Origin of the sequence: Cytobacillus purgationiresistens, assembly GCF_030813235.1 — a bacterium.
Lineage (GTDB): Bacteria > Bacillota > Bacilli > Bacillales > Cytobacillaceae > Cytobacillus > Cytobacillus purgationiresistens.
Map to the genome: position 1 here is coordinate 1 of NZ_JAUSUB010000005.1, position 115,343 is coordinate 115,343.

Annotated in this window: 101 protein-coding genes, 7 pseudogenes and 3 other annotated features (1 of these 111 running past the window's edge); of the genes and pseudogenes, 21 read left to right on the top strand and 87 right to left on the bottom strand. The window is 38.2% G+C overall.

Annotation, left to right across the window (positions count from 1 at the left end):
• Positions 1-344: collagen-like domain-containing protein (locus J2S17_RS07015; protein WP_307473273.1), on the bottom strand; the 344-nt coding region annotated here is incomplete at its 3' end.
• A gap of 556 nt (positions 345-900) precedes the next feature.
• Between J2S17_RS07015 and J2S17_RS07020 the strand changes: the two are divergent.
• The 3 genes and pseudogenes from J2S17_RS07020 to J2S17_RS07030 form a co-directional block, all read left to right on the top strand.
• A pseudogene (locus J2S17_RS07020) lies at positions 901-1,107 on the top strand (IS3 family transposase); the annotation flags it as partial.
• Positions 1,090-2,313 (top strand): annotated as a pseudogene (locus J2S17_RS07025) (DDE-type integrase/transposase/recombinase). The pseudogenes J2S17_RS07020 and J2S17_RS07025, both read left to right, overlap by 18 nt.
• 476 nt (positions 2,314-2,789) lie before the next feature.
• Positions 2,790-3,188, top strand: a complete 399-nt coding sequence (locus tag J2S17_RS07030; RefSeq protein WP_307473275.1) for a RidA family protein — start codon at positions 2,790-2,792, stop codon at positions 3,186-3,188.
• A gap of 156 nt (positions 3,189-3,344) precedes the next feature.
• Here J2S17_RS07030 and J2S17_RS07035 read toward each other — a convergent pair whose 3' ends face one another.
• The 3 genes from J2S17_RS07035 to J2S17_RS07045 form a co-directional block, all read right to left on the bottom strand.
• Positions 3,345-3,488 (bottom strand): hypothetical protein, encoded by a 144-nt coding sequence (locus J2S17_RS07035; protein ID WP_307473276.1) that lies wholly within the window; start codon positions 3,486-3,488, stop codon positions 3,345-3,347.
• Positions 3,489-3,687: 199 nt separating this feature from the next.
• Positions 3,688-4,890: a M20 metallopeptidase family protein gene (locus tag J2S17_RS07040; protein ID WP_370874971.1), complete on the bottom strand. Its 1,203-nt coding sequence runs from the start codon at positions 4,888-4,890 to the stop codon at positions 3,688-3,690.
• Positions 4,891-5,180: 290 nt separating this feature from the next.
• Entirely contained in the window at positions 5,181-6,155 is a 975-nt protein-coding gene (locus J2S17_RS07045) for an aromatic ring-hydroxylating dioxygenase subunit alpha (RefSeq protein ID WP_307473278.1), read from the bottom strand.
• Positions 6,156-6,339: 184 nt separating this feature from the next.
• On the opposite strand from J2S17_RS07045, the gene J2S17_RS07050 reads away from it, so the two are divergent.
• Positions 6,340-7,644: a uracil-xanthine permease family protein gene (locus J2S17_RS07050; RefSeq protein ID WP_307473280.1), complete on the top strand. Its 1,305-nt coding sequence runs from the start codon at positions 6,340-6,342 to the stop codon at positions 7,642-7,644.
• 871 nt (positions 7,645-8,515) lie between these two features.
• On the opposite strand, the gene J2S17_RS28825 is transcribed toward J2S17_RS07050, so the two are convergent.
• Positions 8,516-8,995, bottom strand: coding sequence for an IS110 family transposase (locus J2S17_RS28825; protein WP_370874972.1), 480 nt, complete (start codon positions 8,993-8,995; stop codon positions 8,516-8,518).
• 435 nt (positions 8,996-9,430) lie between these two features.
• Between J2S17_RS28825 and J2S17_RS07060 the strand changes: the two genes are divergently transcribed.
• The gene (locus J2S17_RS07060; RefSeq protein ID WP_307473283.1) at positions 9,431-9,589 is read left to right on the top strand and encodes a hypothetical protein; all 159 of its coding nucleotides are present in this window, start codon (positions 9,431-9,433) and stop codon (positions 9,587-9,589) included.
• Positions 9,590-9,718: 129 nt separating this feature from the next.
• Here J2S17_RS07060 and J2S17_RS07065 read toward each other — a convergent pair.
• The 7 genes and pseudogenes from J2S17_RS07065 to J2S17_RS07095 all read right to left on the bottom strand — a co-directional run bounded on the left by J2S17_RS07065 (position 9,719) and on the right by J2S17_RS07095 (position 17,402).
• A pseudogene (locus J2S17_RS07065) lies at positions 9,719-11,149 on the bottom strand (IS4 family transposase).
• A gap of 128 nt (positions 11,150-11,277) precedes the next feature.
• A complete protein-coding gene (locus J2S17_RS07070) occupies positions 11,278-12,021 on the bottom strand; it encodes an SDR family NAD(P)-dependent oxidoreductase (RefSeq protein WP_307473285.1) in 744 nt (247 codons plus the stop codon).
• Complete coding sequence (locus tag J2S17_RS07075) at positions 12,018-12,776, bottom strand: SDR family NAD(P)-dependent oxidoreductase (protein WP_307473287.1); 759 nt, start codon at positions 12,774-12,776, stop codon at positions 12,018-12,020. The genes J2S17_RS07070 and J2S17_RS07075 overlap by 4 nt, the downstream gene beginning before the upstream one ends.
• A 26-nt stretch (positions 12,777-12,802) precedes the next feature.
• Positions 12,803-13,531 (bottom strand): acetoacetate decarboxylase family protein, encoded by a 729-nt coding sequence (locus tag J2S17_RS07080; protein WP_307473289.1) that lies wholly within the window; start codon positions 13,529-13,531, stop codon positions 12,803-12,805.
• A gap of 37 nt (positions 13,532-13,568) precedes the next feature.
• Positions 13,569-14,972 (bottom strand): sodium/proline symporter, encoded by a 1,404-nt coding sequence (locus J2S17_RS07085; RefSeq protein WP_307473292.1) that lies wholly within the window; start codon positions 14,970-14,972, stop codon positions 13,569-13,571.
• A gap of 125 nt (positions 14,973-15,097) precedes the next feature.
• Entirely contained in the window at positions 15,098-15,811 is a 714-nt protein-coding gene (locus J2S17_RS07090) for an acetoacetate decarboxylase family protein (protein WP_307473293.1), read from the bottom strand.
• 166 nt (positions 15,812-15,977) lie between these two features.
• Positions 15,978-17,402: a sigma-54 interaction domain-containing protein gene (locus J2S17_RS07095; protein ID WP_307473295.1), complete on the bottom strand. Its 1,425-nt coding sequence runs from the start codon at positions 17,400-17,402 to the stop codon at positions 15,978-15,980.
• A gap of 313 nt (positions 17,403-17,715) precedes the next feature.
• Between J2S17_RS07095 and J2S17_RS07100 the strand changes: the two genes are divergently transcribed.
• Complete coding sequence (locus J2S17_RS07100; protein WP_370874973.1) at positions 17,716-17,820, top strand: helix-turn-helix domain-containing protein; 105 nt, start codon at positions 17,716-17,718, stop codon at positions 17,818-17,820.
• Positions 17,821-17,890: 70 nt separating this feature from the next.
• On the opposite strand, the pseudogene J2S17_RS07105 reads toward J2S17_RS07100, so the two are convergent.
• Positions 17,891-18,327, bottom strand: a pseudogene (locus tag J2S17_RS07105) (leucine--tRNA ligase); the annotation flags it as partial.
• Between the two features lie 364 nt (positions 18,328-18,691).
• Positions 18,692-18,920 (top strand) — a binding site (T-box leader).
• Between the two features lie 346 nt (positions 18,921-19,266).
• Positions 19,267-19,494, top strand: a binding site (T-box leader).
• A 63-nt stretch (positions 19,495-19,557) separates the two neighbouring features.
• Between J2S17_RS07105 and J2S17_RS07110 the strand changes: the two are divergent.
• Positions 19,558-20,901 (top strand): amino acid permease, encoded by a 1,344-nt coding sequence (locus J2S17_RS07110; protein WP_307473297.1) that lies wholly within the window; start codon positions 19,558-19,560, stop codon positions 20,899-20,901.
• Between the two features lie 276 nt (positions 20,902-21,177).
• Positions 21,178-21,306 (top strand): hypothetical protein, encoded by a 129-nt coding sequence (locus J2S17_RS07115; RefSeq protein WP_307473298.1) that lies wholly within the window; start codon positions 21,178-21,180, stop codon positions 21,304-21,306.
• Positions 21,307-21,389: 83 nt separating this feature from the next.
• Here J2S17_RS07115 and J2S17_RS07120 read toward each other — a convergent pair whose 3' ends face one another.
• From J2S17_RS07120 to J2S17_RS07145, 6 genes and pseudogenes are all read right to left on the bottom strand, one after another.
• Positions 21,390-21,584, bottom strand: coding sequence for a hypothetical protein (locus J2S17_RS07120; protein WP_307473300.1), 195 nt, complete (start codon positions 21,582-21,584; stop codon positions 21,390-21,392).
• Complete coding sequence (locus J2S17_RS07125) at positions 21,581-21,844, bottom strand: SDR family NAD(P)-dependent oxidoreductase (RefSeq protein ID WP_307473302.1); 264 nt, start codon at positions 21,842-21,844, stop codon at positions 21,581-21,583. The genes J2S17_RS07120 and J2S17_RS07125 overlap by 4 nt, the downstream gene beginning before the upstream one ends.
• Before the next feature lie 201 nt (positions 21,845-22,045).
• Positions 22,046-23,140: an MBL fold metallo-hydrolase gene (locus tag J2S17_RS07130; RefSeq protein WP_307473304.1), complete on the bottom strand. Its 1,095-nt coding sequence runs from the start codon at positions 23,138-23,140 to the stop codon at positions 22,046-22,048.
• 22 nt (positions 23,141-23,162) lie between these two features.
• Positions 23,163-23,288: pseudogene (locus J2S17_RS07135) on the bottom strand (aldehyde dehydrogenase family protein); the annotation flags it as partial.
• Between the two features lie 105 nt (positions 23,289-23,393).
• The gene (locus J2S17_RS07140; protein WP_307473305.1) at positions 23,394-23,804 is read right to left on the bottom strand and encodes a RibD family protein; all 411 of its coding nucleotides are present in this window, start codon (positions 23,802-23,804) and stop codon (positions 23,394-23,396) included.
• Positions 23,805-23,927: 123 nt separating this feature from the next.
• Positions 23,928-24,116 carry a hypothetical protein gene (locus J2S17_RS07145; protein ID WP_307473308.1) on the bottom strand — a complete coding sequence of 63 codons (189 nt, stop codon included), beginning with the start codon at positions 24,114-24,116 and terminating at the stop codon, positions 23,928-23,930.
• Positions 24,117-25,559: 1,443 nt separating this feature from the next.
• Between J2S17_RS07145 and J2S17_RS07150 the strand changes: the two genes are divergently transcribed.
• On the top strand, positions 25,560-26,072 hold the full coding sequence (locus J2S17_RS07150) for a DUF3231 family protein (protein WP_370874980.1): 513 nt from the start codon (positions 25,560-25,562) through the stop codon (positions 26,070-26,072).
• A 298-nt stretch (positions 26,073-26,370) separates the two neighbouring features.
• Here J2S17_RS07150 and J2S17_RS07155 read toward each other — a convergent pair whose 3' ends face one another.
• The 6 genes from J2S17_RS07155 to acnA all read right to left on the bottom strand — a co-directional run bounded on the left by J2S17_RS07155 (position 26,371) and on the right by acnA (position 30,975).
• Positions 26,371-26,493, bottom strand: a complete 123-nt coding sequence (locus J2S17_RS07155) for a hypothetical protein (protein ID WP_307473312.1) — start codon at positions 26,491-26,493, stop codon at positions 26,371-26,373.
• Between the two features lie 198 nt (positions 26,494-26,691).
• A complete protein-coding gene (locus J2S17_RS07160) occupies positions 26,692-26,835 on the bottom strand; it encodes an acid-soluble spore protein N (RefSeq protein WP_307473314.1) in 144 nt (47 codons plus the stop codon).
• Positions 26,836-26,909: 74 nt separating this feature from the next.
• Positions 26,910-27,047 carry an FbpB family small basic protein gene (locus tag J2S17_RS07165; protein ID WP_307473316.1) on the bottom strand — a complete coding sequence of 46 codons (138 nt, stop codon included), beginning with the start codon at positions 27,045-27,047 and terminating at the stop codon, positions 26,910-26,912.
• Positions 27,048-27,175: 128 nt separating this feature from the next.
• Positions 27,176-27,646: a peroxiredoxin family protein gene (locus J2S17_RS07170; RefSeq protein WP_307473318.1), complete on the bottom strand. Its 471-nt coding sequence runs from the start codon at positions 27,644-27,646 to the stop codon at positions 27,176-27,178.
• A gap of 83 nt (positions 27,647-27,729) precedes the next feature.
• Positions 27,730-28,146: a hypothetical protein gene (locus tag J2S17_RS07175; protein WP_307473320.1), complete on the bottom strand. Its 417-nt coding sequence runs from the start codon at positions 28,144-28,146 to the stop codon at positions 27,730-27,732.
• 120 nt (positions 28,147-28,266) lie between these two features.
• Positions 28,267-30,975 carry an aconitate hydratase AcnA gene (gene acnA / locus J2S17_RS07180; RefSeq protein WP_307473322.1) on the bottom strand — a complete coding sequence of 903 codons (2,709 nt, stop codon included), beginning with the start codon at positions 30,973-30,975 and terminating at the stop codon, positions 28,267-28,269.
• Positions 30,976-31,342: 367 nt separating this feature from the next.
• On the opposite strand from acnA, the gene J2S17_RS28835 reads away from it, so the two are divergent.
• Entirely contained in the window at positions 31,343-31,438 is a 96-nt protein-coding gene (locus tag J2S17_RS28835) for a hypothetical protein (RefSeq protein WP_370874974.1), read from the top strand.
• 30 nt (positions 31,439-31,468) lie between these two features.
• Here the strand turns inward: J2S17_RS28835 and J2S17_RS07185 are convergent, their stop codons facing one another.
• Complete coding sequence (locus J2S17_RS07185) at positions 31,469-31,723, bottom strand: hypothetical protein (protein ID WP_307473325.1); 255 nt, start codon at positions 31,721-31,723, stop codon at positions 31,469-31,471.
• Between the two features lie 116 nt (positions 31,724-31,839).
• Between J2S17_RS07185 and J2S17_RS07190 the strand changes: the two genes are divergently transcribed.
• The gene (locus J2S17_RS07190; RefSeq protein WP_307473326.1) at positions 31,840-31,983 is read left to right on the top strand and encodes a small acid-soluble spore protein P; all 144 of its coding nucleotides are present in this window, start codon (positions 31,840-31,842) and stop codon (positions 31,981-31,983) included.
• A gap of 109 nt (positions 31,984-32,092) precedes the next feature.
• Here J2S17_RS07190 and selA read toward each other — a convergent pair whose 3' ends face one another.
• Positions 32,093-33,505 carry an L-seryl-tRNA(Sec) selenium transferase gene (gene selA, locus J2S17_RS07195; RefSeq protein ID WP_307473752.1) on the bottom strand — a complete coding sequence of 471 codons (1,413 nt, stop codon included), beginning with the start codon at positions 33,503-33,505 and terminating at the stop codon, positions 32,093-32,095.
• A 92-nt stretch (positions 33,506-33,597) separates the two neighbouring features.
• On the opposite strand from selA, the gene J2S17_RS07200 reads away from it, so the two are divergent.
• Together J2S17_RS07200 and selD are read left to right on the top strand one after the other, a co-directional pair.
• Positions 33,598-33,984: an Hsp20/alpha crystallin family protein gene (locus tag J2S17_RS07200; RefSeq protein ID WP_307473328.1), complete on the top strand. Its 387-nt coding sequence runs from the start codon at positions 33,598-33,600 to the stop codon at positions 33,982-33,984.
• A gap of 131 nt (positions 33,985-34,115) precedes the next feature.
• Positions 34,116-35,161, top strand: a pseudogene (gene selD / locus J2S17_RS07205) (selenide, water dikinase SelD).
• 236 nt (positions 35,162-35,397) lie between these two features.
• Here the strand turns inward: selD and J2S17_RS07210 are convergent.
• A complete protein-coding gene (locus J2S17_RS07210) occupies positions 35,398-36,339 on the bottom strand; it encodes an L-threonine 3-dehydrogenase (protein ID WP_307473330.1) in 942 nt (313 codons plus the stop codon).
• A gap of 59 nt (positions 36,340-36,398) precedes the next feature.
• Positions 36,399-37,589, bottom strand: a complete 1,191-nt coding sequence (locus tag J2S17_RS07215; RefSeq protein WP_307473332.1) for a glycine C-acetyltransferase — start codon at positions 37,587-37,589, stop codon at positions 36,399-36,401.
• 317 nt (positions 37,590-37,906) lie between these two features.
• Between J2S17_RS07215 and J2S17_RS07220 the strand changes: the two genes are divergently transcribed.
• From J2S17_RS07220 to J2S17_RS07230, 3 genes are all read left to right on the top strand, one after another.
• Positions 37,907-38,449, top strand: coding sequence for an NADPH-dependent FMN reductase (locus J2S17_RS07220; protein WP_307473333.1), 543 nt, complete (start codon positions 37,907-37,909; stop codon positions 38,447-38,449).
• An 830-nt stretch (positions 38,450-39,279) separates the two neighbouring features.
• The gene (gene katA / locus J2S17_RS07225; protein ID WP_307473335.1) at positions 39,280-40,737 is read left to right on the top strand and encodes a catalase KatA; all 1,458 of its coding nucleotides are present in this window, start codon (positions 39,280-39,282) and stop codon (positions 40,735-40,737) included.
• Positions 40,738-41,050: 313 nt separating this feature from the next.
• Entirely contained in the window at positions 41,051-41,470 is a 420-nt protein-coding gene (locus tag J2S17_RS07230) for a Fur family transcriptional regulator (RefSeq protein WP_307473338.1), read from the top strand.
• A 447-nt stretch (positions 41,471-41,917) separates the two neighbouring features.
• Here J2S17_RS07230 and J2S17_RS07235 read toward each other — a convergent pair whose 3' ends face one another.
• The 3 genes from J2S17_RS07235 to J2S17_RS07245 all read right to left on the bottom strand — a co-directional run bounded on the left by J2S17_RS07235 (position 41,918) and on the right by J2S17_RS07245 (position 46,290).
• Complete coding sequence (locus J2S17_RS07235; protein WP_307473340.1) at positions 41,918-42,274, bottom strand: ABC transporter substrate-binding protein; 357 nt, start codon at positions 42,272-42,274, stop codon at positions 41,918-41,920.
• A gap of 90 nt (positions 42,275-42,364) precedes the next feature.
• Positions 42,365-44,962, bottom strand: a complete 2,598-nt coding sequence (locus J2S17_RS07240) for a polynucleotide kinase-phosphatase (protein WP_307473341.1) — start codon at positions 44,960-44,962, stop codon at positions 42,365-42,367.
• 2 nt (positions 44,963-44,964) lie between these two features.
• On the bottom strand, positions 44,965-46,290 hold the full coding sequence (locus tag J2S17_RS07245; RefSeq protein WP_307473343.1) for a methyltransferase domain-containing protein: 1,326 nt from the start codon (positions 46,288-46,290) through the stop codon (positions 44,965-44,967).
• A 168-nt stretch (positions 46,291-46,458) separates the two neighbouring features.
• On the opposite strand from J2S17_RS07245, the gene J2S17_RS07250 reads away from it, so the two are divergent.
• Positions 46,459-48,018 carry an ABC-F family ATP-binding cassette domain-containing protein gene (locus J2S17_RS07250; RefSeq protein ID WP_307473345.1) on the top strand — a complete coding sequence of 520 codons (1,560 nt, stop codon included), beginning with the start codon at positions 46,459-46,461 and terminating at the stop codon, positions 48,016-48,018.
• Positions 48,019-48,121: 103 nt separating this feature from the next.
• On the opposite strand, the gene J2S17_RS07255 is transcribed toward J2S17_RS07250, so the two are convergent.
• The 27 genes from J2S17_RS07255 to J2S17_RS07385 all read right to left on the bottom strand — a co-directional run bounded on the left by J2S17_RS07255 (position 48,122) and on the right by J2S17_RS07385 (position 80,164).
• On the bottom strand, positions 48,122-49,273 hold the full coding sequence (locus tag J2S17_RS07255; protein WP_307473347.1) for a homogentisate 1,2-dioxygenase: 1,152 nt from the start codon (positions 49,271-49,273) through the stop codon (positions 48,122-48,124).
• A 10-nt stretch (positions 49,274-49,283) separates the two neighbouring features.
• On the bottom strand, positions 49,284-50,198 hold the full coding sequence (locus tag J2S17_RS07260; RefSeq protein WP_307473349.1) for a fumarylacetoacetate hydrolase family protein: 915 nt from the start codon (positions 50,196-50,198) through the stop codon (positions 49,284-49,286).
• Positions 50,199-50,341: 143 nt separating this feature from the next.
• Complete coding sequence (locus tag J2S17_RS07265; protein WP_307473351.1) at positions 50,342-50,986, bottom strand: flavin reductase family protein; 645 nt, start codon at positions 50,984-50,986, stop codon at positions 50,342-50,344.
• 22 nt (positions 50,987-51,008) lie between these two features.
• A complete protein-coding gene (gene hisC, locus J2S17_RS07270; RefSeq protein WP_307473353.1) occupies positions 51,009-52,088 on the bottom strand; it encodes a histidinol-phosphate transaminase in 1,080 nt (359 codons plus the stop codon).
• Positions 52,089-52,156: 68 nt separating this feature from the next.
• Positions 52,157-53,272, bottom strand: a complete 1,116-nt coding sequence (hppD, locus tag J2S17_RS07275) for a 4-hydroxyphenylpyruvate dioxygenase (RefSeq protein WP_307473354.1) — start codon at positions 53,270-53,272, stop codon at positions 52,157-52,159.
• 120 nt (positions 53,273-53,392) lie between these two features.
• Positions 53,393-54,826 (bottom strand): dihydrolipoyl dehydrogenase family protein, encoded by a 1,434-nt coding sequence (locus J2S17_RS07280; protein ID WP_307473356.1) that lies wholly within the window; start codon positions 54,824-54,826, stop codon positions 53,393-53,395.
• Positions 54,826-56,031, bottom strand: coding sequence for a dihydrolipoamide acetyltransferase family protein (locus J2S17_RS07285; RefSeq protein ID WP_307473358.1), 1,206 nt, complete (start codon positions 56,029-56,031; stop codon positions 54,826-54,828). Before J2S17_RS07285 ends, J2S17_RS07280 begins: the two co-directional genes overlap by 1 nt.
• Positions 56,032-56,041: 10 nt before the next feature.
• Complete coding sequence (locus J2S17_RS07290) at positions 56,042-57,037, bottom strand: alpha-ketoacid dehydrogenase subunit beta (protein ID WP_307473360.1); 996 nt, start codon at positions 57,035-57,037, stop codon at positions 56,042-56,044.
• Positions 57,037-58,104, bottom strand: coding sequence for a pyruvate dehydrogenase (acetyl-transferring) E1 component subunit alpha (gene pdhA / locus J2S17_RS07295; protein WP_307473361.1), 1,068 nt, complete (start codon positions 58,102-58,104; stop codon positions 57,037-57,039). The genes J2S17_RS07290 and pdhA overlap by 1 nt, the downstream gene beginning before the upstream one ends.
• Positions 58,105-58,157: 53 nt before the next feature.
• On the bottom strand, positions 58,158-59,267 hold the full coding sequence (locus J2S17_RS07300; RefSeq protein ID WP_307473363.1) for a Leu/Phe/Val dehydrogenase: 1,110 nt from the start codon (positions 59,265-59,267) through the stop codon (positions 58,158-58,160).
• An 89-nt stretch (positions 59,268-59,356) separates the two neighbouring features.
• Entirely contained in the window at positions 59,357-59,746 is a 390-nt protein-coding gene (locus tag J2S17_RS07305; RefSeq protein ID WP_307473365.1) for a thioesterase family protein, read from the bottom strand.
• Positions 59,747-59,915: 169 nt separating this feature from the next.
• Complete coding sequence (locus J2S17_RS07310; RefSeq protein WP_307473367.1) at positions 59,916-60,710, bottom strand: ABC transporter ATP-binding protein; 795 nt, start codon at positions 60,708-60,710, stop codon at positions 59,916-59,918.
• Positions 60,685-61,707 carry an ABC transporter permease gene (locus J2S17_RS07315; RefSeq protein ID WP_307473754.1) on the bottom strand — a complete coding sequence of 341 codons (1,023 nt, stop codon included), beginning with the start codon at positions 61,705-61,707 and terminating at the stop codon, positions 60,685-60,687. Before J2S17_RS07315 ends, J2S17_RS07310 begins: the two co-directional genes overlap by 26 nt.
• Positions 61,708-61,731: 24 nt before the next feature.
• On the bottom strand, positions 61,732-62,739 hold the full coding sequence (locus J2S17_RS07320; RefSeq protein WP_307473369.1) for an ABC transporter substrate-binding protein: 1,008 nt from the start codon (positions 62,737-62,739) through the stop codon (positions 61,732-61,734).
• Positions 62,740-63,349: 610 nt separating this feature from the next.
• Positions 63,350-64,225, bottom strand: coding sequence for a phenylacetic acid degradation operon negative regulatory protein PaaX (paaX, locus tag J2S17_RS07325; RefSeq protein WP_307473371.1), 876 nt, complete (start codon positions 64,223-64,225; stop codon positions 63,350-63,352).
• Between the two features lie 191 nt (positions 64,226-64,416).
• Complete coding sequence (locus J2S17_RS07330) at positions 64,417-65,190, bottom strand: enoyl-CoA hydratase-related protein (RefSeq protein WP_307473372.1); 774 nt, start codon at positions 65,188-65,190, stop codon at positions 64,417-64,419.
• Between the two features lie 13 nt (positions 65,191-65,203).
• Complete coding sequence (locus J2S17_RS07335; RefSeq protein ID WP_307473374.1) at positions 65,204-65,983, bottom strand: enoyl-CoA hydratase-related protein; 780 nt, start codon at positions 65,981-65,983, stop codon at positions 65,204-65,206.
• A complete protein-coding gene (locus J2S17_RS07340; protein ID WP_307473376.1) occupies positions 65,976-66,284 on the bottom strand; it encodes an EthD family reductase in 309 nt (102 codons plus the stop codon). Before J2S17_RS07340 ends, J2S17_RS07335 begins: the two co-directional genes overlap by 8 nt.
• 48 nt (positions 66,285-66,332) lie before the next feature.
• On the bottom strand, positions 66,333-66,815 hold the full coding sequence (gene paaD, locus J2S17_RS07345) for a 1,2-phenylacetyl-CoA epoxidase subunit PaaD (RefSeq protein WP_370874976.1): 483 nt from the start codon (positions 66,813-66,815) through the stop codon (positions 66,333-66,335).
• Positions 66,816-66,833: 18 nt separating this feature from the next.
• A complete protein-coding gene (gene paaC / locus J2S17_RS07350; RefSeq protein ID WP_307473756.1) occupies positions 66,834-67,625 on the bottom strand; it encodes a 1,2-phenylacetyl-CoA epoxidase subunit PaaC in 792 nt (263 codons plus the stop codon).
• Positions 67,626-67,635: 10 nt separating this feature from the next.
• Positions 67,636-67,992 (bottom strand): 1,2-phenylacetyl-CoA epoxidase subunit PaaB, encoded by a 357-nt coding sequence (gene paaB / locus J2S17_RS07355; protein ID WP_307473381.1) that lies wholly within the window; start codon positions 67,990-67,992, stop codon positions 67,636-67,638.
• A 194-nt stretch (positions 67,993-68,186) separates the two neighbouring features.
• On the bottom strand, positions 68,187-69,083 hold the full coding sequence (gene paaA, locus J2S17_RS07360; protein WP_307473758.1) for a 1,2-phenylacetyl-CoA epoxidase subunit PaaA: 897 nt from the start codon (positions 69,081-69,083) through the stop codon (positions 68,187-68,189).
• Between the two features lie 339 nt (positions 69,084-69,422).
• Complete coding sequence (locus J2S17_RS07365) at positions 69,423-70,166, bottom strand: glucose 1-dehydrogenase (RefSeq protein ID WP_307473384.1); 744 nt, start codon at positions 70,164-70,166, stop codon at positions 69,423-69,425.
• A gap of 66 nt (positions 70,167-70,232) precedes the next feature.
• The gene (locus J2S17_RS07370) at positions 70,233-73,646 is read right to left on the bottom strand and encodes an SCO7613 C-terminal domain-containing membrane protein (protein ID WP_307473386.1); all 3,414 of its coding nucleotides are present in this window, start codon (positions 73,644-73,646) and stop codon (positions 70,233-70,235) included.
• Positions 73,647-73,935: 289 nt separating this feature from the next.
• Positions 73,936-75,471 (bottom strand): esterase/lipase family protein, encoded by a 1,536-nt coding sequence (locus J2S17_RS07375; RefSeq protein ID WP_370874981.1) that lies wholly within the window; start codon positions 75,469-75,471, stop codon positions 73,936-73,938.
• 255 nt (positions 75,472-75,726) lie between these two features.
• Entirely contained in the window at positions 75,727-78,015 is a 2,289-nt protein-coding gene (gene helD, locus J2S17_RS07380) for an RNA polymerase recycling motor HelD (RefSeq protein ID WP_307473389.1), read from the bottom strand.
• 796 nt (positions 78,016-78,811) lie between these two features.
• Positions 78,812-80,164, bottom strand: coding sequence for a CoA-disulfide reductase (locus J2S17_RS07385; protein WP_307473391.1), 1,353 nt, complete (start codon positions 80,162-80,164; stop codon positions 78,812-78,814).
• A gap of 845 nt (positions 80,165-81,009) precedes the next feature.
• Between J2S17_RS07385 and J2S17_RS28840 the strand changes: the two are divergent.
• A pseudogene (locus tag J2S17_RS28840) lies at positions 81,010-81,119 on the top strand (IS1595 family transposase); the annotation flags it as partial.
• Positions 81,120-81,279: 160 nt separating this feature from the next.
• Entirely contained in the window at positions 81,280-81,834 is a 555-nt protein-coding gene (locus tag J2S17_RS07390) for a GNAT family N-acetyltransferase (protein ID WP_307473760.1), read from the top strand.
• Between the two features lie 768 nt (positions 81,835-82,602).
• Here J2S17_RS07390 and J2S17_RS07395 read toward each other — a convergent pair.
• Together J2S17_RS07395 and J2S17_RS07400 are read right to left on the bottom strand one after the other, a co-directional pair.
• Positions 82,603-82,881: an AAA family ATPase gene (locus J2S17_RS07395; protein ID WP_307473393.1), complete on the bottom strand. Its 279-nt coding sequence runs from the start codon at positions 82,879-82,881 to the stop codon at positions 82,603-82,605.
• 110 nt (positions 82,882-82,991) lie between these two features.
• A complete protein-coding gene (locus J2S17_RS07400; RefSeq protein WP_307473395.1) occupies positions 82,992-83,930 on the bottom strand; it encodes a Gfo/Idh/MocA family protein in 939 nt (312 codons plus the stop codon).
• A gap of 166 nt (positions 83,931-84,096) precedes the next feature.
• Between J2S17_RS07400 and J2S17_RS07405 the strand changes: the two genes are divergently transcribed.
• Complete coding sequence (locus tag J2S17_RS07405) at positions 84,097-84,927, top strand: MBL fold metallo-hydrolase (RefSeq protein ID WP_307473397.1); 831 nt, start codon at positions 84,097-84,099, stop codon at positions 84,925-84,927.
• Here J2S17_RS07405 and J2S17_RS07410 read toward each other — a convergent pair.
• From J2S17_RS07410 to J2S17_RS07515, 22 genes are all read right to left on the bottom strand, one after another.
• The gene (locus tag J2S17_RS07410) at positions 84,924-85,559 is read right to left on the bottom strand and encodes an NUDIX hydrolase (protein ID WP_307473399.1); all 636 of its coding nucleotides are present in this window, start codon (positions 85,557-85,559) and stop codon (positions 84,924-84,926) included. The two genes, J2S17_RS07405 and J2S17_RS07410, sit on opposite strands and share 4 nt — an antisense overlap.
• Before the next feature lie 116 nt (positions 85,560-85,675).
• Positions 85,676-86,923 carry a glutamate-5-semialdehyde dehydrogenase gene (locus tag J2S17_RS07415; protein WP_307473401.1) on the bottom strand — a complete coding sequence of 416 codons (1,248 nt, stop codon included), beginning with the start codon at positions 86,921-86,923 and terminating at the stop codon, positions 85,676-85,678.
• 19 nt (positions 86,924-86,942) lie between these two features.
• Complete coding sequence (gene proB / locus J2S17_RS07420) at positions 86,943-88,031, bottom strand: glutamate 5-kinase (protein WP_307473403.1); 1,089 nt, start codon at positions 88,029-88,031, stop codon at positions 86,943-86,945.
• A gap of 164 nt (positions 88,032-88,195) precedes the next feature.
• Positions 88,196-88,407 (bottom strand) — a binding site (T-box leader).
• A 51-nt stretch (positions 88,408-88,458) separates the two neighbouring features.
• Positions 88,459-89,673, bottom strand: coding sequence for a CaiB/BaiF CoA transferase family protein (locus J2S17_RS07425; RefSeq protein ID WP_307473407.1), 1,215 nt, complete (start codon positions 89,671-89,673; stop codon positions 88,459-88,461).
• 180 nt (positions 89,674-89,853) lie between these two features.
• Positions 89,854-91,017 (bottom strand): acyl-CoA dehydrogenase family protein, encoded by a 1,164-nt coding sequence (locus J2S17_RS07430; protein ID WP_307473409.1) that lies wholly within the window; start codon positions 91,015-91,017, stop codon positions 89,854-89,856.
• A 26-nt stretch (positions 91,018-91,043) separates the two neighbouring features.
• On the bottom strand, positions 91,044-91,844 hold the full coding sequence (locus J2S17_RS07435; protein WP_307473411.1) for an enoyl-CoA hydratase/isomerase family protein: 801 nt from the start codon (positions 91,842-91,844) through the stop codon (positions 91,044-91,046).
• Positions 91,845-91,868: 24 nt separating this feature from the next.
• Positions 91,869-92,789: a hydroxymethylglutaryl-CoA lyase gene (locus J2S17_RS07440; protein ID WP_307473413.1), complete on the bottom strand. Its 921-nt coding sequence runs from the start codon at positions 92,787-92,789 to the stop codon at positions 91,869-91,871.
• 95 nt (positions 92,790-92,884) lie between these two features.
• Positions 92,885-94,675 (bottom strand): acyl-CoA dehydrogenase family protein, encoded by a 1,791-nt coding sequence (locus J2S17_RS07445; RefSeq protein WP_307473415.1) that lies wholly within the window; start codon positions 94,673-94,675, stop codon positions 92,885-92,887.
• A 24-nt stretch (positions 94,676-94,699) separates the two neighbouring features.
• A complete protein-coding gene (locus J2S17_RS07450) occupies positions 94,700-95,479 on the bottom strand; it encodes an enoyl-CoA hydratase/isomerase family protein (RefSeq protein WP_307473417.1) in 780 nt (259 codons plus the stop codon).
• 45 nt (positions 95,480-95,524) lie between these two features.
• Positions 95,525-96,307, bottom strand: coding sequence for a citryl-CoA lyase (locus J2S17_RS07455; protein WP_307473419.1), 783 nt, complete (start codon positions 96,305-96,307; stop codon positions 95,525-95,527).
• Positions 96,308-96,325: 18 nt separating this feature from the next.
• Positions 96,326-96,736 carry a PaaI family thioesterase gene (locus tag J2S17_RS07460; protein ID WP_307473421.1) on the bottom strand — a complete coding sequence of 137 codons (411 nt, stop codon included), beginning with the start codon at positions 96,734-96,736 and terminating at the stop codon, positions 96,326-96,328.
• Positions 96,737-96,753: 17 nt separating this feature from the next.
• Positions 96,754-98,901, bottom strand: a complete 2,148-nt coding sequence (locus J2S17_RS07465; protein WP_307473423.1) for an acetate--CoA ligase family protein — start codon at positions 98,899-98,901, stop codon at positions 96,754-96,756.
• A gap of 2 nt (positions 98,902-98,903) precedes the next feature.
• Complete coding sequence (locus J2S17_RS07470; RefSeq protein WP_307473425.1) at positions 98,904-100,814, bottom strand: TRAP transporter permease; 1,911 nt, start codon at positions 100,812-100,814, stop codon at positions 98,904-98,906.
• A gap of 78 nt (positions 100,815-100,892) precedes the next feature.
• Complete coding sequence (locus J2S17_RS07475) at positions 100,893-102,032, bottom strand: TAXI family TRAP transporter solute-binding subunit (protein WP_307473426.1); 1,140 nt, start codon at positions 102,030-102,032, stop codon at positions 100,893-100,895.
• A gap of 123 nt (positions 102,033-102,155) precedes the next feature.
• The gene (locus J2S17_RS07480; RefSeq protein WP_307473428.1) at positions 102,156-102,563 is read right to left on the bottom strand and encodes a Zn-ribbon domain-containing OB-fold protein; all 408 of its coding nucleotides are present in this window, start codon (positions 102,561-102,563) and stop codon (positions 102,156-102,158) included.
• Positions 102,564-102,565: 2 nt separating this feature from the next.
• Complete coding sequence (locus tag J2S17_RS07485; RefSeq protein ID WP_307473431.1) at positions 102,566-103,735, bottom strand: acetyl-CoA acetyltransferase; 1,170 nt, start codon at positions 103,733-103,735, stop codon at positions 102,566-102,568.
• A gap of 23 nt (positions 103,736-103,758) precedes the next feature.
• On the bottom strand, positions 103,759-104,925 hold the full coding sequence (locus J2S17_RS07490; protein WP_307473433.1) for an acyl-CoA dehydrogenase family protein: 1,167 nt from the start codon (positions 104,923-104,925) through the stop codon (positions 103,759-103,761).
• A 1-nt stretch (position 104,926) separates the two neighbouring features.
• Positions 104,927-106,090, bottom strand: coding sequence for an acyl-CoA dehydrogenase family protein (locus J2S17_RS07495; RefSeq protein ID WP_307473435.1), 1,164 nt, complete (start codon positions 106,088-106,090; stop codon positions 104,927-104,929).
• Between the two features lie 2 nt (positions 106,091-106,092).
• Positions 106,093-106,515: a MaoC/PaaZ C-terminal domain-containing protein gene (locus tag J2S17_RS07500; protein ID WP_307473438.1), complete on the bottom strand. Its 423-nt coding sequence runs from the start codon at positions 106,513-106,515 to the stop codon at positions 106,093-106,095.
• Positions 106,516-106,537: 22 nt separating this feature from the next.
• The gene (locus tag J2S17_RS07505; protein WP_307473440.1) at positions 106,538-106,990 is read right to left on the bottom strand and encodes a MaoC family dehydratase N-terminal domain-containing protein; all 453 of its coding nucleotides are present in this window, start codon (positions 106,988-106,990) and stop codon (positions 106,538-106,540) included.
• A gap of 44 nt (positions 106,991-107,034) precedes the next feature.
• The gene (gene fabG / locus J2S17_RS07510; protein ID WP_307473443.1) at positions 107,035-107,775 is read right to left on the bottom strand and encodes a 3-oxoacyl-ACP reductase FabG; all 741 of its coding nucleotides are present in this window, start codon (positions 107,773-107,775) and stop codon (positions 107,035-107,037) included.
• A 353-nt stretch (positions 107,776-108,128) separates the two neighbouring features.
• Positions 108,129-108,929 carry an IclR family transcriptional regulator gene (locus J2S17_RS07515; protein WP_307473445.1) on the bottom strand — a complete coding sequence of 267 codons (801 nt, stop codon included), beginning with the start codon at positions 108,927-108,929 and terminating at the stop codon, positions 108,129-108,131.
• 249 nt (positions 108,930-109,178) lie between these two features.
• Here J2S17_RS07515 and J2S17_RS07520 point away from each other — a divergent pair, with 249 nt between their 5' ends.
• Positions 109,179-110,087, top strand: a complete 909-nt coding sequence (locus J2S17_RS07520; RefSeq protein WP_307473447.1) for a LysR family transcriptional regulator — start codon at positions 109,179-109,181, stop codon at positions 110,085-110,087.
• 62 nt (positions 110,088-110,149) lie between these two features.
• On the opposite strand, the gene J2S17_RS07525 is transcribed toward J2S17_RS07520, so the two are convergent.
• The 4 genes from J2S17_RS07525 to J2S17_RS07540 all read right to left on the bottom strand — a co-directional run.
• The gene (locus J2S17_RS07525; protein ID WP_307473449.1) at positions 110,150-112,240 is read right to left on the bottom strand and encodes an acetate--CoA ligase family protein; all 2,091 of its coding nucleotides are present in this window, start codon (positions 112,238-112,240) and stop codon (positions 110,150-110,152) included.
• Between the two features lie 58 nt (positions 112,241-112,298).
• Positions 112,299-113,603, bottom strand: a complete 1,305-nt coding sequence (locus J2S17_RS07530; protein ID WP_307473451.1) for a TRAP transporter large permease — start codon at positions 113,601-113,603, stop codon at positions 112,299-112,301.
• Between the two features lie 17 nt (positions 113,604-113,620).
• Positions 113,621-114,124, bottom strand: a complete 504-nt coding sequence (locus J2S17_RS07535; protein WP_307473453.1) for a TRAP transporter small permease — start codon at positions 114,122-114,124, stop codon at positions 113,621-113,623.
• 297 nt (positions 114,125-114,421) lie between these two features.
• Positions 114,422-115,343, bottom strand: the 3' portion of a protein-coding gene (locus J2S17_RS07540; protein ID WP_307473455.1) for a TRAP transporter substrate-binding protein. The gene runs 143 nt beyond the window's last position; 922 of the gene's 1,065 nt are visible here — the last part of the coding sequence; its start codon lies beyond the right edge, outside the window; the stop codon is at positions 114,422-114,424.

The window sequence follows — 115,343 nt, forward strand, 5'->3', positions numbered from 1 at the left end:
CCGGTTGCTCCGGTTGCACCAGCGGGTCCTGCTACACCGGTTGCTCCGGTTGCACCGGCAGGTCCTGCTACACCGGTTGCTCCGGTTGCACCGGCGGGTCCTGCTACACCGGTTGCTCCGGTTGCACCGGCAGGTCCTGCTACACCGGTTGCTCCGGTTGCACCAGCGGGTCCTGCTACACCGGTTGCTCCGGTTGCACCGGCAGGTCCTGCTACACCGGTTGCTCCGGTTGCACCGGCAGGTCCTGCTACACCGGTTGCTCCAGTACAACAATTGCATCGATGTTTTTTGTTGCATTTTTTTCGTCGATTACTCTTAATACATTTTTTATCATGATATAACATAAATAAATCCACCCCCTTCCCACTATAAATTTACATATTCTAACTTATTGTATTCAGTTGTTACATCTGTGCCTGATTAATTAGTCTAATTCATTTCAACAAACATTTCTTATCCTCCAATTTTCAAATAATGGTATAGTTTCATGGATACCATTTAGTTAACTCTTAACTCTCTATTATAAAAATAAGAGAGGAAGTGTCCGACATGGAATCAAAAAACAATCGTAAATATAACGATGATTTTTAAAAAATGGTTGTTGAACTTTATCACACTGGTAGCTCGGTGAGTACATAAAGTAGTTAATATGGTGTATCTGAAGTCACAATATATAAATGGATTAAAGCCCTGACCCCCTGTGAATGGCGAGGAAAATAGTTTCACACCACAGGACATAGCTAATAGCCAAAAAGAGAACCTTCGAATGAAACAGGAAATTGAAATCTTAAAAAAGGCTATGGCCATATTCGCCAGAAAGTAACTGACACCGAGCTAACAAACTTGATTTATAATCAAAAAGAAGGGTTTCCCATTCAGGTCATGTGCGACGTAATGGACATGCCAAGAAGTACTTATTATCAGTCACTGAATAAAAAGGAATCGGCACGTGACTTGGAAAACCAGCTCCTTCTTGAACAGGTTAAATTGATTCATCAAGAGAGTAAAAGGCGATATAGAGCCCCTAAGATTCACTTTCTTCTATTAAAAGCAGGGTTTTCAATTAGTCTTAAACGAGTTCAACGGATTATGAGAAAGGCGGAAATTTATTCAATTACGATCAAAACATTCTGTCCACAATCAAACAAGAAACCGATTGAAGGTAGTGAGAGCATTCTACAACAGGATTTTTCTACATCTAAATTGAATGAAAAATGGGTGGCCGACATCACCTATATCCACTCTTTGCAAGATGGTTGGTGTTATTTAGCTTCGGTTTTAGACCTGCATTCTAAAAAAAGCATCGGATATTCTTTCTCTCGATCCATGACGACTGATCTTGTTTTACATGCTTTAAACAATGCCATTTCTGTCCAACAGCCAAAGCCTGTCTTATTTTGCATTAATCCATTGATTTCTTATAAGGCTAAAAGTTCAAGTCTGGCGGAAAGTAAAGAAAGTTGCGGTCGATGCTTACCATCTCCGCGAGCTGTTTAATAATGAGGATTTAGAACCGTATAAAAAGAGAGGAGTTCAACTTTTAAACCTTCGAAATCTTACAAGACAGCACAAGAATATAACGGGGGCATGGATTCAAACAAAACCTCAATTTCAAGCCATTCTAGACTAGGTCTTCCCCGAATAGAGAGGGGTTTTTGGTGACTTATATTCAGTATATCACTCTTAACTCTGTCAGAATTTCCCTCATCTGAAGATATATTAAAGGCAAAGTGTAGAAACTGTAACGATAAAATCGCTGAATTAACAAGTCGTTCATATAGATGGGCTAATGAAAAAGCTAATCAGCTCAAGGACGCAACAACCGAAACCCGTTTGAAAAGACGGTTTATCAGCGTCATATTTTAATTCTTGGTATGTATATAAAACATTCTTCAATACAAAGAGCACCTATCCAAGTTAGAGTCTGAGATAGATGCCCTCGCTAAAGAAGTTGAAGAATATAATATTATCAAATCTATTCCTTGTATCGGAGAAAAGATCGCTGGAACGATCATTTCAGAGATTGGAGAGATAGATCGATTTACTAATCCTATAAAGCTAGTAGCTTTCGCTGGGGTTGATCCAAGTAAATCTGATAAGTTTACAGCCACCACACTAAAAGAGGGGCAAGTAGGCTTCGTCAAAAAACAAGCGATGAAACCATTCCTCATAATAAGAAATTACGAGAGTTCTGATAAAAAACGTGATAAAGGGAAGCCTTTTAAAGTAGCTGTAATCGCTTGTGTGAATAAGCTCTTACATTGGATTGTTGCACTATTAAAAAGCAAAACACCCTTCCAAGATATAGCATAGAAACAATATCTAGCTATATAACGAAAAGCCTTCCAATTAGATGACGGAAGGTTATTTCGTAAGCCCTTTTTCAGTATATCATCAAAAAATTCTAGATTTTAATGAAAAATATTGACAAACTATTAGCTGATTTAGTCGAATAAAAAAGGCTGCTGGCTGCAACCCTTTATTTAACGTCCCTATAGTACAATATGCAAAATTCACGCCTAGCCTAATATAAGCAAATATATCGATTAAACTAAGGGATCAGATTGTTGAGTACAACAGTTGATTATGTTATGATAATAATAATCTTACATTTGTCATTTTTAAGGAAAGGAGTGTCCAAATCATGAAGAAAAAAATACTTAACTTTTTGTCATTAGGATATGGGTACTCAACTGCTGTTTTTTTCTAGAAGTCATTAAATTGGTGAAGTTTGTCCAAATGATGTTCTATTTGAAATGCAGAATAAATTAAAATGGCGAGGTAATAAAATGACGAACGGAAAAATTACAAGGTCAAACCCACTAGATATGCCAGCACCGGTTGGGAACTATACACATATTACAAAGATTCCCAAAGGATCAGATTTGTTTGTAACATCAGGTCAAATTGGCTTAGATTTAAACGGACATATTCCCTCAAACTTTAATGAGCAAGTGAGCAATACATTTACGAATATAAAACGAGTATTGGGATCTGAACAACTAAAGAGTGAAAACATAATAAAGGTAAATGTTTGGTCAACAGAAAAAATAGATTGGAACTTCTTCTATTCAGAGTGGGATAAATTGTTCGACACTGATTATCCGGCAATGACAATTGGATATATTGTCGAATTAGGCTTACCTGAAATAAAAATTGAAATTGAAATTTGGGCTGCAAAAATGTAAGTTTTTCAACCACACTTCATCGAAACCGTGAACGAATTAGTTCATGGTTTTTTATTTCAACAATCGGGTGCCTCTCTTGAACAAGGAGAGTGCTCTTTTTGAAGATTTTTCACCACGACAACCTAACAGTTATAATTGTGCTAACCTGCCCCGTTTTTACAATAAGCCCTTCTGAATGAAAATGGCCCCGGTTACGATAAATATAATTTTTCTACTATCTTTAGCCATCTCTTCTATTGCAAATGGAATTCGAGGACTTTCATCTTCATATATGGCGTACACCTCTCCTTTGTTTTCCATTAGGCATAAGCGGATCCAACTAATATTTGGAAAAGAAAACGGACTAAAAATTAGAAGTAAATTTGGATGGGGGACTGTTATAACGATTAGAATTCCAAAGTAAACTATAAAAATAAAGCAAAAAGTGTCTCTTCGCTATTTTTAATCCTGTTAGAACTAAAAATAGCGAGGATACTAAACGATAAAGTAAGAATTATTACTATTGATTAACTTTTTCGTAGTCGTTAAGATAGTTTAATGCAGTTTTGACGTAATATATAACACCTAATTCCAACGCTTCCTCTTTAATCATAAATTTGGGGTGGTGATGTGGATAATTTTCTTCGTTGTCTTCACTTCCAGCACCTAGGAACACAAAACATCCAGGGACTTCATTAGAAAAAGCTGAAAAATCCTCACTTCCCATTACTGGCTCTGCACTGTTGCATTGTTCTTTTCCGAACTCTTCAACGAGTGTTTGTTCTACCAGTGAAGTAATATATTTTTCATTTACAACCGAACTATAACCAGATTCATATTTCATTTGGTAGGAGCAATCATTAGCCTCGGTCGACCCTTTCACATATTTTTCAATCCATATTGGAATTTGCTTTCGTATTTCAGGATCAAATGTACGTATGGAGCCTCCAAAGGTAACGGAATCTGGAATGATATTATGTGCGTCACTGCCTTGAATTTTTGTCACCGATAAGACAACACGCTGAGAAGAATCTACTTTTCTAGAGATGAATTGATTGATTCCATTTATAAGCTGCACGGCTATTGCAACTGGATCAATGGTATCATGTGGTCTAGAAGCATGTCCTCCCTTCCCTTGAATTAAAACATCAAATGTATCAGCAGCAGCCATCGCAGGACCGTATATAATGCCAAAATGTCCTAATGGCTCTTGGGAAGCAAGATGAAGACCAATGACGCCATCTACTCCCTCTGTGACACCGGCTTTTACCATTTCCTGTGCACCCCCAGGGATCAATTCCTCAGCATGTTGAAAGAAAAAACGAATTTCCCCACTTATATGTTCTTTTAATGTTGACAACACTTTGGCAGCTCCTAGCAGCATAGCCGTATGACCATCATGTCCACAAGCATGCATGACACCACTATTTCTTGAAGAGAACGGCAAACCTGTTTCTTCTTGAATTGGCAGAGCATCCATATCCGCTCTTAAGGCTAGGACCTTGCCGGGGTTAGTACCAATTAATCGAGCCATGACACTTGTTTTTGTAGGTCGTGATAATTCGAAATTTCCAAAAGATTCAAGTGTTTCATAGACAAACTTAGAAGTTTTTATCTCTTGAAACGATAGTTCTGGATTTTCATGAAGATGCCGACGCCAATTTACAACTTGAGAATTCATACTCTTGACCAAACTTTCCAAATTAACTACATTTTCAACCACAAATAATCCCCCTAATGATGAAATATTAGTTATTTCTTAATTACAAGTCTATTTGGAAAAGATTTTATAATCAATATAAATTTTATAATATTCAAAATACAACAACCATTGAGTGATTTCACAAAAAATGAGACTTTTATAACCGTGGGGAACTGACTAACACCAACTTCTCAAAAAAAAGGTGCTTATTTTAGAAAATGCCTTTTCTAAAACAAGCTCCTTTCTTAAGCTTATTATTTTGTTTTACGTAGGCTGGATGAAATGCATCGAGGACGGAGTTAAGTACTCTCCTACGATGTTCCTAAAACAACACCCAGTTCTTTCAAATATTGCCGATACGCAATACTCATCCGATCGCATACGAGCGAAAGCTCTACTTGTAAGTCCAACGGGAGCTCCTCTGGCTTTTGGTTTTCGACAACAGGCTTATCTTGCGCGAAAATATGGTCTTGGAACTTTACAATTTCTTCATCGGTAAGTCCGGTATCATAATCAAAAGATAAAATTCCGTATGCGATAGATTTATCTTCATCTACAGGACGGACGGTTAAAAGAATCGTCATCATTGTATTATTTTCACGATCTCTTTTTGTGAATTTAACTATTAAAGGACGAATGATCTCGTACGTATAATAAACATATTTCGGTTTTCCTGAACCATCAGGATCCGGTTGATAAATGGCAATTTCGTCTGAGAAAATTCGGTTGTCCACTTTATTTACCCGGTAATCTAGAATTTCTTGATGTGTCTCAGACCCCAGGAATCCTTCATGGACGACTGCTAAATGACCGACATCAAGAAAATTTTCAATGATACGAGGCGGTTTCGCTTGCACTTCTTGCGGACCCCATATGACGTTGCGGTATTGAGCATTTTCCATTTCTTCATAGTTAAAAATCTCCGGGTGATTATTACTTAAATTAACCCAGATAAAGCCGTATTTTTCAATACAGGAATAGGAAACAGCCTTTGCTTTTTTAGGAATCGCTCTTCCTTCAGGCAGTTGGGGAATGTGTACACAATTTCCGTTATCATCGTATTTCCATGCATGATAAGGACAAACAAGGCAATCATTCTTCACTTCACCAAGTGATAGAGCCGCACCCCTATGAATGCATAAATCCTTGAAAGCATGAACGCCTTTACTATTTCTAAAGAGAGCCAAACGTTCCCCCATCAGAACAATTTGAATAGGCTTCTCTTTCACATCTTGAGAACGACAGGCAACTATCCATTCTTCTTGTAGCACTTTATCTTGAATCATTTAATCTCCTCCAGCTTAATTATCCACCTTCATTCTAATCGCGTGACAGCAATCGGTCAACAAAAAAACGAATAATAAATATAACCACGTTTATATTGTTCGTTTTATATGTACAAAAATGATTTTATTTAATATAATCTACTTAATTACGAATAAAATACGAACATCAAGGAGGAAAATCAAATTGGAGCAGAAAGAAAAAAACGGTATTATCATTGGGGTCGATGATAAAATCAGTTATAGCAAAGCCTTTATACTTGGATTACAACATGTGCTAGCAATGGATTTATATATTGCACCTATTATTATTGCTGGACTTCTTGCATTAAGTACAGAAAATACTGCTTTCTTTATCCAAATGTGTTTTCTTGCTACAGGAATTGCTACTTTAATACAGACAGGCTTTGGGATTAAACTTCCTGTTGTACAAGGTCCCTCCTATGTTCCTATCGGGGCTATTGCAGCTATTGGAGGGAAACTGGGACTTGGGGCGATTGCAGGTAGCTTAATTCCAGGGGCTATTATTGTTGCTCTTCTAGGTTATCCGCTAAAATGGTTTGCAAAAACGGTCAGAAAAATCATTCCTCCTCTCGTCGGTGGTACAGTCATTATTATTGTGGGAATTGCTTTAATGCCTATAGGGTTAAATAATATTTTTCATGCTGAGGGAAATATAACTGATAATATATTTGTGGCAGCTGTAACTGCTAGTGTTTTAATTATTTGTATGCTGCTTGGACGAAGGATGCATGGAATTGGTACCTTCTTTCGTTTAATTTCAGTTATCATTGCGATTGTCGCCGGAACTATTACAGCTAGCTTTTTGGGGACTGTTGATTTTTCGCCTGTTAAAGATGCAGCTTGGTTTTCTATGCCAACGCTTTTCCCATTTGGCCCACCAGTATTTGATATCGGTGCAATTATTACGATTGTTTTTGTCTATCTTATTATATTAATTGAAACGACTGGAACGTGGTTTGTTGTCTCAACTGTCACAGGTAAAGAACTGGATGACAAACGCTTAAATCGAGCATCCGTTGGAGAGGGCCTTGGTTGTCTTACCGGGGCTCTTTTAGGAAGTACACCAATGACTGGCTACTCATCCAATGCAGGATTACTTGCCATCACTGGTGTAGCAAGCAGATTAGCCATCATGGCTTCGGGGGTTATTCTTATTGGACTTGGGCTCATTCCAAAGCTCTCGACTTTGATTACCTGTATCCCTGAACCTGTTATTAATGGGATTTTCGGAATCGTGTGTGTGGCAATTGTGACAAATGGAATGAAGGTAATTCAGCCAATTATGATTGATGATCGCAATATGATGGTTATTGGGGTTCCAATTTTATTAACCATTGGTACGACACTCTTGCCGAAAGAAGTTTTATATAGCGCACCAGATTGGGTGAATTACTTATTATCATCAGGTATTACAGTCGGTGCCTTAGCAACAGTCATCTTAAATCTAATCATTCCTAAAGGGAAATAAAATGGCATTCAAATAGGAGCTGACTTTGGTTTAACAAACGGCAATGTTCTAAAAGGTTAAAAGAAGAGGACCCAAAAGGTCCTCTTTTGAGTTATATTTTACCACTAAACCAGCTAATAGGTTGTCAATATATTATTCATTTTTCTATAATATACTGTTTTTATCCATACCAAATAAGCCTTCCATAATTGCTGGAAGGTTTTTCATCTTATGGATAATAGAAACTTCCTAGACTATATCAAGAAAGCTTTTTTAATAAAGCATATATCCAATGAAGATGTTTATTTACACAAGCAACCATCACAACTTTTGAAGGCTTGCCTTCTAATCTTTTCTTGTCGTAAAATCCTTTGAGGTTCTTATTTCTAAAGCTCCTTATTCAGCATAACACCGCCAGATATATACTATGTCTTAGCTAGCCTACTGGAACCACGTTTCGTTATACGATATGTGGTTGCTGTGAACATGCACTCGGATCAACCAGCGTAGGCTACCAACTTTTAGGGTGATGAAACCGTTCAATTTCCCCTATTTCTGAAAAGATCGTTGCAGTGATCTTTTCTCAAATTCAAGGGATTTTATTGGATTATCTTATATTCAACTCTTTCATTTGCAAGGGTATGATATGTCTCTCTAAATCCGAAAGATATCCTTGGTAATGAAATAGAATATCTATATACATATTAAGGTTCATCAAATGACTTTGAACAGAATGGTTTGAAAAGGGTTCTGAGACGCCGAATCAGCCTTTTAGCTCGTTTCGTCGCCCATTCAAGAGAACGCCTCGAACAATGTTTTTTTATAAAAATGGCTAATTCCAGCTCACCTTTACATAGGATCTTCTCTGATGTCTGGAAATCCTTTAATACAGTTAATGATACTTATGAAAATAAAACCCCAAATCCCCCCGATATTCTGGAAATACTTGACCCAGAATCGTATGAAAGTTTAATTTGGCTTCCACATGCATATTCGTTATAATTTCTTGCTGGCGAGCTAAGTTTCGTAGATTTAAAAGCTGTAATTCTCTCGTGTTATGAGGTTCAAATTCTTCTTTATAGTAGAGGATTCCTAATTGATATGCATCGAATGCATCTGTCTTTACCTTTCTTAACTCGATTGCTTTGTCTGATAAGAAATAATGGGATATTAATAAAACATAAGGTATTTGATTCTCTACTAACCATTGTATGATTGGCGTATGATAATGACTTGTTGACTCTAAAATAATGACTGGTAATTCCCCAGTAAGTGATTGAATCTCCTTAATAAAAATAAGGAACTGCTCTAATTCTCCCCGAGTTTCATTAACGCGCAAACCAGCATAGGTAAATAAATAGATAATGTACAATTCTCAGATGTACCTTGGCCCCCGCATTGCGTTATATTTTTAAGGGATACAAGCTAAGGTCCCTGCCAACAAAACGTATTTCTTCGTTTTGTTGGTAGGGACCCTTGGTGATACCCCTATTTAGTCCAGATTCATGGGCTTTAGCCCCTTCAAAGACAATAGAAAAAGCCGTCTGTTGCTAGACGGCTTTTTCGCTGCTATGAGAAGTTGCATTATAACAAAAATACATCTTATTGATGCAAAAAATAATCAAACACTAAGTTCAATTAAAAATTGCTTACCGTACAAAATTTCCGAAATATTGGCGAGAACCTAACTGGAAAAATTAGTTTGAAATCCCTATAGGATATTATGGTAACATTAAATTTGAAAGTAAAAAAATAAAAAAATACACATCAACCTTAATAAAAGACGAACTAAGGAGGGTTTAATAATTTGAGGTGGTTTTTTGCTATTCTATTAATTTTGTTTGGAGCTTTCTTATTAGCTTTAAACATTGATCAGATCGGTAATATTGGCAATGTAATTCTGAAAATTATTGGAATTGGAATTATTTTTGTTGCGGGCTTATTTGTTAGAACCAAGAAAGATTAATAGGGTCCTACCACATGCCCATCAAGCTAAAGACGTAATTGACTAGATACGAAATAATTCTTGTTTCAAAACGAGCGAGTGATGGAAAAGCAGGCATGTCAAAGAAGCCTATTAAAATACGATTTTTCACTAGGCAGCTTGTCTATGGTTTACTGTCGTTTCGTTCACAATCCCTAGAATATCAAAGACGGTCTTTTTCTTATACCGATGACATTTACGACCGTTCTTTTTGAGTAGCTGATAAAGACGATGCAGAACTTCCAAAAGTTCTTCTGTGCCAACTGCTATTGCTTGAAACAATAACGGAAAGTAATCTTTAATCCTATAAATCGCTTTGTATTCACGCAACTCCTGCTTTTTCCTTTCAAGCAGAAGCTGTCGCATTTGAAACATTGTAGAAGAACAGAGGAGAATGCCAATGAGTTGTCCATATTAATGGCACTCTAGGCGTTCTTTTTTTATATTTTTACATTCATCAATTTCAAAGAATGACTCCACGTTTTGAACAAAATTTCAATCTGCCAACGAAGTGAATACAATGAATGCACGTAGTTCATCGGTATTTCTTCTAGCGACGTGTTCGTGATATATACATTCATGCCCATTAAACGTTTGCTTTTATCTTTCATGATAACGCCTTTCTTCTTTTCACGTATCGCTTGGTTTTTCAGGCGTGTTTGCGTTTGATCGTCGGTTAAACGATGGATAATGACAAGTGCTGAAAGCTTCTGATTTTTGCCAATGTATGCCTCGGGTATTTCCATCGTGTCACCAGGGGTTAGACCAGACATCATTTGTGTCATAACAAGCTGGATGTATTCTGTTTGCTTTTTTAACGTGCCATTTTTGAAGTATTCTGGCTCAGGTTTTTTAATATAAATGCGTGTATTCAGCTTCAACCGCGAGATATAGTAAGCCTCTTTATCATGAATGGCTTGTAATTCTCCTAAATCGAAGTAACCAAGATCACGCTAACATAAAACGCCCGCCTCTACGGTTTCAAGCCAGATGGTACCGTATGTTTTATCATTGTTCTTTCCTGGCCCTAGCTGCACGTTTAAAAATTGACCACTCAGTAAATCGTATTCTAATTGGATCTTTACACCTGCTGTATTGACTACTACCACCTGAACCTTGATAATCTCTTGCGAAGGCATCTGGCAGCTGAAACACTGTCGCATCCAAAATCCGAATACGTTTAAAAGCAGAATTCATGTGTGAAGATAGCGATTGTGTCGCACAAAGTTTCTGTGTTAGGAGCGAAGTAAAGACTTTTCGGAGGAAGTCGACAGCTGCTGAATTAAAGCGTTGATTGAGTCCCTCTTGACTCATGAGTACACCCGTTGAAGCCTCTAACCGACTACATAGTTGCGTAAGGGATATACTGGCGACTTCTTGGCTGAGCCAAACGCAAAGGGCGATAAGTTCATCTGCTTTGTACTTACTAGATCGCTGTACAAAACCAACCTGTTTAGCGATTTTTTGAAGGACGATTGGAGATAGATAGCGTTGTAATTCTTGTGAGAATAGATGTAATTCTTCAGAAAGCGAGAGGTCCATGAAAAAACGTCATCCTTTTCAAGTATTTTACTGAAAGAATAACGTTTTTTTCATTTTGGGGGAAGCTTGTTTGGTTAGCTTGATGAGCATGTGGTAGGGACCCCTATAGTAAGGAATCGAATAAAGACTTACTGAGCAGTATAGCCTCCGTCTACCATTAGATTAGTACCTGTAATGAAAGATGCTTTTTTACTAGCCAAAAAAAGACACGCTTCAGCTACTTCAATTGCCGTCCCCATACGCTGCATAGGGTGTCTCTGGATTCTTTCTTTTCGCATATCATCATTTAAATCTTTTAATAAATTCGTTTCAATATATCCAGGGCAAACTGCATTCACACGAATCCCCTTATCTGCATACGTGACGGCAATACTTCTTGTCAGGTTTGTAACCCCACCTTTAGATGCTGCGTAAGACGTAATATCTTTTTGACCTACATGACCTAAAATTGATGAAATATTGACGATACTGCCTTGTCCATTCGTGAGCATGCATTTTACGGCAAATTTATTCGTCAAATAAACACCCGTAAGATTTACATCAAGGACACTTTTCCATTGGTACAGTGTAGTATCATGAAGCGGACTTATTTGATCAATTCCCGCACTGGCAATGACGATATCCACTTTTCCAAATTGTTTCATGACTGTTTCAAAGCTTTCTTCCACTTCATTTTCTTTCGTTACATCGCATAGGATAGACATCGCCACTTTTCCATCTGCTATTAGCTCCTTAGTGATTTTTTCCACAATTGAAGTTCTATCCACTAATACTACAGAGGCTCCTTCCTGTGCAAATAGTTTAGCCACTTGCTTCCCAATTCCAGAACCTGCACCTGTAATAACAGCAACCTCATTTTGAAGAATACTCATATACTTAACCTTCCTCCATCAATTCGATAAGAACTGCCAGTGACAAATGAGGCCCGATCAGATGCTAAGAACAAGACGACTTGTGCAATTTCCTCTACCTCCCCAAATCGTCCTAGAGGTATTTTTTTTAAGAAAAATCCATCTTCCTTGCTTTCGATATTCGACATAATTGTATTCATCATACTTCCATTTGTTGAAGTAGGACTTATTGCATTTACACGTAATCCAAAAGGGGCGCCCTCTATTGCAGCTGCTTTTGTTAATCCATTAACCGCATGTTTGGAAGCGATATAGTCGCTTAATGAACCCGTTCCTCTTTCACCAGCATCCGATGAAGTATTAATAATAGATCCGTATTTCTGTTTTTTCATAATTGGAAATGCGTATTTTATGCCGAGAAATACGCCAGATACATTGATCTTCAATGTTTTTTCAAATTCCGCTAAGGATATCTTTTCAAATGGCTGCATTTTTCCAGATATTCCTGCATTATTGAACAATACATCAACTCTTCCGAACTTTTCTAATACTGCTTGAAAAGCATTACTTACTTCACATTCTGAAGTAATATCTACTTTCATCATTAAGGTGTCTTCTTTGGTTAATTTTAGTTGGTTAGCTACTTCTAATAATGCTTCATAATTTTGATCTAGCATAACAAGGTTGGCACCTTCTGCGGAAAAGGCTTTAGCTGTTGCTCGTCCAATGTCTCCTGCAGCACCTGTTATTATTACAACTTTTTCGGTAAAATCCACTGACATCTCCTCTACCATCTTTTTCTTTATGATTTAGATATAATCTTACCCCATCCATTTTCTTCAGTAGCATAAAAGTCTCCTTTCACAACGCCTCCACCAAGTATTTTCAACGGTTTTAACAATTCAAGTGGCTCAAATTTTGTAGATTGAATATCAAGTTGAACATCAAAATGAAGCTTGTCTTTTAGCTTGAAATCAGGTGAAGTATCTCTCTCGATAATTTGTCTAACCGATGGTCCTCCACCTGGATTCGGAATCATCCGAATATTCAGATGAGGTGTTATTTTCGGTTCTTCAACTTTTACTGCCTCTTCTGAAGATATTGATGTTAGTTCTAAAAATACCTTTTCATCTTTTTTTACTTTTCCGGAGTAGACTCCATTCTCTTCCGTCAGAGTAATATCTGCATATTTTTTGGGATATCCCCAAAGCTCTCTTCCTGCTGATATTGCAGCATCATTGTTTTCGTATTCATAAATGTAATATCCGCCATATTTATCTCCATATTTTATAGGGACGACTATTGCACAATCCATATAAGATAACTTATCACAATTGCTGAAATCTGTTACAGAAATCACTGCTTGATTGCTTACGTATTCAAATTCTGTAAAAGAAAGAATGCGTCTCAATTCTTCCTCGTTTACTTCAACTACTGCATATAGTGAGACATAATCAGGACTTTCGTAAGGAACGAATGGATCTGGAAACGACGGTGCATGCACTGGCATACTCGTAGATTTTTTTATCATAATGAAAACCCTCATTTCATGATTACTGAACTGAATTTTATTCTTTTGTAAATTTACTCACAACGATAACAACAATAGTCGATAATATTGCCGCTGGTATAAGTTCATACATATAAGGCTGCCAAGGAGTATTAATCCATATTATCGTAACAACCGTTCCAGTAATTATTCCCGAAATTGCTCCTATTATTGTCACAATGTTTGTGTAGAGCAAAAGCAATACTACCGGACCGAAGCTAGCCGCTAATCCTGCCCAAGCGTATAAAACGAGTTGGAATACAGATTCGATGTTCATGAGGGCAATAAGGGTAGCAATTGTTCCTAACCCAACCATCGTAAATCTGCTGATTATAATCATTTGTTTGTTGGAATATGTTCTTTTTGTCACTGATTTCAGAATATCACTTGCTAAAGATTGCGTAGCTACCATCAGCTGTGAAGAAAATGTCGATTGAATTGCAGCAAAGATAGCACCTATAATAATCCCAGAAATGATTGGGTGCATCGTATCTCCAACAAGGGTAGGGAATACATACTCAGGATCAGCCAAACCAGGTAGTGAAATTCTTCCGATTAAACCAAGTAGATTAGAACCCATCATGACAATGATGACCCAAAACATTGCGATTAAAGAGGCTTGTCTAATCGTTTGATCATTTTTTGCCGATAAAAATCGCTGTACAATATGCGGCTGCCCTGGCTCACCTATACCGAACCCTACTAAACCTATGATGATCCCAATTGCCGCGGCCCCTGTTGCACCACCTGCTGAAGAAAGTAAAATAGGATCAATCGATTGTAATGTTGTAAAAAAATTCACAACACCGCCAAACTCAAAAAATATCATATAGATTGGAAATAATATTAATACTGCTAGCATGAGGAGTCCTTGGAAAAGGTCCGTCCATACAGCAGAAGTGTATCCTCCTAAGACAGAATAGCCCATTACAAATACAGCAGATAAAACTAGTCCTAAGCTATAGTCAAAATCAACTATCGAATTAAGCGCTTTCCCTGCTGCCGTTAATTGTGAAGCCATATAAGCCACAAAAAATATGACAATTATGAGACTGGAAATCACTCTTAGGACATTCTTACGATCTTTCAGCTTTATGCTAATGTAGTCAATCATACTTAATGCACCGAGCGCCTCACCTTCTTTACGAAGTCGAGGAGCCACAGCGAACCAGTTTATTAAATAGCCTACTATAAAGCCTGGTAGCATCCACATAGTTGAAATACCTGCTACATATGCGTATCCAGCAGCTCCAATAAATATCCATCCACTTGTATCCGTAGCACCTGCACTTATAGCTGTCGCCCATGGACCAAAATTTCGGTCCCCAAGGAAATATCCTTCCTCACTTTTAGACATAAATCTTTCAGAGGCAACCCCTATAATGAAAACGATAGCCAAATAAATCACAAATACCGTTATCATTATTCCACCTTCTTCTTCTCTGCTCTATTTGAAAGATAGATCGTTGCAATAAACCCTAATACTGGAACGATGACATACAAAAACCAAAGTAGCCCGACATTTTCCATTCCCTTCACTCCGATTCTTTATTTTTGTAAATCTTCTACGATTTCCCCGTAAGAAAGCGTGAATGATCCAACTACATAAACTGAACCTACAACTTCTACAGGTCCTAAAGAGGATAAAGGATCATCAAGGGAATTCTCCCATTTAAGCGTTGCTTTCCCAGTTACCTTGGACTTGATAACACTATCATAAAAGCCATTTTTAATAATGGTGTTTAAGTCCGTTCCATCTTTTTCTGGATGTGGCATTCTTTTCACCTGAAGTCGTGGGAATAAATTTGGTTGCGTAAAATCTGTTTCTGCCTCTTCAAAATGAATATTAATAATTTCTTTCCCTTTTCTACTTACCGTTCCTGTAATAGACTTTTCTTCTTCTATAAACTGAATATCCCCAAGTTTTTTCGGGTATCCCCAAATTTCTCTTCCTGCACATAAAGCGTCATCTGAATCAACGTACTCAAAGGACATACAAGCACCTGTAATATCCTTATACGAGCAAGGAATGATAAGGCCGCCTTCACTGTAATTGTCTAGGCCTTCAATCTCATTGTTTCGCAAAACAAATACTTCCAAAACATCTCCAGCTACTTTAAATTCCTTTGGCAAAAGCTTTTGCATTTTTTCCCTGTCAGCTTTACAGTACACACTAATCTTTTGATAATCATGATAGCGGTAAGGTAATTTAGGATATAATGGTGCATACTCTGGTAAAATTGAATATTCGAATTTTGTCATTTTATTTCTCTCCCCAAATGTTATTCTTGTATATCCTTCTGTTTTTCTCCTTTCTTGTTTAAGAGGAATTAATGCAAGAATTATGCCAATAGAAAAAGTACTGAAAACACTATATTTTCAGTACTTTTTTTATTCATTACCCATTTTTCTATATATTTTAAAGTAATTACTCATATTTGAGTAGTTTAATTCGAATTATTTCCGGTTCCAAATTATATTTTTTGATTTTATTACTCAGTGATTGTTGGGGTAAATCTAAATTTCTTGCAGCTTGAGAGATATTTCCCTTCGTTTCATACAGCGAATCCATTATCATCTTTCTTTCTATCCGCTGTATTTCTTCTTTGAAATTGACTTTTGTATTTTTTTTTCGAAAAAAATCCCCTTGAGCATAATTTGGAGAAATGACGTGTAGGTAATCAGAAAATTCTATATCACTCTTTCCGATGTAGTCTGACTGAACAAGATTCATTAATCGTTCAATCATATTTTTTAATTCTCTTATATTCCCCGGCCAAGAATGATCCATTAAATAGGCTAGTGCTTCCTCCGTTATCCCTTTGATACTTTTCTTCAGCTTCACATTATATTCGGATATAAAATGTTCGATAAGTAAAGGAATATCTTCCTTCCTACTTCTTAATGGGGGAAGCTCGAGATACAATACATTTAGCCGATAAAATAAATCTTCCCGCATTTCTTTATTTTCTAACAGTTCTATTGGGTGAATATTCGTTGCAGAGATTATCTTCACGCTCACAGGTATTTCTTTTGTCCCTCCCACTCTCCTTACTTTTTGATCTTGTAAGACACGAAGTAATTTTGCTTGTAGATTCATAGAAAGAGAATTTATTTCATCTAAAAATAAAATTCCTCCATTCGCAAATTCAAATAGCCCTTCCTTGTCAACGGCTCCTGTAAACCCACCTTTTACTGTACCAAAAAGGAAAGATTCCAATAGGTTATCAGGAATCGCTGCACAATTTTGCGTAATTAAAGGCCCTTGAGTTCTAGATGCACGATGAATATTTTGGACAATCACTTCTTTTCCTGTTCCTGTTTCTCCATATATAAATAGAGGTGATGGGGTTTTTGCAAATAACTTAATGTTATTTTTAATATTTTGGATCGATTCATCTTCTCCAATGAAGTCTCGAAATTCTTCCTGACTTTTAGATACATCATTTTTCATTTTTGGTGGATGTTCTGTATTCTGTAATTGCAAATCGATTAATTGATCTTTTATTTTCTGCAAAGCAGAAACATCCTGAAAAATTTCGAATGCCCCAACAACAATCCCATCATCGATTATTGGAAATGTTGAGGTTAACGTCGTTGTCCTTTCTCCTCTATATGTCACGAATGTTTGCTGCTGATTGATAATTTCTTTTTTTGTTTTCAAAGCATGTATGAAGGTACTATTGTTTTTCGCTAAATTCGGAAATATATCAAAAACATTCTCCCCAATAATTTTCTTATTTGATAATCCAATAGAGTCGACTGCCTTATTTGCAAAAATAATTGTAAGATTTGTATCAACGACCATAATACCGTCATTTATTGAATTGATTACTTTATTTTCCCAATTCATGTTCTTATGTGTCTCCTTTAGCTTAAAGATAAGAGAAAATCTAGAATGCTAGAAAATATAAATATAATAATCCAAACTCAACTAATGCCTTTTTAGTTGACTAATAAGGAGTATCGTACTCCTTTTATGTTTATAAAAGTAATTATATTTGATTTTAGATTGGATTGCTCACTTTCGGAATAGGCTCCCCAAAAAAATAGTAAAAAAGACGACCCTACACTAAAAAAATGAATTTGGTCTTCTTTTCTTTGTATAGGGCGAAAAGGGGGGCGACCAAAAGTAAGAGGGAAAAATATCTCCAAAAGCGATATATTTGTATCATACGGGTGAGTATAGAATGAAAGAAATCGTAGACATGACGGAAGTTAGCCGAACAACGTTGTATAGATATTTAAGAAGCCCAATAAGTCAAAAGTAAAGAGGAGTGGCTATGCATGAAAAATAAACTTCCGCCTCCTCTCACTTCTTTGTCAGAAGAAAAGAGGTTAATTTGCAAATGGTGATTCTCCTGTACCAGACTCAGTAGTTTTAGGTAAAATTAATGGAAGCTGATCCTCTCGAACTGCTGACATTGTGCCATCTTCCCAATGAATAATTGGAATCGGCTCTCCCCAATAACACCGACGGCTATATAGCCAACCACGAAGACGACATGCCACTTTCTTCGTTCCAATTTCTTTTTCCTCTAACCAGGAAATCATTTTGGCAATAGCATCTTCTTTGCCCATACCATTTAAGAAGGTCAGAGTTGATATGCTCGTCATCGCCTACATAGGTATCTTTCTCGATATCACCACCAGCAACGACCTCTTTAATTGGCAATTTACATTCCTTTGGCAAATTCGCAGTCTCGTTCATCATGCGCGGGAACCGCCATAATTGCTCCTGTACCTTAGCTTACTAATACATAGTCTGCAATCCAGAAGACAGGCGTACCATTCATTACTATTCCTCTTCATTGCAGATTCATTTTTATTATCAAATTTAAACAATTTCATCAGGAAATGCAAGTAGGCTTTAAACATTATTATCACCCCTTCTATTAATGAATTAGCGAAGATTCCTATGATTACTTCAAAAGCTCATTAATACCCGAGCATCTTCCTTCTTACTAAAAACAAACCTTCCTTTTCCAATAAAAAAGACTGCTGTAGCAACCCATTATTTAATTCTATCCACCTGGAGTATCTATCGGAACATTAAAAAAATTATTTTAAAATATTAAAAAGTGTTGACAAGTAAACTTCTCCGTGTCAATATATTATTTATTATTTAAGATAGAATGATTGCTAAACACAAAGATTAGAAGTAGTAAAAGATCATTATTTGGCCTAGAGAGCTGCGGGGTGGTGCAACGCAGTCCAATAATGCTTTGAACTCGTCTAGGAGTGGTAAGAAGGAGGAAAATTTAACTGCCTCTTTTCTTAACGTTTCACCTACGTTACAGGGATTTTAAGGGGGTTCGGTAAGAACCAATAAGAGTGGTACCGCGGTTGCTTAAGGCATGTCGTCTCTTCTTTCATTTAAATATGGAAGTGGAGTTGATATGTCTTTTTTAGTTATAGGAAGGATTGATTAGGATGAAAATAAAAGCGGATGACAATATTGATAACACACAATTATATTTTATTAAGGACTGATATTATGGATTATAAGAATTCTCTTAATTTTTTGCTATATATTAGAAAATTCGTTCTCTATAAGAGGCTAGTAGAACGCTATAGTTCTTAATATGAATGTATAATATTATTTCTTCATATTGCAGCCTGTCTTCTAGCTATTATTTATAATAAATTATTTTAATAAAATAAGAAGGTTTGACAAGAAATTCAGTGTCAATTTATTATTTCAGATAGAATTATTGCTAAACACAAGGATTAGAAGTAGTAAAAGATCATTATTCGGCTTAGAGAGCTGCGGGTTGGTGCAACGCAGTCCAATAATACTTTGAACTTGTCTAGGAGTGGTAAGAAGGAGAAAATTCAACTGCCTCTTTTCTTAACGTTTCACCTACGTTACAGGGATTTCAAGGGGGTTCAGTTAGAACCAATAAGAGTGGTACCGCGGTTGCTTAAGGCATGTCGTCTCTTCTTTCATTTAATTATGGAAATGGAGTTGATATGTCTTTTTTTAATTATAGGAAGGATTGATTAGGATGAAAACAAAACAAAAATTGCAGAGGACAATGACCTCAAGACACATTACGATGATGGCGTTAGGCGGTGCAATTGGTGCAGGGCTTTTTAAGGGAAGCAGCGCAGCGATAGATATGGCAGGACCTGCTGTTATTATTGCATACTTAATTGGTGGAATGATTCTATTAATTATAATGCAGGGACTTGCGGAAATGGCGGTACGTAATCGTGATGCAAGAACATTTAGAGATTTAGTACAATCGGTACTAGGGATATATCCTGCATATTTTTTAGATTGGATTTACTGGAAAATGTGGGTATTAAACATAACTGCTGAATCTGTTGTCGCAGCGATATTTTTACAATACTGGCTACCAAACTATCCAATTTGGGTACTTGCTTTATTCGTTTCGGTGCTTGTTACCATAATCAATTTGCTATCAGTTAGAGTTTTTGCTGAAACGGAATACTGGCTAGCCCTAATTAAAATAACCGTTATTATTGTGTTTATAATTGCTGGATTATCGTTGATATTTTTAACATTTGGTAATCATACAGCTGTAGGCTTTTCTAACTTAAATGATCACAATGGTTTCTTCCCTAATGGCACAACAGGATTAATTATGGCGATGCTTGTGGTAATTTATTCATATGGAGGCACAGAGATTATTGGAATTACCCTAGCTGAAACGAAAAATCCTGAACAAGCGGTACCAAAAGCTGTCCGCGGAACTTTAATTCGTATAATATCCTTCTATATTTTACCATTTTTTATTATAGTAACCTTAATCCCATGGTATGAAGTAAACGGTGTTCCGGAAAGTCCATTTGTAATGGTATTTAAAATGATTGGTGTACCAGGTGCAGATCATGTAATGAATGGAGTTGTTATATTAGCTATAATTTCATCTATGAACTCTGGATTATACGGCTCATCACGCATCATTTATACACAGGCAATAGACGGACGTATTCCTCCTTTCTTTTCACATTTATCGAAAAGGAAGGTACCCATTTACGCAATATTACTATGCACTTCTGCTTTATACATCGGTGTTCTTATTTCATTATTCGCAGGAAGCAAAACTTTTGAGTTTCTTATGGGTTCCCTAGGATACACCGTATTAGTTATCTGGTTAATCATTGGAATTGCCCATCTTAAGTCACGTAAAAAATTGCAGGATCAAAATAGTAGTTATTCAGTCAAGTTATTCCCCTATACTACATGGGCAGCCATAATCACATTATGTGCTATTCTAATAGGAATTATTTTGACAACTTCATTAATCGTAACCGGTGTAACACTGGCCATCTATATCTTTATAACTGTCACCTATTTTTATAAGAAATCCAAACTAGAATGAAGAACAATACTAAAAACGATGGGACAGTCCTATCGTTTTTGTATGCTTACTTGCATAAATTCAATGTTGCCTTAAAAAGGAGATTAAAGGTCCTGAACATGCAGCAAATGAAGGAACTAAATTTGCCGTACATTTCATTTGGGAAAATGCACGTGAGGATGTCTCAAAACACAAATTCAGTGTCAGTGGTTCCATTTTACACCCATCGATTATTTCAAACAAAGTGAAGAATCTGGGGCTATGTCCCGAAAGGGGAAATGTTAGGACAATCCGCAGATGGAAAGTTTCTTTGGGCACTTTAAGGATTGGGCAGAATATAGAACAAGTAATAATTTTACGGATGTGAAGGAAGAAATTTTGGGGTTAAAGAGGAATATAATCATCGTCGTTATCGATTGGCGTTAAAGAAAATGGCCCCGGTACAATACTGGGACCACTTATTAACTTCTTAAGCACTTTTTTATACTGTCCGTGAGAAAGGGCACAGTTCAATAAAGGAGAGCCTTTTCTTTCATAGTTAGAGACATTGCTTTTTCTACATCGCCGTAAAGCTCGGTTTTGGCAAGCTCATTGTACCAATCATAAGCTGCTTTATAATCAGGTATATCGCTTTTAACTTCTTGCGTATTACATTGAAAGTCCGCGGGCTCAACAAGCGTGACGTTGATCCCGAACTCTTTCACTTCGGCGACCAGCCCTTCGCTAAGATTTTCGTGAGCCGCTTTTGAACTGCAATAGATGGGCAAGGTCGGCAGCTCTGTACACCGCCCATGGACGATATATTGATAATATGTCCGGAATGATTTTTCCTCATTTGAGGAAGAACGGCTTGAATCGTACCCATGACGCCAAATGCAATGGGTTCATATTGCATACGAGCCTGATCAACCGTTTCTTCTTCAAAAACGCCCGCATGAGCGTATCCCCCATGGTAGCTATACATTCCAATGACGCTTGGCGAAGCGAATTGCATATTCCTTGCCGAAGCCTGTTGACGTGCCTGTAATTAAAATCGTTTTACTCATCTGTATACTCTCCTGATAGCGGACAGAGCATCGCTCATGAATGATCTTAAACCTTAAAGTCATCTTTAAGTCAAGTATTAGTTTGTAGAAAAATCATTCTATTACGATACGTTTGAAAGTTATTTCCACCAGTTTGCTGAAGGATATTTCGTTGCTCCTATTGTTACGGTTTCACCTATTCTAGGTGTCGCCAAAGCTACATTCAGCTGCTCAGCCGCTGATTTTGCCCGTTCAATAGGATCTGTCCAAGTGTGCAATGCTAACGTAAAAGCTCCCCAGTGTATAGGGATCATCAATCCACCTCCTACATCCAGGTTAGCTTGCAATGACTCTTCAGGAGTCATATGAATATTCGCCCACTTTTCATCATATTGACCCGTTTCGATTAGCGTGATGTCAAACGGTCCGTATTGATCGCCAATCTCCTTGAAATGTGGTCCGTATCCGCTGTCACCGCTATAGTATACTCTCGTTTGATCACTAACAATGACCCAGGAGCTCCATAAGGTAGACCCGCCGCTGCTAATTCCGCCCCGGCCAGAGAAATGTCTTGCCGGCGTGCTGATTAACGTCAGTCCCTCAACGGCCTCCTCATCCCACCAATCCAGCTCTTTAATGCGTTCAGGTTCGACTCCCCACTTCGTCAAATGCCCGGCAACCCCTAAGGGAACTATGAATTGCTTCACATTTCCTTTCAGCTTTCGAATCGATCCATAGTCCAGATGGTCGTAATGATCATGAGATATAATAACAGCGTCTATTTCAGGCAAATCCTCTATTTCTGCCGGCAGCTTATCGCTGTATCGTTTGGGACCGAAGAAAGGAACGGGAGAAGCATAATCACTGAATACGGGGTCTATTAACAGCTTCACCCCATTTACTTTCAGCAATAGTGTGGAATGACCAAACCAGATCACTTGATCTTCCTTATTTTCCTTGAAAGCGTTCGAATCAAAAGAATCGATCGGAAAATTCTCCCTCGGTCTGCTGTTCGGAGTCCCTTTTATCGTTTTAATCAACGCATCCGCGGTATCTTTTATACTGTAATCCATCGGCGTTGGAATTTGATTGTGGAACTTTCCGTTGATAAACTGTGGAGAAGCTTGAATTCTACTCTGACTTTCCGCCGAGCTTTTGCCGCCAAGCGGAGGGTGATATTTAAGTATTAAAAAAATAACTATAGCGGATATAACGACTAGAATTAATAATTTCATCATATTGATCCCAACTTTCTCTTCATTGCATAACGGAACTGTGACCCAGAATCGCCTTAGGCTCCAAATACTCTTCGATTCCATTGGTGCCGCGATTCCTGCCTATGCCGGAGTTTTTAAACCCTCCGAACGGTTCTTTCGGTTCGTTTGTCATGTAAGCTGTTGACCGAAATCCGTCCGGCCACCTGTTCGGCGGCCTGGTTACCCCGGATTGCAACCTTTTTCTAAGCCTGCTCTAAAATCTCGGGCATTTTCACGGCTTCAATCGGTAACGTAACCATAATATGTTATTTTCAAGAGGTTCTACTTTTTGTAAAGTAAACTCGACGCCAGGCCGAAAAGGATTGTCGCCATATTCAAATAGTGAAATTGAATTGTTAGTCCCTTCTACCATCGGAACTAGTATTAAACTTAATTCATCCACTAACCCAGCACTTAAGAACGAGCCATTGATATATCCACCGCCTTCGAGCATAAATTCGGTTATGTTATAGTATCGACTGATTTTATCAAGTGCTAATTTTAAGTCTAATCTATTGCTTTTTCCAGCAAAGATGTAGGAAACACCGATTGCACGAAGGTGTGCTAAGTACTGATTGCTTACATTTTCGCTTAACACTGTGATGATATGTTGTCCACGGCGCCCTTCATACTCTTCACCCATCGTCCCTTGTTCCCATCCTAGTTTACCTGATGGATCAATGGCAATAGCGTATGCAACAGCGTTTGTATCCGCAATAAAGTCTTCACGAGAAACTTTGGTATTCGGATACTTAGATAAATCTACCTAATTTCCATATGTCACGTTTTCTTCAAATGATACTCGTCCACAAATCCATGCATTAGAATTATATTTATGATGAATGTTTTCCCACTCTTGTCCAAAATAACTAGCACTTGGAGTTTCTAAGTAGTTCCCATCGATTTTTCCATCTAATGATGTTACCATATGACAAATCACTTTGTATTGTCTCATTAATAATCTCCTTTTTTTCTTGAAAAATGGGCTTATCCTTGATTTCATCTTAATCAACAAAGCTTATTTGGCATACTTTGCTAAGTTTCATAGATCTTCAGCTTTTGATTTGCAATTTTTATAACTTCTTCAAGATGTTTCTTTTCCATATTTTTCTTGTGATCTTTAATAATTGCTTTTCACTCTTCAATGGTAGAATCACCCTCTAAACCCAAATCTATAATTAAGCATTACAAGCACCATTCCTGTTTTTAGAAAGGATCCTACGGCTACTCCGTGCTACCAATTATCGATCGTTGGTTTATTTTAGTTCTGTGTGGAAAGAGAAAAGTGGTTTGAAATTACTGCTTCTTTATTTTTGTCATAAGTATTATATAATGTGGATATAACTAAGACAAGACATGATGCACTAACATCCTGCCTACTAACTTATCGCCCAAGCGAGAGGTTACTTATCTAAGATTTTTTTCTCTTAGAGAACCACCCCGACTGGCGAGTCTTACGGGTGGTTTTCTTTTTGGATTTTTTACGTTGTATCTTGCTGAAAAGAAGAGCCAAGATTTGTGTTATCACCACCTTAGCAAGAGTTGTAGTCAATCCAATAGTACGTCCATTGCGGTCACCTCCCTCCGTCTCCAACATGGAGAATAAAGGGAAGTAACCTCCCACCTGAACATTTAGTTACTTATAAAATTAATGAATTGATTCAATGCATGTCGATTCTTCTGAAATAAAGCATTTTATTAATACAAATCATTAGAGACATAATAACCACCTTCTATAAATTGATAGGAGGTTATTAAAGTTATTAAATAAAATTGATTTATAATCTATTTTAAGGTATTTGACAAACACTAAAGATGTTTGGTCTTATTCTTTTACTAATGCCCTGATAAGAATTAAACAACTTTATTATTGATCTTTAAGTACAAACACCATTAAAGGATAGAAATTCAAACAACTTTAAAGGATAGAAATTCAAACAACTTTAAAGAGCCTTACTACAATAAAATGTAGGAATGCTCTTATATTTTCATATTAAAATTAAATAACTTTATTATCACTTTACAGTTGATCCTCAATGTTGTGGAAAGTCATGCTATTGTAATGAATTAGGTTAAAGTTATTAAGAATAAGGCGAGGATACTTTTTTATCATTTCCATCAGTGCCTTATTCAAATTCGTATCAATCTTCTCCCTTAATTGTAGGATTAGCGCCCAGCGCCACTCTCCTCCGAACCGTACGTACACCTCTCAATGTATACTGCTCTCCACTTGCCTATATTTGTTTAACACATGGGCGCACAACACTTCCTACCTTTTGTTTCTATTTTTTTTAGATCCATGAATACTTTTCATACTGCAAACACAAACTATCTATCGTGGCCAATTTCCTTACATAAGGAGAAAATCATGAAACTTAATAAGATAGGGAGTGCAATAATGGGCATTTTAAGTGGTAACCCAAAAGATGAACCTTTACATTATGGTGAAGTATATGGTTTATTTACAAATCTTTCTACAAACAACGGAACAATTTCTAGTTATCAAACATTGATTAATCACGCAGGCGATGAAGACCTAAAAAAGCTAATTGAAGAAGCTATCAAAGGTCTACAAGCTGAAAACCAACAATTAGAAGAACTATTAAAAAGTAACGGGATTGGACTTCCTCCAGCACCACCTGCACGTCCTAACGCAAACTTAGAAGACATCCCAGTTGGAGCAAGATCTACAGATCCAGAAATTAGTGCAGCAATCTCGATTGGCACTGCTGCAGCCCTGGTTGCATGTAGTCAAGCTATAGGACAATCCATTAGAGAAGATGTAGCAATGATGTATGGTCAGTTCCATATGAATAAAGCTCAGTTTGGTGCAAAAATGTTAAAACTTAATAAGGAAAAGGGATGGTTAATTCCCCCTCCACTGCACATTAGCAAAGGAACAGAATCATAATCATTAGGCGCCTCGTTTGAGGTGCTTTTTTAATTTACACCCCTATCATTAGGTTCACTAAATCACTTCAAAAACACTAAACATCCGATAATTTTTCTTCAAGTAACTCAAAAGATTTGTAATACTTTCCTGGCTCTTCACCTCCTGCATGAGCACTAGCTCCGCTTGCAGTATTTCAGCTTCTGTTGCGCGAATACTACCTTCGACATGGGTAGCATTACATGTTGCCTCGTACTATTACCTTCGCCATGTGCAGACTGACCAGTTGCTATTACACCAAAACCATCTGCATGGGAAGCTACACTATCGCTTGTGTAGGAGAGCCTTCTGCATGTGAGGCACCGCGAGTTTCACTATTATATTCTTCCGCTTGAGCTACGTTTCCGATCACAATCGTATTAATACCTTCTGCTCCGAGCAAGTCTCTAAAGGATTTTGATTACTGCCATTCGCCGCCTTTATCCTTCCTTTCAAATCAATCATCTATTATCGCTTAATCATACCTTCTTCACTAAACTATATAGAAAGAATATGAGCGTTTGGACAAATAACCTATTTTTTGAAAATCAACTCCCAAATATAATAAAAACCGATCCCAAAAAGATCGGTTTAATCAAATTTATTCACCTTTAGTTTGAATAACTTGAGGCTGTTGGCCTGATTTATCTTGCATTTGCTTTCCTTTATTACCACCAAATCCTCTGGATTGCGTGCCAAGATGGTTGGGAGCAAAATCTTTGCTGTTTTTCTTCGGATTACCCATAGAAACTCATCCCTCCTCAATTATAGTATGTACCAAGTTTGAGACCTGAGTATGGTAAATACTTTCATTGAGGGCTATTCTGCTTTATTTAGACGTAAGCGTTTTTCTTCTAAACGCAATTCGATTTTATCAATTTCCACTTGATCCTTAAGTAGCTGACGTTTGTTTTCTGAAACTAATTCTGCGAAGGAACGTTTTCTTGGCTTTCTCATGGTTTTCACCTTCCTTTAATATCATTCTACCCATCAATATTCCCAATAACCATTTAAATTATTACAACTTTTCGAAAATTAAATTGATAATTAAAAAAAAACAAAAGCATTAGCCTGAGCTAATGCTTCTATTCCATACCTGCAACTTTTTCACGAAGCAGTTCAAGTGGTATTGCACTGAAGTATTTATCCTTTATGATGCCATTTTTATCTATAAAGTAAGTAGTGGGTATAGTGATCACCTTGTATTGTTCATTCACTTGATCTTTTTCATCTAACAAAACGGGAAATTCAATCCCCATTTTATCAATATAACCACTTACATTACTTTTTGGATCGATGTTTATTGCTAACAATGCTACATCTTCATCTTTTCCACTAAAATAGGTTTGAAAATCCTTCATTTCCATTTTACAAGGAGGGCACCAGGTTGCCCAAAAATTCAATATCACTTTCTTACCCTTAAAGTCGGAAAGGCTGACAGCTTTGCCATTCATATCTTTTAAGGTAAACTCTGGCGCTTGACTATTTATTTTCAACCCGGGTAGGCGATCAACTTTTCCAAGTGCATCATTATTCGGGGTATGCAAAAAAGTCACTAAGGTGAATATAAAGAGGGTCAAAAGGCATTTTTTAAACAAAGATATTCATCCTTTCGCTACATTTTTATTCTTTAGTGTGCCTAAAACACAAGAAAATATAGCGTTCGAATAAACCAGTAGCCAATGAGAAATGATACACTGCCATAAATAAAAATGTATGCCCAGCTCCTATAGGGCCATTTGCTTCTCAGCATCTTCCAAGTAAAATAAAGAAAGGCGATTGCTGCTCCTAATAATACTCCTTTCAATCCGCCAGTTAAAAACAATAAAGCCTTTGGATTATCAAATATCAGGTTGGAATAGAAGAGTACTGCACTTAATTTATAAGTTCCGAAGAAAATTAGCACCATATTGGTTATTGTATTAAATGCTTCAGCTCGGAATGATTGATCATCCTTTGTATGGAGCAGTAAAATAAAAACCGCAATCACTGCAGCAAAGATAATTAATATCCACTCTGTTTTAATTAGAAAAGGACCAAGTAAAAACACATCCATTTGCTTTCCTCCATTTAAAATCTTTTCTGTATCATACCATTGTAGATTGGTCTAACTTAAAATAAAGAACAAAAAAGGCATTGTGTGAGTAAATCACACAATGCCTTTTACGATTGACAATTAGTTAACTAATTTATCACGAAGCACCATTGGCAGAATACCGCCATGACGATAGTAATCAATTTCAACTTCAGAGTCAAAACGAACAAGCGCTTCAAAAGTAGTCACTTTACCTTTTTCATCTGTTGCTGTAACCGTTACAAAATCGCGTGGTCTTACACTTTCATCCACTTGTACATCGATTGTTTCTTTTCCAGTAAGGCCAAGTACTTCTGCGCCTTCTCCATCCTTGAATTGCAATGGAAGAACACCCATTAATACTAGGTTAGAACGGTGAATACGCTCATAACTTTCAGCGATAACCGTTTTAATGCCTAGAAGGTTTGTACCTTTGGCAGCCCAGTCACGTGAAGACCCCATACCGTAGTCTTTACCAGCTAATACTACTAGGCCTGTGCCATCTTCTTTATACTGCATGCAAGCATCATAGATAGAAGTGACTTCGCCTGTTGGCCAGTAAGTTGTGTATCCGCCTTCTGTACCTGGAGCAACCTGGTTGCGGATACGGATGTTTGCAAATGTACCGCGCATCATCACTTCATGGTTTCCACGACGAGAACCATAAGAGTTGAAATCACGAATCTCTACCCCATTTTCACGAAGATATTTACCAGCTGGTGTATCTTTTCCGATTGCACCTGCAGGAGAAATGTGGTCTGTTGTAACAGAGTCACCGAACTTACCAACCACTCTTAACCCTGCTAAAGGCTTCACTTTATCCGCATTTGGTGTTAACCCTTCAAAGAATGGCGGGTTTTGAATGTAAGTTGAAGTTTCATCGAAAGAATATAAAGGCTCATTGCTTGTTTGGATTTCATTCCAGCGCGCATTATCATCAAACACATGCTTATATTCTTTGTTGAACAATTCAGGTGTAACTGTTTGTTTTACGACTTTATTTATTTCTTCAGTTGTTGGCCAGATGTCTTTGAAGAATACATCATTGCCATCTTTGTCTTTACCTAATGATTCTTTTTGAAGATCGATATCAACCGTTCCAGCAAGAGCATAAGCAACAACCAATGGCGGTGAAGCCAAGTAGTTTGCTTTCACAAGTGGATGGATGCGTCCTTCAAAGTTACGGTTACCAGATAATACAGATGTTATAAGAAGATCACTGTCAGCAACTGCTTCTTCGATTTCTTCCTTTAACGGACCTGAGTTACCGATACAAGTTGTACAGCCATAACCTACTAGGTTAAATCCAAGCTGCTCAAGGTATGGAAGCAATCCTGAGTCATTTAAATAACCAGTTACTACTTTTGATCCTGGAGCCAATGAAGTTTTAACGAATTTCGGAACCTCCAAGCCTAGTTCTACCGCTCTCTTCGCTACTAACCCAGCTCCTACAAGTACATAAGGGTTGGAAGTGTTCGTACAGCTTGTGATTGCAGCAATTGCAACAGCACCAGTTTTCATCGTTGTTGAATCACCATTTTTAAAGTTAACAGTGACCTCTTTATTGATTTCCTTCTCATCAAAACCAAATCCTTGGTTTCCTTGAGGAGCAGTAATTGCTTTGTTAAATTCTTCTTTCATTGCAGAAAGAGGAATCAAATCTTGTGGACGTTTTGGACCTGAAAGGTTGGCTTCAATTCCAGTTAAGCTAATCTCAACAACATTAGTGTATACAGGCTCTAACGCTGGATCAAAGAATAATCCGTTAGCTTTAGAATATTCTTCAACTACTTTGATTTGCTCTTCAGAACGACCAGTTAAACGCATATAGTCAAGTGATTCCACATCAACTGGGAAGAATCCACAAGTTGCGCCATATTCTGGAGCCATGTTTGCGATTGTTGCACGATCTGCAAGTGGAAGCGCTGTTACACCTGGGCCGAAGAATTCAACGAATTTCCCTACCACTCCGTGAGAACGAAGCACTTGAGTCACTTTTAGCGCAAGGTCAGTAGCAGTTGCTCCATCAGGAAGCTCACCTGTTAATTTAACTCCAATCACTTCTGGCACTGGGAAATATGAAGGCTGTCCAAGCATACCTGCTTCTGCTTCAATACCACCAACACCCCAACCAAGAACACCGATACCATTAATCATAGTAGTATGAGAATCTGTACCTACTAAAGTATCTGGGAATGCTTCGAAATCACCTTCAGTTGTTTCAATTGCATGAACAACATTTGCCAAGAACTCAAGGTTTACTTGGTGAACGATACCAGTTGCTGGTGGAACAGCACGATAGTTATCAAATGCTTTTTGAGCCCAGCTAAGGAATTGGTAGCGCTCAGCATTACGTTCAAATTCAAGTACCATATTAGCTTCTAATGAATCCGGCGTACCGTATTTATCAACTTGTACTGAGTGGTCAATAACAAGATCAACCGGTTTTTCCGGATTGATTTTATCAGGATCTCCGCCCATATCAGCCATCGCTTTTCTTAATGAAGCTAAATCTACAACTGCTGGTACACCTGTAAAGTCTTGCAGGATAACGCGGGAAGGTTTAAATGGAACATCCACTTCTCTTACATCCGCTGTTCCCCATTTTGCTAAGTTTTCAACATGCTCTTTAGTAATTACTCGACCGTCATATTGACGTAATACCGATTCTAATAGAACCTTAATTGAATAAGGTAATTTAGATACCTGTCCTATTCCAGCCTCTTCAAGTACTGCTAAGTCATAATAATGGTAGCGTTTCCCGTCTACATCGAACGACTTACGGGCATTAAAAACATCATTCTTTGCCATATAATATTACCCCCTAATTCGAACTACACATTTCATAATAAAACATTTAATAGGAAAAAGTCGAAAAGTTTGAATTTTTACCCATCCTCACTTTTCTCACAATTCCTATAATAATACAACCTTCTACATAAGTAAATAACAAGAAAGTTATTGTTTTCGATAAGTTTTTCTTATGATAAATAACGTTTTTTGATTTTTAAGCTTAAAAAGCATCTAAATGATAGTGATTTTCAATTAGACACATAAATGATTCTTATACTAATACTATTTCAGTAAAACTTTTTGCGTTGTGGTTAAAAAGTTATTTCTCCATATTTCAACATAATTCTAACTGATTTCTGCAATGCTAATAGCGGAGGTGACATCCATGTCTAAAAAACATATCAGTAAAACCCAGAATGTAAATGAGCCTTTGGCTGAAGCACAAAAACAAAATAATAAAAAGAAGAAAAAGAATCAATGAGAAAAGGAAGCGATAAGACGCTTCCTTTTCTCATTGATCCAATTTGCTGATGATGGTATTGAGATCAGCCTGAAATTGTTCAAGCTGAGCACGTTCATGTTCTGATGCTACCGCTAATGCGTTTTCGATTTGTTGTGACGCTTCATTTATTTCTTGTTGCAAATGCTTCAACTGATGTCCGTAATCTGCCGAATCTTGATTCATTTCACTATATATCTCCTCAGCATCCTCCATTCCCTGCTGAGCAGCTTGAAAGGCTTGCTGTTTATTTTTATGGTAAGGCATAGATTTACCTCCTTATTTATTAATTTATTAATCCTTATTAAATTGTACATTTCCCATTAAAATATACTGCATAAAAACCCTAAGCTATTCCATCCTAAAAAAGAGGAGGGATGACCATGAATAAGAACGATGGAAAAGATATGAGAAAAAATGCACCAAAGGGTGATAATCCGGGGCAGCCTGCACCTTTAAGCGGTTCTAAAAAAGTAAAGAATCGCAATCATTCCAGACAAAAGAACCATTCTCATCATGATATGTAAATGAATTTAGCTGCCCTTAATGATTAAGGGCAGCCGTATAATTTATTATTCATTGATTCTCAAATTTCTTAGTCACTTCAAACTTTATTTTAATCACTAAAGAAGCGTATTATTTTTTTGACAAAGTCGTTAACGCCAGTAATATTACTTCCTCTTCTTCCTCGCTAACCGTTCTTAAATCAATTAATATCTCTGCTTTTTGGATTCTGACAATAATAGAGGGTGCGGTATCTACTCGTAAAAAGTTAGCCATTTCCTCAACGGAAAATCGCTGATGTTTAATTGCAGCCGCGATTGATGGCAGTTCAACCTCAGGCATGGCACCGCCTCCTACCTTTCCAGTTGTTTCAACAATGGAAGTAATAAAACCTGATGTTAAGGCATGCAACTTACGAATAAACCTTTCCGACCGCAGCTGAAGCTCTTTCCTGGAAACGCGGATATCTCGAATAACGGGAATATTGTTTATCGCTTGATTGCCTTTTACATAGTCTATCAGCGTCCCTTCAAGTGCAGCTAACGTCATTTTATCAACACGCAGAACACGTGCAAGCTGATGTTTTTTTAATACGTCGATAAACTTCTTCTTGCCGGCAATGATCCCTGCTTGAGGTCCTCCTAGCAACTTATCACCACTAAAGGAAACAATATCCGCGCCCATCCCTATGACCTCTTTGACAACTGGTTCTTGACCCGTGCCATTCTCACTAAGGTCGGAGAGTACTCCGCTTCCTAAATCCTCATAAAATAAAATATTGTTTTCACTTGCCAATTGGGCGAGTTTATTTGCTTCTACTGTTTGGGTAAATCCAATCACCTTAAAATTGCTTGTATGTACTTTCATAATCATGGCTGTTTCTTCATTTATTACTTTCTGATAATCCTCGATATGCGTTTTATTAGTCGTCCCGACCTCAACAAGATTTGCTCCGCTTTCTTCCATTATCGAAGAAACCCTAAAGGAACCGCCAATTTCAACAAGCTGTCCTCTAGAAACAATGACTTCCCGCTCTGATGCTAACGCCTTCAAAATAAGATAAACGGCAGCGGCATTATTATTAACTACCATAGCTGATTCTGCATCAGTTACTTGCTTAATCATGCCTTCTATATGATCATGTCTAGAACCTCTTCGTCCTTCAGCGATATTATATTCAAGGTTTGAATAGCTCCCAGCGATTTCTAACATATGTGCAATCGCTCTTTTACTTAACCTTGATCTGCCCAGGTTGGTATGCAGGATAGTTCCTGTGCCATTAATGACTTTTCTTAGCGTATATTGAACCATCCTATTAATAGAAGAATCCAGTTCATTGAAAATATGATTTTTAAAAGCTGCACTATCTGGTTCTGGTCCTTCCCAGCCATTATCTAATATTGACTGTCTCACCAGTTGAATAGCGCTTTTTAATTTGCTGGTTAACCCTTGTTCATTTATTTCGTGTTGTATCAATAATTGACTAAACCTTTCATCCTTTTGAAATTCATGGATAGGTGGAATATGTCTCATCTTATTCTTCACAATCAATCCTCCAGTCAATGCATCGTTATTATACCATCTATCACCCATTTTTCATTGTTGAATAACATATAGTGTAAAAGGGGGGTTTTATTATGAACAAGGAAGATGACAAAGAATCATTTAATTTAACTGATGTTGAAAAATGGATGGAAAACTTTTTTCTTGATCCACTTACCTCATATATAGATCAAGTTACTTTCCGGATTGATTTATTTGAAACAGATAATGACATCATCATTGAAGCACTCTTAACAGACTTCGATCCCTCTACTATAAAGGTTCATATTGAAAATGAGAACGTTATCATCAATGCAAACAAACAGTCAACTGATGATCCCCCAATCAAAAGAAGTATTGAACTCCCATTCAAAGTGGCTGATAAAGCTGCATATGCAAAGCTTAACAACAACATTCTTGAGATTTATATTTCCAAACAACTAACAGGATCAGGCAAGTGCAGACAATTACCAATACAATAATAGAAAGCATTTGCTTTCTGCTTTTAACATTTTTAGTTTACATAATAATATTATATTATTGCATCTAAGTTTTCCTCTTCCTCCTTTTCTATGATATGATTTTCATCGATACATATTGGAGGTGAGCGATTATGAGTGATGAGAACATCCGTTTGACTTCATTATCTACTAAAGCCGGTTGAGGCTGCAAGATTGGTCCTGAGGACTTAGCGCAAGTTTTGCGCTTATTACCAAAACAAGAACCTGTGCCTGAATTGCTAGTTGGCCATGAGACTTCAGATGATGCAGGTGTCTATCAATTAACTGATTCGATTGCCTTAATACAAACCATTGATTACTTTACCCCGATCGTAGATGATCCGTATATGTTCGGACAAATCGCTGCAGCAAACGCCCTAAGTGACGTGTATGCAATGGGCGGACAGCCAAAAACAGTATTAAATATTGTCGGTTTCCCTGTGAAGAAATTAGGAGCGGACATGCTTTCAGAAATACTTCGCGGTGCTGGTGATAAGGTGAAGGAAGCTGGTGCACTCACAGTAGGTGGTCACTCTGTAGATGATCAAGAGCCTAAATTCGGACTCTCTGTCACAGGAATTGTGCACCCGAAAAAAGTGTGGAAAAATGTTGGTGCCTTGCCAGGTGATGTACTTGTGTTAACAAAGCCTATAGGCGTAGGTATCATTACAACTGGCATCAAACGAAACCAAGTGACTGAAAAACAAGAACAGCAAGTTACGCAAATAATGGCTTCCTTGAATAAAGTAGCTGCAGAAGTGCTGACTTCCTACCTCATGCAGTTACAGATGTAACTGGCTTTGGCTTACTTGGTCACGGAAGTGAAATGGCAAAAGGAAGCAATGTGAGTATCCATATTGATTATGCTTCCATACCTATGATCGAAGGGACTTTCGAATTGGCGAAAGAAGGTGTAATCCCTGGAGGTACAAAATCCAATCATAAATGGTTGCAAAATGATGTTGAATATCAACAAATTTCACTAGAAGAACAATTAATCCTTTGTGATGCAATCACTTCAGGAGGTCTTCTAGTCGCATTGTCGGAAACAGAAGCGAATGAATATTTAAATGCATTAAAAGAGTCAGGCAATGCCGACGCTGCTATCATTGGCAGAGTATCCGTAAAACAGGACAAGCTGATTTATATTGAACTATAAATGGCAAGAATAAGCCGGCTATTATAAGCCGGCTTATTCAGTTTCATAAAGAGTCCCCTGATAGATTGCACTAGAATCATGTCCTTATATGAAATTCACCTTGGTATTTACCCTAGTTCCTTCATGCTTATTATTTGTGGTAAGGTCCGTGTTTAGAAAATAATCATTGCAGGCTTTGTTACACTCACCCTCATTCAATAAATAAAGTCGACTGTAAACAGCCGACTTTACCCAAATTATTTGTTCTTAATTTTTTCTAACATATCAGTAGTCATTTTCCCTAAATCATAATCCGCTTTAAATCCCCATTCCTCCATCGCAGCCGTCGCATCAATTGAATTAGGCCAGCTGTCAGCAATACCTTGGCGAATTGGATCAACATTATATTGCAGTTCAAAAGCAGGAATATGCGTGCGAATTTCTGCAGCAATCTCTTCCGGCTCAAAGCTCATAGCAGTTACATTAAATGAATTGCGATGAAGAAGTTTCCTAGGATCAGCCTCCATCAATTGAACAATTGCATTCAATGCATCAGGCATATACATCATATCCAGATAAGTGCCTTTATCGATATATGACGTATAATTCCCATTCTTAATAGCTTCATAATAAATCTCTACCGCATAATCAGTAGTTCCACCACCTGGAGGAGTCGCATAAGAAATTAATCCTGGAAAGCGCAATCCTCTTGTATCAACACCAAATTTATGATGATAGTAATCAGATAATAATTCGCCGGCAACCTTATTTACACCATACATTGTAGTCGGGCGATGTATCGTATCTTGCGGTGTAAGATCCTTTGGTGTAGACGGACCAAATGCACCGATAGAACTTGGTGTAAAGAATTTTGCATCCATTTCTCTAGCGGTTTCCAATGCATTCATTAATCCACCCATATTGAGATTCCATGCAAACACTGGATTTGCCTCTGCAGTAGCAGATAATAGTGCCGCCATATGGATAATTGTGTCTGCGTTATGTTTTTTTGCGACCTCAAGCATTGTCTTGCCATCCGTTACATCGACCATTTCAAATGGACCTGATATGGCTGCCTCTGAATCATTTTTGCGAATATCCGTAGCAATCACTTCATCAGTACCGTATATCTCTCTAAGCTTTAAGGTCAACTCCGAACCAATTTGACCGAGTGCTCCTGTAATCATAATTCTTTTCATTGCTTTCCCCTGCCTTTTCCCCTACCTTAAAAAGGTTATCTGTTTTATCCTGCTGATATTTAAATAATCTTTAGTTCTTTTCCAACTTTCCCATAAATCTCAATTGCTCTATCTAACATTTCTTTTGTATGAGCAGCAGAAGGCATATTTCTAACCCGGCCTGTTCCCCTTTGAACGGTTGGGAATACGATAGATTTAGCATAAACGCCTTCCTCGTATAGCTTCCTGCTGAATTCTTGTGTTTTAACTTCGTCACCAATGATACAAGGAGTAATTGGTGTTTCACTAGCTCCGATATCAAAACCAAGCTTTTTCAATCCGTCCTTAAGATAATCTGCATTTTCCCAAAGCTTTTGGTTGAGTTCAGTGCTCTCCATCAACATTTCAATCGCTCTTGTGCTCGCTACCACGTCAGCAGGTGTTAATGATGTAGAAAATAAAAATGGTCTGCTGCGTACTTTTAACCAGTCAATTAATTCTTGTTTACCAGCAACATATCCGCCTACTACACCAATTGCTTTTGAGAGAGTACCAATTTGAAAATCAATTTTATCAGATAGGCCAAAATGTTTAACTGTTCCAGCTCCATCACCTAATACTCCTGAGCCATGTGCATCATCTACATAAGTGATCAGATCAAATTCCTCAGCTATTTCCACAATTTCAGGTAATTTCGCAATATCTCCGTCCATTGAAAAAACGCCATCTGTAATCACCATTACTTTATTATATATTCCTGATTCTGTAGCATCTTTTGCTTTCGCTCTTAAATCTTCCATATCAGAGTGATTGACACGAATGATCTTTGCTTTTGATAAACGGCATCCATCGATGATTGAGGCATGATTTAATTCATCAGAAAGGATGGCATCATTTTTATCCATCACAGCAGATATTGCAGCCATATTACAATTGAATCCCGATTGATAAGCAATCGCTGCTTCAGTATGTTTGAACTTGGCAAGGGTTTCTTCAAGCTTAATATGAATATCTAATGTTCCGTTGATTGTTCGCACAGCCCCTGCACCCACACCATATTTATCAATCGCTGTTTTTGCAGCCTGTTTTAAGGTCTCATCAGTTGCTAAGCCTAGATAATTATTTGAAGACAGGTTAATTAATTCTTTTCCATTTATTTTAATCATCGGCCCATTTGGACTTTCCAATGGATCAATTTCATTGTATAAACCCTTCCCTTTTAAATCCTCCAGGTTTTCATTTAAGAATAAGTCTAATGTTTTACTTGACATATAAATTACCTCCCATATTGATTTACATTTCTCAGTTTCTGATTAAAGTACAATTGTCCTTTTCAGAAGCACACTAATTTTCAATATTTAATAAGCTATGTAAGGTTTTACAGATACTACTTTAACACATTTCCAGAGAATGTACATATATAGCGGACATGAAAATGAAGTTAAATTCTTCATATTTTACCCAATTAACTCTCTTTATGTTCATTTAAAATCAGAAAAATGGATTACTTTAAGCATTAAAATGATTAATTTTTCTTTGTTGTGCTAAAATTTACAAGTTATCAATTACATATTTGGAGGGACAAAAGATGAAAATTGCAGCATTCGTTGGCAGTAATCGTAAAGATTCACTGAACAAAAAACTCACACTTTTTATGCAGGAAAGATATCAAGAGAAAGTAGAAATCGACATTCTTCCACTTGAGAAACTTCCTATGTATAACCAGGATAATGAATTAGATCCGCCAGAAATCGTGAAGGAAATCAGAACAAAAATTCTAGAGAGTGACGGCCTTCTCTTTGCTACACCAGAATATAACCATTCGATACCAGCCTTCTTAAAAAACGCGCTCGACTGGTTCTCAAGAATTGAAAAAGTGATGTTGAATAAACCTGCGATGATTGTTGGCGTATCAGCAGGTGTACTAGGAACTGCCAAAGCTCAAATGCACCTTAGACAAATATTAAATTCAGGCGGTATCGGAGCAGTCACACTGCCAGGAAATGAAGTGTTTATCGGATCAGCACTTGATAAATTTAATGAATCTGGCACCTTTACACACGAGCAAACAATCGATTTTCTCGATCAAGTTGTGGAAAATTATATCGGTTGGGTAAATAAAGTGAAATAACATTAAGCAGAGAGCGTACGGATATGGTCGCTCTCTTTTTTTAAGCTTATTCTTCTCTTTTGCTTTGACTGAGCTTGGACTCTAGGCTTTTCTCATCTTATCCCTCTCTTTTGCTACGACTGAGCTTGGGATCCAGGTTTTTCTCCTCTTATGACTCTATTTTGCTATGACTCAGCTTGGAATCCAGGCTTTTCTCATCTTATCCCTCTCTTTTTCCATGACTCAGCATAGAATCCAGGCTTTTCTCATCTTATCCCTCACCTTTGCTACGACTGAGCTTAGAATCCAGGCTTTTCTCATCTTATCCCTCTCTTTTGCTACGATTCAGCTTGGAATCCAGGCTTTTCTCCTCTTATGACTCTCCTTTGCTACGACTCAGCTCTGAATCCAGGCTTTTCTCCTCTTATGACTCTCCTTTGCTACGACTCAGCTCTGAATCCAGGCTTTTCTCCTCTTATGACTCTCCTTTGCTACGATTGAGCTTAGAATCCAGGCTTTTCTCATCTTATCCCTCTCCTTTGCTACGACTCAGCTCAGAATCTAGGCTTTTCTCCTCTTATCCCTCTCTTTTGCAATAAAATAGCTTAGAATACGGTTTTTCTCTCACATCAAAAAGTATGTCACCTCAGCTTTCAGCCTCATATTTTGATAGGCACTATCACACAAGTAGAGGTATGTCTCTTTTTTATCAAAAAGAGATAATTAAAATGATACCTTCTTTAAAATTCTTTTTTATTTATAATTATTATAAAAAAGTATTGATTTTCGGTTGAGAAATGTTATCATTACATTGTGAGCAATCTATTATTTTAGATGAGGTGATTAGTTTAATGAGTGAAAACAAATTAACAACTAGCTGGGGAGCTCCAGTAGGAGACAATCAAAACTCTATTACTGCTGGAGATCGCGGTCCTACTTTAATTCAAGACGTATACCTATTAGAAAAACTTGCACATTTTAATCGCGAACGTATTCCTGAGCGCGTGGTTCATGCTAAAGGAGCAGGTGCACACGGTGTATTTGAAGTTACGAATGATATGTCTAAATATACAAAAGCAAAATTATTTAATGAAGTCGGGAAACGCACTGACATGTTTATCCGCTTCTCAACTGTTGCTGGGGAGCTTGGTTCATCTGATACCGTTCGTGACCCTCGCGGATTTGCCGTTAAATTCTACTCAGAAGATGGCAACTATGATATCGTCGGGAACAATACTCCGGTATTCTTCATTCGCGATGCAATCAAATTCCCTGATTTCATTCATACTCAAAAAAGAGATCCGAAAACTCATTTAAAAAACCCGACAGCTGTATGGGATTTCTGGTCACTTTCACCTGAATCATTGCATCAAGTAACTATTCTTATGTCTGATCGCGGCATACCTGCAACTCTTCGACATACACATGGATTTGGTTCACATACATTCAAATGGATAAATGAAGAAGGTCAAGCTGTTTGGGTTAAGTATCATTTTAAAACAGACCAAGGCATTAAAAACCTTGATGTAAAGCTTGCTGAAGAGCTTGCGGGATCAAACCCAGATTATCATACTGAAGATTTATTCAATGCAATTGAAGAAGGCGACTTCCCTTCTTGGACACTATATGTTCAAATCATGAAAGAAGAAGATGCTAATACTTATCGTTTCGATCCATTCGATGTGACAAAAGTTTGGTCACAAAAGGATTACCCTTTAATCGAAGTTGGTAAAATGACATTGAATCGCAATCCGGAAAACTATTTTGCAGAAGTGGAGCAAGCAACATTCTCTCCTGGAACACTGGTGCCTGGTGTTGAGCCATCACCTGATAAAATGCTTCAAGGCCGTTTATTTGCATATGCGGATGCCCATCGTTATCGCGTAGGTGCAAACCATAACGCACTTCCTATTAACCGCCCAAAAACCGAAGCAAAGAACTATTTCCGCGATGGAGCAATGCGCTTTGATAATAACGGTGGCGGTTCAGTATATTACGAGCCTAATAGCTTTAGCGGCCCTACCGAAACACCTGAAGTGAAGACGACTCCATTTGCTGTTTCTGGTGCTGCAGCTCAAACACCGTATGATCACAATGATCATTACACTCAAGCTGGCGACTTATACCGCTTATTATCTGAAGAAGAACGTGCACGTCTTGTTGCTAACGTAGTTGGAGCAATGAAGCCAGTTGAGAAAGAAGACATTAAGCTTCGTCAAATTCAACATTTCTACAAGGCTGATCCAGAATATGGAACTCGCGTAGCAGAAGGTCTAGGTTTATCTGTACCACAAGAATTAGTTAAATAATATTAAAATTTTTATCTCACTTTATTCTGATGCCTTTAAGTACTCTAACTTAAAGGCATCCATTCTCATTATTATCAATTAGGTTCATTCGAAAGCATGATTACAGAAGTAACACAGTTCCCATTCTCAATTAAAGTACCTTATTCTTAATTGGAAAATAATTATTTTAATATACAGATTATTTTATACAATTATTTTTTTTAATAAAGTCACTTTCTGAGCTTTTACAAAAAGTTATCTGTTAATCAATGAGGTTATTAATACGGTTAGAACGATTTAGTACATCGTTCTATCTTAAAATGAGGTTGGAATTATGGAAGAAGAGCAAATAAAAAATCTCATTCTCTTCTTAAAAGGAAAGGGATTGAGAATCACACCGCAAAGAATGCAAATACTAACAGCTGTGTTTTTATTTGAAGGCCACCCTACTGTAGAGGATATCCAAAAAGAAATTCCTATTATTAGCTTGGCTACAATTTATAATAATCTAAAGCTGTTTGTTGAGCTTGGTATCATTGATGAGCTCCCTTATGGTAATGGAATTAGTCGTTATGAGTTTTATAAAACGAACCATTATCATGTGATTTGTGAATCCTGTGGAAAAATTGCCGATCTAAATTTCCCTGCCTTGACTGAAGTAGAAGAAATTGCTTCAAACATAACTGGGTACAAAATTCAAAAGCATCATATGGAAGTTTACGGTTTATGTCCAAAATGTCACGAAAAAAGCTGAATTAGGAAGGTGATAGGTCAATGGAGCAAGAAGGAAATAAATGCCCAATCTGCCACTCAAAAATTAAAAAGTTAAAACATAGCACAATATGTGCATGTGGAATTAAAATAAAAAAGGTTAAGGCTTTTTCATAATAATTTGCCCGGGGGAAGGTTCACAAACAACTCCTCATATCATTACACCTTCTCTCTATTCTTTTTAAATAAAAGAGAAAAAATGTTCCATGTTCATTTTACGCGATAAGTTATATTTACCTCCATCACCCCCTATCCATTAATTTGATGAATACTTCAAAATGAATTTTATAACTTTTTCATTCCAATAAAAGACGGATGACTTAACACTTAGCCTAAAAAAGAGAACGGCATCTATGGGATACAGCCCTCACGAACAATTGTTATAGAAGCATTGCCTTAGGTCCATTGCGTTCATAAAGACCATTTATCATTATTTATTTGCGTCTTCGATTGGCGAGGTGTAATTTATTTCAATCACAGCATTGCCATCCTTCTCTACCACTGTTCCCATATAATTAGGATGATGAAGCTGATGGTCTTTTTCGTTAACTACAACCTCCCCTAAAATAGAATCAAACGTTAAACCTTCTAAGGCTTTAATAATCGCTTTTGTTTCAGTTGTATCTCCTTTTTCGATTGCTTGAAAAAGCATTTTTGCTGCAATATAAGCTTCTCCATGATAGTTTGTCGGTTTCTTCTTTTTTCGCTTTTCAAAATTTGCTACAAATTCATTATTTGTTGGATTATCAATTGAATAATGGTAGTTGACATTTCCTGTTACCCCCACAGAATCGTTCCTTGTTGTATTAACAACAACATCTCAAAAAAGCCATCCAATATTTCTATTAGATGACTTTTCAACTGAATTTAATCTTTTTTATAATCTGGGATCTATTCGATCAGATTCCATTGCAAGTACACCTAAGACACATTCGTGCACTCTTTCAATTGATTCACCAGCTATGAATCGATTCAATCCTTCTATCCCTAATGAGAATTCGTTCAAGGCAAGCTTTTGTTTCTTCCCAGTATTTCTTTCTTTTAACCTTTGCAGATTTTCTGGCAGCAAGTAATCCATTCCATAAATAATATGCAAATACTTTCGCCCTCTTACTTTTATTGCAGGCTGTATGAGCTTGTTTTTATTTTTTGCAATATAATCACTTGGCTTAATGACAATTCCCTCGTGGCCGTCTCTTGTCATTTCTTCCCACCATCTAATGACTTCTTCCTCAGTGCTCTCATTATCTATCAGTTTATATTCTGTCTTAACAAACAAATCTGACAAGCTTGCCAATTGTTGATTCATTTCCATATGCCATTGATGAGACTTGTGAAATAATGTTTCATGGCTATGAGCCAGAATATGAAATGGAGCGATTTGGATAGAATTTGTATCTTTTACTTCCCAGCAATACTTCTGGAAAACTTGCTCAAAGGTTCGAGCGTTACTTAATTTGATTTCATTCTCTTTAGACCAAAGCTGAAGCTCGCTATTATATTCTAGAGCCGATGAAAGCTTTTTCTGAAGCATTTCTCTATCTAAAAGTGCATGATGCGCAACATACTCATATTGATTTTTAATTAAATCTTTCGCTTTTAGGTTCCATGGCATAATCTCGGCATCGAGCAGCACGAAGTCAGTACCATATTGATTAAAATAATTTGAAGCATGTAAATCATGATTTAGCTGTTTTACAATGTTTTCTTCAGTTCCTTTGTCAAAAAACCTTCGCCCTGTCCTGGTGTAAATCGTCCCTAAAGATTCTATTCCGGTATATTTACGTCCTTCTTCTTTATTCCTAAAAAGAAAGATAACCGCCCTGCTGCCCATATGCTTCTTCTCTGCAATTAATGAAGGTATTCCATTCGCACGATAATAATCAATCGCTTCCTTCGGGTGCTCCAAATAGTCTTCCAGTTTAGAAGCAATCGGCACCGGACTCATCGTTGGAGGAAGGTAAACGAGCTGTTCTATTGGAATCGTTGAGGTTGATATTAAGTCGATAGCCGGTTTTACATAATCAGCATGGATTCTTACTTCTCCATGGTTTTCTGTTAAAACTTTAAAACCATCTATGAAATTCCCTATATTGGGAGGATCAAGTCTCTTTGCCTTCCACTCTATAAGGGGATTTTGATCCTCTCCTGCATAATCTTCCAACGCATGAATTGAAGTAAAAGTTTTCTCAGGAAAACGATAGGCAGTAAGCTTCCCTCCAAAAACGACTCCTTGATCAATATTAATTGTGTTGTTCACAAGCAGTGGCTGAGGTTTAGGATCATGGCCCCAAACAATCAGTTGTCCATTTCGATGGTGAGTAAACCAATCTTTTCTGATAGGCTGATTGTTCTCATCAAAACCATCTGTATCACCAAACCTGCAAAAATCACTTATAACTTTAGATTGTTTGCCAATAAATTCATCTTTTATTCCAGCATGGGTGCAAACTAAAACAGGAATCCCATTTTTGATTACGATATAATGAGAAGGCACATTTAACAAAAACTCGCGCATTTTTGTTTTTTCAGATTCCCGGTGAATTTCATCTAATTCAGCCAACCATCTGTTTATCTCTTCAGCAGTTTTCTCATCCCCATGCTTTAATGACACGTCGCGTCCGTCAAGCCAACGTGCTATTTTCCACCCATGATTACTATCAATCATATAAGCAAAACCATTCTGCACATGCTTGATAAAAAATTGAATCGTTTTTAATGAGCTTGGTCCCCGACTCATAATATCTCCAAGTGATAAGAACTTTCGCCCAAAAGGATGTACATAGAATCCTTCGTCATTTTTTTCATATCCAAGTTTTTCAAGCAGCAGCATAAGTTCAGCAAAACATCCATGCACATCACCTATTATATCGATGCCAGGTCCGGTTTCAATTAGAAGTGGGTGATTATTTCTGCTCATTTGCAGATTTTCAGCTTCTTGTTCATTGATAAAATAAACTCTTGAAAATCCTTCTTTTTTTAATGATTTTCTCTCTTTTTTAAACGTTTGAAATTGCTGTTTAATCCTTCTTTTTCCTCTCGGTTGCTTACGGAGTAAATCTCTTTGCAGCACCGTTTCTTCCTTTGCATCCATTACAATGGCAGTTACCGGGAGATGGTACTTGTGCCCGAGGTTAATATATTTATTCCTCTCTTCTCCCTGTAGATGTGTCGCATCGACAAAGGTTGTTTTGTTTAATCTACATCTTGCTTCAATATTCGCATCCATCATCCTAAACGCTTCTTCCGCAAGGTTTTTATACTGATGAAAGAGAACATCTGCTTCATCAGGAGGATGCTGGTTCCAACTAATAAAATCTGTATCTCCAACTGCTAATCGATAGGCGTCGGAGCTTGTAATTTCCGTAGATTCTATGATTCCTTCTTCTACTAGTTTAGTAAGTAAAGTAGTTTTTCCGCTTCCAGAAGGTCCGATAACAAGAACGATACCTGTATACGGCAATGTGATATTCATTGTCATAGCTCCTCCCTTTCAAACACGCATATTTGAGTTGGTGATCCAAACTTTTCGTCTTCATCCCCAATTCCGGATATAGAACAAAGATAGGGATATCCATGTGAACGCTCATGACACCATGAGGTGAATTCTGTTCGTGTCAATTCAAAACGATGATCTTCATGCCGGTAATGCTGACCAAGATCATACCGTTCATTATACTCACTGTTTGGCGTAGTAATAATCAACAGCTTGGGCTGATACTGCCCAAGTATTGTATCCATTACTTTTTTCAATCGGTCAATATCAATATGTTCAATAACCTCGCAAAGAATCATGACATCTTTATGTTTTAATCTTTCATCATAATAAAACAGGGAGCCCCATATCGTTTGCGGCATATTAAACTGATTGTGTGATGCCGCTTCATTAAATCTCTTTGACGCTTTCAATGTTTCTCGTTCAGACGGCTCTACCGCAAGAATCTCCTTCACGCCATTAACAAATCCCAACTTTGTCGAAAGCTTCCCTTCACCGCTGCCAAAATCAACAATGCTTTCTTTGTCCTCCGCAGCATTTATGATTTGGATTATTCTTTCATATCTCTGAACATTTAAGCTCACTTTATCCTTTGATGGCACTGGCTTAGGGTTAATATTTGATTCTTCCATTTTGGCAAATAACTCTTTAAACCGCAAAGCCTTTTGAATAATGAATGATTTCTGCGGATGTGTGGAAAGCCACCCTTCACCATACCTTTCCAACTTTTCTCTTTCCTTTTCATCTATATAATAATGCTTATAGTTATCAATGACTGGAATGAGGACATATAGCTGACGAAGCCCCCTTTGTAAAGTTGTCTTTCCTTTTAAAACTAGATAGTGTGGAGATCCTTTGCCATAAGGATACATGAATGACAATTCAAATCCCAGTGGTCCAAATAAACCTTCTAGTTCTTTCTCTTTCAAGCTTGTAGAAACGGGTCCAAATGAAAAGGTATAGTCAAACTCATGGTCGACCCATTCACGATATTCATCTTTTGGCAAACCATTCAGTCCCGTTGACAGCGCGGAGCGGATAAAAGACAAGAAAATGCTGCTGACAGCAAATTCTCTATCATTTATATAATGCGTAATATCGTATGTATTTGCGCGGTCACGAGTCAACACAATCGGGTCAGGAACTGCATAGATAGTTGCTTCCACTTCATTATCAGTAAAACGGTCATAAAAAAGACGAATAATATGACCTTTATGATTACGCTCGTATAAATTTTCAGGGTTTTTCGCTAATAAATGCGATAAAACGTTTACCTTATCCCCTTTGGCATGAATCGTTAATTGCATTTCCTCACCTATTTTCAAAATTTAACATTATCATATCATTTTTTCTAAATATACTCACGATGAATTTTTATGGAAAACACACCATTTTTCTGGCTTTGGTCTAGTTAAATGCTAGAAAATCTAGTATCATAATATAATGATTATTTTTTGAAATGAGGAACGCTAACAATGAGTTTATTAACTGTAGATAAATTAAGTCATACATTTGGAGATCGCACATTATTCAAAGATGTTTCTTTTCGTCTTTTGGCTGAGGATCATGTGGGATTGGTCGGTGCAAACGGTGTTGGGAAATCAACATTAATGAATATTATTACTAGCCAGTTGATTCACGATTCCGGACGGGTTGAATGGACACCTAGTGTTCATTACGGATACTTGGATCAGCATACAGCGCTAACCCCTGGAAGAACGATGCGAGATGTATTGAGAGATGCCTTTCTTCCCTTATTTGAAAAAGAGAAGGAACTAAACGAAGTAACTGCAAAAATGGGAGATGCCACTCCTGAGGAGCTAGAGGAACTGTTAGATCAAATGGGTACGATCCAGGATGCCCTTGATGCAGGCGGGTTTTATTCAGTCGACTTAAAAATAGAAGATGCTGCAAGAGGCCTTGGTTTAGACGCTATCGGACTCGATCGTGATGTTGCTGCTTTGAGCGGTGGACAGCGGACTAAAGTTCTGCTTGCCAAGCTTCTGCTTGAACAGCCACAAGTACTGTTACTTGATGAACCAACAAACTATTTAGACGTTGAACATATCGGTTGGCTTTCCAATTATTTGAAAGAATATCCATATGCGTTTTTGCTAATCTCACATGATACAGAATTCATGAATGGTGTTTCTAATACAATTTTCCACTTGGAATTTTCGAAGTTATCACGTTATACAGCGAGCTATGATAAGTTTTTGGAGCTGGCTGAGATTAATAAGAATCAGCACATCAATGCGTATGAGAAACAAAAAGATTTTATTAAAAAGCAAGAGGACTTTATTGCGAAGAATAAGGCCCGTTACTCTACAACCGGCCGTGCAAAGAGCAGGCAAAAGCAGCTTGACCGCATGGAAAGAATTGATCGCCCGGAAACAGCTATGAAGCCAACCTTTGACTTTAAAGAATCCCGTTCAAGCAGCCGTTATGTTTTTGAAGGTGAAAACTTTGAAATCGGCTATACACACGCGCTGTTGCCGAAAATGTCTATCACCATTGAAAAAGGTGAAAAAATTGCGATTGTTGGCTGTAACGGAGTCGGAAAATCGACCTTATTGAAAACAATGCTTGGGAAAATTAACCCGATAAGCGGAAAAGTGGAGCGAGGAGACTTCCTCTTCCCGTCTTACTTTGAACAGGAAGTTAAAGCGGGAGACATCACCCCAATAGATGATGTTTGGAATGAATTCCCATCATTAGACCAGCATCAAGTACGTGCAGCACTGGCAAGATGCGGTCTGAAAAATGAACATATTTCCCGCCCACTAAGCCAGTTAAGCGGTGGAGAACAAGCTAAGGTTCGCTTAAGCAAGTTAATGATGAATGAAAGCAACTGGCTGCTTTTTGATGAGCCAACCAACCATCTTGATATCACAGCTAAAGAAGAATTAAAACGCGCACTGAAAACGTATAAAGGCACGATTGTTCTCGTATGCCATGAACCAGACTTTTATGAAGATTGGGTAACGAAGGTATGGAATGTGGAAGAATGGTCTGAACAACTAAATAAATCTTGATAAACCTTTACCAGCTTGAATACTGATTTAAGGCACTTCTGTAAAATGAAGTGCCTTATTTTATTTTCCACGTACAATCGCTAACTTCCCTAGTAATGCAGCTTCACTTTACCCAAGAATACATATATTGACCATCTTCAATGGCAGAAGCATTTTTCACAACTTTTAATGGCTTGAAGGTATCAATCATAACTGCAAGCTCTAATGTTTCTTTCTTGCCGATACTTCCTTCCGTCTTTCCTGGATGAGGTCCATGGGGAATACCACTAGGATGAAGTGTGATTGATCTTTCCTTTACGCCTTTCCGGCTCATAAAGTTGCCTTCAACGTAATAAAGAAGTTCATCACTATTCACATTGCTATGGTAATAGGGTGCTGGAATGGATTCTGGATGATAGTCAAATAATCTTGGAACGAAAGAGCATATCACAAACTGATTTCCTTCAAATGTTTGATGAACGGGTGGCGGCTGATGAACTCTGCCAGTAATCGGTTCGAAATCCTCAATATTGAAGATCCAAGGATATAAATAGCCGTCCCATCCTTCCACATCTAAAGGATGATGATTCAATACATGCGAGTGGAGGAATCCTCGGGTCTTAGTGATCACCTCATATTCTCCTAAATCATCGTACGTTTGCAGAGTTTCAGGCCCTCGGATATCCCGTTCGCAAAACGGGCTATGCTCTAATAATTGTCCATATTCATTCCGGTATCTGCTAGGAGTAGTGATTTGGCTAAACGATTCAACGAATAATACTTTCGTCGTATCATCATCTGGTATCAGTCTATAGATTGTTCCTATTGGGATGATTACATAATCTCCAGGTTTGTATAAAAGCGTGCCAAACATCGTTTCTACTTTTCCTGATCCGTAATGAATATAGAACAATTCATCACCATCGCCATTGCGATAGAAGCTATCCATCGATTGTGTTATGTTAGCTGTCCCTATGAGCAAATCATCATTTCCAAGCAAATATTCTCTTGCATCAAGCGCATTGCCTTTTCTCTCAATTTGGTCCGTATGTAAAAGGCGATGGCGTAGAGATCCCTGCTCCTCATATTCCGGAAGATAACTGCCAATCAACTCTGTTTTCACTACTTCTGTCGGCATGTAATGATGATATAAAATCGATTGAGTCCCAGAAAATCCTTTTGTTCCCATCACTTGCTCCCTAAATAAAGTGCCATCTTCCTTTTTAAACATGGTATGTCTTTTATGCGGGATTTTTCCCATTTGCCGATAATACATTTCATCCACCTCACTCATCTGAAATCTTGTTTGTTAGTTTGCCTAAACCCGTGATTTCAAGTTCGACTTCATCCCCATGCTTCAGCCACGGATGAACATCAGTACCCAGTTCAAGGATACAACCGGTTCCTACAGTACCAGAACCAATGATTTCACCTGGATATAAAGTAACTCCCTCTGATGCTCTTGCAATCATTTCACCAAAAGTATAATAAATATCGTTAAAATTCCCTTCAGATAACAGCGTGCCGTTTACTTTAGCTGTCATCATTAAATCATAACCATTTCCAACTTTATGTTCCTGAAGTTCATCTTTCGTAACAATATATGGACCTGCCGATGTAGCAAAATCTTTCCCTTTTGCTGGGCCTAGCCCTACTTTCATTTCTTTTCTTTGAACATCCCTTGCACTCCAATCATTCAAAATGCAATAGCCAAAAATATAATCCTCTGCGTCCACTGCCTTAATATCTCTGCCTTCCTTACCGATTATCACAGCAATTTCTAACTCATAGTCCATCCACTCGCAATTTTTCGGTCTTGAAATAAAATCGTTAGGAGCCTTTATATTAAGGTGATTAGAATAATAAAATGCTGGAAGCTCATACCACTCAGGGATCATATCAAGCCCTCTTTTTTCTCTAGCTGTCTTTACATGCTCTTCAAATGCATAAAAATCTCGAAAACTCTTTGGATTCGGCAGTGGCGCTGTTAATTTCACACTCGATAACGGATAAATCCCTTTTTTCGGATTATTCAACTTATTTATTTCAGACATATATAAATTGTGATTTTCAATGAAATCAAGCATAGTTTGAGGCAGTTTTCCTCCGGATGCTTCAAACATATCTACTACAAAATGCTCATCCTTCATCCAGCCTGCTCTTAATGAACTATCTTTTTGTTGAAAGGTTATGAATTTCATACGATCACCTCGCCTCCATTTTTCAATCTAGCTTCATGGTCTAGCTTCATTGCCTAAGAGCTCGAGGTCTTAAGTCAATCGATTAAACCTTTCTGCCGTCTTGCCTTAAGCTTGACGCCCCCTGAGCAAGGTGATTCAGTTTTTTATGTCCCGTTTTCCCTTTTAGGTGCAGGCGGTTCGTTTTTTCTTATTAGTTCAAATATATCTGTCATTGGTTTTGTATAAATATGGCCTGCCATTCTCCCAATTGGATTGAGTCCTGCAGAATTAATTCTGCCGCCTTCATAGAGATCTTCAGCGATGTGGACATGCACAACCTTACCAATGACCAGACTGCCTGCTCCAGCCTTATCGCCAAAATGAAGCACTTCCTGAAGTAGGCATTCAAAATGAACCTTAGATTCTTTCACTCTAGGAGGATTTACAATGCTGCTTTCTGCTTTTGTAAGCCCTGCTGCTTCAAGTTCATCCATATTGGACGGATAATCGGCTGCACATATATTCATCTGGTCAACAAAATCCTCGCTCACAATATTGATGACAAATTCCTTTGTTGTTTCAATATTTGCAAGTGTGTCCTTTTTAGAACCATCTGTTCCCTTTCTCATTGGTGAAAAGCAAATAAGCATTGGATCTGCACTTATCGCTGTGAAAAAACTAAAGGGTGCAGCGTTAACAATTCCATTTCTATCAACAGTAGTGACAAATGCGATTGGACGTGGCAGAATTGACCCCACCAGCAGCTTATAGGTTTCTTTCCAATTTAGATTCACAGGTGTAATTTCCAATTATAGAAAACCTCCTCTTTGGCTATATCATCTCTTTGACTACAGCCAAAAACGCTTCATTATCTTCTCTTTTTCCGAGGGTTATCCTGAGGGCATCATTAAAACCGTTATACTTCATTTGTCGGACGACCAATCCATTTTCAATTAACTTTGCGGATAAAGGAAGCTGACTGTATATATAAAGAAAGTTCGTTTCGGATGGAAAAAAGCTGATATCCCATTCTGTTAATTTTTCACTGACATACTCGATTTCTGCCTTATTTTTTCTTGCGCATTGCTGAACGAAACTCTGATCATTCAATGCAGCCAATGCCGCAGACTGGGCCAAGTGGTTGACATTGAAAACATCTTTAACTTTATTGATCTCCTTTATGATCTCTTCGTTCATCAGCCCATAGCCAATCCTAAGTCCAGCAATTCCGTAAATTTTAGAGAATGTCCTTAAAATGATTAAATTAGGATAATGTTTAAGCAAAGGAACAGATTGCAAATAGTTATCTGATGCAACATACTCATAATAGGCTTCATCAAGTACGATTAAGGTTTGTTTTGGTATTTCGTCTATGAAAGAAAGCAGCTGTTGTTTGCCAGTAATCGTTCCAGTAGGATTGTTAGGGTTGCATATAAATACCATTTTAGTATGTTTATTAATTTTGGCATGCATCGTTTCTAAGTCATGCTTCCCATTGGAAAGAGGAACTTTGATACATGTTCCACCCTCTATCCTGACATTTGTATCATAGCGGGGAAAAGTAATATCAGCCATTATCGCTTCATCATTCTGATTTATATAAGCTCTCGTGAGAAGACGTATGATTTCTTCGGAGCCATTGCCTATTAGAATATGATTTTTATCAATCTTGTAATGCTCTGCTAATTTATTTTTGAGCATCGCAGTCGTCCCGTCCGGATATAGATACAAGGAATGGGAATTGTTAATGATTGCTTCTTTAACTTGCTCTGAACAGCCATAAACATTTTCATTATCAGACATCTTCCGAACGGCTTGAAGATGATATTTTTGTTTTATTTCTTCAAGAGATTCTCCCAGCGGATAAGAAACAATCTCACTTAGACTCGTTTTTGTCCGAATATCTAACATCCAGCACCTCGCAGCCTGCTTAATATTTTGAAAAGAGGGAGTTCTATATCCCTCTTTTCAGTAAATGCTTATAAATTTCCACGTCTTTCTTGTTCACGTTCTATTGATTCAAATAATGCCTTGAAATTACCTTCACCAAACCCTCTTGCTCCTTTGCGCTGAATGATTTCAAGGAACAGCGTCGGCCTGTCTACCACTGGCTTTGTGAAGATTTGCAAAAGGTAGCCCTCATCATCACGATCAACTAAAATATTTAATTCTTTTAGCTTTTCAATATCTTCATCTATTTTGCCGATTCGCTCTGCAAGCATGTCATAATAACTGGAAGGTGTACTTAAAAACTCTACTCCATTTTTTTTGAGTGCGGCGACAGTGCTAACGATATCTTCAGTTAAAATAGCTAAATGCTGTACACCTGGACCATTGTAAAACTCCAGATATTCTTCGATTTGCGACTTTCTTTTTCCTTCAGCAGGTTCATTAATAGGAAACTTTATTCTGCCGCCATTATGCATCACTTTAGACATTAAAGCAGAGTATTCAGTTGTAATATCTTTATCTGTAAAATGCTTCATTTCCTTAAAGCCCATTACCTTAGCATAATAGTTGACCCATTCCTCCATTCTTTCTACATTTCCAACGACATGATCGATTCCGACAAATCCTGCCTCCTCATATGAAGCCTCGCTATCGTATGGTTGGAAGCCGGGCATAAAAGCACCGGTATACTGATTTCGCTCGACAAGTGTATGGATTGTATCACCATATGTACCGATTACTGCTTTTTTAACTGAACCATGCTCATCTTTTATTTCAAAAGGAGGCTGAATGGCGATTGCTCCTCTTTCAACGGCCGCATTGTAAGCACTTTCAACATTGTCCACTGTTAAAGCTATATCTTTTACACCATCACCATGCTTTTTAACAAAGTCACTTATCCTTGTTGTGTCATTTAATGAGCCTGTGATTACTAAACGGATTTTTTGCTGCTGCAGTACGTAGGAAACTGTTTCTCTATTGCCTGTTTCTAAACCAGAATACGCAACTGGTTTAAAACCAAAGGCAGTGCAGAAAAAGTAGCTTGATTGTTTTGCATTACCTGTAAAAATTTCTAAATAATCAACTTCTTTAACCGGAAAAAAATCCTCGGTTTTCGATTCCCTTGGCAACATTTTTTCTTTCATTCTATTCCCTCCATTTTTTAAAAATATTTAATATTTTGAATACATAATATACGAAAGCAGCCGGCAATCTCAAGAGTTTAAGTTAAAGCTATAATGCACTTATGCGGTAAAGGAAATCTATTAAGCTTTTTGTTTTTTCTCCTTTGGTTTGGAAAAAATATGAATGGCCTGATTTCTAAGAGCTTCTGCGGCTTCCATCATCCCTTCATTTATACTCGGATGCGGGTATAGGGGAGCGATTAAATCCTCATCTCTAGCTGCCATCTCAAGCGTGGTGATTCCATTTGAAATCAGTTCTATCACACCCTCACCCATCATATGAATACCCAATAAAACATGATTTTCTTTATCCATTATAATTTTTACAAATCCTTGCTTTTTCCCTATAACACTTGCATAACCATTTCCTGATAATGGATAATGACCAATCTCTACTTGGTATCCCTCTTGAATAGCTTGTTGTTCTGTTAACCCAGCACTTGCAATAGGAGGCCTTGTATGGGCGACAGTCGGTATGAAGCGGAGATCTGCATCTGCACAAATGCCTGTAAGTGCTTCTGCTGCAACTTTTCCTTGTTTAATCGCCTTAACCGCTAGTGCAGGGCCTTGAGTCACATCACCAATCGCATAAATATGAGACAACGAAGTCCGACATTGCTCCGTGACGTGGATAAAGCCTAAACCATCAGTTGAAATGCCAATGCGGTCCAATCCCATTTCCTTCGTATTTGGCTGTATCATAGAAGCAATAAAAAGATGACTAGCTACTATTTCCTGTACAATTCCATTCAAATGAAAGCTGGCTGTAATCGATTCTAGGCATTGACTTACAGCAAATTTTTTGGCATTCTTAATCACTTTAATTTGATTTCTTTTTAAGTTCCTGATTAACTCACGGTTAATCGATAAGTCAAATGAAAAGTCATCTTCTGCTATTACAATCGTTACTTTAGAACCTAATGCCTGAAATGCCATAGCTATTTCGATAGATAAATAGTCACTTCCATAAATAAGCAGTGTTTCTGGCAAGACTTCCAGGCTTGTGATCGAAAAGGAATCATGTATCCTAAGATAATCCGGTGTGATTCCATCATGCTGTAATGGAGAACTGCCAGTAGCAATGACTGCATGCGCAAAGCGATAAACATCGTACTGCTCACCATTTTCTACACCAATCTTGTTTTCTGTTAGAAAAAAAGCGGACCCTTTAATCATCTCGATTTGATTAGACTCACATAATGCGGAGATCCCTTTCTTTAATTGATCAATTGTTTTCATCTTATAAGCATGAAGCTTATCAAAATGAAATAAAAGTTGATTATATTCGATCCCAAACGCTATGTTTTCCTTTGATGTCATATAGCTGTCAGCGGCTCTTGTCAGGATCTTTGATGGAATACAGCCTTGATTTAGACACACGCCACCAAGCTCTGATCTTTCGATAAGCGTCACTTTTTTGCCTAACTGTGATGCGCGGATCGCTGCCTGATACCCACCTGCTCCCCCACCGATAATGACGAGATCTCTTTCATGTGCTAATTCCCCTACAACCATTAAACCATCTCCAAAATGAGCATTTTCGGATCTTTTATTAACTGTGCAAAGCGGTTTGTAAAACGGACAGCATTTCCCCCGTCAGCGACCCGATGATCAAATGACATAGACAGGTTCATCATTGATCTGATAATAATCTGATCATCATCAGTAACAACCGGCATTTTCTTCGTTTTATGAAAGGATACCAACGCTACCTGTGGCTGTTGAATAATCGGCGTAGCTCCTATACTTCCACCAAGAGGACCTACATTACTAATAGTAAATGTCCCGCCAGTGATATCTTTCACATTCAATCGATTAGCAATCGCTTTCTTTGTCAATTCTTTCATTTCCAAATGAATTGTACGAATTGATTTGCGTTCAGTATTGCGAATAACAGGCACAATCAGCCCATCTTCTGTATCAACGGCAACACCCATATGATGTTCTTTACTGAGAATAATGATTTCTTTGTCCTCATCAAGTTTAGCGTTGAAAATAGGAAACTCCTTTAGGCAAATCGAAAGCGCTTTAAGGAAAAAGGCTGTAGCAGAAATGTCTCTATCTAGCTCCTTTAATTCTTTTCTAAAGAGTATGAGATCAGTCACATCGATTTCTTCAAAATGCGTGCAATGGGGAATGGTATTGATTGATTGAGCCATTTTTGCCGCAATTTGCTTCCTTCTTCCCCGAAACGGTATCGATACAAGAAGCTGAGGTCCAGATTGTTCAGAAGATTCCTGTTTGACTGATTTTATCGGTTCTTTGACTGCTTCATCATTTGATTCTTCAATAAAGCGATAAACATCTTCATCGATTATCCGTCCTGATACTCCTGATCCTATAACTTTTTCAATTTCAATTCCATTTTCCCTAGCTATTTTTCTAGTATAAGGCGAAGCTAGAATTCTCTGTTTTTGACTATGAAAGTTAACATCTTGGTAGTGGGGAGCTGGTGCTAAAGTTGACTGAATCGGTTTCTCGGCATGGTGGTCATTCTTTATAATTAATAAAGTTGTGCCAACAGGAACTGTTTGCCCCTGTTTAACTTTATATTCCCCAACAATGCCAGCTATGGGTGAAGGAATTTCTGCGGTCATTTTATCTGTTTGCACTTCCACAACCGGCGTATCTGCTTGAACAACATCTCCGGGTTTAACTAAAAAGCTGACAATGTCTGCTTCTGTCATACCCTCTCCAATATCGTGAAGTTTTACTTCCATGGCTTCCCTCCTAGAATTTAATCACTTTTTCGATCGCATGTTTGATTCTTTCTGGCGTTGGCAAATAATGATCTTCAAATCCGAAATACGGCACTGGCGCATCAAACCCTGTTACTCTCTCAACAGGCGCTTTTTGATATAAAAAAGATGTATCGTTAATGATTGCTAATATATCATTGCCTAATCCTCCAGTGGCATGGGCCTCGTGAACGACAACTGTTCGCCCTGTTTTTTGCACTGATTCTGCAATCATATCTTTATCTATGGGAAAAAGGGTTAGCAAATCAATCACTTCACAATTGATTCCTTTCTCTTTTACAGCCTTAGCTGCTTCCATCACTTCCGGAATCATTGCCCCCCAGGCGATTAGCGTAACATGCTCACCTTCCATTCTTTTTTTTGCTTTCCCAATTTCCACGGTATATTTCCCATCAGGGACTTCATCCCTAACTGATCGATACAGTCTCATTGGTTCTAAAAAAAGAACGGGATCAGGATCCTCAATGGCTGCTATCAACAGCCCTTTAGCATCATACGGGTTGGATGGGCACACGACTTTTATGCCCGGCATATGCGTGAAGATAGCTTCTGTACTATCGCAGTGGATTTCAGGTGCTCTCACACCTGCTCCGTACGGGGCGCGAATCACCATTGGCACGGTGAAATGCCCCATCGTTCTCATTCGCAGCCGGCTGGCATGAGTTACGATTTGTTCGTATGCAGGATAAATAAAGCCGAGGAATTGGATTTCAATGATTGGTAAAAATCCATTCACTGCCATACCAATACCTGCACCGACGAAACCCGCCTCACTTAATGGGGTATCTATCACACGGTCTTCTCCATATTTGTCTTGCAGCTTGTCAGTCGCTCTAAATACCCCACCATTTTTACCAATATCTTCACCTAAAAGAATCACTTCTTCTTTTTCTTGCAGCATCGTGTCCAACCCATCAGTTATTGCTTGAACGAGTGTCAAAGTTTTAACCTTCACAGCTGTTTGCACTAAATTTCACCCCCAATTAGATCAAAATATTCCTTTTTCTGCTTCGCAATTTGCCAAGTAGGTTCAGCAAACACATGATCAAATATATCGGCAGGATCAGCTTTAGGGAAAGCTTCCATTTCTTTTACTGCTTCCTCTACTTCTGTTATTGCTTCTTCTTTCACCGTTGTTGCCCAGCTTTCGTCATACAAGCCTTCGTTCTTTAGCCACCTCTCTACTCTTATGATTGGATCATCCTCTTCCCGTCGTTTCACATTCTCGACTTGGTCTCGATATTTAGCTGGGTCATCTGAGGTGGTGTGGGCGCCATATCGCCATGTTACGGCTTCAATCAAAGTTGGTCCCCCTCCATTACGTGCACGTTCGAGTGCCTGCAGCGTTTCAAAATATGCAGTGAAAACATCATTTCCATCAATACGGATCCCTGGAATATCATAAGCTAATGCCTTTTGAGCAATGGTTTTAGAATTCATCTGCTTACTGATTGGCACAGAAATCGCAAATTGATTATTTTGATTAAAGAAGACGACAGGTGCACGCATAACGCTTGCGAAATTTACTCCCTCATGAAAGTCACCTTCAGATGTCGCTCCATCGCCAAAATAAGCAATTGCTGCTGATGTACTTCCTCTTTTTCTTTCTGCATAGGCTGCTCCCGCTGCATGAGGTATTTGTGTTGCAATAGGAATGCCTGGAGGAAAGATATTTTTCCCTTTCGGAGGAATGCACCCTTCATTCCTGCCATTCCAGAATAAAAGTACTTTGCTTAGTGAATGACCAAATACGATGGCCGCTCCATGATCTCGATAAGTCGGAAACATCCAGTCACCTTCAGCTAGCGCCATCGCACTTCCTACTTGTGCAGCTTCCTGGCCTTCGAACGGGGCATATGTCCCGATCCTGCCTTGTCTTTGCAAACTAATGGCTTTCCTGTCAAACGTCCGAATTCTAATCATCTGTTTGTAAAATTTCTTTGCTAATTCTGCTGTCATCTTTTCTTTATATTCAGGTAATGCTATTTTTCCGTTAACATCAATGATTTGCCGAATCGGAAACTGATTCTCCATCATCTCACCCTTCACCATTTAATAGAATTGTGATTATTCTCACCTGCGAATATTCAACCCCTGATATCCCATTTTGGCCGCTTCATATGAGAGAAAAAGCTATTGCGGCGTGTCCGTGCATCAATCCGGTTTTCGCAAAACTGATTAGCTGCTTCCACTGTAGTAATTCCATGATATTGAGAATATTCATACACATTCAGCAAAGAAGTGTAAATTGCTTTTGTCTTTTGCAGCACTCTTTCTTTGTTTGGCGTATATAATTCATCTGCCACCTGGATTAAGCCGCCTGAATTAACAATATAGTCTGGTGCATATAGGATGCCTCTGTCCTTGAGTGTTTGGCCATGGCGATTTTCTAACAGCTGATTATTAGCTGATCCTGCAACTCCCTGAACTTTTAACAGGCTGATTGTTTCATCATTTAGAATGCCTCCCATAGCACATGGCACAAAAATATCTGCGGGTGCAGAATATATTTCTTGGCTGTCTAATACTTTTACTGCTGATCCATGGGATTTTGCCTTTAAGAGGAGCTGACCAAGAGCATGGTCATTAATATCAGTGACATATAAATCCGCTCCCTCATCCATCAAACGTTCAGCGACTTTCATCCCGACCTTCCCAAGCCCTTGAATGGCATAGCTTCTCCCTGCCAAATCGTCGGAACCAGTCAGCGCCTTATTTGTAGCTTGCAGTCCATAGATCACTCCCTGCGCCGTTGGTACAGAAGAGTCACCGCTACCCCCGTAAACCTCATCTACCCCAACGATGCAATTCGTCTCTTTTAAAGCATGAATAAAATCCTCTGGACTTGTGCCCATGTCCGTCCCTGTATAGAATCTTCCATGTAAAGATTCAACATATTGCCCGAAAGCACGAAATAACTCTGGGGATTTATCACTGTTAGGATCTCCGATAATGACCGCCTTTCCGCCGCCGAAATCCACATCAGCAGCTGCACACTTATAGGTCATTCCTTTTGAAAGGCGCAAGCAATCCTCGAGTGCCTCCGCTTCACTTTTATAAGGAAACATTCTGCAGCCGCCGAGAGCAGGACCGAGCCTTGTGCTATGAATGGCAATAATCGCTCTTAATCCAGTTCCTTCATCATTGCAGAAAATCACTTGTTCATGCTCTTTTATTTTTTGAAAAACATCCTCCATGAAACTTCCCCCTTATCTATTGTTAGCGCTTTCATATTTTTTTTAGCTGATTAACCTTTTTCAATTTATAAATGTTTAACTCTGAAAAACTAGTTTTGATGAAGCAGCTTAAAAATTTTACTCCTTGGGAGAACTACTTGTGTGACCGTCCCTTCTCCTATTAGTCTATGCTTTTCATAAACTGTCACATTCGTATGTACCACATCATTTTTAACTTTTGCTACCCTCGCTGTAATCGTCAATTCTGATTCATTTACTGCAGGAGCGATATGTCTGGCAGAGACATCAACGCCCATCCCTTCTTCATGACTCTCAAGATAGGGCAGAATGATTTTCCTTGACACCCATTCCATATGATAAATCATTGAAACAGTTGAATATGCTTGATGAACAGTATGCCCTTCAAATTGGGCAAACATCTCTGGAGTGACCACAACATGAATAACAGCCTGATGACCTTCCTCCAGACCATGTTTCATATCATCCCTCCTATCTTTTTAAATGATAATTCGCATGACGTTTATTTAACGATATGATACCATTACGTTTAATGAATAGTCAATTAATTACAAAATTTTGTGAATACTATTTATTTTTCAAAAATAAGAGGATTAACTAGGAATCCTAATTAATCCTTTCAACATCAAATTATGTGAGAAGAGCGCGATCACTTGCCAATTTCGTACCTCTAATTCGCTGAAACTCATTAAGCAGCTGCTCAATCGTCAGTTTTTTCTTCTGTGACTCGTCCACTACTAAAATGATTTGACCTTTATCCATCATAATCAGTTTATTGCCAAGATCTAATGCCTGCTGCATATTATGTGTAACCATTAAGGTCGTAAGATGATACTTTTTCACAATTTCCTTCGTAAGATTTGTAATCAGCTCTGCTCTTGCAGGGTCTAAAGCCGCTGTGTGTTCATCTAACAATAAAATCGAAGGTTCTGTAAAGGTTGCCATCAATAATGACAATGCCTGTCTTTCCCCCCCAGAAAGAAGTCCCACTTTAGCTGTTAATCTGTCTTCTAGGCCCAAATGCAGGGATTCAAGCACTTCTCGGAATAGATCTTTACGCTGTTTTGTTACGCCTTTCCGCAGCGTTCTGTTCTTATTTCTTGAATAAGCCATAGCTAAATTCTCTTCTATTGTCATCGATGGGGCGGTCCCTGCCATTGGGTCCTGGAAAACACGACCGATCATTTTTGCCCTTTTAAATTCAGATATTGTGCTGACATCTTGTTTATCAATCGTGATTGTTCCCATATCAGGAAGCATTACACCTGATATGATATTCATCAAGGTTGATTTGCCAGCCCCATTACTGCCAATTACAGTAACAAAATCACCTTCATTCATAGTATGGTTGATGCTGTCTAGCGCAATTTTTTCATCAGGAGTCCCTTCATTGAACACTTTATGAATGTGATTTAAATGAAGCATCAGCCTCCCCCTTTCCATCAGGGTTCATTGCGATTCTTTCTGATTGCCGCTTCGCTTTTCTCTTCTTCTCTTTAGTCTTATCAATCAATTTCGGCATGATCAGTGCAAGAATAACAATCGTAGCAGTAATGAGTTTCATATCACCAGGCTCAAGAAATTCAACCCTTAATGCTAAAGTAACAACAATGCGATAAATAATGGCTCCGCCAATAACAGCCAGCGTTGTCCTGGCAATCGTTTTCGTTCCAAATAAAGCCTCACCGATAATCACTGATGCAAGACCGATGATAATCATCCCGATGCCCATTCCGACATCAGCAAACCCACCTTGCTGGGCAATGAGCGCTCCTGAAAATGCAACCATCGCATTTGATAAACCTAAACCGAGAATAACCAATAAATTTGTATTGCCCGAAAGGCTTCGAATCATTCTTTTATTATCGCCAGTAGCACGCAAAGCTAAGCCGATCTCCGTTTGCAGAAATCTATCAGTTAACAGCTTAATGGCAAACGTCACTATAATCATGAATATTAGGATTCCCCATGTTCTTGGTACGCTATCTCCTAATCCGACAGCAGTAAAAATACTGTTGAATATACTATCTAATCCTGTTTTATCCCATGCATCTCTTACGTGAGTTATTGCGGTGTCTGTATTCAGCAAGGGGACATTTGATTTACCCATAATTCGCAAGTTTATAGAATACAACGCAATCATCATTAAGATACCTGAGAGAAGTGCGTTGATTTTGCCAAAAGTATGGAGGATGCCTGTTAGACATCCTGCAATAAATCCAGCTGCAAGTGCAACTAGAGTTGCAATAAACGGGTTTATTCCGCTTACGATCATCGTCGCGGCAACAGCTGCCCCAGTTACAAAGCTGCCATCCACTGTTAAATCAGGAAAATCGAGCACCCGAAAGGATAAATATACTCCGAGCGCCATAATTGCATATATGATTCCGGATTCAAATGCTCCAAAAATAGCTGTCGGCACTACAAACCACATCCTCCATTATTCTTAATGAAATTCTGCGCTTTCTCCCCATTCTTCTTTCACTTCAACACCTTGATTTTCAGCTGCCTTTTTATTAATTACAAGCTTTAGACTACTTGGAAGCTCCACTGGAATATCAGCAGCCTTTTTGTTTCCCTTTAGTATCTCCGCAGCCATTTTGCCAGTTTGGTAGCCAATATCATAATAATTGAATCCGCTTGCTGCAACTGCCCCGCGTTCCATTGAATCCAGCTCGCCAACAAACAGTGGGATTTTTTTACTATCGGCCACTGAAATCACTGATTCGAGAGCGGAAACAACAGTGTTATCAGTCGGAATATAAATGGCATCTACTCTTCCTACAAGGGATTCAGCAGCCTGCTTTACTTCTGCTGATGTTGAAATAGAGGCTTCAACTACTTTAGCACCCTTTCCATCAGCTAATTTCTTCACTTCTTCAACTTGGACTTCAGAATTTTGTTCCCCAGCATTATAAATAACACCTATATTCTTTGCCCCAATCTCATCAACAATGAAGTTTAACGTGGTTTCCGTAGCATCTGGATGATAATCAGTTGTACCGGTAATGTTTTCTCCCGGTTTATCAAATGCTTCTACTAGACCTGCGCCAATCGGATCGGTTACCGAAGTGAACAAAATTGGAATATCTTTTGTAGCATTGAGGGCGCTCACTGCACTAGGCGTGGCATTAGCAAAAATAAGATCAACTTTATCACCGACAAAGTTATTAGCAATTGTCTGTGTATTATTCATATCTGCTTGTGCATTTTGCATGTCAAATTTAATATTGTCACCTTCCTTAAAACCCTCATCTTCCAGTGCCTTTTTAAATCCTTCTGAAGCAGCATCCAATGAAGGATGCTCGGCAAACTGTGTCATGCCGATGTTAAACACCTTCGTTTTTTCTTCCTTCTTCTCTGTTGCTCCATTTGAACTCTCCTGCCCACAGCCGCTCATTACAAGCATGCTAACAGCCAGAACGCCACATAGGGTCTTAATCGATTTTTTCATAAAGAAACCCCCTTCTCAATCCATTAATTTGTAAAACAAATTACATTTTTTCCGATGATTAATTAATGCGATTTCATCATCGACAATCAAAATAAACTATTAAGATTTTACATTCATAAAATATGTAAGGGCTTTCATTGTTGTTGTATGCGAGTGGATAGTAGCTTGAGGACTCTATGAAGAACAATATTTATATGATAATTTGCATTATCACCGTAAATATAACGTTATATTATCATCCTCAAACAAGGAGTGTCAATAATATTTTAAAAATTTAATATATTTCGAAAACTAATTCGTTTCCACTTGCCTTTCAATTATATGCAGGAAGATATTATGTATATTTCTCTAATTATTATTTTCAAGCCAACATGCTTCCCCAAACGTGAAATCCGTAAAATAAACTTTATATGAGCGTTTTCAGATGGATTCATATCTCAGTATCAATGTTGAATTCGAGTACAAAAAAGACTGGCCCGCTACTCAAAAGCTGATCAGTCCCACTCAATAGAAGCATGACGCAATATCATCATTTTGATATAAAATTACTGCTTCATCTTAAACCCTAAAAAACCATCTCCCACCAGAATCATAAAAAGATGGCTATCAATCAGTCGACCATATATGGGTGATTAAGAATATCATAGTTTTTATCCCTATGTTTGATCTCATTTCCTTCACTAAAGACATTCTCAAAAAATCTAGATGCTGGTTCAGCAAGCTCTTTATAATACATGCTAAATAGCGAAGCTGCATGACTTCCCAGCCACTTCTCAGGAAGCAATTCCTCAGGGAGCCCGGGATCTACAAACAGGAATTTTCGATATTCATGCACCAATTTCGTTCGATCTACGAAACATTCTGCATCACCTTTATCACCTTTTTGAATCTTATTTTTATCAATAATATATTTTTCACTATACTGCGAAATAAACAACTGATATTTTTCATTAATTTCATGGAGATTCCAGCTCTTTTCAACCACTTGCTGATTTTGATGGGGACCGGCATATTCTGCGATAAAAAAGTCAACATAGCTGTCAATATCATACTTCTCTATCAGGTTGCGAACTTGATTTTCCAGTGGAATTGGAGAAATCCAAATGCTATTTGACATCGATCCAAATCCGCTCCATACAAGCTCTTTCCTTAACTCATCCCTAATATGGCGGATATCTTCTGGAATGTTATACATTAATAATCGCCATTTGCCGTCCCATTGCTCCGACTTTAATTTAAAAATCCGTTTACCTGCTTCATCAATTCGATTCTGCCCTTTTGAAGTTAACGAATAGTAGCTTTTGTTTCCTACTTTCTCGGCTTGAACCCATCCCTGTTTATTCATTCGAGAAATGGCAGCTCTAACAGATTGATCATTATGACCGAACTCACTTAAAAGGCTGATTAAGCTGCCTATCCAAATTTTACTGCCATAATGAGAAATATAATCTCCATATAATGTAAAAATCATTGATCTAGTGTTCAATTTACCATCAGCCTCATTTCGAAAGAAAATAGAACGAAAAACTTACGTTATATATATATTTTACTATAACTATTTAGGTTTGAAAAATGATTTATCGAAATAGTAAAATATTTCACTGAAATGAATAATTGGCTTGATAGTAGCTTTGGTAGCAACCTCACTTGAATAAAGAATTGCAGTGTATCATCATTTTATCTTCCTTGAAAAACAGGTTTTCTTTTTTCAATAAATGCATTTACACCTTCTTTATGATCGGATGTAAGTCCAGCAATACGTTGAGCCTGTGCATCCTTTTCAAGACTATCTTCCAAAGTTATATTCCAGCTGGATTTCAAATTTTTCTTAATTAAAGAGATCGCAGCAGTTGGCATCGATGCAAGCCGCTCTGCATACGAGGCAACTTCATCTCTCCATAGCTCTTCCGGGTATACTTTATTAGCTAATCCTAATTCTTCCGCTTGAAAAGCAGAAACCTTTTCCCCCATAATTGCCAACTCAAGCGCTTTTGCATGACCGATAAGCTTAGGTAAATAGTAAAGATTCCCAGCGTCTGGCACTAGACCTACATGAATAAACGCTTCAACAAAGCTAGCTCTTTCAGATAGAAGGCGGAAATCGCAAGCTAGCGCTAAGCTCATTCCAGCCCCGGCAGCGACTCCATTAACAGCAGCAATTACTGGTTTTTCACATTGATGAATCTCCATGATCATAGGATTATAAAGGGCTCTCAACACTTCTCCGTGATCCATGTCCTCATTCACCCCAGCTAAATCCTGTCCAGAGCAGAAACCTCGTCCTTCACCAGTTAAGACGATGCATCTGACCTCCATGCTCCTGCTTGCGAGTTTGATAGATTGCTTTAAATCCTTATTCATCTGAGCGGTAAATGCATTTAGTTTGTCGGGCCGATTTAATGTAATCCAGGCAACTCGATTGATTACTTCATATTTAATCGTTTCATACATGAACTAAGCCCCCCTATTTCCCTTTAAACTCAGGTTTGCGCTTTTCTCTAAAAGCACTCATTCCCTCTTTTTGGTCTTCAGAAGAGAAGAGCAAATAGAAATTTTTCCGTTCAAAGTGCATGCCCTCATTTAATGTAGTATCCACTGCTTTTAACACTGATTCTTTAATTAAACGGATAGACAGCGGTGCTTGGCTTGCAATTTTTGCAGCAGCTTTTAATGTTTCCTCCATCAAGATTTCTTTTGCAAAAATACGATTGACGATGCCATAATGCAGCGCTTCTCCAGAAGTGATTCTTTTTCCAGTAAAGAGCCATTCCATCGCCTTTGTTTTTCCCACTAGCTTAGTTAAGCGCTGAGTGCCACCTGCACCAGGCATCACTCCCAAATCGACTTCAGGAAAACCGAACTCCGCATCATCAGCTGCATAAACCATATCACAGCATAGAGCAAGCTCGAATCCCCCTCCGAGAGCAAATCCTTGAACGGCACCAATAATCGGTTTTTTTATCGCAGCAATCCGGTCCCAATTCTTGAACTGATCTAACAGTTCAAAATCAATCGCACTGTCGTTTGCCATCTCTTGAATATCTGCACCTGCAGCAAAAGCACGACCATTTCCACTTAATAAAATGACCCTTATATTCTCATCTTGATCGAACGATTCCATAGCAGACAGGATTTCAACGATCATTGTTCTATTAAGTGCATTCAATACTTCAGGACGATTAAGCGAAATAATACCTACATGCCCTTCAGAGGAAGTATGAATATACTCGTAGATTCTACTCATTCACTTCCTCACCAATCATGAGAGTGAGCAAATCTCCAGCAAACTTCATTGCATCTTTTCCGGATGCCTTGCCTTCATCCGTTCTCATAGCTGTTTGCAGCGCCTCATGACTCTCATAAAACATTTCACACATTAAATAATACTTTCCTTCCCCGCCCATAGGGCTCCCTACAATCTTTGTAACCTCCATCTTTTGGAGTCCAGGAATCTTCGCGGTAATCGGGGCATGCGTACCGTAGTAATGCGCATCAAATGCCTCCTTATTTTCCGGGTGCTTATAAAGAGCGATTAATTTGACCATTTTCTCAACTTCCTTTCCTTCGTTTTTTTGGGTATATACTCATTTTATTTACATCATCGTTGAAAGCGGTTTCATTGCTTCGAACGGGTTTTTGCATGATTTGCAGTAAAGAATGCTTCTGCACGCTGTCGGTCCGAATAGATTTTCCATAGTAGTATATAAAGAATCGCAGTATGGACATCCTACTTCCCAGCCGCCAGTCTCATTAATCTTCTTTGGCGGAGGTGCAATGCCAAAGCTTTTAAGCTGTTCCCTGCCGAGATCGGAAACCCGATCCGACGTCCAAGGTGGATCATTGATAAAGCGAACTTCTATGTGATTGAACACTTTTAAGCGATCCAGTTTTTCTTCCACATTTTTTCTAATAATATCCAAGGCTGGACATCCCATAAAAGTTGGTAACAGCTCGACCACCAATTTACTATCATCACCTCTAATCGCTTCAACCATTCCGAGATCAACGATTGATATAGCATCGATTTCAGGGTCTTTTACTTCATGCAGCGCATGCAGCACAAGATTTTTATTCATGCACATCCATCCTTTTCATTACCAATTCGCTGCCGGATCAATGTGATATACTTCAGAAAGTATGGACAGCGCTACAGCCAAATCATCAGTATGGAAACCTTCACGGCCTTTGCCGCTCTTCGTTTTAATCTTAATCGGGATTGAAAGATTAACAGATTCAAAGACAGTTAATAATTGATGTTTCCACATTTGAGTTATTATCTCTTCCTTGTCAATGAAGCCTGCTTCAGCTATTTCCCTGCCATTTGGCCCATAACTTAAAACATCTGCAAACTCATCAAATACTTGCTGGACCGCTGTTTCCATTCTGTTTCTAGCTTCATCATTTGCATCAATTAATTGCATAAACCAGGTCTTCCAATGCAAAAGATGATAATAAATTTCCATGTTGACCTTAACTGCTACATCCGCCAGCGGCTGATAGGATGAATTTTTTAAGGATTCCATACGGATTTTTTTAAACTGTGTGTAAAAATAATGTCTGACAACGGTAAAAGCCCAGTCAAATTTAGGTTTTTCTAAATAGTGGCCCGGTCCGTTGACCAACTCCAATAAAACGGCGTTCTTGCGATCCTTGGAACTTCGGCCATGCGCAAGGATGTCCACATGCCCTTCCCCCAAATCTTCGAGCAACTGATAAAACATCGCAGCATGGCCCATCATATCCTGATTAATCGAGGAAAAAGCCACATCCTCCTCAATATGGGGTGCCAGACCGAGCCATTCAGATCCTCTATAGGCAAGGATAAAATCATCATCGGCAAGTTGATATAACAGTTCAATTAATACCTTTCGCTCCATGGAATCCATTTGGGACTGATCATTCTTTTTCAATATTCTCCGTCCCTCCCCATGATAAAATTTCTTTTTCATCAAGCATATCCTGTTCGTATTTGCGCCATTTTTTTCTTAAGTATCCATAGCCCTTTGCATTCCGATAATCCTTGTTGTCCAGCCTTGGAAGCGAGTGCTTTTCATCTCTGCTCAGCTTCCTGATATCTGACCGTTTTACAACCCATATATCCGCTACTGGTTCACGTCGCATAAAATTCTCCTGAGCCATTACTATTGCAATCTCATGATTGGGTGCGAGCAGAGAGAATTGATATTGCAATGGGGTTGTATCCGTTCTTTTGCTAAATACTTCAAATTCCTGATAAAATCCTTCAGAACTCAAACGCTTTCCTCCCTCCTTCGTTCTTAATCACAAGAGAATTTTTCAATTAAAAAATGTTTAGCTCCAACCCCGATCAAACTCAGGGTAAGCTCCCTGCGATAAGTTAACAACACGGTTCGCTCACGCTTATCGGGTTATCGAAAGAACAAGCCCTTTTGCGTTTGGACGGAGATTCCCAAGGCGCTTGCGCTTCCTTATTTACTTAGCGCCCTACGCACCCATTCACTTTCTTCATAAGAATGAATGCGAAGCTGCAATCGCTCCTGCGATTTAGGTCCTTTATTTCGGATGATTTCCTTAAATTTATTCCAATCAGGCTGCTGATAAATCCAAATGCCCTGATCTTTATCAAAGCGCATCGTTTCATCTGGAACTGTCAGACCTAGAGATAGCACTCTGGGAATATATTTTGAGAAAAACTCTTGCCGCAGTTCTTCATTCGTTTTTGACCTAATCCTATACTTAATCGTTGTATCCTGCTTTGAAGTACCGGTAGTTGAGGCATCTGCTGGTCCAAAAAACATCAGAAGCGCTTCCCACCACCTGTTTACCGCATCTTGAACCATATCTTTTTGCTGCTCAGTCCCTTCAGTCAAAGCCATAATAATGGCCTCTCCATGCTGCGCATGAAAAACTTCCTCTGCACAAATCCTTTTTAAAGCTCTTGCATAAGGGCCATAGGATGCATTCAGCATATTTGTTTGGGAGATGATAGCTGCACCGTCAACTAACCAGCCAATTAATCCTGCATCCCCCCAAGTAGGAGCTTCCATATGAAATACATTATGAAATTTAAGCCTGCCGCTAAATAAATCCTGCATAATGTGCTCACGCGACTTGCCAAGAGGCTTCATCAAATCTTCAGTTACACGAAGCAAGAGTTGACCATGACCCATTTCATCTTGAACCTTAGCCATGATGCCAAGTTTTCTTTTGATAGTTGGAGCTTTTGGCACCCACTCCTTCTCTGGAAGCGCTCCCATTATTTCACTAATTCCATGCATAGAAATTAATTTAATCAAGGTTTGCCTATAGTCATCAGGCATCCAATCATCCGCTTCGATTTTTTCTCCAGCTTCAATCCTCAACATAAACAGATTAAAATTGTCTTCCTCTGTTAATTGCTGATTAAACACCGTTTCCGTCAATATCTTCACCTCCCAAAATTACTCACTTTTTAAAACATGATTTTGTATAACGTTATTTTGTCGCAACAAACATTATGTGTCATATATTTAACAATAAGATAACTCCAAAACCTACAAAAGTCAACCAATTTTCAGAAAATTTAATTTTTAAACCGATAAAATACTTTCGAATAACCCAACCCAAACAATAAACTCGATATTACTTTTTCAATTGGCATAAAGAAGAGGGCTGTCTGATCAGTCAGTTTCTCCGACTCATTGGACAGCCCTCATTCATTATCATTATTCTTCATATATCATTTTTCTTGTCATTCCTCCATCAACGACTAAATTGATTCCAGTAACAAAATCATTCATCTGATTAGTAAGGTAAAAACAAGCTCTTGCAATATCAGCTGGCGTCCCCACACGATTAGATGGGTGCTGGGCATGATCTTTCTTCCGCAGCTCCTCGTATCCGCTTGTTGCAATCCAGCCAGGTGAGATGGCATTCACAGTTATTTGCTCTTCTGATAATGAAATGGCAAGCGCATGTGTTAATGCAGTTATACCGCCTTTTGAAGCAGCATAAGCTTCTGTATCTCGTTCAGACATCATCGCTCTAGTTGAAGCGAGATTCACAATAGATCCGCCATGCTCATTCTCTTTCATATACTTAGCTGCTTCACGTGAAGCAAGGAAAACACTTCGAAGGTTTGTATTGATGATATCATCCCATTCTTCAATCGTTAATTCAAATAATGATTTCCATTTGGAAACGCCAGCATTATTAATCAGAATATCGATTCGCCCGAATGTTTGATATGCTTTTTTCATTAACGAATTGACGTCCGCTTCTTTCCTCACATCCGCTTCTATTGCGATGATAGATTGGCTGGAAAGAGATTTAGCCAACTTTTCCACAGCTTCAATGTTTACATCTGCCGCAACAACATTCGCGCCTGCATTGGCATAAGCTTCCGCTACCCTTTTTCCTATTCCATTCCCTGCTCCAGTGATAATGACCGTTTGATTTATGAAATCCATCTATCTAACTCCTTAATCAGTCTTTTTTCTTTTCATTGTAAAATGAAGACTGAGTGATGCGCAAACTTATTGCCACTCTTTAAATTTAGTTTTCATCTGCTTCTTAATTTTTACAAGTGGAGACTCTTCCCCTTTCGCTGATTTTTGTTTATTCCATTCATAATAGCTTGCAACTGCAATAAGTATGGACCCGCCAATTAGCAAATAAGTCCACCACGGCAGATTTCCCCAATATGGTCTTGCCTGCAAGAGCACGTTTAATAATAGCACCACTGCCCCGACAAAAAAGTAAGATTTCAAGCGATAATATACTCCAGCTAGCATTGATACTAATGTTAATGTGCCTAGTATCAGCGCATCATAGACTGTATTGCTAGCTAATGCATCCTGTATGAATGAAAGAGATACAATGGAGAGCACACCCCATTCCAAATACGTAAGATTCGTCTTAAACTTACCTTGTAAAATAAAACGACTAAAGAGAATAACGCCTACTAAAGGAAGCATATAGGCTTCTCGCTCCATCAAATTTGGTATATTCATTTCATATATCCATGCATAATACGGTTGGAGAAGGTAGATGCCTGCACTAATGGATGGAATCCAAACTACATTACTTTTCACTCTCTTCCGCTGCAGCCAGAATAATAATGTAATTAGACTCCCAGGGACAATCTTGCTCCACATATCATCTGTTTGATAAGCATACAAAGAAAGTAAAAATAAAAATGAAAAAACTGTGTAAATATCTAAAGAGAATCTCTTATTGTCAAAACCATATAAAGATTTTAATAAAAATGATCCCGCAACCGCTAAGCTGGCAGCCATTAGGACAATGAATAGATAGGATATTTCAGCGGATACCCAATTGGCAAAAAGATAATAATGGGTAGAGAATAGAATCAGCAATAATGGTATGGCACCTAGTATTATTTTATTTCTCCAATGAAGAAAAACAGTTAAACCAAGTGCATAACCTAAAGTAGGAATCCATTCCAATAATCTAAATGGATATTGGTAGAGAAAAGCTATCACACCTGCGAGCGACCATGGAATGAGAAAGAGCGCATTCCGGTTCTTCTCAATTTCTCCGCCATAACACCAATTAACGAATACCAGAATACTGATAATTAAAAACGCATAATGATTGTAATTACCGTAAAAGAAGTAATCTATTATAGTTGCGAAAAACATAAAACCTGATAAGAATGAACCATATACAAACAGCTTAATATATATCTCTGCCTTTACATACTTAGCTGACAGCCAATAAACAAAGATTGCGCATATAAAGCTAAATAGTGAGAGATTTCCTTCATTCAATAAAGTAATCAAAAGGGCAATCGGAAGAAATAAGTGACCTGCAATTGCATAGCTTTTGGAGAACGCTTCATCTTTATTAAAGAAGGAATAAGCTACGATAAAAAGTAAGAAAGATCCTAATGGATACATAATCTTTGTAAAGTATTCAGGTATCAGCAGCTGCACATGAAACGCATTTAAAGTGAATAAATAGCCAAGTAAGAAAACAGCGGCAGATAGATAAGGAATCCATTTTCTTTTTGTCATAGAGTATAGACCTGCATATACAATCGAACCCATAATAAACGTAAGCGGCCTAACAGCTAAATGAACAGATAAAAGCAAGGATGTAATCACTGCAAGAGAGTAAAAACCTTGAGCTACAAAGAAAACCTGTTTACTAATGTCCAAAAACGCATATTTTCTACAAATATAATAAAATAATAAAAGAACAGCACTTCCCATCATTATGCTTATTGTTAAACCAAGATTTTCATTGTAGAATAACCAATTTGCGTTCATCTCTTCTCCGACCATTAAAAATGCCAATCCAAGAAAAAGCGGAATCAGCCATGGTGCGCTTTTCTTATAGAAGCGTCGTTTGTCAACCAGATAAAGCGCTACAAATATACCTGATAACATGAGAAACATCACACCAGACTGAAAATGCTCAAAAAAGCTTAATGAAGTCGATATTGTTAACAGCATAATCACGAGTCCTACATCTCTTGAGCTGCTCACAATTGAATGAAAGATTTGCTGCTTTAACGAAAAGCCGAATACAAGATGAATCACCAATCCAATCATAAAGATTGGCAGATAAAGATCAGTAAACCTAAAGAACTGGTCAATAATTAAAATGATCTCATAAAGAAAAAACGCTAGAAATATAGGTGTGAAATAAGCAAATAACTGCGATTTCATCTTATAAGTCAGATAGAAAAATTGACCTGCAACAAGTAGGAAAGCGCATAAAAGAGAATAAGATGGCACAGTTACAGTTGGCAGTAAATTCATCAGACTGATATAGATAAATGCCAAGCATGAAACTGCTGCACTCGTCATCCGAAACACCTTAACCCAATATGCTTCTTCCTTCATCATTTGCGGTACCGCTAAAAAGCCAATCCCCACTATTACATACATAATCGGACCAATCGACTGCATGAAAGAATGTTGTATTAATTGATAGGCACCATAGACAATGAGTAGTGTGAAGGCAAAATGAAACTCCTTTTTATCAGTAACATAAACAAGCGCTAGAAATACAAATGCCGCGACTAATAAATTTATACTATTAAGGATAGGACTATCGAAAAATACGAGCATCAAGACAGTTGTAAGAGTCAGCTGGATTGGAACAAAGTATTTTAGCTCTTTTATAAAAAGAGTGAAGTTCATGCTTTTTTTCACTCTATGATAAAAAGCAACCAGCAAAATACTAAAAATAGTCATCCCCAGGTAAAAGCTATCGTGTTCTACTTTAAATATTGCAAGAAAGTATCCTGCAAAGAAAGTTAAAGTTATATATGTAATCCAAGTAAATAATCTAGAATTTAATTTGTTTGCAAAAAGATAATATATTGGAACAAGTACCAGGCTGCCAGCCGCTCCCAAAATATAACGCCCTTCCCCATAAAAAGAAAAATACGGTCCCATCAGTTTAAACCACGCAATGGAGAGGATAAAAATAGGTAAAAACAAGCTGCCTAGAACGAAAAACGCAACCGAAGTTTTCTTAATTTTCAGAATCAAATGAGCGAACATAGCGATTGCATAAAACAGACCTGAAATCAGTGCGATGGAGCCACTTTTCATGATGTTTGACATAGAAGACCAATTACTGGTGGCAATATAAATTCCGCCAATCAGAAGCATAATCACACCTAAGTTTAAAAGCCAGGAAATATTTCTTTCACGCAGCTCTTCAGGAGAAAGCTTCTTCTTTGGCATGGCCTCCATCCATTCAGAATGCTTTTTTGTTCGTTCTTTTTTTGGTTGATCTTTAACAACCTGACTTGCTATTATCGCTCGTTCCACTTCCTTTACCTTCTGATCATCCATATAACGATCATATGCCTTTAACGTTGTTTCGTAATGATCTCTCGAAATATAATCGCCTTCCTTTAGCGCTGAAAGCTCTTTATGAAATATTTCCTGGGATTTATTGAATGACATCTGTTTCACCTCAATCATAATATATAAATCAATACTATAAGTGTAATATTACACTACAATAAACTAAAAATCAATAGCATTTGCATAATAATACCATCTGTTTATACGGTTGAGGCTTGCGGCTATCATTTAAACAAACCAAAAAATAAGGTGTCACTAATGGAATTTCCACTTGTGACACCCCTGCTCGCAAATATAGAATCGCTTTTTTTCTTCGGTGGTTTTATTTGTTCTTTTTAATTAGATTTATTCCTCACTACTTAACTCTCATGCTCTTTCAATAGCCCAATTATTTCTTCTCAATATATACAGAGCGAACGATTGTACGATTATATGTCTGCCCCTTATCATCCCCCCCCTTGATATCAATAGTCACGTTATAAACTCCAGATTGAGAAACATTTGGTAACTGACCAATGTAATTTGTTTGATTTAGATTCTGAATAGATACAGGCGATGAATATATTTTTCCGTTTTCATCCTTCATTTGGACACTAAAGGATAAGTTTTTCAATACAGGAACCGACAATGTGAACACAGCAGTATTCCCGGATACCATTCCAGCCATATCCATTTTAATTGGTGCTTTATCTTCGAATTGAACAGTTAAAAGATAAGCGTCCTGCTGCTCAGGTGTCAGCATACCGATTTTCCATTCTCCTTGTTCTGTTTTAACATCTTTGAAGGTATGAATGGCTGCGCTATTAAAGAATGAAGTTTCTTCACCAGAAATCACAAAATTACTTTTGAACGTTTTTCCCGAGGGTGAAATAAGTTCAACCTTAGTATTTGGTGAAGCAGTTAATACACTTACCTGACCAAGTGAATCTTTACCCACGTAAAAACTTTCTTCCACCCACTTATTTTGTCCTAAAGGGCCGCCATGAACATAATAGGAATCCTCTGTTGAAATCATTTCATTTTTTACTACAGAATCGCTATTGCTTGTTGTTACGCCCGTTATTGAGGACGTACGAAGATGTGGTTCAATTCTTGAAAACACAGCGGAACCCATGCGGATACGGTCATGATCGAGGCTTGCGTCTGTGAACAAATGCGCCCCATATGGTAATTTTGTACTCCAATCATTGACAAGGCCATCATTTACACCTTGAAATGACAAGTATTGTCCGCCCATCCATAAAGCAGATAGTGTCGGGCCTTTGTTTGTTCCAGCTACTGTATAGTATTTATTTTTGCGTGCACTAGAATGATTGTCGGTGACAGAACGGAAGTGAGCCATTTCACCGACTTGCAATGAGTAGGTACCGTCATCATTTTGTCCCAGCAAAGACCCGAGCCATCCAGCCCACCAGCTATAGGCCAAATCAGCTAAATGCGAGCCATGATGCGGAGAGCCGAGGGTGAACACTCTTCCGACATACTGATGTGCACCATAATGGACGAGCGCTGCTTGTGTATCAGGGCCACCTTTGCTATGTGCAATGATATTTACCTTTTTCCCTCCAAAATGACTGTTGATATCAGCGAGTAGTGTGGCTAATAACTCACCATTTGCATACTGGGTTTCTGATCCGTTACCAGCGGCGTCATAAAGCTGAACAAAGACTGTTTGATAGCCTGCCTCATACGCTTTTGTGTACATATCATTGACACCGTGATATTCTGTTTCGCCATACCAACTTGTAGAGCTGCCATTTTTTCCTTGGACAAAAACGATGGGAGGTTTATTAGGGTCATAATTAGGTGGGGTACTTCCAAGAAACCATTCACCAGGAGTAAAGGTCTCTCCTGGCGGTTTAAGTTTCCCAGTTGGTTCGAAATTCGTAGATGCTACGACCGGAGAAACAACCAACAAAAGCATGGTAAGAATAGAAATAATCGATACGATTTTCTTCAAATAGATCTCCTCCTATTTAGAAAACGTTTACATTTCACTCTTATTTCTTATGCTTACAAAAGGAAAATCCTTCCTCATATTATAAAACACATCTAAACAGCTATAAAAAGACAGAAAACATAAGTACAATAGCCTGTTATTTTTGACACAAAGAAAATCCCCCTTAGTTCAAAAGTCTACATAACATTTTTCGAACTAAGGAGGATAGGTTAGGACAGATTACCTTTTTAAACTTGTATATGACGTTGGGGATATAGATTTAATAAAAGGACTTAGTTCTCCTTTAGAAAAAATAGTCAAGCGATGCATCGGTCGAGTACATGCTGTATAGAAGAGCTTTCGCTCGTACTCTTTCTCATACCCTGAGGAATCATAGATGATTACTGCATCAAATTCAATCCCCTTAGCTAAGTAAGAAGGGATAATTAATACACCTGATTCGTAAGAAAGCGCATTTTTTTCGATGAGCTTAAGATCTTGTATTTGCTGATTAAGCTCATTATAAGCTTCCCTGCTCTCTTCAGCCGTTTTGCATATGATTGCGATCGTTTGATTCCCTTGGGTCTGAGCATCTATTATTTCATGCAGCATGGATTGAATAAAAGTTTCCTGATTTGCACATTCAACAACCTTTGGTTTTTCACCTTCGCGATTGAATGACTCAATCTTTTCTCCATCTGCTATTAAATCTTTTGTAAATTCAACAATTTCCCTTGTGGAGCGATAACTCCTCATTAGCTTATAATTTTTTATATTTTCGTTTTCATAAATTGCTAATTTTGATAAAGAATGAAGATAAATCGCTTGATTCAGGTCACCTAATAAAGTCATTTTGCTATATGGATAAAGCTCTTGGATAAAAGCAAATTGAAATGATGAATAATCTTGAGCTTCATCGATGAAAATATGCCGAATAGCCGTATTCGACTTTTTCCCTCCGATATGATCCGTTAAATATAAATAGGGTGTGGCATCTTCATATGCCATCTTACCTTCTATCATATTTTGCAGTGTGAATTCCGCAATAATAGAACGGCATTCATTTGGCTGCTCTTTCATAAATAGATTGATAAATATCTCTTTAATATTTATAAACTGAAATCTTTTTATTTTTCTTTTTATTGGCTTAAACCTTTGACTGACGACCTTTTTCGAAAGGAAACGCTTCTCCAGGTCAAAATCATCGAAGCTATCATCGTCACCTTTCTTTTTTTGCATTTCTTTGTAAACCTCTAAAAAGTCTTCCTTATCAAGCAGCTCTATTTCATTCTCCACCCAAAGCTTGCTTCTTTCTAATTTCTCATGTCTTCTGATCTCACCTAATAACCACTCTTGGATAAGTTGAATTCGATTTGGAATGGTAATTGATGGATCCATTGAATAAAACTGTTTATATATATCTTTATTTTGGATAATTGCATTTCCTCTAAAAACAATATCTGTAAAAACAAGCCCTTCATTTGAAAGAGAAAGTAAATAATCATCAATCATTTTTTTATAATCCAATGAGGATTTATATTCTATATTTGCTCTTCTAACGTTAAAGGCGTGATCATCTTTTGTTGTAAGCAAAAATTCCATTTGATCAAACGGATCCTCCACATCAAACTCTCCCGCCAACCGACTATTTAAATATTGTTGAAAGGTTGTTTGCTCCATGTTTTCTTCACCAAGCTCAGGTAAAACAGTTGATACATAGCTATTGAACAATGGATTAGGTGAAAAGAGCATAATATTATCTGAGTGGAGTGTCTCTCGATATCGATAAAGAAGAAATGCAGCTCTCTGCAGTGCAGCGGACGTTTTCCCGCTTCCTGCAACCCCTTGAACAACCACAATTTTATCGCGTTCATTGCGTATTATTTCATTTTGCTCTTTCTGAATTGTTGCAACTATACTCTTCATTTGAGTATTTGCTTGATTTCCCAACACTTCTTGGAGAAGCTGATCACCGATTGTGAGTCCAGTATCGAACATACCTCCAATCACACCATTTTTAATAATAAATTGTCGCTTTAATCTCATATCACCTTGTATTAAACCCGAGGGCGTAAGATATTCAGCACTGCCAGGAGAGTAGTCATAATATAAACTTGATATCGGTGCGCGCCAATCATAGATTAGAAAGTTTTCATCCTCATTATCCATTAAAGAGGCAATGCCAATATAAATTGGTTCTAGTTCAGATTCCTCTTCTTCTTGAAAATCGATTCTTCCGAAATAAGGCGTATTTCTTAATTTAGTAAACGTGAGCAATTGTCGATCCAAAAGGCCTTTCCGTCTTTCTCTTTCGGCGAGCAATTCTGCTTGTTGTTTGATGCTAGTAAACGTTTCAACGATATCATCCGGTTCATCCAGGTTCATAGTCACATCATCCCAAAATTCCTTTTTAATCTCTTGGACCTGTGATCCAACTTGCATTGTCTTGTTTATATAGCTAGCAGTTTTTCTGTCAATCTCATTAATTACTTCATTCACTCTCAGCTGCTCGTTTTGAATTTCGCTCATCCAATCACTCCCGGAAAAATTTTGGCCTTTTATTTGACACTCCGTAGTTTTTGTGTTAATGTTATAGTAGGGTAAAATTTTAACACAATAAACAAACAGAGACCAATACTTATATTAGCATGATTTATTATATTTAACAAGCAATTTCTGCATCTACACGATTAGCATCTCTTCTAAGAGATGCTTTTTTATTTTAGACGAGTGAAATATGCATCAATATTTCACAACCATTTTATAACATATTCCTTAACTAAAACATGAAGAACAATTTATTTTAGGCATCGACGGACTAAGTCGTTCAGGAATTCTACTTTATCCAAAAGGATATTCGAAACATTATATCAAAAGAATTTCATGTATGCCTATTCCATATAGACGATTATATCGTCTCCCGAAAAAGAGGTTATCATCCATGCAATGAGGAAGGGTTGAATATTACTATGTTTATTGCACCTGAATTGAAGCTCCAATCTTTCAATCACTTAAGTTTAAGTGATTCCCCATGCCTTTCAATACAAGTTCATTCATCCGATCGATGACGACCATTTCGATTTAGCTTTTATCATTTAGTTAATTCCTTAAGATATTAAAAATCCCAATCTCTCATTGATCTATTTGAGAAATCGGGATTTAATTATTCAATCAATTCGCCTGTTGGTCCTAAGACTAGCTACTCCCTTCCATTCATAAATAATCGTACCTTCCGCCTCACCACTAACCTTCCAAATACCGACAGTTTTTCTTGAAACAGGATGTAATGAATTGAAAGGACTGGAGACCTTAAGTTTACTTGTATTTAATTCATTGCGTCAAAACCTCTCATAGCCTGTCTGGCTGCTCGTTGAAGCGGATCCCAGGTTCCATTATAAGGTGGCGCATAACTCAAGTCGAGATCCTCAATATCACGAATCGTCATACGGTTATAAAGCGCAGTGGCCAATACATCAATCCGTTTATCTACACCCTTCTCCCCAATTATTTGTCCACCAAGCAAACGATGATTGTCACTTCTGTAAGTTAATTTTACATAAATTGGCCGTGACCCCGGATAATAACCTGCGATATCCTTTGCCTCAACTTTAACTGTTTCATAAGGAATGTTTAATGCTTTGGCTTCTTTTTCGGATAAGCCTGTTTTGCCAAGTGTCAAATTCATAAATTTCACAATGGATGAACCGGTAATACCTTTAAATATCCGTGATTTTCCTGCCATGTTGAGCCCCGCAATACGTCCTTGTTTATTGGCAGTTGTCCCAAGCGGAATATAATCATCCCGGTCTTTTACCATATGATATTGAAGTGCACAATCTCCAGCAGCATATATATCCTTCACACTCGTTTCCATATAGCGATTCGTTTGAATGGCTCCTTTGATGCCCGTGTTGATCCCAGTTCCATGAATGAAAGCAGTATTCGGTTCGATTCCAATACAAATCAAGACAAGATCGGCTTTATATTCACCTTGATCCGTTCTTACCGACTCAACAGATAGGGCGCCATTGATGGCGATCACATTCTCGTTAACAATCAGTTCAATTTGATGTTTTTTGGCTTCATCATGGATGTGTTCAGTCATATCTTGATCAAATATTTTGCCCACGTATGCACCGCGTTCAATCAGTCGCACATTCTTTCCCAAGTACTTGAAACCCTCCGCCATCTCAAGTCCTATATAACCACCACCTATGATCGTTACATCTTGAACATCCTCCTTTAGATTGCGGATGATAGCGTTCGCATCCGGGATTGTTTTAAGGGCATGTACTCCGTTAAGGCTGGTTCCTTCCCAATTGGGGATAACCGGACTCGCTCCACTTGCAATCAACAATTTATCATATTGTAAATGAAAGGCCTTTCCAGAATGTATATGTTGACCGGAAACTGTTTTTGTTTCTGGATTTATGCTTTGTACTAGATGATTTGTTTTAGCGTCCATTCCATATTTGTCCCTAAACGTTTTGATATCTCTCGCAATCAGATCGTCTGTTGACGGAATTACTCCGCTAATGACGTAAGGAAGACCACACTGTCCGTAAGAATAAATATCACCCTGCTCAAGTATGACAATTTCCGCATCCTTGACACTTTTGACAATTTGCATGGCTGCACTCATACCAGCTGCATCACCACCGATAATAACGTATTTCACAAATATACACCTCTTATTCAATGAGATAGATTTAACCCTTGTAATGCTTGTTCTTTATTAGGGTTGATTAATATATATATATATATATAAATTTATGTTAAATTCCAAAAAACTTTGTGTATCGTTGCTCTGAATCCTAGTTCCATCTCAAAGCAAAAAAGTTTACTCTCATCACCTAATTCCTTTGCATCAAATATTTGTTTGAACCCATTCAAGTTATTACTCATCCAGTTTTTTACCCCATTAAGGAAATTTTATGATGTATATTCTGTGGTTTGTGAAAAATCCCTAAAAAACGTTGCTGATAAACAAGTGCTGGGTTTTGGGTATATTGGCTCAAATATTAAATCCTTTTTCCTGCAACACATTAGTAGAACAGTTAAACAGTAAACAAGATGTATAAAATTTTCGAATATCATGACGAGCCGAACTTGGAAGAGATACACTGCAGGCGTTTACTCCCCCATATTTCGAATACAGTGTAGCATCAACTCTTCAGTAAAAAGCCTCGGTGCTTAATTGACATCTTGTTTTGCAAATCCAACAGGAACAGGGATACCTTCGTAATCATTTCAATATGGAATGTACTAATTCTATCCCGTAAATAGGTTTCACGTCTGAGTCTTCGGTATGTTCTAAAAATATGAAATGACACAAATCCCCAAAGTATCGTTCAAGCACGACCTATATAAAAAAGACAATTCACTTGCAGTCAATTTAATATAATCATGACTTGTTTTCACCAAAAAACCCCCCTATTCAATAAGAAGTACTATCCCCAGAATTGAAGGAAAGTATAAGTAATCTTACATTTCCATCTCATATCTAGGAAGAAAAAGGTATGTCTTTGGATGTATAGATTTATAGGGGTATCCATTAAATTTTTAAAGAATTATATGAGTGGTATAGGCGACTACAAAGTTTCAACAATGATAAAGAAGTTATTAAAACTAAATGTTGACACAAATAATAAATGATTTAAATAAAGAAAGATCAGGCTCGTTATAACATTTGCAATCATTTGAAAATTATTATTAATTCGGCTAGAAATTTTGTATAATTAGTATATATACTATCGAATAAATGTTATTTAAGGTGAAAATGAGGTGAAATTAATGATTTATAGTAAAACAGAAAAAACAATCGTATCAGATAGATTAATTCTACGTCTATTTAAAGAATCTGATGCAAAAAATGTTAGCATAATGTGCAATAATTATAATATATACAAAAGCACATTATCTTTACCATACCCTTATTCTTTAGAATGTGCACTTTCATGGATTGTAAATCATGAGCAAAACTTTGCATTAGACCGAATGTATGAACTCGCTATAACAGACAAAAATAGTGGACAGTTATATGGAGCTATTGCCATTTCAAATCATAAACAATACAAAAATGGTGAAATTGCTTACTGGATAGGAGAAGAATATTGGGGAAATGGATATGGTACAGAAGCAGCCAAAGCGATGATAGAATTTGTTTTTAAAGAGAAGAATTATCATCGGGTGTATGCACGTCATTTTAAATCAAATCCGGCATCTGGAAAGATAATGAAAAAATGTGGAATGATATACGAAGGAACTCTTAAAGACCATATTTATAAAAACGATTCTTTTGAAGATATGGTTTATTACGGTATTATAAATCCGATGAAAAAAGTATAATATGGTTGTATTTTTATTATGTAATCTTTATATATTGTTCAACAGATTATCAAAATTCAAATTGGGTTGTCTATTAAGACAACCTAATTTTGTGTAGCAAATCAACAATTTTGTCCTATCCTAACAGTAGTAACAAGGATCATTTAAGACTCCATGCGAATAAATAAACTAAAATTTGTGCCTTATTGGTAGGAATTACCCTTTAAACGGGCATTAAATAACATTGTTAAACTCTTATCCAATTAAATTCGTCCTAAATCTAAGAGAATATTAGGTGAAATGTATATAAAGTTAATCCATTGATTTGCTACATGTAAAACAATACAAAGATTCATATATGAATACTCCATTTAGAAATCCGTCCAAACAGTATATTTCTTTTTTACATTTACAACACTTCCCAACTAATTCTCTCATTCTTATTCCTCCTCTTTGAATGAAAATCCTTAATCTTTTCGTTACCTTCGGAGCCCTTATTATCATGTGGGTGGGGAGTATTCTCTGTTGAGCACTATTTGACATGAGGGTCCGAACTATTCACTATTGTCTTCGCCCGATTATCTCCTCGATCTCTTTATTAGTAAAGATCATATGTGCTTTATGATTATACGGTTTTAGAATATTAATTATATTATCCCTCTCATAATCTTCGTAGTCTTTATTCCATTGAAACATCTTGTTTAGCAGTTTTAAAGTGGACTTGTAATGAGAATTTTCAATCTTTAATTTCTGAAGGAAATATCTTTTTATTATTCTGAGTACTCTTTTTTAATATGGGATATTTAAAACGATGATATGGTCTGCTTGTTGAAAGGCTGGTTCAAGCCATCGATGCTGCGCCCCTTCTATAATCCATTGATTCAACTTTAATATGTTGTCTAAGCTGGCATTTCTCCCCTCAGGGGATCGGCGAACATCTCCGTTTTCATGCCTTTCCCAAACAAGGTAATCTAATTCAAACATCGGTATTGAAAGTGAAGCCGACAACTTTTTGGCTAACGTTGTTTTCCCGCTGCCTACTGCTCCGATTATATGAATTTTCCCCATTAATAACACCGCCATCAAATAGTTTGTGCGTTTCAACCAAGCGCAAAAAAAAATCACCGAATAAATAAAACCGAGTTATACTTACAAACCCGGCTTCTTTTCTGGAAATTTTATTTAAGCAGTGCTTCTAAAACTTTCTGAACCTCGTATCCATCTTGGAAGTTAACTAAATGACCCTTTTCTCCACCGATTACCTTCAGAAGCTCATCGACTAGTGACATCTCAACCATGTCTTCAACTGTAACCAACTCACTAGCACATGTACCTCTTGTCTGTACAAGCTCTCTCCAATTCCTTAAATCGAGCGTTCCTTCGTTTCCAAAAAACTTTAATGATAGATGTTCCTTTTGTCCAACTCCGCTTGTTCCGTTGAATATCACAGGCACACCATTTCCAAGCTCTAACCTTGCAACAAAACCTGTTTCACAACTCGTTCCATCTGATGGATAATCGACAATCGATGAGATCACCTTTAATTCACCAAATAGCGAGTGAATTAATTGAATGAAATGAGGGCTTACCTCTCTAATAAACCCGCCTTGCTCCCGGCTGGAAATCCAATCATTTTGCTGCCATCGCCGGGGCCAGTCTGTGAAATGCATATTCATTTCAATCCTTTTTAGGTGACCTATTTCACAAGCTTGAACTTTATTATGTATTACATATTTTTCACTGCTATATGCCAATGGAAAATTCATCGCATGAACGAGATTGGATTGGCTTGCTGCCTCTTTCATTTCAGCTGCTTCCTCAATCGTATTCGCTAGCGGCTTTTCACAAAGGATATGCTTGCCGCTTTTAATGATATCAAGAGCAATTTGATGGTGATACTTTGGCGGTACAGCTACATATACTAAGTCGATTGTTTGATCGTTTAACATCTGTAAATGATTTGTATATAAATCGGCGGCTGGTACCTCGCGAGAGACTGCTTGAAGTCTATCTTCATTCATATCACAAAGTGCACTCACTTCCGTTTGATCATTTTCTAAGAAACTTTTTAAAATCCTTTCACCTATTGCCCCGACGCCAATCATGCCTACTTTCATATGATCTCTCCCTTATGTATTAAAAATTTTGAATATTCCTCTTTCGAAAATTATACCGCTTTTTTTAACAGTATGGGGGATTAAAAATAGAAAATCAGTTGATTTAGAGGATTTTCCAATAGAAAAGATTAATATAAATAGTAACAGTATTTGAAAGGATGAGATGATGAATAAAGAAGATCTAAAAATTGTACGGGTGCCTATTCCAACTCCTACATTATGGCCACATACGACAACTAATAGTTATTTAGTTGGAAATGAGAAGGAAACCATATTAATAGACGCTGGCTATGACCAGCCGGAAACAAAAGCAGTACTGGAGCAAGCCCTTATCGATCATGAATTAGCTCAGCCGAAGTCAATTATCTTAACCCACTTCCATAAGGACCATGCACCTGGTGTCCTGCAGCTCACAGAGTGGGAGGCCACGATCTTTTGTCACACAAATGAGAAAGACGATATGTTGCATTCGATTTCTCCGCTGAAGACGCTTAAATTCTTGGAGGACGGAGACCAAATCTCAGTCGCAAATCATACTATTCAGATTTTACATTGTCCGGGGCATACGTCAGGACAATTAAATCTCTATATTCCCGCTACCGGTATTCTAATTGCTGGTGACAATTTCATTGAAAAAGGAACATCATGGATTGGCACACCAGATGGGAATGTTAGCGATTATCTTCAAACCTTAAATAGATTAAAAGAACTTATTATCTCAAAAATCGGTCCAGGACATGGCGACTGGCTGCTCAATCCTTATGAACATATTGATTTCGTCATTGGCAGAAGGCTGCAGCGTGAAGAACAAATCAAATCATTGCTGCAGGAGCATGGTCCATTATCTGCAGAGTCATTAGCGCAAAAAATATATCAAGATCATGTACATCCAAGTATATTAGAGGTAGCAAAACGGACGACTGAAGCACATCTTATTAAATTAGAACAAGATGGGCTAGCCTTCCGAACAGGATCGGATTATCAACTAAAAGATTAATCTATGGGTTTCCCCTGTCGAATTTTCACCAATGCATTTAATGCTAGAACGGTAGGCTTGATCATTTTCAATTTACCTTCTTTATACGCAGCTAATGCAGCTTCAGGGGTAATCCAAAATGCCTCTTCAATTTCATATACATCCGGCATAGGATTTTGTCCCTCTGGAAGTTGGGCAATAAAGAACCGAGTATCAAATCGATAAGGGCTACTCTCTGGAGTGATTTTATGACCCATATATTTGAATTTATTACAATCAAGGATTAGCTGATGATCGCTCATTATATCAAAAAAGGTAATTTTCCCATCGAGCAGGAGTCTGCGGTACTCATTCATGTTTGCGGTCTCCATCTGACAGGGTGAACCGTCCTCCTTTGTAGCAAGATTAACTCCGACTTCTTCGAATAGCTCTCGAGCAGCTGCTACATAATGCGCTGGACTAAACTGATAGCTGTCATTCATATTAATTAATTGGCCAGTTATAACAGGATAATCACTTTTATCCAACGAACCGCCCGGGAACACATAATGTCCAGCTAAAAATTTCATCGTTGCTGGACGCTTGGTTAAAAACACTTTAGTCTCGTTATCGATTAATACAACTGTTGATGCAGGTTTAGGGGTTACATACACATATTTCCCACCTTTCTTTTTACATAGAAAGCTATATTATTATATATTCCTTATCCTTTCGTTTATCCCTTTCTTTAATTTTACAAAACAATTAAATAATTAATGTAGAGTCTACTTTAATCCCTCACTTGACCATTGCCCAAAATCGTATATTTACTAGAGGTCAGCGCTTCCAGTCCCATTGGACCTCTCACATGTAGCTTCTGTGTACTAATGCCTATTTCTGCTCCGAAACCGAATTCAAATCCATCTGTAAATCGAGTGGACGCATTATGGTAAACAGCAGCTGCATCCACATTATTGAGGAATAATGCTGCATTCCTATCATTCTCAGTAATTATTGCTTCAGAATGCTTCGTTCCGTACTGGTTAATATGGACAATCGCCTCTTCAATAGATGACACTACTTTAACACTTATGCTGAGACCCAAATACTCTGCCGCCCAGTCTTGCTCTGTTGCTTGAATCGCTCCATTAAATTTATTGCAAACCGTTTCATCTCCGTGGATACTTACTCCCCTATTCCTTAATACATTCAATAAATTCTCGCCAAATTTCTCGAACCATTTAGAATGAATCACCAGTGATTCGGTTGCGTTACAAACAGATGGGCGCTGTGTTTTTCCATTGATAACAAGTTTTTCTGCCATCCCCTCATCGGCCGTTTCATCAATATATATATGACAGTTTCCAGCACCGGTTTCTATCACAGGTACCGAGGCTTCTTTGATCACTGTATCTATTAATTCCTTACCTCCTCTTGGAATTAATACATCTAGATACTCATTTAAATGAAACAATTCCTTCGCTGTTTCTCTGCTTGTATCCTCGATTAATTGGACGGCCTCAGGGGATATATCACATTGCTCAAGCGCGGTATGAATCGTACGGACCAATGCCCTATTTGATAAAAGCGCAGATGAGCTGCCTCTCAACAGAAGAGCATTTCCTGTTTTCAAAGCAAGGGTAGCAGCATCGATTGTTACGTTTGGCCTTGCTTCATAGATCATCCCGATCACTCCAATCGGCACTCTTTTCTTCTTAATCATTAATCCATTTTCTTTCTCTATTGCTTCGATGATTTCCCCAATAGGATCTTGCAAATCTATTAATTGACTAATTGCATCAGCCATAACCTGAATCCGTTCCTTATTAAGCATCATCCTATCTAATAGGCTATCCTGTATTCCTTTTTGCTTTCCTCTTCGGATGTCTTTTTCATTTTCATAGAGAATGGCTCGCTCGTCCTCAATCAATTGGTCAGCTATTTTCTTCAATGCTTCATTTTTTTGATCAGCAGATAATGTCCCTAACTCATAACTGACTTTTTTAGCCAATTTTCCTTTTTCAATAACCTCGTTCATGCAATGACCCCCTATATGGTTATATTCTTACCCATTTATTCCGATGGATGACTTCGTTCGAAGACAAGTAATATGGTTTATCGTTTATTAAAATGCATTTTTTAAGTTCCTCAGATGAGCAGCTGACTTCTCCTTTACCTATGACCTTATGAGCGGAAACCACCTCCACGACATCCCCTTTTTGGAAATCACCGTTAATTTCATTTACTCCTGCCGGCAATAAACTTTTCCCCTTGAGTAAGATTGCTTCCTCTGCTCCTTTATCTATATAAATTTTCCCCGTTACTTTTGAATGAAAAGCGATCCATTGTCTGCGTGTATTAATCACGGGCAGTCGTTCATTTTCAATATACGTTCCATCACCTTTTCCTTTTATTATATTAATTAATTTTTCTTTCCCAAATTCTTTACCAATAAACACTGGGACACCTAATGAGCAGGCTGTTTTTGCAGCATTTAGTTTTGATTTCATTCCTCCTGTACCGATTTTCGATCCCGAACCCTTTGCAGCCTCTAGAATTTCCTCGGTAATACATTCTAAATAGTCAAACTTTTTCGCACGGGGGTTTACCTTTGGATTGGCATTATAAATACCGTTAATGTCTGTTAAAATTATCAGATGATCTGCATGCACCAAACCGCTTACAAGAGCAGAAAGCATGTCATTATCACCAAATGTTAATTCTTCTACTGAAACCGTATCATTTTCGTTAATAATTGGTAGAATCCTTCTTTCCAATAACTCCATTAATGTTTCATAAGCATTTTTATAACGAAGCCTATCTGAAAAGTCTGATCTTGTTAATAAGATTTGCGCTGGTGTAATTTGATAATCTAAAAACCTTTTCATATAAGCTTGTATTAATAATCCTTGACCTACCGCTGCTGCAGCCTGTTTCCCTTTTAATGTAATCGGACGTGATGAGTAGCCTAATTGAGCAAAGCCTGCTGCTACAGCTCCGGAAGAAACAACAATTACTTCATGGCCTTCTTTCCGCAATTGCGCAATTGCATCAACATGGTCGGTAAACTTCATATCATCAATTTGAGCTTTTTCATTTGTTAGTGAACTGCTGCCGATTTTAACTACTATCCTCATTCTTCCCATACATGACATCCCTCTTCTATTTCTAATAAGAAAAGTGCAAGCGCCTTGCTCACCCTCAGGCTTAGACCATAGCGGGGGTAGGCGCTGGAGCAAGACATTTTCCTAGCTTATAAAAATTTATTCTCTTATCTAAAAAAACACAAAAAAACCCTCTTGTCCTCGTTATTAAGGACGAAAGGGTTTCTCGTGGTACCACCTTAATTGGATGTTTTCACATCCCACTTGACGAAATAACGCTTCGGAAGCGCCGGTGGATTTGCCACCGGACTCGGGAGGAAGGTTCTGCGGATTGCTGTGACGAAATTTTTCAGCTCATAAATTTCGCTCTCTTTTCACATCAAGGACCCGCATACTAGCCCTCCGTTAATGTTCGTTGATTTTTAAATATTATGACTATTTTTTCGTAAAAAGTCAATATAGAAATCAATTAATGTGAAGAAATTTGTTTTTCTGCTGCTTGAATGATTCCATTCTGTTTTAATTGTTGAATTTGATTCTTACTATACCCGAGCGTGGATAAGATGTTTACGGTATTCGCGCCTAGTAAAGGTGGACCCTGAGTCATTTCTGTTGGCGATTGACTTAACTCAAATGGTAATCTCGGCAGCTTAAGGTTTTCAATCTTAGCGTGCGGAAGGTCACTCCACATATTTGTGGCCTTGGTTTGTTCATCCTCCACAACTTCCGAGATCTTTTTTACTTTCGAACTTGGAACACCTGACTTTGCAAGTAACTCCACCCATTCTCCGGCTATTTTTGCGTACAGGATATTTTCGATGGCAGTTTTTAATTCACTTTGGTTTTCAACACGTTTTTGATTGCTGCTGTACCGGGGATCATCCAGCCATTCATCCTTACCAAGGACTGAACATAGTCGTTTAAATAAGGAGTTATTCGATATACCAATCATTAAGTGGGTGTCGCTTGCTAGAAATGCGCCATATGGAGCAAAAGCGGTGTGTCCAGCCCCGTTTTTCTTCGGCTCTTTGCCTGTAGCAAGATACGAAAGCATATGATATCCTGTCCAGAATACGCCAGTTTCATATAATGAGGTAGTGACATGCTGACCTTCACCCGTCTTTTCCTTATGAAGCATTGCAGAAAGTATCCCTACTACACCCCACATTGCGCTTCCTTGATCTAAAATAGATACCGGTACGCGAGCGATTTCTGCTCCTTCTGCACCGTTTATCCCTATGATTCCTGCATCAGCTTGGGCAATCGCGTCATATCCAGGTCTATCACTCAGCGGACCTTCCTGCCCATAAGCGGATAAAGAACAATAAATTAATGCCGAGTTCACCTCTTTTAATCTATTAAAACCTAGCCCCATTTTCTCAGCTTTATTTAAGCGAAAGTTTTCAACAAATATATCTGCATTCTTTACAAGATCATAGACGATTTCCTTGCCTTCGTCCTGCTTTAAATCAATGACGATGGATTGTTTATTACGGTTAATATGGAGAAAGTAAACCCCTTCCCCCTCTATAAAAGGTCCCATTCCTCTTGCATCGTCACCAACATCTGGCCTCTCAATTTTAATGATTTCAGCACCTAAATCTGCCAATACCATTGTTAAAGTTGGACCTGATATATTCGTAGTCACATCAATTACCTTCACTCCAGTTAATGGACCTGCCATGATCATTCCTCCTTATCGAAATGCGGAGGCACCTTACTCAGCCCCGACAAGATTAAGGCAAATCGGGATGTAGGTTGAACTTTACCTTCAGTCCGATTTGACTTAAGACCTCGAGGGGCTAGGTGCCGCAGCTGAGCAATTTTGAGAAAAGAGAGCCTTTATCAGGCTCTCTTTTTATAATTAATAAGATCGCGGTAGACCGAGCACATGTTGACCGACAAAACTAACTACGAGGTTATTGGAAATAGGCGCTATTTTAAAGAGACGGGCTTCTCTAAATTTCCGTTCAATATTATATTCTTTTGCAAACCCATAACCGCCGTATGTATCCATGGCGGCATTTGCTGCACGCCATGTCGCTTCCGAAGCTAAATATTTGGAGATATTAGCTTCCTCCCCGCAGTTAACGCCCTCATCGAAAAGTTCAGCCGCCTTATCTCTCATTAGTTTCGCTGCTTGAATATCCATATAAGCTTGGGAAATTGGAAATTGCACACCTTGATTTTGTCCGATCGGCCGATTAAAGACTACTCGCTCATTTGCATATTGGACTGATTTATCAATAAAATACATCCCATCGCCAATCGATTCTGAGGCAATTAAAATTCTTTCAGCATTCATGCCGCTTAATACATATTTAAATCCTTTTCCTTCTTCTCCAATCATATTTCCAACCGGAATTTCAGCATTCTCAAAGAATACTTCAGTCGTCGCATGATTGATCATTGTATCAATCGGGCGTATTTCAATCTTATCTGCTTGGTCTTTCATATCAAGGATGAAAAGGCTGATCCCGTCCGTTTTCTTTTTCACTTGATCCTTTGGTGTTGTTCTTGCAAGAAGCAGCATCAAATCAGAATGCTCCGCTCTTGAAGTCCAGATCTTCTGTCCATTGACGATATATCGATCTCCTCTGCGCTCAGCAAAGGTTTCAATGCTTGTCGTATCGCTCCCTGCTGTTGGTTCTGTAATACCAAAAGCTTGCAATCTTAACTCACCAGATGCAATCGTTGGAAGAAATCTTTGCTTTTGCTCTTCATTGCCATGACGCAAAAGCGCTCCCATTGTATACATTTGGGCATGACACGCACCGGAATTGCCGCCTGAACGGTTCACTTCTTCTAAAATGATACCAGCTTCCTTCATACCTAATCCAGCGCCGCCATACTCTTCAGGAATTAATACTGACAGCCAGCCTTCTTCAGTTAATGCTTGAACGAAGCCGGTTGGATACGCATCCCTTTCATCCAAGTCACGCCAATACTCTTCAGGAAAGCGTTCACATAAGCTTTTAACGCTTTTCCTGATCATTTCATGTTCTGGATTTGCTGTTGTTTGTGCCATCTCTAGGACCTCCTAATGATATGTTTTTATCTCCCTTGCCAAGCCGGCTTTCTTTTTTCATTAAAGGCATATATTCCTTCTAATCTATCTTCAGAATTTGCACATTTATAATAGGCTTCCAATTCTAGCGCGATGCCAGTTGATAGATTTGCATCTGCTCCTTTATCAACGACTTTCTTCAATGCTTTTAAGGATAATGGAGCATTATCTGCAATGCTCTCAGCTAATACCAGCGTCTCTTCTAGCAAAGAATTTGCAGGGAATACATGGTTAACCAAACCATACGACTTGCTCTCCTCAGCAGAAATCCGCTTGCCCGTAAACAATATTTCTTTGGCAATGGCTATGGGCATCACTCTTGTTAACAGCTGAGTTCCGCCTATGCCGGGAATGAGGCCTAATTTCGCTTCAGGTAAACCTAGAAATGCATTTTCTGAAGCTGTACGAAGGTCACAGCTAAGCGCGATTTCTAATCCGCCGCCTAATGCGTAGCCATTGATTGCACAGATAATAGGGTATGGGAATTCTCTTAGCTTTTCGGTAACTTCTTCAAAATAGTCATGCTGTCTTTTCCAGTCCTCTTGTGTCATTCCATTTCTTTCTTTTAGGTCGGCACCTACACAGAAGCTTTTCGTACCTTCGGCAGTTAGCACCAGTACACGGATCTCATTATCATATTTTAATTCTGACAAAGCATTGATTAACTCAACCGCCATTTTAGTATTTAGCGCATTCATCGATTGTGGTCTGCTGAGTGTAAGAACAGCGACAGCTTCGTTTTTTCTTGCTTTTTCCAGTTTAATGGTTTCATAGGTTTTAACAGTCATTCTTAGATCCTCCATTCTTATTTATCAGCTTGGAACCGGATACCGCCGCGTACTTTTTCCTGCCTTTACGACTTGCCCAGGCAAGTCATGACCTAGAATTTCCTTTAATTTCATAGAAGCCTGAATAAGACCATCCAAGTCTATATTTGTTTGGACACCCATTTCATCCAGCATATGTACAACATCCTCTGTACACACGTTCCCTGTTGCTCCTGGGGCAAATGGACAGCCTCCAATGCCTCCAAGGGAAGAGTCGAATATTGTTATTCCTGCTTCTATGGCTGCATTGATATTTGCCATTCCCATTCCCCGGGTATTATGGAAGTGGCATGCAAATTCAAATGACTTCCATTCTGCAGATACTTGCGTCATTAAATCGTAAACCTGCTTGGGGTTTGCCATACCAGTCGTGTCAGCATAGGTAATTCTTTTAATTTCGTATTGCAGCAATTCTTCGGTGATATTCATGATGTGCTGTGGAGCGATTGTCCCTTCAAAAGGACATCCAAATGATGTGGCTAGTGCAATGTGAAGGCTGATATCGTGATCAGTTGCATATTGAGCTAATGTTTTTAAAGTTCCCAGTGATTCCTGGGTAGATTGTCTAACATTTTGCAAATTATGTGTATTACTGGCAGAAAAGACAAAGTTGACTGTACGAACGCCCATTTCTTTTGCTCGTTCCAGTCCTTTTAAATTAGGAATTAATGCGACAAGCTTTTCTTCTTTATTCTCTTGGATTTGCGCAAAGAGCTCGCCAGAATTAGCCATTTGAGGAACCAGTCTTGGATGAACAAATGAGCCAAACTCTATCTCAGGGACATTTGACCTCTTAAGTAAATGATAAATAGTCATCTTTTCCTCTACTGAGAGGATTTTTGATTCCAGTTGAAGACCGTCTCTTAACCCCACTTCATTAATGGTTACGCTGCTTGCAAGCCTCACCCTTATCTCCCCTCCCTACAACTCTATAAATATAGGATACTGTATCCAATATTCAATTTCAACATTATTATGAATTTTCCAATATAATTTATACATTAGTTTTGCAGGATTTCTGAATCCATTGATTTCAATAACCCATCTATTGCAGTTTGGGGAATCTGATCCCAATCTGCTACATTTTCAAACCATTGATCAATCGACTCATCAAATCCTTCGCTTTCATTCGTATTAATATAACGATGATAATAATGGAGCAATAAGTATAACTTACGGTAACTTGCATTTTCTTGAATATCGTAATCAGCTTCAATTAATAGGACAGCTAATGCACAAAGATGATATAGCTTATTCATAAATCTTTTGGCACTAATCTCTTGTGAAGCGTGATGATTTTTTTTGACTTTCTCAATTTCCTCTTTTAATTTCAACATTTCATCCGTACAAAGCTTTGCTGCTTTTTTTACGTGTGATGAAGTTAGTTCTGAAAGAATAGATTCGTATTCTTCCATTAATAATTGCCCTGATTGATTTTTGCGAATGGCTCTCAATACGTCCAAGGCTACGATATTCGTTGTCCCTTCCCAAATGGAACCTAGATGGGCATCACGGACAAGCTTTGGATTCACCCATTCTTCAATATAACCATTGCCGCCTCTAATCTCCATTGCTTCAGCTGCCACATACCTCGATCTTTTACAAATATATCCTTTTAATAAAGGAGTCAGCATTCTTAATAACCCTTTTGCTTGCTGTTGACCTCCATCTGCTTGATCAAAAATATTTGCAGTATAATAAATCATAGACGCAGCCACTTCAGTATCAAGCAGCAATTCAAATAGGTTTTCTTTCATTAAAGGCAAATCAGCCAGCTTCTGTGTAAATGCTTTTCTGCCTCTAGCAGTGTATAAGGCCTCTAAGTAGCTTCTTCTCATAATAGCTGCAGAACGAACAGCGTTGGATAATCGCGATGAATTGACCATCGACATCATTTGTTTAAAGCCATTCTCTATTTCACCAACAAGATAACCTTCTGCACCTTCAAAGCTTACTTCACCAGAAGCCATATCTTTTGTTCCTAATTTATCTTTCAATCGGTTTATATTGTATTTATTTCTTTCGCCATTTGCCAGTTTTTTAGGAACTAAAAACATCGCCAGCCCTTTGGTACCAGAAACCGCTCCAGCTGGTCTTGCCAGTACCAATGCCACATCTGCTGTTACATTGGAACAGAACCATTTATCGCCTGTCAATAACCAATTGTCACCGGACTTTTTTGCCGATAAAGTGTTTTCACCTACGTCTGAGCCACCCTGCTTTTCAGTCATAAACTGTGCAGCAGTCCAATAGGTATCTTTATCTGTACTGATTAATTTAGGCAAATACACATCCTTAAGTTCATCACTTCCATATTCCTTTATAATCTTTGCAGCTGAATCCGTCATGCTCATTGGACAGCATAATCCAAATTCAGCCTGTGCAAATAAGTACCAGAATGAATACTTTAGTACTCTATTGAAAGAACGATTACGGCCCATCACGCCTGGTCGATGACTCATGGCGACAAGTCCAAAATCTATATATCCTATCTCCTCCATGCGCTGGTAAGATGGATGAAACTTGACTTCATCCACCCTATCACCGGATTTATTATATGTAATCAATTCAGGCGGATGTCGATCAGCTTCGCGCGATAAAGCATCAAGTTCGTTACCTGCAACCGAACCTAATCTGCTTAAATCTTTACTAATTGATTCATAATCTTCCTTAGCGTATAGCGACAGCAAAAAATTCATATTAGGATCAGCTTTAAGGTAATTAATCCCAACAGGTTCAGGCATTCCGCCCAGCTTGGCTTCAGGATCTGGAACCATAAAACGGTGATTCATGGACATAACCCCCTGCTAATTGTTTTATTTCCCTAAAAACATAGGATTTCTTTTAGTGAAAAAAGCATCGACTCCTTCTTTAAAATCATTCGTTTGAAAACAAATCCCTTGTGCTTGCGCTTCCATCTCAAGAAACATTTTAAGCTGAACATTCATATGCTCATTCATTAATTTCTTTGTCATGCCAATGGATAAAGGCGATTTGGCTGCTAATCTATCAGCTAGGGCAATAGCATTTTTAATTAAATCCTCCTGTGTCGATAATTGATTGACGATACCAAGCTTATGCGCCTCTTCTGCCGTGACACGATCACCTAAAAACATTAGTTCTTTTGCTTTTTGATGGCCAATAATTAAAGGCAGAAAATGAACAGCTGCAAAATCCGGCACTAAGCCGACATTCACAAAGCTTTGCACAAAGAAAGCTTTATCTGAAACAATCGACAAATCGCATAGCAGCATAAGGCTAAATCCTGCACCTGCTGCAGCTCCGTTAACGGCAGCAATGATTGGCTTTTCTATCTCTAAGATTTTCATAATCAATTGGTGTGACTTTTGCAATCGCTTTCTTCCTTCTATTGCAGATAGACTGCTTAATGCACTTAAATCTCCTCCAGCAGAAAAGGCTTTGCCTTTCCCTGACAGAATAATACATTTAACCTCAGGATCGGCTTCAGCTACTTCCAACGCTTGAAGGAGCTCCATCCGCATCTCCATTCCTAAAGCATTGCGGACATCAGGTCTATTTAAATAAATAATTTTCGTGCTTCCGACTACTTCTATTTCTATATACTGATAGCTCATAGAAAGTCCTCCTCATGTATGAGATTTCCTTTTAGTTTTTCAAATTCAGCTTTCCACTTTTCCTCTGTAGTCAGTGTGATGCTCAATATAATCAAATATTTCCTGACCTACACTATTCTTTCTCCCTAGTTCAATTTCTTCAACGATATGCGCGACTAGGCCTACTGCTCTTGACGCAACAGCAAAGGACTTCACTACTCGGTAATCGATGTCCATATCTGCCATAATGGCTCCAATTGCTCCAACCGCGTTTAATGTGATCGTTTTCCCTTTTTGCTCGCAAAATTGACGATGTATCTCTAAAAGAAGCTTAGAGTTTTTACCATAAAACCCTAATTCTTCGGCAATTTCAAAAAGCTTGGTCGTACGCGGATCCTCAGGCTTATGAATTGGATGACCGAATCCAGGAAGCTGCTGCCCGCTTTCCTTTCTATCTTTAATAATGATTGAAGCGAGTTCTTCCAAAGAATAGGTATCCCCGAATTTCTCAAACGCATGGTGCAGCATTTCAGCGACATATTCCATCGCTCCTAAATAGACGGTACCGGCCCCAAGCAAACCTGCTGCAACTGCTGATTGAACTGATTCAGGTGCACCCAAATAGGTTAATCTTGTAGAAATAGAGCTTGGTGTAAATCCATGTTCACAAATGGCAACAAGCAAGGCGTTTAACATTTTAGATTCATTTTCTGTTGGTTTACGATGCATGGCCCCAAGAAAAGCCATATCTGCTAAAGTAATATTTCCGATCAAATCCTCTGTTAAGTCATAGCCATGAACAAATATTTTATCTGGTTCAGATTTACCAATTTTCGTTTGAAATTCCATGTATAGATCCTCCCACTATTATTTTTTAATAATCGCAAAAGTTCCTAGTGCAGTCCCTACAATTTCTCCCTTATCATTGAAAACTTTAGACTCTACATACTGAATGCGATTTCCTTTATTAATTGTTTTTGCTTCAGCATATAAAGCCCCTTCTTTTACCGGTGCAATAAATTGAGTGGTTAAAGAAACTGTCGCCACCTTCACATCTCGTGATGATCGAATGACTACCCCAATAATGGAATCCAAAATGGAAGCAATTGCTCCACCATGCATGACTTGATTGGAGTTTAAAAGAGATTCTTTTACCGGCATTTTGATAACGGCTTCTCCTGGCTCAAGCCGATCCATTGTAATACCGAGCAATTTCCAAAATGGTGAATCCTCAAATTCATTTGTCAGCCACTGTAAATAATCACTGGTCACTTCCATTCTTTCACCCCCGCAGCCTAGTTTCGTACAGAAACTGGATCCTGACTATTCTCTTTCCATACGATGATTCCATCTAATGCTGCAACTCCCATGCCTTCATCGAATACCCAAAGAGGATTAATATCCATCTCAGAGATCTTCCCGTTAGAGCTGCTAGCAAAATGGGACACCCTTACTAATACATCCACCAATGAGCTGATATCTCTTTTTGAACCACCCCTCACTCCTTCAAGTAAAGGATAACCCTTTAGTTCCTTTAACATTTCTAAGGCTTCACCTTTATCAAGAGGTGCTTTTCGAATGGAAACATCCTTTAATACCTCTATAAATATCCCACCAAGTCCACAGACAATTAAAGAGCCAAATTGCGGATCATCTTTTACGCCAATGAACATTTCCAGTGCGTCATCCAATATCATCTCTTCCGCCAGCACACCTTCTATTCGAGCAGTTGGGTTATACGCATGAACAGATTGTAAAATATCTTCATATGCTTGTTGGAGCTGTTGCGCATTTTGGATATTTACTTTGACACCACCGGCATCCGTTTTATGAAGCACATCCTCCGAAATAACTTTACAAACCACGGGATAATTCAATGCTTCTTTAATTTCAGATAATTGCGATTGATCTTTTATCATTTTACCCTCAGGAACTCTGACGCTTAATTTAGTTAGTTCTTCCTTCACCCTTACTTCCGTCCAAACACCTTGCACATCCTCTAATTGAAGCGCGGTGATTTCTGGTATCAATCGCTCATTAGAAACTCCATTTTTGACAAAGTGTGAATAATTAACCAAATGCTTCAAAGCCAGCATCGTTTTATAAGAGGTAGCATAAACAGGTACCCCAGCTTTTTGCAGAACCTCTCTTCCTTTACCAGTCAGTTCCTGCGTGCCAGTAATGGTAACTAAAATGGGTTTATCCGTTTTTTGGTCAATGTCGATAATTTGCTGACAGATTTTAAAACCTAGCTCTCCTCCGAATGTCGTTTGAAATACAATGGCATCCACTTCGTCATCATCGATCAATATTTCAAGTGTTTCAGTTAAAATATGCTGTTCTTTTAAAGCTTGAGCTGTAACATCTATCGGATTTAGGGCAGAACCGTATGGCGGAATGAGCTTTTTCACCTTTTCTCCCGTATTTGAAGAAAGAGGAACCATATTCAAGCCAAGCTCTTCACTATAATCAGCCATGGCGATTCCTGCTGCACCCGAGTTCGAAATCGTCACAATGCGGTTCCCTTTTGCTCTTTTCCCACGGCTGAAAACCTTCATAGCGTCAATCATGTCGTCTACATCGTTGACCGTAATAAGGCCAAATTGTTTGGCAACCGCTCTAAAGGCTTCATCTGATCCTGTCAGGGATGCCGTATGGGATAAAGCAGCTTGCTGGCCTAATTCAGAACGGCCAGCTTTCAGCAAAATAACAGGTTTGTTCAATTGTTTTGACGATTCTGATATTTTAATCAACAATTCCCCATCAGGTATGCCTTCAAGATACCCTGCGACTACCTTAGTCTCAACATCTTCAAGCATATATTCAATACAATCAAGCGAATGGATATCCATTTGATTTCCGGTATTTACAATATAGGAAAAGCCTATATTCTCTTCCTGTGCCAGACCAAATAACGAAAATCCTATTGCTCCGCTTTGGGAGGCAAAGCCAACATTACCCGCGTTAAAACCGACCTTGGTTTCAAATGATGTAGCGAATCCCATCGGAATACCGTCCTTCACATTTAGCAGCCCTACACAGTTTGGTCCAAGAATATGAATGCCTGCTTGCTGAGCCTTTGCCAAAACCTTTTCCTGTAATGCCATTCCCTCTTCGCCCACCTCAGCAAAGCCGGAACCAAACAATACTAAATGATGCACACCTTTCTCTTTACAATCATCGAGGATTTGCAGCATGCGCTTTGATGATACCGCAATTAACGCGACATCCACTTCACCGGGTATTTCCAAAATCGACGGATAGCATTGGATTCCTTCAATATCGTTGTATTTAGGATTAACAGGGTAGATTTTTCCTTTGTATTGATGACTCAGCAAGTTTTTCATTGGTTTGCCACTAATGGAAGTAAAATCTTTGGAAACACCGACAATAGCAATTGAACTTGGGTTCAATAAACGGTTAATGGCTTCAATTTTTGACATTGTTATACCTCCTGTCCTTTATCTGAATCTATAAATGTGTTAGAAGCCTTCTTTTTATAAAAGAAAAATATAAACGATAAAACAATTCCAGTAACTGGGAAGTACCATAATGGTACAAACATAAATAATCCAAGAATGAATAGGAATATTCTTTCAACAGCCTTTAATTCACCTGCACCAAGTAAATAACCCTCTAAAGCAAAAGCGATTACTGAGATGCCGATGATCGCCAAAATAATACTGATTACAGTATCCATTGGATCGCCGCGTCCGATTAATATCGCTGGGTTATAAATCATGAAAAATGGAATGATGAACTTAACAGAACCGAGCTGTACTGACTGAAAGGCGGTTTTCATTGGACTTGCTCCTGCGATGCTTGCTGTAGCAAATGCTGCTAAAGCTACAGGCGGTGTAATATATGAAACGGTTGCCCAATAAACAACATATAAATGGGCTGCTATGGGATCCACGCCAACTGCCACAAGAGCAGGTGCCATGATGATAGCTAAGAATACATACACTGCAGAAACGGTCATACCCATCCCTAATATAAAACAAGTTAATGCACCGCCAATTAGAATGAGGAAGGTATTATCTCCAGCAGCTGCAACTAATTCTCTGGAAAATGAGAACGATACACCTGTGGCTGATAATGCACCGACAATGAACCCAACCCCAGCAATAATAACGACAATATCTGTCAACACTTTTCCCATCTCAACAAACATATCTAAAAATTGCTGTTTATTCATCCTTGTTTGCTTCTTAATCATGGCAATTATGAGTAGCACCGCACTTGCATAGTATGGAGCCTGACCTTCTGAATTTAACACTGCCAAGAAAAAGATCATTATAAGGATGGCAAAGATATAATACCAGCCCTCTTTTAATGTTTTCCAAAAGGAAGGAATTTCTGATTTCGGCATTCCTTTTAATTTGTTTTTTGCTGCATAGCCATCAATCTGAATATACAAGCCCCAGTAATATAAAAATGCCGGAACTGCGGCAGCTAAAGCTATTTGATAGTACGGCACCCCTATAAAAGAAGCCATAATAAAGGCGGCTGATCCCATAATAGGCGGTGTGATTGTTCCACCTGTCGAGGCGGTTGCTTCAATAGCTGCTGCATAATGAGGCTTATAACCAGTCTTCTTCATCGCTGGTATCGTCATCGCGCCAATGGTCACAGCATTAGACACTGCACTTCCGCTTAACATTCCAAAGAATGCACTTCCTACAACTGCAACCTTAGCTGATCCTCCACGCGTCCTGCCGAATAGCGAAAGTGCTAAATTGAAAAAGAAGTCTCCTCCGCCAGTACGTGTGATGACCACCCCAAAAACTAAAAACCCTAGTAGTAAATTACCGATTGTCGTATATGCGATACCGAACACACTATTAGAACTCATAATATGATTTCTTGCTAGCGTTAGAAAGTCATATGATTGACCTTGCAAAAACCCAATTGGGATATTGGATGCAATTAAGGGGTATAAAGAAATCACTAAACAAATGGCTGATAAAACTAAGCCACCCGTTCTCCTTAACGCTTCTAATAATAGCGCCCATAAAAGAATGCTAAAAATAGTTGGAATGATCGGGGCAGTCCAGTCCCAGCCCTCAGTGATAATTCGCTCGCCATTCAAACCGATATAAAAAGTGATAATCATTGTTATTGCAAAAAACAAAATATCGTACCATTTCACACTCAAATGTGTTTTCTTCGCCGGAAAAATGATGAAGGCAATAGGCAGAAAACAAGATAACAAGAAAATAAGATAAGCATTTTGAATCGGATTAATCCCGAATAATTCTAAATAAAAAAGCATATTTACCGATAGAAAAATTCCAATCGCAGTTGAAATCACAATGACAATCTTCCAAAAGGAATTCAGCCTTCCAGTTTTCATAATTTAATCCTCCCAACATCCCCTGATTCGATTCCGTGGAAAATATCGCATGTCATACCAGCACTTTTATGCCATTATCTATTTAACTAGTTCTGCCTTTCTCTCTAACCAGTATTCTTTGAATTCCTTATCAGATAACTCTTGTTCTGCTGCTTCCTCTACTACTTGATTCCAGGCATTTCTCATTTCACTATATCTTTCAATCAAAGCATCATTTTTCGCTTGTTTTTCTTCATCCCATAATCCTTTTTCCTTCAGGAACTTGATTGTACCGTCGTGGAAAGGAATCCCTTTTGGATCGGTTAAAACCTTATCCTTAGAGTAGAGAACTAAATTAGGCATGGCATCTTTATATTGATCGAATGACTCATCCATCGCTTTGAGTAATCCATAAACGGTGTCCTCATCCAATTTTGCATATCCGCCAATTACATACCCGTGACCCATTATATCCATTTCTTCTTCCATTCCAGCCCCGTTGCTAATGCTATATGAAAATAACCAAGGAGCAGTTTCTTCAACATGATCCCAGCCCTCCGTATCACTTGGGTCCATTTCAAGCCAGCGGATGCCCCCTTTACTATGTGCTTCAACCATGGAAGAAGCGGTTGGGTTAATTCCAGCTACATCAATTTGACCTTGAACAAGTGCCTCTCCTTGGCCGGAATAGGAAGTGATCTTTACTGGTTCGACATCATCCCAAGTTAACCCGGCAAATGCCAGCATGGCTTCATTTTTTATGTTCACAGATGTATTCCCTGCGATAACAGGAATTCTCTTTCCTTTTAAATCATGCAATGTTTTAATATCTGAATTTTTACGAACAGCAAATCCAAACTGGCTGATGGGTGCCCAGTAGGCTCTCACATCCTGCGGTCCCCAATCCTTTGAGGTGAATTCTTCAATTCCTTCAAAAGCTAATTGAATTTCATCCCCTACTTTACCGATTGATGCAATCTCTCTTTGTAGCGGGACCATCCTTCCAACCCCGCTTGCAGATGGGAGCATTCTGATTTGGGAGTCATGGTTTTCTGTCAACGCATTTGCAATAGCTGACATTTCCGCATAGCCACCGGAACCAACATCATAAACACTCCAAGTCATTTGATGTGGCAATCCATTCTCATCTACCTTTGTAGATGTTTCTGAGCTACATCCTGCTGCCAAAATCATGACCATGAGAAACACAAAGAAGTATTTTACCTTTTTCTTTCTCATTTCATTTCCTCCATTACCTTGTTTATTCTGTTTAGCAGCTAGCCTTTGCTTTAAATCATGACGGATATAGAAATCGCTTTCAAAAAATCAATTGAAAAATTAAGCATTATCGATCGATTATTTTTAACTGATAGGCTGAAACTTAGGTAAAGTAAATTCTCCTTCATTAACAAAAACGACTTCTACCTGCTGATCACATTGAATGTTATTTACATCAACATTGATGATATTGCTCATCATCCGGACGCCTTCCTCTAATTCTATTAATGCGACGGCATAAGGAGCGTCATCCTTAAATGCTGGGCCTCCTCCTCTGCGAGCAATCGTAAAGGAGTATACCTTTCCTTTTCCTGAAGACTCCACCCACTCTATTTGCTCTGAGGAGCAATGAGGGCAGATGATTCTAGGGTAAAATATATGCTTTGAACAACCGTTGCATTTTTGTATAAGTAATTTTTCTTCCTTACACCCTTCCCAGAACCTATAGGAGTCTCCATCAGGAACAGGCTGTGGCTTTATAAGCTTTTCCAAATTCAATCCCTCCCTAAAATAACGACTGATGTTGAAGATAACGTACCGCCTGTGCCATTCACTAGACCGATATTTGCCTCTTTTACTTGTCTCTCGCCACATTCACCGCGAAGCTGCCTAACCGCTTCTATTAAAAGAAAAATCCCATACATTCCGGGATGAGCATATGACAGTCCACCACCATTAGTATTCATTGGAAAGTCTCCCCCAGGCGCTGTTCTTTGATTTTTAATAAAATCGCCACCTTCACCAGGTTTACAAAATCCTAGTGATTCCAATGTCAGAAGGACAGTAATCGTAAAAGAATCATAGATTTGCACAAAATCGATTTCTTCATGCGTCACACCTGCCATTTCAAAAGCCGTTTTACCAGATATAGCCGCAGATGTAACGGTTAAATCAGGCATTGCCTGTATCGACCAATGACTATGTGATTCACCTTGGCCAAGCACCCATACAGGCTTCTTGCGGCAGTCCTTCGCTCTTTCTGGAGAAACGATAATGAGAGCACCCGCTCCATCTGTCACTAAGCAGCAGTCTAACAGGTGTAGGGGGTCACAAATCATTGGTGAGTTCAAAACATCTTCAACTGTAAGTGGATCCCTCATCGTCGCATTCGGATTTAATTGCGCCCATTTTCTTGTTGCGACAGCAATTTCTGCAAGATCCTCTGACTTTGTGCCATATTCATGCATGTGACGATTAGCCGCCATTGCATAGGATCCAGCAGGGCTAGGCAAACCAAACGGTGTTTCATACTGTGCAGTTAATACTGGCGGTCTTCCCGCTAATGATCTCGATTTCTCCGAACGCTGGGTACTACCATATAAAATAAGGGCAACTTCACATAAGCCTGCTTTAATTGCAGCAGCGGCATGGCCCACATGCGCTTCAAACGCAGACCCGCCAATTTGGGTTGAATCCGTATATTTAGGGCTGATGCCTAAATATTCAGACATAACAACAGATGGAAAGGACCCAACACCCGGTAGCCCCCAAAGACCTGCTACAAAGATGCCATCCACATCATCCTTTGTCAGACCTGCATCCTCTAGAGCCCTTTTTGCTGCAATCGCTTGAATTTGCAGAACGGATTGACCGTCCTTTACCTTCCCTTTTTCCAGCTCTACATCGCCAACGCCTACGATAGCAGCGGACCTTTTTATAGACATGTTAGCACCTTCCTTTTCTACAATTAATTATGGTATTGTAAATCTTTACTCTCTGCCGTTGGAAGAAGGCTCTGTTGAATATATGCTTCCATCAAGGCAGGATGTGTTAAATGATAAAGTTGGAACATCGATGCTTTATACCAGAAATGAATGCTTTCCTCCCAAGTGAAGCCCATACCGCCATGGAGCTGAATAGAATCTTCGCAAATCTTTTTGTACATATTTGTATTAAAATAGCGACTGGATATTATATTCAACCATGTAGCTTTATCTGTTTTTCCATCAATAGAGTTGATATAGATGCTGTAACTACGTGCTTTTTCTATTTCAACCTTCATTTCCGCTATCATGTGCTTGACAGCTTGAAAAGATCCAACCGCTACACCAAACTGCTTCCTTTCTGTGACATAATTAACTGTCCGAGCGAGAACTTCATCAGCACCGCCAATGATTTCCCCACTGATTGAAGTGAAATAGGTTAATAGGGTAGCATAAAATAAATTTTCCAAACCCTTCTCCGAAAGGATGTCTTCCTGGCCAATCTTCACATTCTGCAATTCAAGCAATCCTTGAGGCTTAGATAGATCAACTGATTTCTGCGATGTAATTTTCACGCCATTGACACTCGTATTTACAATGGCAACAGATAATTGATCCTCGTTATTTGTAAATGGAATGAAGACAACATCAGAATTTTGCAAAAACTGAAGTTGGCTATAACTGCCTGTTAATGTCACCTTACCTTCTTCATTTGAATTGATCAGCTCAGGCCAGTTGAATTTCACAGTTCCTCCCTGATCAGTCAACGAAGGAAGAATGGCTGTGGCTAGCTTTTCTCCAGCAATAATATCTAATAGTAATTCATTTTGTTTCTCTGATAATGTCAATTGGCTTAATAAAGGAACAATCATTCCAGCTGTAAGTGAAAACGGACCAGGAAAAAGTGCCCCGCCAATCGATTCAGATAAATACATTAAATCAAGAGAATTCACTTCCTCGAGTGTTTGAAATTCACCTTGAGCGAGTATGGCAAGCCATCCGTTATCAGCTAGCTTCTTCCATTTATCTTTTGAAAAGCCATCCTTAGTCTCTGCAATTTCAACAAAGGTTTCAAACGGCATTTCTTTCTTTAATAAAGAATTAAGCGCTTTTTTTAACATGACCTGCTGTTCAGAATAACGATATTCCATTCTACCTGCCCCCTTTAGAACTTGGTAAGCCTAAAGATTTTGCGATAATATTCTTTTGGACTTGTGTAGTACCTGCATAAATCGTTTCAGCACGCGAGAGCAGGAACTTTTCCATCCATACCTCATGCTTCCCCTTCACTAAAGACTCTTCTCCAAGTAATTCCAGGCTCGTATTCAACAGATCCTGGTGTCCCTCACTCCATGTTAGTTTTGCGATCGCCGGCAGTACACCAGTATCATCTCCTTGCGAAATAAGAGCAATATTGCGCAAGCAAACACTTTTAAGTATTTCACATGATAGATAGGATTGAACCAGCTGGGTTTGCAATTTGCTGCCTTTGACATAGGCTTTACCTAAATCTATTTGTTCTGTAAAAAGGGAAAGAAGCTGTTGGAATTCCTGCTGCATTTTCAGCGACCTTTGTGCAAAATGAATCCCTCTTTCATTGGACAAGGCAAAGTTAGCCATTTCCCAACCATTATTCAACTCACCAACCACATCTGCTTTTGGAACAATTGCATCATCCATAAATACTTCTGCAAGCTCTGTTTCACCAGCAATATTCTTAATCGGCCTTACAGTTACTCCTTTTTGTTCCATATCTAAAATCATTAAGCTTATTCCTTTGTATCTTGAATCTGCCGTTCTAACGAGCACATAACATTTATTTGAATAAGGAGCATATGAAGTCCATACTTTCTGTCCATTCAGCAGAAAATAATCTCCTTTATCCTCAGCCTTTGTTTGCAGTCCCGCCAAGTCAGATCCTGCGTTTGGTTCCGAAAATCCTTGACACCATATATCTTCATGTTTCAGCATCCTAGGCAAATAATGCTTCTTCTGTTCCTCAGTCCCATATTTTATTAAGGTTAAGGCAAAAATACCAATTCCATTCGAGTTCAGCACTTCTGGGGCATTTATGCTGACTAGTTCTTCTATATAAACTAGCTGTTGCTCAATGCTCAAGCCTAACCCGCCGTATTCCTCTGGCCAGGATGGTGCAACCCATCCTCCTTCTGCAAGCATTTCCCCCCATTGCTTCCGCCTTTGCACCCATTCTTCACCAGTAACTTCTCGATTCCACTCTTGTGGGAAATGTTCCTCAAGCCATGATCGAAATGAACCTCTAAACTCTTCTGCTTCTTGTGAATATGTAAAGTTCATTATTATCCCTCCATTTCCTTAGATGGTAATCTTGCTTCGAAAACACCAGAGACCTTCACTTCTCCTGTTTCATTTACAGCTTTTACTTCACCGATAATTAGATTATTTTCTTCTTTCTTAAGAACTTTCCCGATTACATGGATTTGCTCCCCAGGATACGTCATCTTTTGAAAGCGAACACGGATGGACTCGATATTTTTTCTTTCAATCCATGACGTGACACCTTGGGAAGCCATGCCCATAATCAGCATGCCATGTGCAATAATCCCAGAGCCTGCCTCCTCCCCGACTTCTTCAACTGTATGCAATGGGTTAAAATCACCTGACGCTCCTGCGTATTTTACGAGCTGAACGCGTGAAATCGGGTCCTTAGTTAAGGCAGGAAACGGTGAATCCACATCCGCATCTTCGTAATATTTCAGCAATCCTCTTCACTCCCTTTAAAGGTTAATGACGTTCAATCGTTACATTTGTAGAGATCGCAACGATTTCACCTGTTTGATTTTGATATTCAAATTCTAATGTAATCAAATTCATAGCACCTGTAGAGCCTTCTTTAATTTTCACATCCGCCACTTTTCCAGTTACTGTTAGGATGTCTCTAGCATAGATGGGCTTTAAAAATTTATATCCTTGTTCTCCATGAAGGATTTTCACAGGGTTCAGATGAAGAATCTCACATTTCTCCATAAAGCTATAACCGCCCCACATGTCAATCACCTGTAGAAAGGTTAATGGAATGGGAATGCCATCATAACCTTCCTGTCTTGCCACAGCTTCATCAAAATAGATCGGATTCAAATCTCCGATGGCTTCAGCAAATTCCTTGATTTTCACCTGATCCACTGAATAAGTATATGGAGCAAGCTCTAACCCTATTAAATCTATAACAGTTGACATCTCTCCCGCACCTCACTTTTAATAACTAGGAATCTATTGTTTTATCACATGAACCTGCCGCCCGTTACTTCCAAAACATTCCCTGTCATATAATCAGCATAATCAGAGCTTAGAAATATTACAGCTTTTGCAATATCCAGCGGCTCACCGACTCTTTGCATCGGAATTTCTGCAATTTTAATTTCTCTTACTTTTTCAGGAACTGCTCTTGTCATATCTGTATCAATGAATCCCGGTTGAACAGCATTCACGTTGACTTGGAATTTAGCAAGCTCTTTTGCTGCCGCTTTCGTCATGCCAACAATACCAGCCTTTGCACCGGCATAATTGACTTGGCCCATATTCCCAACCTTACCGGCAATCGAGGATATATTAACGATTTTTCCTTTTTCCTGCTTTCTCATATAGGCTCCAGCTGCCTGCATACAAAGAAAAGTGCCTTTCATATGAACTGCCAGCACCTGATCAAATTGTTCTTCAGTCATTTTATGTAGCATAGCATCCCGTGTAATACCTGCATTGTTAACGAGGATATCTAAATCTCCAAAAGTATCAATTGCTGATTGAACAAGTTGGTTAGCGCTTACCTTATTTGCTACATCCACCTTTTGAGCGAGTCCCTTTCTGCCTAACTTCTCCACTTCTTTAACAACTGTCACAGCAGCTTCCACATTTAGATCTCCAACAACAACATCTGCTCCATGTTGAGCAAATAACAAAGCAATTTCTCTGCCAATACCTTGACCAGCCCCAGTAACGACTGCAATTTTTCCTTCAAGATTCATTTCTTTCTCCCCTTTTTTTAAAGCCTTTTTGTTTTATGGTAAGGGCTTTCATTTTATAAATAAATTTTATATAATAAAAAATTTTTTGTCAATAAAAATTAGAAAATTTAGATTTGTTTAACAGTTAATAAAAAAACTTCCTGATCTTATGTCATTTTCTGAGATAAGATTAGGAAGTCGGCGTATTCTTTTAAAAGATAAGAAAGAATAAAATTTATAAATTAGCAAAATGTCTAGCTCCAGCGCCTACCCCTCTTTGGTATAAGTCCATCCTCCCAGAAAGGTAAAGAACACCTTTCCGCGAGGCTCGTCTTATGCTATGGCTGAGGGTGAGCAAGGCGACCCGCGCTTTTCTATGTAAACGGCACTCTTCCGCCTAGTTTATAACTTATTTCGTCTGCTACTTTTTTTATTCTTTCTCCCATTCTTACTGCTTCTTCACCCTTCAACTGCGTCGTCATTCCTACAAGCGCGATCGACATTTCCACTGTTTCCCTATTATTAAAAATCGGGGCAGCAACCCCTGCAATTCCTTCAATATATTCCCCAAATGCAATGGCATATCCTTTTTCACGCACTTCTTTAAGCTCTTCCTTTAAATTGCTTATCTCTTCCTCTGATAAAGGTCTGAGTCCATCATTCATTCGAATCAGTTCATCTGACTCATCTTCATCCATAAAAGCGAGTAGGCTTTTACCATAGGCGCCATCCACAACAGAAAAATGTCGTCCAACAGAAACATTGATTCCGAATTGCTCAGCCTCCACCTTAGAGATAATGGTTGATTTCTTCTGACCTATCCGGTTAACTAGAAAGCTTGTAAGCCCTGTTTCCTCGGTAATTTCCTCCATATACGGCTCTATGACAGATAAATCAAGGATATTTTCCTTCGCCCTTTCGCCCAGAACAACTAAATAGGGACCAAGACTATACCTTTTTGAGCTTTGATCATAGCGTATTACAGATAACTCCTCCAACTTTTGTAATACTCGGTAGCAAGTTGTCGGCGTTAGAGACAACGCTTTTGCAATTTCTGTTAAATTACTTTTACTAAACTTTTTTCTACTTAATAAAGTTAATATTTTAAATGCACTATCTACTGCAGGCACATTGTATTTTCTTTTTTCTTTTTTTTCCTCTTTCTTTTTCTCCACAAACCATCCTCCTGATTCTCTAGTTATCAATAGGTAATTAATAACAGTATATTGCTTCTATTTTACAATATTTAGATAAATAATTATAGAAAATAATAAATATATTTTAAATATAAAAAGTTTTTTTGTCAAAGAAAAATATAAGATCAATCTTGGATATCAATGATTATTTAAACCGCTTTTCCTGTTCAATATGATAAAATCTTATTAAAATATAGATAATTCATTGTATTAAGGCAGGTGGAACGAATGGATATCAAACAATTAGAAGTGTTTAATACCATATATTCATATAAAAATTTTTCTAAGGCAGCTGAAGTATTATCGATCTCACAGCCTACTGTTAGCGCACAAATAAAGTCATTAGAAGAAAGTCTCGGTTTACAGCTATTTAATCGAAAAAATAAAGCACTCGGCAATTTAACGGATGCCGGTAAGATTCTCTACCCATTTTCAAGCCAAATATTATCACTGGTAAAGGATGCTGAGACTTCATTATCACAATATAAAAAGGGTTATTCTGGAACCTTGTCACTGGTTACTTCCGACTCTTTTTGCTACTGGATTTTACCACAGATTTTAGAGAATTTTAACCAGCAGTTCCCTTCAATCGAAATTACATTACACACAGAGTTTACTCCGAAGATGATAGATATGGTCAACAATCGCGAAGTACATTATGCCGTAGCAAGAACAGGTACTCCCCATTTTAATGAAGAACAATTGCAAAGTGAGGCAATTGGGCACGACCCGGTTGTCCTTGTTGCCTCAACGCAGAACCAACTGAGCCAAATGCAGAAAGTTTCAATTGAAGACCTGATCAACGAAACCTTCATTGTCTATGGAAAGAGATCTAATTATTGGACACAAATTGAACATGCATTTCAACCATTCGGCCTTGCTATGAAAACAGGTATGGAGTTAAATGACATCAACGCAACCAAAAAAATGATAGAAATCAACTTAGGCATTTCCTTTCTACCTGAGATCTCCGTGCAGGATGAAATAAAAAATAATAAGCTAAAGATAATCGAAATAGAGGATTTCCCTATGCTTTTTAGATACTCTCATTTAATCTATCATAAAGATTTAATTATTACTGGCGGTGTTGAGAAATTCATTCAATTCATAAGAGAGACGCGACCTTACACACTCTAACCGTTACATAAAAAAATGGCTACATCCCCAGATATACGGGATGTAGCCATTTTTTCAAATCATTATTTTTTTCCTACTATAAATGCATCCACAGCTGTAACGCCTCCGCCTTCCTTATGAACAATTAAAGGGTTTATATCCAGTTCCTCTAAACTATCTGTATGTGTCTTACAAAAGTGAGAAATCTTTACGAGAGCATCCGCTAGCGCGGGTATATCGTACTTCACCTGCGAACGTGCCCCTTCAAGAATAGGGTAGCTTTTGATGGATTGAATCATTCTCATTGCTTCTTTTTCTGTTAGAGGGGCAGGCATAAATGTCACATCTTTTAATACCTCTATAAATACTCCCCCAAGTCCAAACATGATAGAAGGACCAAAGAGCTCATCCTGTACCGCACCAATAATAACCTCAATCCCTCTATCAGCCATCTCCTCCACAAGTACACCATCTAATCGTTTCTCGGGAAAATACTTATTGCTATTTTCTATTATTTCACAGTAAGCGTTCTCAGCCTCTTCCAAGGAAGCAATATTCAGTTTCACTAATCCATACTCACTTTTATGGGCAATCTCAGAAGACAATGCCTTTATTACTAAAGGGAACTTTAACGAAATTGACTTGATATCTTCCAAGCTTTTTACTATCGTATTAGCAGGAACAGTTACACCATAGCTTTGCAAAAGCTGTTTACTTTCCCATTCATTCTGCTTTCCTCTAATAGGATGATAGTCAAACTGTTTTTGCAAGGATGAGCTTGTTCCTTTTGAACTCTGTTCCTGTGAGCGATAATAACCTAGAACATTTGCCAGGGCATTCGCAGCCCTTGTAGGTGTCGGTAACCAGCAAATATTGCGCTCATCGATAACTTTATCTTTTGTTTGCTGTTCTATCCCTGACCAGCATAATATAAATATTTTATTTGCTTCCTGTGCGATTTGAGATAGCTTGGAGATGATAGGTTTAAATGGTTCATCGGTCATTTGTAAATATAAAATAATTGACTGTACTTGGTCGTCATTTAGTAAAATATTCAAAGAGTCAATGATTTGATCAGGGTTTTGATTCACTTGTGCAGTAATATCAACAGGATTCTTGATTGATGCAAATGCTGGAAGGGAATCCTTTAATGCAGACTTCGTGTCTTCTCTAAGCTCTGCTAATTCAATTCCCCTTACCTCAAATTGATCAGCCATGAGAATACCTGCACCGCCTGATTGTGTTACAATCACTGTTCCTCCTGGATTAATGGGTTTACTCGTTTTATTAAAAACCGCTAATGTATCTATCAATTCCTCTTCATCACCTACCCTTACAACATTGTTTTGTTGTAAATAAGAATGATAGATATTTGCATTCCCAGCCATAGACGCAGTATGAGAGCTGGCTGCATCTGCACCTTTGGCAGAGTTTCCAACTTTTATTAATACAAGCGGTGTGTCTGTCTGATGACACGCTTTAATCGCTGTATCCATTTTCTCAAAATCCCTTGCACCTTCTAAATAACCGCCAATTACTTTTATATCCCCTTGTTCAGCAAAGTATTGAACATAATCAAAGAAATCAACACACGCCTCATTTCCACTTGATACAAAATATTGAAACCCAAGCCCGTTCTCTTTAGCCATCGTATAAGTGAGCGTCCCAAGTGCACCACTTTGGGTAATAAACGCAACCGGATCATATTGCCCATATTTCAAGCTTGAAAAAGAGACAATCGCTCTTTCTTTAAAATTAAATAGCCCCAATGAGTTTGGACCGCAAATTGGTATGCCAGATTCCCGTGAAAATTCAGTTAGCTCCTGTTCCATTTTTGCCCCTTCTTCACCAATCTCTGTGAAGCCTGAGCTGAAGGTTACTACACTCTTCACTTTCTTTTTATAAAGCTCATCAAGAATGCCCTTTACTTTAGACGCACTTACTGAGATTAAAGCAAGATCAATGGATGAAGGGAGACTATCGATATCCTTATAGCATGTGTAACCTTCAATTTCATCATATTTCGGATTAACCAAATACACTTCTCCTTCATATCCAACATCCTTTAAATTAGCGATTGGTTTAAAGCTGATTTTAGCTTTATCACCTGAAGCGCCAATAATTGCGAGTGATTTTGGAGAAAGCATTGGTGAAAGTAAATGTTGCTGGCTCATCTTATTCCTCCTTCTTTCATTTATTCATACTCATTGATAATAAAGTTTTCATATTCGTCTAATACATATTGCTAGGTAAATAGAGTGCTAGATCTGGGAAAATATAAAGAATAACGATTAATAATAGTATTGGTACAAGGAAAAGTGTTGCACCTTTAAAAATCTGTTCCAAAGATAATTCTGGTGCCGCCCCTTTTAATACAAAGCAATTCATTCCAACAGGCGGAGTAATCATTGCCATTTCCATCACAAGAACGATAATAACGCCAAACCAGATTAGATCTAATCCTATCAATTGGATTAGCGGCAGTATAATCGGCAAAGTGACAACAACCATTGCTAAAGCATCCATAACCATTCCAAGTAGGATATACATAAGGATAATAATCACAAACAGGGCAAACGGAGGTAATGAAAGCCCATTTAACACATCTGCTAATACCAACGGAAGTCTTGTAATAGTTAAGAAGTAGTTTAAAATAAACGCCATAATAATGATGGCAAACAAAAATCCAGTTGTTCTTAATGTTGCCGATAAAGCTTGTAATAAGGATGCTAATGTTAGTTTTCTTCTTATTAAAGCAATGATAAAGGTGCAAAATGCACCTATGCCGGCAGCCTCAGTAGGGTTAAACCAGCCTACATACATGCCTCCAATGACAATCCCAAATAACATTAATATCCATATTGTGGATTTTAATGATACGAATCTCTCTTTCCAAGTTACCTTCATTTTTATTGTAGGTGCTAGATCTGGTTTGATTAGCACAGCGATATAGACGGTGAGCATATAAAGGGCCATCAGCATAATCCCTGGAATGATTCCTGCCACAAGTAATTGACCGATAGATTGTTCAGTCATCATCCCATATAAAATAAAAAGTGTACTTGGAGGTATTAAAACCCCTAAAGTCCCGCCAGCCACGATTGTTCCACCTGTAAGCGCTTTGTTATATCCGGCATTTAACATTTCCTTTGAAGCAATCACACCCATTGTAGCTGTATTGGCAAGACTGGAACCTGACGCTGCCGCAAACACGGCAGACGAGCCAATTGTAGCCATACCAAGGCCCCCTTTTAACCTGCTTAACCATATTCGGAAGGTATTAAATAATTCCGTGCTGATTCCGCATATATATAACAGCTCCCCCATTAAGACAAACATTGGTATCGTACTTAAGGTGTAGCTGAAACTATGATCCCAGGTGATTGTTTCCACAGCAGTTGCCAATGTATTCCATCCCTTAAGATATACAATTCCTATTATTGCAGGTACAACCATTGAGATGGCAATAGGTACCTTTAAGAACATAAGAATAAACATTAGGATGATTCCTAAAAGACCAATCATTTCAACAGACATTTTATACCCTCCCTCAACTAAATCTCTTTAGATTTCGATTGAAACAATAGTATGCAGGATCGAATCACTTTTAATAGTGCTTCCAATCCCCACATGAATAAACCAAGTACAATGATATAGTCAAAAGGATAGAAGGGAATATCCAATAAATTAGTAGATAAGCGCATATGATTCTGATGATCCAATGCCACCCCAAGGTAAATAAATGCAAAGGTTAATGTGACAAGGAAGGTAAGCAATGCACCTACAATGTCTAGAACTGTTTGAGCTTTCACAGGGAGTTTATCTGCGATAATTTCTATAGTGATATGCCCATTTACTTGTTGTGTATATGCTAATCCACACATGATCATTACAACCATGCCTAACTGCACAATTTCAATATCACCGATGATCGGAGAGAAAAACAATCTGCTGAACACTGCAATCGCAATAAAAAGCATCATTAAAGTCATTGTTGTCAAAGCAATGTATTTAGTGATAGTGGTTAACGTCTGAATCACTTTTTCTAAGGATTTCATTGCCCTTCACCTCAGGTATAGTATCTGTAAAACTGCTGCCCTATTTATGAGCAGCAGTCTTAGTTTTTTTAAATTTTTTAATTAGAAAATTGTCCAGCACAAACGTCCTATCGCCATCAAACTTCAGGTCTATTTCCTGCGATTAGTCAACATCGGCTCGCTCACCGTATTGCCTTTATCCACTCACAGTCCCTTTTGATCCTGTGTCCTACAGGATGTGGGTCATACAGACGTTGCCACAGGACGTGGCGCCCTTAGTGTGCGATCATTAATAGAGCAAGGCGCCCAGCGCTTTTCTTATTTATACGGAACGGGGTAGCCAGCCTCTTCAAGCATTTTAAATAACTCGTCAACCATTTCTTGCCCATCATATCCTTTTTGATCTGCATCCTTTATCCAAAGGTCCCATGCCGCTTTACCGTTGCTACGATATTCTTCGGTTTCTGAAGCTGATAACGTTTTAAATTCTCCACGTGTTTTAACAGCATCTTGTAATTTATTATGCGATTCTTCTAGTTCTGACTCATAGCTCTTTGTAAACATTTCAGATAATGCTGGATTCAGTTCTTCTTCAAATAATTTTTGCAGATCTTCAGGCAAGCTTTCAAAAAATTCTTTATTCATTAATGGAATAAGCGGATTAACAAGAACGCCCATTTTTGTAATATATGGGGCAGGCTCATCATACTTTATTGCTTCAGCACCGATTGGCGTATAAAAGGCCGTATCAATCATTCCTTTTTCAAGCCCTTCATATATGCCCTCTGAAGTAATTGAAACCGGAATTCCACCTAACGCTTCAATAAAAGCATTTTCACTTTTTCCACTCGTTCGCATTTTTTTGTTTTTTAAATCAGCGATGGATTTAATCGGTTTTGTTGAAAATAAATCATAACCATCCGTAGAAGTAGGAGGCATTAAAATAACATCCTCTAAGCCCTCTTTAGCATATTTTTCACCAAAGTCTTTTAAAATAGCTGATGCTTCAGATGGTCCTTCAAACGCAAAGGGTAAACCTCCAATCGTATAGGGAAAGAAGGAAGTATCGTAAAAATAATTTGTAACTAACAAGCTAGCATCATATAAACCGCCTTTAATGTCCTGGTACACAGAGGAAGACTTCCCAAGTGAACTGCCGTGATATAAGTTTACCTTCACTCGACCATCGGTTTTTTCTTCTACAAGCTCCTTCCAAGGTTCCCAGGCATTGTAAGCATAA

Bases quoted from the DNA above. Each gene is read 5' to 3' on its own strand.
- J2S17_RS07030 (WP_307473275.1), top strand. From the start codon at position 2,790: ATGACGAACGGAAAAATTACAAGGTCAAACCCACTAGATATGCCAGCA.
- J2S17_RS07035 (WP_307473276.1), bottom strand. From the start codon at position 3,488: ATGGAAAACAAAGGAGAGGTGTACGCCATATATGAAGATGAAAGTCCT.
- J2S17_RS07045 (WP_307473278.1), bottom strand. From the start codon at position 6,155: ATGATTCAAGATAAAGTGCTACAAGAAGAATGGATAGTTGCCTGTCGT.
- J2S17_RS07070 (WP_307473285.1), bottom strand. From the start codon at position 12,021: ATGAGTATTCTTCAAAATGAGGTTGCTGTTATTACAGGTGCAGGTTCT.
- J2S17_RS07080 (WP_307473289.1), bottom strand. From the start codon at position 13,531: ATGATAAAAAAATCTACGAGTATGCCAGTGCATGCACCGTCGTTTCCA.
- J2S17_RS07085 (WP_307473292.1), bottom strand. From the start codon at position 14,972: ATGATAACGGTATTTGTGATTTATTTGGCTATCGTTTTCATTATAGGG.
- J2S17_RS07090 (WP_307473293.1), bottom strand. From the start codon at position 15,811: ATGACAAAATTCGAATATTCAATTTTACCAGAGTATGCACCATTATAT.
- J2S17_RS07095 (WP_307473295.1), bottom strand. From the start codon at position 17,402: ATGAATTGGGAAAATAAAGTAATCAATTCAATAAATGACGGTATTATG.
- J2S17_RS07110 (WP_307473297.1), top strand. From the start codon at position 19,558: ATGAAAACAAAACAAAAATTGCAGAGGACAATGACCTCAAGACACATT.
- J2S17_RS07115 (WP_307473298.1), top strand. From the start codon at position 21,178: ATGGAAAGTTTCTTTGGGCACTTTAAGGATTGGGCAGAATATAGAACA.
- J2S17_RS07125 (WP_307473302.1), bottom strand. From the start codon at position 21,844: ATGTATAGCTACCATGGGGGATACGCTCATGCGGGCGTTTTTGAAGAA.
- J2S17_RS07130 (WP_307473304.1), bottom strand. From the start codon at position 23,140: ATGAAATTATTAATTCTAGTCGTTATATCCGCTATAGTTATTTTTTTA.
- J2S17_RS07140 (WP_307473305.1), bottom strand. From the start codon at position 23,804: ATGGGTGAAGAGTATGAAGGGCGCCGTGGACAACATATCATCACAGTG.
- J2S17_RS07145 (WP_307473308.1), bottom strand. From the start codon at position 24,116: ATGAGACAATACAAAGTGATTTGTCATATGGTAACATCATTAGATGGA.
- J2S17_RS07150 (WP_370874980.1), top strand. From the start codon at position 25,560: ATGGGCATTTTAAGTGGTAACCCAAAAGATGAACCTTTACATTATGGT.
- J2S17_RS07160 (WP_307473314.1), bottom strand. From the start codon at position 26,835: ATGGGTAATCCGAAGAAAAACAGCAAAGATTTTGCTCCCAACCATCTT.
- J2S17_RS07165 (WP_307473316.1), bottom strand. From the start codon at position 27,047: ATGAGAAAGCCAAGAAAACGTTCCTTCGCAGAATTAGTTTCAGAAAAC.
- J2S17_RS07175 (WP_307473320.1), bottom strand. From the start codon at position 28,146: ATGGATGTGTTTTTACTTGGTCCTTTTCTAATTAAAACAGAGTGGATA.
- acnA (WP_307473322.1), bottom strand. From the start codon at position 30,975: ATGGCAAAGAATGATGTTTTTAATGCCCGTAAGTCGTTCGATGTAGAC.
- J2S17_RS28835 (WP_370874974.1), top strand. From the start codon at position 31,343: ATGTCTAAAAAACATATCAGTAAAACCCAGAATGTAAATGAGCCTTTG.
- J2S17_RS07185 (WP_307473325.1), bottom strand. From the start codon at position 31,723: ATGCCTTACCATAAAAATAAACAGCAAGCCTTTCAAGCTGCTCAGCAG.
- J2S17_RS07190 (WP_307473326.1), top strand. From the start codon at position 31,840: ATGAATAAGAACGATGGAAAAGATATGAGAAAAAATGCACCAAAGGGT.
- J2S17_RS07200 (WP_307473328.1), top strand. From the start codon at position 33,598: ATGAACAAGGAAGATGACAAAGAATCATTTAATTTAACTGATGTTGAA.
- J2S17_RS07210 (WP_307473330.1), bottom strand. From the start codon at position 36,339: ATGAAAAGAATTATGATTACAGGAGCACTCGGTCAAATTGGTTCGGAG.
- J2S17_RS07215 (WP_307473332.1), bottom strand. From the start codon at position 37,589: ATGTCAAGTAAAACATTAGACTTATTCTTAAATGAAAACCTGGAGGAT.
- J2S17_RS07220 (WP_307473333.1), top strand. From the start codon at position 37,907: ATGAAAATTGCAGCATTCGTTGGCAGTAATCGTAAAGATTCACTGAAC.
- katA (WP_307473335.1), top strand. From the start codon at position 39,280: ATGAGTGAAAACAAATTAACAACTAGCTGGGGAGCTCCAGTAGGAGAC.
- J2S17_RS07230 (WP_307473338.1), top strand. From the start codon at position 41,051: ATGGAAGAAGAGCAAATAAAAAATCTCATTCTCTTCTTAAAAGGAAAG.
- J2S17_RS07240 (WP_307473341.1), bottom strand. From the start codon at position 44,962: ATGAATATCACATTGCCGTATACAGGTATCGTTCTTGTTATCGGACCT.
- J2S17_RS07245 (WP_307473343.1), bottom strand. From the start codon at position 46,290: ATGCAATTAACGATTCATGCCAAAGGGGATAAGGTAAACGTTTTATCG.
- J2S17_RS07250 (WP_307473345.1), top strand. From the start codon at position 46,459: ATGAGTTTATTAACTGTAGATAAATTAAGTCATACATTTGGAGATCGC.
- J2S17_RS07255 (WP_307473347.1), bottom strand. From the start codon at position 49,273: ATGTATTATCGGCAAATGGGAAAAATCCCGCATAAAAGACATACCATG.
- J2S17_RS07260 (WP_307473349.1), bottom strand. From the start codon at position 50,198: ATGAAATTCATAACCTTTCAACAAAAAGATAGTTCATTAAGAGCAGGC.
- hisC (WP_307473353.1), bottom strand. From the start codon at position 52,088: ATGTTAGATATTCGGACAAAAACGAGTCTAAGTGAGATTGTTTCTTAT.
- hppD (WP_307473354.1), bottom strand. From the start codon at position 53,272: ATGAAAGAAAAAATGTTGCCAAGGGAATCGAAAACCGAGGATTTTTTT.
- J2S17_RS07280 (WP_307473356.1), bottom strand. From the start codon at position 54,826: ATGGTTGTAGGGGAATTAGCACATGAAAGAGATCTCGTCATTATCGGT.
- J2S17_RS07285 (WP_307473358.1), bottom strand. From the start codon at position 56,031: ATGGAAGTAAAACTTCACGATATTGGAGAGGGTATGACAGAAGCAGAC.
- pdhA (WP_307473361.1), bottom strand. From the start codon at position 58,104: ATGGAGAATCAGTTTCCGATTCGGCAAATCATTGATGTTAACGGAAAA.
- J2S17_RS07300 (WP_307473363.1), bottom strand. From the start codon at position 59,267: ATGGAGGATGTTTTTCAAAAAATAAAAGAGCATGAACAAGTGATTTTC.
- J2S17_RS07305 (WP_307473365.1), bottom strand. From the start codon at position 59,746: ATGAAACATGGTCTGGAGGAAGGTCATCAGGCTGTTATTCATGTTGTG.
- J2S17_RS07310 (WP_307473367.1), bottom strand. From the start codon at position 60,710: ATGCTTCATTTAAATCACATTCATAAAGTGTTCAATGAAGGGACTCCT.
- J2S17_RS07320 (WP_307473369.1), bottom strand. From the start codon at position 62,739: ATGAAAAAATCGATTAAGACCCTATGTGGCGTTCTGGCTGTTAGCATG.
- J2S17_RS07330 (WP_307473372.1), bottom strand. From the start codon at position 65,190: ATGTATGAAACGATTAAATATGAAGTAATCAATCGAGTTGCCTGGATT.
- J2S17_RS07335 (WP_307473374.1), bottom strand. From the start codon at position 65,983: ATGAGTAGAATCTACGAGTATATTCATACTTCCTCTGAAGGGCATGTA.
- J2S17_RS07340 (WP_307473376.1), bottom strand. From the start codon at position 66,284: ATGGTCAAATTAATCGCTCTTTATAAGCACCCGGAAAATAAGGAGGCA.
- paaD (WP_370874976.1), bottom strand. From the start codon at position 66,815: ATGAATAAAAATCTTGTGCTGCATGCGCTGCATGAAGTAAAAGACCCT.
- paaC (WP_307473756.1), bottom strand. From the start codon at position 67,625: ATGGATTCCATGGAGCGAAAGGTATTAATTGAACTGTTATATCAACTT.
- paaA (WP_307473758.1), bottom strand. From the start codon at position 69,083: ATGTTGAGGATTGAAGCTGGAGAAAAAATCGAAGCGGATGATTGGATG.
- J2S17_RS07365 (WP_307473384.1), bottom strand. From the start codon at position 70,166: ATGGATTTCATAAATCAAACGGTCATTATCACTGGAGCAGGGAATGGA.
- J2S17_RS07370 (WP_307473386.1), bottom strand. From the start codon at position 73,646: ATGTCATTCAATAAATCCCAGGAAATATTTCATAAAGAGCTTTCAGCG.
- J2S17_RS07375 (WP_370874981.1), bottom strand. From the start codon at position 75,471: ATGCTTTTGTTGGTTGTTTCTCCGGTCGTAGCATCTACGAATTTCGAA.
- helD (WP_307473389.1), bottom strand. From the start codon at position 78,015: ATGAGCGAAATTCAAAACGAGCAGCTGAGAGTGAATGAAGTAATTAAT.
- J2S17_RS07390 (WP_307473760.1), top strand. From the start codon at position 81,280: ATGATTTATAGTAAAACAGAAAAAACAATCGTATCAGATAGATTAATT.
- J2S17_RS07395 (WP_307473393.1), bottom strand. From the start codon at position 82,881: ATGGGGAAAATTCATATAATCGGAGCAGTAGGCAGCGGGAAAACAACG.
- J2S17_RS07400 (WP_307473395.1), bottom strand. From the start codon at position 83,930: ATGAAAGTAGGCATGATTGGCGTCGGGGCAATAGGTGAAAGGATTTTA.
- J2S17_RS07405 (WP_307473397.1), top strand. From the start codon at position 84,097: ATGAATAAAGAAGATCTAAAAATTGTACGGGTGCCTATTCCAACTCCT.
- J2S17_RS07415 (WP_307473401.1), bottom strand. From the start codon at position 86,923: ATGAACGAGGTTATTGAAAAAGGAAAATTGGCTAAAAAAGTCAGTTAT.
- proB (WP_307473403.1), bottom strand. From the start codon at position 88,031: ATGGGAAGAATGAGGATAGTAGTTAAAATCGGCAGCAGTTCACTAACA.
- J2S17_RS07425 (WP_307473407.1), bottom strand. From the start codon at position 89,673: ATGGCAGGTCCATTAACTGGAGTGAAGGTAATTGATGTGACTACGAAT.
- J2S17_RS07430 (WP_307473409.1), bottom strand. From the start codon at position 91,017: ATGGCACAAACAACAGCAAATCCAGAACATGAAATGATCAGGAAAAGC.
- J2S17_RS07435 (WP_307473411.1), bottom strand. From the start codon at position 91,844: ATGACTGTTAAAACCTATGAAACCATTAAACTGGAAAAAGCAAGAAAA.
- J2S17_RS07445 (WP_307473415.1), bottom strand. From the start codon at position 94,675: ATGAATCACCGTTTTATGGTTCCAGATCCTGAAGCCAAGCTGGGCGGA.
- J2S17_RS07450 (WP_307473417.1), bottom strand. From the start codon at position 95,479: ATGAGCTATCAGTATATAGAAATAGAAGTAGTCGGAAGCACGAAAATT.
- J2S17_RS07455 (WP_307473419.1), bottom strand. From the start codon at position 96,307: ATGGAATTTCAAACGAAAATTGGTAAATCTGAACCAGATAAAATATTT.
- J2S17_RS07460 (WP_307473421.1), bottom strand. From the start codon at position 96,736: ATGGAAGTGACCAGTGATTATTTACAGTGGCTGACAAATGAATTTGAG.
- J2S17_RS07465 (WP_307473423.1), bottom strand. From the start codon at position 98,901: ATGTCAAAAATTGAAGCCATTAACCGTTTATTGAACCCAAGTTCAATT.
- J2S17_RS07470 (WP_307473425.1), bottom strand. From the start codon at position 100,814: ATGAAAACTGGAAGGCTGAATTCCTTTTGGAAGATTGTCATTGTGATT.
- J2S17_RS07475 (WP_307473426.1), bottom strand. From the start codon at position 102,032: ATGAGAAAGAAAAAGGTAAAATACTTCTTTGTGTTTCTCATGGTCATG.
- J2S17_RS07485 (WP_307473431.1), bottom strand. From the start codon at position 103,735: ATGTCTATAAAAAGGTCCGCTGCTATCGTAGGCGTTGGCGATGTAGAG.
- J2S17_RS07490 (WP_307473433.1), bottom strand. From the start codon at position 104,925: ATGGAATATCGTTATTCTGAACAGCAGGTCATGTTAAAAAAAGCGCTT.
- J2S17_RS07495 (WP_307473435.1), bottom strand. From the start codon at position 106,090: ATGAACTTTACATATTCACAAGAAGCAGAAGAGTTTAGAGGTTCATTT.
- J2S17_RS07505 (WP_307473440.1), bottom strand. From the start codon at position 106,990: ATGTCAACTGTTATAGATTTAATAGGGTTAGAGCTTGCTCCATATACT.
- fabG (WP_307473443.1), bottom strand. From the start codon at position 107,775: ATGAATCTTGAAGGAAAAATTGCAGTCGTTACTGGGGCTGGTCAAGGT.
- J2S17_RS07520 (WP_307473447.1), top strand. From the start codon at position 109,179: ATGGATATCAAACAATTAGAAGTGTTTAATACCATATATTCATATAAA.
- J2S17_RS07525 (WP_307473449.1), bottom strand. From the start codon at position 112,240: ATGAGCCAGCAACATTTACTTTCACCAATGCTTTCTCCAAAATCACTC.
- J2S17_RS07530 (WP_307473451.1), bottom strand. From the start codon at position 113,603: ATGTCTGTTGAAATGATTGGTCTTTTAGGAATCATCCTAATGTTTATT.
- J2S17_RS07535 (WP_307473453.1), bottom strand. From the start codon at position 114,124: ATGAAATCCTTAGAAAAAGTGATTCAGACGTTAACCACTATCACTAAA.